Annotated in this window: 124 protein-coding genes and 1 pseudogene (1 of these 125 only partly in view); 61 read left to right on the top strand and 64 right to left on the bottom strand. The window is 66.9% G+C overall.

What is annotated here, in order from left to right; translation table 11 throughout:
• The 6 genes from SB816_RS28915 to SB816_RS28890 form a co-directional block, all read right to left on the bottom strand.
• A protein-coding gene (locus SB816_RS28915; RefSeq protein ID WP_410547914.1) for an imelysin family protein crosses the window boundary here: on the bottom strand, positions 1–883 show its 5' portion. 206 nt of this gene lie to the left of the window's left edge; 883 of the gene's 1,089 nt are visible here — the first part of the coding sequence; its start codon is at positions 881–883; the stop codon falls past the left edge of the window.
• A complete protein-coding gene (locus SB816_RS28910) occupies positions 883–2,400 on the bottom strand; it encodes a di-heme oxidoredictase family protein (protein WP_175143261.1) in 1,518 nt (505 codons plus the stop codon). The genes SB816_RS28915 and SB816_RS28910 overlap by 1 nt, the downstream gene beginning before the upstream one ends.
• Positions 2,397–3,695, bottom strand: coding sequence for an imelysin family protein (locus tag SB816_RS28905; RefSeq protein WP_054503109.1), 1,299 nt, complete (start codon positions 3,693–3,695; stop codon positions 2,397–2,399). The genes SB816_RS28910 and SB816_RS28905 overlap by 4 nt, the downstream gene beginning before the upstream one ends.
• A gap of 278 nt (positions 3,696–3,973) precedes the next feature.
• Entirely contained in the window at positions 3,974–5,293 is a 1,320-nt protein-coding gene (locus SB816_RS28900) for an MFS transporter (protein ID WP_054417760.1), read from the bottom strand.
• A gap of 44 nt (positions 5,294–5,337) precedes the next feature.
• Positions 5,338–6,006 carry a DUF4286 family protein gene (locus SB816_RS28895; protein ID WP_269873073.1) on the bottom strand — a complete coding sequence of 223 codons (669 nt, stop codon included), beginning with the start codon at positions 6,004–6,006 and terminating at the stop codon, positions 5,338–5,340.
• A 121-nt stretch (positions 6,007–6,127) separates the two neighbouring features.
• Positions 6,128–7,039 carry a LysR family transcriptional regulator gene (locus SB816_RS28890; RefSeq protein ID WP_049072905.1) on the bottom strand — a complete coding sequence of 304 codons (912 nt, stop codon included), beginning with the start codon at positions 7,037–7,039 and terminating at the stop codon, positions 6,128–6,130.
• Between the two features lie 279 nt (positions 7,040–7,318).
• Here SB816_RS28890 and SB816_RS28885 point away from each other — a divergent pair, with 279 nt between their 5' ends.
• Genes SB816_RS28885 through SB816_RS28860 form a run of 6 tightly spaced genes read left to right on the top strand, consistent with a single transcriptional unit; the run spans position 7,319 to position 12,376 of the window.
• Positions 7,319–8,326 carry an ABC transporter substrate-binding protein gene (locus SB816_RS28885; RefSeq protein WP_049072904.1) on the top strand — a complete coding sequence of 336 codons (1,008 nt, stop codon included), beginning with the start codon at positions 7,319–7,321 and terminating at the stop codon, positions 8,324–8,326.
• A 3-nt stretch (positions 8,327–8,329) separates the two neighbouring features.
• Complete coding sequence (locus SB816_RS28880; protein WP_235432759.1) at positions 8,330–9,220, top strand: ABC transporter permease; 891 nt, start codon at positions 8,330–8,332, stop codon at positions 9,218–9,220.
• A 2-nt stretch (positions 9,221–9,222) separates the two neighbouring features.
• Positions 9,223–10,044, top strand: coding sequence for an ABC transporter ATP-binding protein (locus tag SB816_RS28875; RefSeq protein WP_054503111.1), 822 nt, complete (start codon positions 9,223–9,225; stop codon positions 10,042–10,044).
• 34 nt (positions 10,045–10,078) lie between these two features.
• Positions 10,079–10,261, top strand: a complete 183-nt coding sequence (locus SB816_RS28870) for a DUF4089 domain-containing protein (RefSeq protein WP_049072902.1) — start codon at positions 10,079–10,081, stop codon at positions 10,259–10,261.
• Positions 10,258–11,646 carry an AtzE family amidohydrolase gene (locus SB816_RS28865; RefSeq protein WP_064524208.1) on the top strand — a complete coding sequence of 463 codons (1,389 nt, stop codon included), beginning with the start codon at positions 10,258–10,260 and terminating at the stop codon, positions 11,644–11,646. Before SB816_RS28870 ends, SB816_RS28865 begins: the two co-directional genes overlap by 4 nt.
• A gap of 22 nt (positions 11,647–11,668) precedes the next feature.
• Entirely contained in the window at positions 11,669–12,376 is a 708-nt protein-coding gene (locus SB816_RS28860; RefSeq protein ID WP_054503113.1) for a GntR family transcriptional regulator, read from the top strand.
• A gap of 38 nt (positions 12,377–12,414) precedes the next feature.
• Here the strand turns inward: SB816_RS28860 and SB816_RS28855 are convergent, their stop codons facing one another.
• Positions 12,415–12,960 (bottom strand): antibiotic biosynthesis monooxygenase, encoded by a 546-nt coding sequence (locus tag SB816_RS28855; RefSeq protein ID WP_054503114.1) that lies wholly within the window; start codon positions 12,958–12,960, stop codon positions 12,415–12,417.
• Positions 12,961–13,168: 208 nt separating this feature from the next.
• Between SB816_RS28855 and hpxZ the strand changes: the two genes are divergently transcribed.
• Together hpxZ and SB816_RS28845 are read left to right on the top strand one after the other, a co-directional pair.
• Entirely contained in the window at positions 13,169–13,546 is a 378-nt protein-coding gene (hpxZ, locus tag SB816_RS28850; RefSeq protein ID WP_410547924.1) for an oxalurate catabolism protein HpxZ, read from the top strand.
• Positions 13,547–13,625: 79 nt separating this feature from the next.
• The gene (locus tag SB816_RS28845; protein WP_049072898.1) at positions 13,626–14,180 is read left to right on the top strand and encodes an NADPH-dependent FMN reductase; all 555 of its coding nucleotides are present in this window, start codon (positions 13,626–13,628) and stop codon (positions 14,178–14,180) included.
• Between the two features lie 916 nt (positions 14,181–15,096).
• Here SB816_RS28845 and SB816_RS28840 read toward each other — a convergent pair.
• Positions 15,097–15,315: a dodecin gene (locus SB816_RS28840; protein WP_006386517.1), complete on the bottom strand. Its 219-nt coding sequence runs from the start codon at positions 15,313–15,315 to the stop codon at positions 15,097–15,099.
• A gap of 188 nt (positions 15,316–15,503) precedes the next feature.
• Between SB816_RS28840 and SB816_RS28835 the strand changes: the two genes are divergently transcribed.
• A complete protein-coding gene (locus tag SB816_RS28835) occupies positions 15,504–16,007 on the top strand; it encodes a DUF6496 domain-containing protein (RefSeq protein WP_410547913.1) in 504 nt (167 codons plus the stop codon).
• A 12-nt stretch (positions 16,008–16,019) separates the two neighbouring features.
• Here SB816_RS28835 and SB816_RS28830 read toward each other — a convergent pair whose 3' ends face one another.
• Positions 16,020–16,931, bottom strand: a complete 912-nt coding sequence (locus SB816_RS28830) for a LysR family transcriptional regulator (protein WP_410547912.1) — start codon at positions 16,929–16,931, stop codon at positions 16,020–16,022.
• Positions 16,932–17,040: 109 nt separating this feature from the next.
• Between SB816_RS28830 and SB816_RS28825 the strand changes: the two genes are divergently transcribed.
• From SB816_RS28825 to SB816_RS28815, 3 genes are all read left to right on the top strand, one after another.
• A complete protein-coding gene (locus tag SB816_RS28825; RefSeq protein WP_054486626.1) occupies positions 17,041–17,835 on the top strand; it encodes an SDR family NAD(P)-dependent oxidoreductase in 795 nt (264 codons plus the stop codon).
• A 27-nt stretch (positions 17,836–17,862) separates the two neighbouring features.
• The gene (locus SB816_RS28820) at positions 17,863–18,876 is read left to right on the top strand and encodes a zinc-binding alcohol dehydrogenase family protein (RefSeq protein ID WP_410547911.1); all 1,014 of its coding nucleotides are present in this window, start codon (positions 17,863–17,865) and stop codon (positions 18,874–18,876) included.
• A gap of 119 nt (positions 18,877–18,995) precedes the next feature.
• Positions 18,996–19,295, top strand: coding sequence for a hypothetical protein (locus SB816_RS28815; RefSeq protein ID WP_231132909.1), 300 nt, complete (start codon positions 18,996–18,998; stop codon positions 19,293–19,295).
• Positions 19,296–19,312: 17 nt separating this feature from the next.
• Here the strand turns inward: SB816_RS28815 and SB816_RS28810 are convergent, their stop codons facing one another.
• From SB816_RS28810 to SB816_RS28795, 4 genes are all read right to left on the bottom strand, one after another.
• On the bottom strand, positions 19,313–19,666 hold the full coding sequence (locus SB816_RS28810; protein ID WP_054503118.1) for an antibiotic biosynthesis monooxygenase: 354 nt from the start codon (positions 19,664–19,666) through the stop codon (positions 19,313–19,315).
• Positions 19,667–19,800: 134 nt separating this feature from the next.
• The gene (locus SB816_RS28805) at positions 19,801–20,157 is read right to left on the bottom strand and encodes a hypothetical protein (RefSeq protein ID WP_054503119.1); all 357 of its coding nucleotides are present in this window, start codon (positions 20,155–20,157) and stop codon (positions 19,801–19,803) included.
• A 76-nt stretch (positions 20,158–20,233) separates the two neighbouring features.
• Positions 20,234–21,139, bottom strand: a complete 906-nt coding sequence (locus SB816_RS28800; RefSeq protein WP_410547910.1) for an aldose 1-epimerase — start codon at positions 21,137–21,139, stop codon at positions 20,234–20,236.
• A 91-nt stretch (positions 21,140–21,230) separates the two neighbouring features.
• Positions 21,231–22,238: an NAD-dependent epimerase/dehydratase family protein gene (locus tag SB816_RS28795; RefSeq protein ID WP_054503304.1), complete on the bottom strand. Its 1,008-nt coding sequence runs from the start codon at positions 22,236–22,238 to the stop codon at positions 21,231–21,233.
• Positions 22,239–22,330: 92 nt separating this feature from the next.
• Between SB816_RS28795 and SB816_RS28790 the strand changes: the two genes are divergently transcribed.
• The 6 genes from SB816_RS28790 (at position 22,331) to SB816_RS28765 (ending at position 28,991) form a co-directional block, all read left to right on the top strand.
• The gene (locus SB816_RS28790; protein WP_054503120.1) at positions 22,331–23,230 is read left to right on the top strand and encodes a LysR family transcriptional regulator; all 900 of its coding nucleotides are present in this window, start codon (positions 22,331–22,333) and stop codon (positions 23,228–23,230) included.
• A 113-nt stretch (positions 23,231–23,343) separates the two neighbouring features.
• On the top strand, positions 23,344–23,607 hold the full coding sequence (locus SB816_RS28785; RefSeq protein ID WP_054503121.1) for a hypothetical protein: 264 nt from the start codon (positions 23,344–23,346) through the stop codon (positions 23,605–23,607).
• Positions 23,608–23,906: 299 nt separating this feature from the next.
• Complete coding sequence (locus tag SB816_RS28780; RefSeq protein ID WP_054503122.1) at positions 23,907–24,533, top strand: pyridoxamine 5'-phosphate oxidase family protein; 627 nt, start codon at positions 23,907–23,909, stop codon at positions 24,531–24,533.
• 168 nt (positions 24,534–24,701) lie between these two features.
• A complete protein-coding gene (mutS, locus tag SB816_RS28775; protein WP_254604003.1) occupies positions 24,702–27,356 on the top strand; it encodes a DNA mismatch repair protein MutS in 2,655 nt (884 codons plus the stop codon).
• Positions 27,353–28,546 (top strand): cupin domain-containing protein, encoded by a 1,194-nt coding sequence (locus SB816_RS28770; RefSeq protein WP_054503124.1) that lies wholly within the window; start codon positions 27,353–27,355, stop codon positions 28,544–28,546. The genes mutS and SB816_RS28770 overlap by 4 nt, the downstream gene beginning before the upstream one ends.
• A 217-nt stretch (positions 28,547–28,763) precedes the next feature.
• Positions 28,764–28,991, top strand: a complete 228-nt coding sequence (locus SB816_RS28765; RefSeq protein WP_081273424.1) for an endopeptidase — start codon at positions 28,764–28,766, stop codon at positions 28,989–28,991.
• A gap of 202 nt (positions 28,992–29,193) precedes the next feature.
• On the opposite strand, the gene bamC is transcribed toward SB816_RS28765, so the two are convergent.
• The 4 genes from bamC to SB816_RS28745 form a co-directional block, all read right to left on the bottom strand.
• The gene (gene bamC, locus SB816_RS28760) at positions 29,194–30,318 is read right to left on the bottom strand and encodes an outer membrane protein assembly factor BamC (protein WP_054503125.1); all 1,125 of its coding nucleotides are present in this window, start codon (positions 30,316–30,318) and stop codon (positions 29,194–29,196) included.
• 17 nt (positions 30,319–30,335) lie between these two features.
• Positions 30,336–31,241: a 4-hydroxy-tetrahydrodipicolinate synthase gene (gene dapA / locus SB816_RS28755; RefSeq protein ID WP_116792007.1), complete on the bottom strand. Its 906-nt coding sequence runs from the start codon at positions 31,239–31,241 to the stop codon at positions 30,336–30,338.
• Between the two features lie 87 nt (positions 31,242–31,328).
• Positions 31,329–31,976: a site-2 protease family protein gene (locus tag SB816_RS28750; RefSeq protein WP_054503127.1), complete on the bottom strand. Its 648-nt coding sequence runs from the start codon at positions 31,974–31,976 to the stop codon at positions 31,329–31,331.
• Between the two features lie 126 nt (positions 31,977–32,102).
• Complete coding sequence (locus SB816_RS28745; protein WP_054503128.1) at positions 32,103–32,729, bottom strand: L-threonylcarbamoyladenylate synthase; 627 nt, start codon at positions 32,727–32,729, stop codon at positions 32,103–32,105.
• Between the two features lie 85 nt (positions 32,730–32,814).
• Here SB816_RS28745 and SB816_RS28740 point away from each other — a divergent pair, with 85 nt between their 5' ends.
• The 3 genes from SB816_RS28740 to SB816_RS28730 all read left to right on the top strand — a co-directional run bounded on the left by SB816_RS28740 (position 32,815) and on the right by SB816_RS28730 (position 35,200).
• Entirely contained in the window at positions 32,815–33,669 is an 855-nt protein-coding gene (locus SB816_RS28740; protein ID WP_054486621.1) for a neutral zinc metallopeptidase, read from the top strand.
• Positions 33,670–33,899: 230 nt separating this feature from the next.
• Complete coding sequence (locus SB816_RS28735; protein ID WP_064524197.1) at positions 33,900–34,436, top strand: hypothetical protein; 537 nt, start codon at positions 33,900–33,902, stop codon at positions 34,434–34,436.
• Positions 34,433–35,200 (top strand): hypothetical protein, encoded by a 768-nt coding sequence (locus tag SB816_RS28730; RefSeq protein ID WP_054486619.1) that lies wholly within the window; start codon positions 34,433–34,435, stop codon positions 35,198–35,200. Before SB816_RS28735 ends, SB816_RS28730 begins: the two co-directional genes overlap by 4 nt.
• Before the next feature lie 19 nt (positions 35,201–35,219).
• Here SB816_RS28730 and SB816_RS28725 read toward each other — a convergent pair whose 3' ends face one another.
• The 3 genes from SB816_RS28725 to SB816_RS28715 form a co-directional block, all read right to left on the bottom strand.
• Complete coding sequence (locus SB816_RS28725; RefSeq protein WP_081273436.1) at positions 35,220–35,492, bottom strand: hypothetical protein; 273 nt, start codon at positions 35,490–35,492, stop codon at positions 35,220–35,222.
• Positions 35,493–35,718: 226 nt separating this feature from the next.
• Positions 35,719–36,369: an N-acetyltransferase gene (locus SB816_RS28720; protein ID WP_336235612.1), complete on the bottom strand. Its 651-nt coding sequence runs from the start codon at positions 36,367–36,369 to the stop codon at positions 35,719–35,721.
• 189 nt (positions 36,370–36,558) lie between these two features.
• Complete coding sequence (locus SB816_RS28715; RefSeq protein ID WP_410547909.1) at positions 36,559–37,302, bottom strand: ArsR/SmtB family transcription factor; 744 nt, start codon at positions 37,300–37,302, stop codon at positions 36,559–36,561.
• Positions 37,303–37,392: 90 nt separating this feature from the next.
• Here SB816_RS28715 and SB816_RS28710 point away from each other — a divergent pair, with 90 nt between their 5' ends.
• Positions 37,393–38,751 (top strand): MFS transporter, encoded by a 1,359-nt coding sequence (locus SB816_RS28710; RefSeq protein WP_410547908.1) that lies wholly within the window; start codon positions 37,393–37,395, stop codon positions 38,749–38,751.
• On the opposite strand, the gene SB816_RS28705 is transcribed toward SB816_RS28710, so the two are convergent.
• From SB816_RS28705 to SB816_RS28695, 3 genes are all read right to left on the bottom strand, one after another.
• Positions 38,639–39,271 (bottom strand): FMN-binding negative transcriptional regulator, encoded by a 633-nt coding sequence (locus SB816_RS28705; protein WP_410547923.1) that lies wholly within the window; start codon positions 39,269–39,271, stop codon positions 38,639–38,641. The two genes, SB816_RS28710 and SB816_RS28705, sit on opposite strands and share 113 nt — an antisense overlap.
• Before the next feature lie 186 nt (positions 39,272–39,457).
• Positions 39,458–39,943, bottom strand: coding sequence for a GNAT family N-acetyltransferase (locus SB816_RS28700; protein WP_116792004.1), 486 nt, complete (start codon positions 39,941–39,943; stop codon positions 39,458–39,460).
• A 29-nt stretch (positions 39,944–39,972) separates the two neighbouring features.
• Complete coding sequence (locus SB816_RS28695; protein ID WP_054503136.1) at positions 39,973–40,167, bottom strand: hypothetical protein; 195 nt, start codon at positions 40,165–40,167, stop codon at positions 39,973–39,975.
• 455 nt (positions 40,168–40,622) lie between these two features.
• Between SB816_RS28695 and SB816_RS28690 the strand changes: the two genes are divergently transcribed.
• From SB816_RS28690 to SB816_RS28665, 6 genes are all read left to right on the top strand, one after another.
• Entirely contained in the window at positions 40,623–40,868 is a 246-nt protein-coding gene (locus SB816_RS28690; RefSeq protein ID WP_139122249.1) for a hypothetical protein, read from the top strand.
• A 131-nt stretch (positions 40,869–40,999) separates the two neighbouring features.
• The gene (locus SB816_RS28685; RefSeq protein WP_410547907.1) at positions 41,000–42,613 is read left to right on the top strand and encodes a PQQ-binding-like beta-propeller repeat protein; all 1,614 of its coding nucleotides are present in this window, start codon (positions 41,000–41,002) and stop codon (positions 42,611–42,613) included.
• Positions 42,614–42,667: 54 nt separating this feature from the next.
• Positions 42,668–43,039 (top strand): tRNA-binding protein, encoded by a 372-nt coding sequence (locus tag SB816_RS28680; protein ID WP_410547906.1) that lies wholly within the window; start codon positions 42,668–42,670, stop codon positions 43,037–43,039.
• Between the two features lie 268 nt (positions 43,040–43,307).
• Positions 43,308–44,531, top strand: a complete 1,224-nt coding sequence (locus SB816_RS28675) for a phosphoadenosine phosphosulfate reductase (protein ID WP_054503138.1) — start codon at positions 43,308–43,310, stop codon at positions 44,529–44,531.
• Positions 44,528–45,076, top strand: coding sequence for an N-acetyltransferase (locus tag SB816_RS28670; RefSeq protein WP_410547905.1), 549 nt, complete (start codon positions 44,528–44,530; stop codon positions 45,074–45,076). The genes SB816_RS28675 and SB816_RS28670 overlap by 4 nt, the downstream gene beginning before the upstream one ends.
• Entirely contained in the window at positions 44,997–45,596 is a 600-nt protein-coding gene (locus SB816_RS28665; protein ID WP_231132986.1) for an IbrB-like domain-containing protein, read from the top strand. Before SB816_RS28670 ends, SB816_RS28665 begins: the two co-directional genes overlap by 80 nt.
• Here the strand turns inward: SB816_RS28665 and SB816_RS28660 are convergent.
• Together SB816_RS28660 and SB816_RS28655 are read right to left on the bottom strand one after the other, a co-directional pair.
• Positions 45,532–46,923 (bottom strand): sensor histidine kinase, encoded by a 1,392-nt coding sequence (locus SB816_RS28660; protein WP_054503140.1) that lies wholly within the window; start codon positions 46,921–46,923, stop codon positions 45,532–45,534. The genes SB816_RS28665 and SB816_RS28660 overlap by 65 nt on opposite strands.
• Positions 46,920–47,585, bottom strand: coding sequence for a response regulator (locus tag SB816_RS28655; RefSeq protein WP_054503141.1), 666 nt, complete (start codon positions 47,583–47,585; stop codon positions 46,920–46,922). The genes SB816_RS28660 and SB816_RS28655 overlap by 4 nt, the downstream gene beginning before the upstream one ends.
• A 66-nt stretch (positions 47,586–47,651) precedes the next feature.
• On the opposite strand from SB816_RS28655, the gene SB816_RS28650 reads away from it, so the two are divergent.
• The 5 genes from SB816_RS28650 (at position 47,652) to SB816_RS28630 (ending at position 53,546) form a co-directional block, all read left to right on the top strand.
• Positions 47,652–48,449 (top strand): sulfite exporter TauE/SafE family protein, encoded by a 798-nt coding sequence (locus SB816_RS28650; protein ID WP_410547904.1) that lies wholly within the window; start codon positions 47,652–47,654, stop codon positions 48,447–48,449.
• 396 nt (positions 48,450–48,845) lie between these two features.
• On the top strand, positions 48,846–49,424 hold the full coding sequence (locus SB816_RS28645) for a fimbrial protein (protein ID WP_054503143.1): 579 nt from the start codon (positions 48,846–48,848) through the stop codon (positions 49,422–49,424).
• A gap of 187 nt (positions 49,425–49,611) precedes the next feature.
• The gene (locus SB816_RS28640) at positions 49,612–52,074 is read left to right on the top strand and encodes a fimbria/pilus outer membrane usher protein (RefSeq protein WP_410547903.1); all 2,463 of its coding nucleotides are present in this window, start codon (positions 49,612–49,614) and stop codon (positions 52,072–52,074) included.
• Positions 52,075–52,120: 46 nt separating this feature from the next.
• Entirely contained in the window at positions 52,121–52,867 is a 747-nt protein-coding gene (locus tag SB816_RS28635) for a fimbria/pilus periplasmic chaperone (RefSeq protein WP_054503145.1), read from the top strand.
• A 97-nt stretch (positions 52,868–52,964) separates the two neighbouring features.
• Positions 52,965–53,546, top strand: coding sequence for a fimbrial protein (locus SB816_RS28630; protein WP_269873030.1), 582 nt, complete (start codon positions 52,965–52,967; stop codon positions 53,544–53,546).
• A 142-nt stretch (positions 53,547–53,688) separates the two neighbouring features.
• Here SB816_RS28630 and SB816_RS28625 read toward each other — a convergent pair whose 3' ends face one another.
• The 3 genes from SB816_RS28625 to SB816_RS28615 form a co-directional block, all read right to left on the bottom strand.
• A complete protein-coding gene (locus SB816_RS28625; RefSeq protein WP_175166593.1) occupies positions 53,689–55,308 on the bottom strand; it encodes a methyl-accepting chemotaxis protein in 1,620 nt (539 codons plus the stop codon).
• Between the two features lie 390 nt (positions 55,309–55,698).
• Positions 55,699–56,850 (bottom strand): MFS transporter, encoded by a 1,152-nt coding sequence (locus SB816_RS28620; RefSeq protein ID WP_410547902.1) that lies wholly within the window; start codon positions 56,848–56,850, stop codon positions 55,699–55,701.
• A gap of 141 nt (positions 56,851–56,991) precedes the next feature.
• Positions 56,992–58,038 carry a hypothetical protein gene (locus tag SB816_RS28615; protein WP_054503149.1) on the bottom strand — a complete coding sequence of 349 codons (1,047 nt, stop codon included), beginning with the start codon at positions 58,036–58,038 and terminating at the stop codon, positions 56,992–56,994.
• A gap of 487 nt (positions 58,039–58,525) precedes the next feature.
• Between SB816_RS28615 and SB816_RS28610 the strand changes: the two genes are divergently transcribed.
• The 3 genes from SB816_RS28610 (at position 58,526) to SB816_RS28600 (ending at position 62,114) form a co-directional block, all read left to right on the top strand.
• A complete protein-coding gene (locus tag SB816_RS28610; protein WP_410547901.1) occupies positions 58,526–59,233 on the top strand; it encodes a response regulator transcription factor in 708 nt (235 codons plus the stop codon).
• A 414-nt stretch (positions 59,234–59,647) separates the two neighbouring features.
• Positions 59,648–61,351 (top strand): flagellin, encoded by a 1,704-nt coding sequence (locus SB816_RS28605; RefSeq protein WP_064526115.1) that lies wholly within the window; start codon positions 59,648–59,650, stop codon positions 61,349–61,351.
• A 145-nt stretch (positions 61,352–61,496) separates the two neighbouring features.
• Entirely contained in the window at positions 61,497–62,114 is a 618-nt protein-coding gene (locus SB816_RS28600; protein ID WP_054503152.1) for a LysE family transporter, read from the top strand.
• 24 nt (positions 62,115–62,138) lie between these two features.
• Here the strand turns inward: SB816_RS28600 and SB816_RS28595 are convergent, their stop codons facing one another.
• Complete coding sequence (locus SB816_RS28595; RefSeq protein WP_144654638.1) at positions 62,139–62,591, bottom strand: Lrp/AsnC family transcriptional regulator; 453 nt, start codon at positions 62,589–62,591, stop codon at positions 62,139–62,141.
• A gap of 81 nt (positions 62,592–62,672) precedes the next feature.
• On the opposite strand from SB816_RS28595, the gene SB816_RS28590 reads away from it, so the two are divergent.
• Positions 62,673–63,290, top strand: coding sequence for a LysE family translocator (locus SB816_RS28590; RefSeq protein WP_144654637.1), 618 nt, complete (start codon positions 62,673–62,675; stop codon positions 63,288–63,290).
• Between the two features lie 81 nt (positions 63,291–63,371).
• Here the strand turns inward: SB816_RS28590 and SB816_RS28585 are convergent, their stop codons facing one another.
• Together SB816_RS28585 and SB816_RS28580 are read right to left on the bottom strand one after the other, a co-directional pair.
• Complete coding sequence (locus SB816_RS28585) at positions 63,372–63,740, bottom strand: VOC family protein (RefSeq protein ID WP_054503164.1); 369 nt, start codon at positions 63,738–63,740, stop codon at positions 63,372–63,374.
• A 134-nt stretch (positions 63,741–63,874) separates the two neighbouring features.
• Positions 63,875–64,459, bottom strand: a complete 585-nt coding sequence (locus tag SB816_RS28580; RefSeq protein WP_054503308.1) for a CGNR zinc finger domain-containing protein — start codon at positions 64,457–64,459, stop codon at positions 63,875–63,877.
• A gap of 112 nt (positions 64,460–64,571) precedes the next feature.
• Here SB816_RS28580 and SB816_RS28575 point away from each other — a divergent pair, with 112 nt between their 5' ends.
• The 4 genes from SB816_RS28575 (at position 64,572) to SB816_RS28560 (ending at position 67,736) form a co-directional block, all read left to right on the top strand.
• Positions 64,572–65,546 carry an alpha/beta fold hydrolase gene (locus SB816_RS28575; protein WP_410547922.1) on the top strand — a complete coding sequence of 325 codons (975 nt, stop codon included), beginning with the start codon at positions 64,572–64,574 and terminating at the stop codon, positions 65,544–65,546.
• On the top strand, positions 65,488–66,507 hold the full coding sequence (locus SB816_RS28570) for an acyltransferase family protein (protein ID WP_269873013.1): 1,020 nt from the start codon (positions 65,488–65,490) through the stop codon (positions 66,505–66,507). Before SB816_RS28575 ends, SB816_RS28570 begins: the two co-directional genes overlap by 59 nt.
• Before the next feature lie 190 nt (positions 66,508–66,697).
• Positions 66,698–67,063, top strand: coding sequence for a hypothetical protein (locus SB816_RS28565; RefSeq protein ID WP_144654635.1), 366 nt, complete (start codon positions 66,698–66,700; stop codon positions 67,061–67,063).
• A 373-nt stretch (positions 67,064–67,436) separates the two neighbouring features.
• The gene (locus SB816_RS28560) at positions 67,437–67,736 is read left to right on the top strand and encodes an addiction module antidote protein (protein ID WP_410547921.1); all 300 of its coding nucleotides are present in this window, start codon (positions 67,437–67,439) and stop codon (positions 67,734–67,736) included.
• A 67-nt stretch (positions 67,737–67,803) separates the two neighbouring features.
• Here the strand turns inward: SB816_RS28560 and SB816_RS28555 are convergent, their stop codons facing one another.
• From SB816_RS28555 to SB816_RS28510, 10 genes are all read right to left on the bottom strand, one after another.
• Entirely contained in the window at positions 67,804–68,142 is a 339-nt protein-coding gene (locus SB816_RS28555; RefSeq protein WP_175166585.1) for a hypothetical protein, read from the bottom strand.
• 116 nt (positions 68,143–68,258) lie between these two features.
• Entirely contained in the window at positions 68,259–68,834 is a 576-nt protein-coding gene (locus SB816_RS28550) for a hypothetical protein (protein ID WP_410547900.1), read from the bottom strand.
• Positions 68,834–69,328, bottom strand: coding sequence for a glycoside hydrolase family 108 protein (locus SB816_RS28545; RefSeq protein WP_410547899.1), 495 nt, complete (start codon positions 69,326–69,328; stop codon positions 68,834–68,836). The genes SB816_RS28550 and SB816_RS28545 overlap by 1 nt, the downstream gene beginning before the upstream one ends.
• Positions 69,325–69,576, bottom strand: coding sequence for a hypothetical protein (locus tag SB816_RS28540; RefSeq protein ID WP_144654632.1), 252 nt, complete (start codon positions 69,574–69,576; stop codon positions 69,325–69,327). The genes SB816_RS28545 and SB816_RS28540 overlap by 4 nt, the downstream gene beginning before the upstream one ends.
• 8 nt (positions 69,577–69,584) lie before the next feature.
• Positions 69,585–70,097, bottom strand: a complete 513-nt coding sequence (locus SB816_RS28535; protein WP_410547898.1) for a hypothetical protein — start codon at positions 70,095–70,097, stop codon at positions 69,585–69,587.
• Positions 70,097–72,094 carry a hypothetical protein gene (locus SB816_RS28530; RefSeq protein ID WP_410547897.1) on the bottom strand — a complete coding sequence of 666 codons (1,998 nt, stop codon included), beginning with the start codon at positions 72,092–72,094 and terminating at the stop codon, positions 70,097–70,099. The genes SB816_RS28535 and SB816_RS28530 overlap by 1 nt, the downstream gene beginning before the upstream one ends.
• 73 nt (positions 72,095–72,167) lie before the next feature.
• Positions 72,168–72,410, bottom strand: a complete 243-nt coding sequence (locus SB816_RS28525) for a hypothetical protein (RefSeq protein WP_343718597.1) — start codon at positions 72,408–72,410, stop codon at positions 72,168–72,170.
• Between the two features lie 4 nt (positions 72,411–72,414).
• Positions 72,415–72,606: a hypothetical protein gene (locus SB816_RS28520; protein ID WP_116791981.1), complete on the bottom strand. Its 192-nt coding sequence runs from the start codon at positions 72,604–72,606 to the stop codon at positions 72,415–72,417.
• Positions 72,603–73,316: a hypothetical protein gene (locus SB816_RS28515; RefSeq protein ID WP_410547896.1), complete on the bottom strand. Its 714-nt coding sequence runs from the start codon at positions 73,314–73,316 to the stop codon at positions 72,603–72,605. The genes SB816_RS28520 and SB816_RS28515 overlap by 4 nt, the downstream gene beginning before the upstream one ends.
• Positions 73,294–74,292, bottom strand: a complete 999-nt coding sequence (locus SB816_RS28510) for a DUF1376 domain-containing protein (protein WP_254607663.1) — start codon at positions 74,290–74,292, stop codon at positions 73,294–73,296. Before SB816_RS28510 ends, SB816_RS28515 begins: the two co-directional genes overlap by 23 nt.
• Positions 74,293–74,503: 211 nt before the next feature.
• Between SB816_RS28510 and SB816_RS28505 the strand changes: the two genes are divergently transcribed.
• On the top strand, positions 74,504–74,881 hold the full coding sequence (locus tag SB816_RS28505; RefSeq protein WP_175166580.1) for a helix-turn-helix transcriptional regulator: 378 nt from the start codon (positions 74,504–74,506) through the stop codon (positions 74,879–74,881).
• 28 nt (positions 74,882–74,909) lie between these two features.
• On the opposite strand, the gene SB816_RS28500 is transcribed toward SB816_RS28505, so the two are convergent.
• A complete protein-coding gene (locus tag SB816_RS28500) occupies positions 74,910–75,122 on the bottom strand; it encodes a hypothetical protein (protein WP_410547895.1) in 213 nt (70 codons plus the stop codon).
• A 138-nt stretch (positions 75,123–75,260) separates the two neighbouring features.
• Between SB816_RS28500 and SB816_RS28495 the strand changes: the two genes are divergently transcribed.
• The 4 genes from SB816_RS28495 (at position 75,261) to SB816_RS28480 (ending at position 76,802) form a co-directional block, all read left to right on the top strand.
• Positions 75,261–75,458, top strand: a complete 198-nt coding sequence (locus SB816_RS28495) for a hypothetical protein (RefSeq protein ID WP_175190255.1) — start codon at positions 75,261–75,263, stop codon at positions 75,456–75,458.
• Positions 75,458–75,973, top strand: coding sequence for a hypothetical protein (locus SB816_RS28490; protein ID WP_410547894.1), 516 nt, complete (start codon positions 75,458–75,460; stop codon positions 75,971–75,973). Before SB816_RS28495 ends, SB816_RS28490 begins: the two co-directional genes overlap by 1 nt.
• A 309-nt stretch (positions 75,974–76,282) precedes the next feature.
• A complete protein-coding gene (locus SB816_RS28485) occupies positions 76,283–76,576 on the top strand; it encodes a hypothetical protein (protein ID WP_410547893.1) in 294 nt (97 codons plus the stop codon).
• A 7-nt stretch (positions 76,577–76,583) separates the two neighbouring features.
• A complete protein-coding gene (locus tag SB816_RS28480; protein ID WP_410547892.1) occupies positions 76,584–76,802 on the top strand; it encodes a hypothetical protein in 219 nt (72 codons plus the stop codon).
• Positions 76,803–76,901: 99 nt separating this feature from the next.
• On the opposite strand, the gene SB816_RS28475 is transcribed toward SB816_RS28480, so the two are convergent.
• Both SB816_RS28475 and SB816_RS28470 read right to left on the bottom strand, forming a co-directional pair.
• Positions 76,902–77,300, bottom strand: coding sequence for a hypothetical protein (locus SB816_RS28475; RefSeq protein WP_410547891.1), 399 nt, complete (start codon positions 77,298–77,300; stop codon positions 76,902–76,904).
• Entirely contained in the window at positions 77,297–77,788 is a 492-nt protein-coding gene (locus tag SB816_RS28470) for a hypothetical protein (RefSeq protein ID WP_410547890.1), read from the bottom strand. Before SB816_RS28470 ends, SB816_RS28475 begins: the two co-directional genes overlap by 4 nt.
• A gap of 114 nt (positions 77,789–77,902) precedes the next feature.
• On the opposite strand from SB816_RS28470, the gene SB816_RS28465 reads away from it, so the two are divergent.
• On the top strand, positions 77,903–78,436 hold the full coding sequence (locus tag SB816_RS28465) for a hypothetical protein (RefSeq protein ID WP_410547889.1): 534 nt from the start codon (positions 77,903–77,905) through the stop codon (positions 78,434–78,436).
• Here SB816_RS28465 and SB816_RS28460 read toward each other — a convergent pair.
• The 20 genes from SB816_RS28460 to SB816_RS28365 all read right to left on the bottom strand — a co-directional run bounded on the left by SB816_RS28460 (position 78,430) and on the right by SB816_RS28365 (position 99,891).
• Positions 78,430–80,973 carry a glycoside hydrolase family 104 protein gene (locus SB816_RS28460; RefSeq protein WP_410547888.1) on the bottom strand — a complete coding sequence of 848 codons (2,544 nt, stop codon included), beginning with the start codon at positions 80,971–80,973 and terminating at the stop codon, positions 78,430–78,432. The genes SB816_RS28465 and SB816_RS28460 overlap by 7 nt on opposite strands.
• A 3-nt stretch (positions 80,974–80,976) precedes the next feature.
• Positions 80,977–82,227: a hypothetical protein gene (locus tag SB816_RS28455; RefSeq protein WP_410547887.1), complete on the bottom strand. Its 1,251-nt coding sequence runs from the start codon at positions 82,225–82,227 to the stop codon at positions 80,977–80,979.
• Positions 82,228–82,230: 3 nt separating this feature from the next.
• Positions 82,231–82,893: a hypothetical protein gene (locus SB816_RS28450; protein WP_410547886.1), complete on the bottom strand. Its 663-nt coding sequence runs from the start codon at positions 82,891–82,893 to the stop codon at positions 82,231–82,233.
• 9 nt (positions 82,894–82,902) lie between these two features.
• Positions 82,903–83,766: a hypothetical protein gene (locus SB816_RS28445; RefSeq protein ID WP_410547885.1), complete on the bottom strand. Its 864-nt coding sequence runs from the start codon at positions 83,764–83,766 to the stop codon at positions 82,903–82,905.
• 1 nt (position 83,767) lies between these two features.
• Complete coding sequence (locus tag SB816_RS28440) at positions 83,768–84,184, bottom strand: hypothetical protein (RefSeq protein WP_410547884.1); 417 nt, start codon at positions 84,182–84,184, stop codon at positions 83,768–83,770.
• Positions 84,181–85,584, bottom strand: coding sequence for a hypothetical protein (locus tag SB816_RS28435; RefSeq protein WP_410547883.1), 1,404 nt, complete (start codon positions 85,582–85,584; stop codon positions 84,181–84,183). The genes SB816_RS28440 and SB816_RS28435 overlap by 4 nt, the downstream gene beginning before the upstream one ends.
• Positions 85,585–86,289 carry a hypothetical protein gene (locus SB816_RS28430; protein WP_410547882.1) on the bottom strand — a complete coding sequence of 235 codons (705 nt, stop codon included), beginning with the start codon at positions 86,287–86,289 and terminating at the stop codon, positions 85,585–85,587.
• Positions 86,286–87,296 (bottom strand): hypothetical protein, encoded by a 1,011-nt coding sequence (locus SB816_RS28425; protein ID WP_410547881.1) that lies wholly within the window; start codon positions 87,294–87,296, stop codon positions 86,286–86,288. The genes SB816_RS28430 and SB816_RS28425 overlap by 4 nt, the downstream gene beginning before the upstream one ends.
• On the bottom strand, positions 87,293–87,592 hold the full coding sequence (locus SB816_RS28420; RefSeq protein WP_372415854.1) for a phage holin family protein: 300 nt from the start codon (positions 87,590–87,592) through the stop codon (positions 87,293–87,295). The genes SB816_RS28425 and SB816_RS28420 overlap by 4 nt, the downstream gene beginning before the upstream one ends.
• 1 nt (position 87,593) lies before the next feature.
• Positions 87,594–87,953, bottom strand: a complete 360-nt coding sequence (locus tag SB816_RS28415; RefSeq protein WP_372415853.1) for a putative holin — start codon at positions 87,951–87,953, stop codon at positions 87,594–87,596.
• Positions 87,953–88,492: a hypothetical protein gene (locus SB816_RS28410; RefSeq protein ID WP_372415851.1), complete on the bottom strand. Its 540-nt coding sequence runs from the start codon at positions 88,490–88,492 to the stop codon at positions 87,953–87,955. Before SB816_RS28410 ends, SB816_RS28415 begins: the two co-directional genes overlap by 1 nt.
• 2 nt (positions 88,493–88,494) lie before the next feature.
• The gene (locus SB816_RS28405) at positions 88,495–89,943 is read right to left on the bottom strand and encodes a hypothetical protein (RefSeq protein WP_410547880.1); all 1,449 of its coding nucleotides are present in this window, start codon (positions 89,941–89,943) and stop codon (positions 88,495–88,497) included.
• Between the two features lie 6 nt (positions 89,944–89,949).
• Positions 89,950–90,396, bottom strand: a complete 447-nt coding sequence (locus tag SB816_RS28400; RefSeq protein WP_410547879.1) for a hypothetical protein — start codon at positions 90,394–90,396, stop codon at positions 89,950–89,952.
• Positions 90,397–90,449: 53 nt separating this feature from the next.
• Positions 90,450–91,496, bottom strand: coding sequence for a phage major capsid protein (locus SB816_RS28395; protein ID WP_175224377.1), 1,047 nt, complete (start codon positions 91,494–91,496; stop codon positions 90,450–90,452).
• Positions 91,497–91,808: 312 nt separating this feature from the next.
• A complete protein-coding gene (locus tag SB816_RS28390) occupies positions 91,809–92,906 on the bottom strand; it encodes a hypothetical protein (protein WP_410547878.1) in 1,098 nt (365 codons plus the stop codon).
• Positions 92,907–92,915: 9 nt separating this feature from the next.
• The gene (locus SB816_RS28385; protein ID WP_410547877.1) at positions 92,916–94,982 is read right to left on the bottom strand and encodes a hypothetical protein; all 2,067 of its coding nucleotides are present in this window, start codon (positions 94,980–94,982) and stop codon (positions 92,916–92,918) included.
• Between the two features lie 2 nt (positions 94,983–94,984).
• Positions 94,985–96,409, bottom strand: coding sequence for a terminase (locus tag SB816_RS28380; RefSeq protein WP_410547876.1), 1,425 nt, complete (start codon positions 96,407–96,409; stop codon positions 94,985–94,987).
• Entirely contained in the window at positions 96,406–96,810 is a 405-nt protein-coding gene (locus tag SB816_RS28375; protein ID WP_410547875.1) for a hypothetical protein, read from the bottom strand. The genes SB816_RS28380 and SB816_RS28375 overlap by 4 nt, the downstream gene beginning before the upstream one ends.
• 550 nt (positions 96,811–97,360) lie before the next feature.
• Positions 97,361–99,655, bottom strand: a complete 2,295-nt coding sequence (locus SB816_RS28370; RefSeq protein WP_410547874.1) for a VapE domain-containing protein — start codon at positions 99,653–99,655, stop codon at positions 97,361–97,363.
• The gene (locus SB816_RS28365; RefSeq protein WP_063588243.1) at positions 99,652–99,891 is read right to left on the bottom strand and encodes a YdaS family helix-turn-helix protein; all 240 of its coding nucleotides are present in this window, start codon (positions 99,889–99,891) and stop codon (positions 99,652–99,654) included. The genes SB816_RS28370 and SB816_RS28365 overlap by 4 nt, the downstream gene beginning before the upstream one ends.
• Positions 99,892–100,039: 148 nt before the next feature.
• On the opposite strand from SB816_RS28365, the gene SB816_RS28360 reads away from it, so the two are divergent.
• From SB816_RS28360 to SB816_RS28295, 14 genes and pseudogenes are all read left to right on the top strand, one after another.
• A complete protein-coding gene (locus SB816_RS28360) occupies positions 100,040–100,477 on the top strand; it encodes a hypothetical protein (protein ID WP_410547873.1) in 438 nt (145 codons plus the stop codon).
• A gap of 214 nt (positions 100,478–100,691) precedes the next feature.
• Entirely contained in the window at positions 100,692–101,186 is a 495-nt protein-coding gene (locus SB816_RS28355; RefSeq protein WP_410547872.1) for a hypothetical protein, read from the top strand.
• Entirely contained in the window at positions 101,183–101,437 is a 255-nt protein-coding gene (locus tag SB816_RS28350) for a hypothetical protein (protein ID WP_410547871.1), read from the top strand. The genes SB816_RS28355 and SB816_RS28350 overlap by 4 nt, the downstream gene beginning before the upstream one ends.
• Positions 101,434–102,696, top strand: a complete 1,263-nt coding sequence (locus tag SB816_RS28345) for a DUF2800 domain-containing protein (protein ID WP_410547870.1) — start codon at positions 101,434–101,436, stop codon at positions 102,694–102,696. Before SB816_RS28350 ends, SB816_RS28345 begins: the two co-directional genes overlap by 4 nt.
• Positions 102,693–102,899: a hypothetical protein gene (locus SB816_RS28340; protein WP_410547869.1), complete on the top strand. Its 207-nt coding sequence runs from the start codon at positions 102,693–102,695 to the stop codon at positions 102,897–102,899. The genes SB816_RS28345 and SB816_RS28340 overlap by 4 nt, the downstream gene beginning before the upstream one ends.
• Positions 102,900–102,939: 40 nt before the next feature.
• Positions 102,940–103,539 (top strand): ssDNA-binding protein, encoded by a 600-nt coding sequence (locus SB816_RS28335; RefSeq protein ID WP_410547868.1) that lies wholly within the window; start codon positions 102,940–102,942, stop codon positions 103,537–103,539.
• A gap of 14 nt (positions 103,540–103,553) precedes the next feature.
• Positions 103,554–103,973: a Gp49 family protein gene (locus SB816_RS28330; protein WP_410547867.1), complete on the top strand. Its 420-nt coding sequence runs from the start codon at positions 103,554–103,556 to the stop codon at positions 103,971–103,973.
• A 485-nt stretch (positions 103,974–104,458) separates the two neighbouring features.
• Positions 104,459–104,827 carry an HNH endonuclease gene (locus SB816_RS28325; protein ID WP_410547866.1) on the top strand — a complete coding sequence of 123 codons (369 nt, stop codon included), beginning with the start codon at positions 104,459–104,461 and terminating at the stop codon, positions 104,825–104,827.
• Positions 104,824–105,330 (top strand): zinc-finger-containing protein, encoded by a 507-nt coding sequence (locus SB816_RS28320; RefSeq protein ID WP_410547865.1) that lies wholly within the window; start codon positions 104,824–104,826, stop codon positions 105,328–105,330. The genes SB816_RS28325 and SB816_RS28320 overlap by 4 nt, the downstream gene beginning before the upstream one ends.
• Positions 105,327–107,435, top strand: a complete 2,109-nt coding sequence (locus SB816_RS28315) for a DNA polymerase I (protein WP_410547864.1) — start codon at positions 105,327–105,329, stop codon at positions 107,433–107,435. Before SB816_RS28320 ends, SB816_RS28315 begins: the two co-directional genes overlap by 4 nt.
• 77 nt (positions 107,436–107,512) lie before the next feature.
• Entirely contained in the window at positions 107,513–107,710 is a 198-nt protein-coding gene (locus SB816_RS28310) for a hypothetical protein (RefSeq protein WP_241120493.1), read from the top strand.
• A gap of 29 nt (positions 107,711–107,739) precedes the next feature.
• Positions 107,740–107,940 (top strand): hypothetical protein, encoded by a 201-nt coding sequence (locus SB816_RS28305; RefSeq protein ID WP_410547863.1) that lies wholly within the window; start codon positions 107,740–107,742, stop codon positions 107,938–107,940.
• A gap of 38 nt (positions 107,941–107,978) precedes the next feature.
• A complete protein-coding gene (locus SB816_RS28300) occupies positions 107,979–108,566 on the top strand; it encodes an Nmad5 family putative nucleotide modification protein (protein ID WP_410547862.1) in 588 nt (195 codons plus the stop codon).
• Positions 108,567–108,623: 57 nt separating this feature from the next.
• Positions 108,624–109,122: pseudogene (locus SB816_RS28295) on the top strand (hypothetical protein); the annotation flags it as partial.

The raw sequence follows: 109,122 nt of genomic DNA, 5'->3' as shown, positions 1-109,122 counted from the left end.
CCGCCATCCAGTCCTCGCCCTTGGGCAAGGCATAGCCGCCCGCCTGATAGAACGCCGCCAGGCCCTCCAGGCCGGCGACCAGCGTGCGCGTCGACAGCCCGCTGCGCCAGAACGCGGCGCGCCGGGGCCGGGCGCCGTCGGCCGAATCGCCCAGCACCGGCAGCAGCTTCACGTCGCGCGCGAACTGCAGGCCGGTGGACAGCGCCTTCATGGCTTCGGCCGCCACTTCCTGCGGATCACGGTAGAGATCATTGCCCGCCCGCGGCTGCGCGAACTGGCGGCCGAAGTCGGCCTTGGCATCCCACGCCTGCGCCACGTCGCGCGAGATCGCGGCGACGTTGGCCGACACGGCCCGGGCGTAGCCACAAGCGTAGGCAAACGTGGGCGCGCCTTGCTGCGCCAGCAGCGCCGGCTCTCCATACAGCACGAATTCCAATGCCGGCAGCCCCTGCACCGCGACGCTGCGGCCGGCCAGCGCGCCCGGCTTGAGCAGGTCGGCATCCTGCGCGGCGATCACGGCCTGCACCTGGCGCGGCATCACGCCGCGCGTGTCGGGCCAGAACGCCAGGCGCTCGTAGCGGTTGGCCTGAACCAACGGCCCGAAGCGCAGCGGTTCGAGGCGCGCCCACGCCAGGGCCAGGTCGGCAAAAGCCGCTTCGACCCGCTTGGCGCCGGCCGCATCCGGCTTGCCGCACCACTGGCCCAGCGCGCCGTCCAGATCGGTCGCGGCGGCGACCATGCCGGCGGCGGCCGGCCGCGCATAGCCGTGCGCCAGGCGCTCGCCCAGGTCGGCGGGCAATTCGGCGCCGGCGGCCAGCGGCCAGGCCAGCGCCAGCGCGGCGACCAGGGCCGGCGCGCGCCAGCGTGCAACAAGGATAGCCATCACAGCGACTCCAGGAAACGGATCAGGTCGGCGCGTTCTTCGGGCGTCATCGCCACCACGCGGTCGCGCGCGGGCTGGCCCGCGCCGCCGTGCCACAGCACCGCCTCCAGCAGCGTGCGGGCGCGGCCGTCGTGCAGCCAGGTGGCGGAGGGATTGACGGTCCTGGTCAGGCCGATGCCCCACAGCGGCGGGGTGCGCCATTCGCGCCCGTTGGCGGAACCATCGGACACGCCGTCGGCCAGGTCATCGCCCATGTCGTGCACCAGCATGTCGGTGTACGGCCAGATCAGTTGGAAGCGATGCTCGGCCTGTTTCGCGTTGCGGCTGGTGACATACTTGGGCACGTGGCAGGCCACGCAGTTGGCCTCGTAGAACAGTTTCTTGCCGGCCAGCACGCGGGCGTCGTCGGCGTCGCGCCGCTGCGGCACCGCCAGGTTGGTCGAGTAGGTGGTGACGAAGTCCATCAGCTTGGCCGGCACTTCCTCCGGCCCGAAGCGCGGCTGCGCGCCGTGCGGCATCTTCAGGCACTGGGGCTGCGCCGGCGTACAGTCGCCGTAGTGGTTGGGGAACAGCGGCGTCGACAGCCCCATGTCGTTGGAAAACGCGGCGGCGCTCTGCTGCTCCACCGTGGGCTGGCCGGCCTTCAGGTTGAAGCGGCCCAGCGCGCGCTGGCCGGTACGCGCGTCGGTGACCCAGTTGGCCTTGCCGACGATGCCGTCGCGCTTGTCGGCGCCGATGTTGGCCAGGATGTCGGCCTCGTGGATCGATTCCAGCAGGCCCAGGCCGATCATCGGCGGCGCCAGCCGCGGCGAGATCTGCGTGTCCTTGCGCATCGGGCCGTAGCCCAGGTTGTCGATGCGGTAGGCCGGCTTCATCAGCGTGGCGGTCTCGCCGCCATTGAGCTTGACGGTGACCGGGGTGTATTCGATTTCCATGCGGCCTTCGGCCGGCAGGCCGGCCACCGCGAAGTTCTGCAACTGCACGCCATAGACGGGCTCGGGCAGCAGCGCGATCTCGCCCGGCGCCAGGCGCGGATGGCCGCGGTCCGGGCCTTCGGGCACCGCCAGGCGCAACAGCAATGCCACGGCGTCGGGACGCTCCAGCGGATCGAAGCCCGGCACCGAGCCGCGCCCGTCCTTGGTATGACAGGCCTGGCAGGACCGCGCGTTGAACAGCGGGCCGAGGCCGTCGGAGGCCTGTGTGGAGGCCGGCGCGGAGACCCAGTCCTTGCGGAACAGGCCGTTGCCGACCTGGAATTCCTGGCGCCGCTCGAAGCTCATGTTGGCCGACGGCTGCGAAAAAATGTCGGCGTTGATGAGCTTGTTGGTGGTGGTGGCGCCCGCCTGCATGGTCTCGAAGGTCTCGGCCTTGGAGAAATCGCGGGTCGGCGCGGTGATGGCGAGGACCCGCTTGAGGTCCTCGGCGCTCAGGTCGTCGCGCCCGGCGGGCGCGGTCGGAGCGGCGGCGGCGCCGGCATGGGCCGACGCCGCCAGTACGGCGGCGAATACGAGCTTCACTTGAATACGGCGTCGGGTTTGTCCAGGCTGTCGGAACCTTCGATGGCGACCTTGCCCAGGTCCAGCAGCGCGATCACGCGCTCCAGGCTGCGGGTCTGGTCGACCAGGCGGTCGATGGCGGCCTGCACCACGGCGTTGCCCTCCTTGTTGCCGTCGGCGATCATCTGGTCATAGGTCTCGACCGTCTCGGCGCGGGTCTTCATGGCCTGCATGGCGGCCACGGTGGCGTCCAGCTTGGCGCGCACTTCGGCGTCCAGCTTGGGATCGCGCGCCTTGACCAGTTCCGACAGGCTGGCGCCCGACACCTGCTTGCCATCGACGCGGGTGTACGCGCCCAGGTAGACGTTGCGGATGCCGATCTGGTTGTAGAAGTGCGAGTTGTGGGTGTTGTCCGAGAAGCAGTCATGCTCTTCCTCGGGATCGTGCAGCATCAGGCCGAGCTTCATGCGCTCGCCGGCCAGTTCGCCGTACGACAGGCTGCCCACGCCGGTCAGCATCGCCACCAGGCCGGCCTTGGGATCTTCTTCCACGGCCTTGCGCGCGGCGCCGTCCTTCTTCCAGTTGCCGACCATCTCTTCCAGATCGGTCACCAGCAGGTCGGTCACGGCCTTCAGGTAGGCGATGCGGCGTTCGCAGTTGCCGCCGGTGCACTGCTTGACGTCGTAGTCGGTGTGCGGACGGTTGCCCGCGTGGCGTTCCTGCGGCGTGCCCTTGCGGTCGGCCGGCGCCGGGCCGGTGCCGTTCAGGTCCTGGCCCCACAGCAGGAATTCGATGGCGTGGTAGCCGGTGGCCACGTTGGCCTCGTTGCCGTCGGCCTCGTGCAGCACCTCGGACAGCAGCTTGGGCGTGATCTCGCTGACATCGACGGTCTTGCCGCCCACCGAGATCTTGGAATTGGCGATGACGTTGACCGCGTAATAGGCGTTCTCGTCGTTCTCGGTGCCGTAGGAGGCGTCGACGTAGTCGATCAGGCCTTCATCCAGCGGCCAGGCGTTCACACGCCCTTCCCAGTCGTCGACGATCGGGTTGCCGAAGCGGAAGGCCTCGGTCTGCTGGTACGGCACGCGCGCGTCCAGCCAGGCCTGGCGGGCGGCCTTGAGCGTGTCCGCGCTGGGCTTGGCGACCAGCGTGTTGACGGCCTCGCGCAGCGCCTTGGCGGAAGTGAGCGCGTCTTCATAGCCGGCCAGCGCCAGGTCCGAGTAATTCGTCACCACGGCCTTGGGCTGCGTGGCGGCGTGCGCCGCCCCCCCGAATGCCGCGACGGCCAGCGCCGCCCCCAACAACAACTTGCGCATCACTTTCTCCCGTAACTCGGACCGGATTCGCCCCGCGGCGACCCGGTCCACACTTGAATTTTGTGGATGCGAGTGTAAACAATTTTCGTTTGTTATTCAGCGCAAAGTCAGATAGCTGACATTTCTCCGAACGAAAATGCATGAAAACGCGCCCCTTCCCGTCGCTTTCCGGCCTCGCGGCCGCAACGGCCATCAGGCAGCCGCGCGCGGAACGGACGCAAAAAAGCCCGGGCAAGCCCGGGCGCAGGCAGGAGAAGCCGGCCAGGCCGGCCCCGCGCTCAGCGTTGCAGCGGCGCCTTGGCGGTCTCCCTGGCGGCCAGCACCGAGATGGCGGTCACGACCAGCGCGGCGGCCACGTACAGCGACACCGCCACGGTCGAGCTCCACGACTTGAACAGGCTGGCGATGATCAGCGGCGCGAAGCCCCCGCCGACGATGCCGGCCAGCGTGTAGGCCAGCGACGACCCGGCGTAGCGCACCCGCCCCGGGAACTGCTCGGTGATGAAGGCGGCCTGCGGGCCGTACATCATCGCGTGGATCAGCAGGCCGACCACCACGGCGGCGCAGATCGCGATGGGATGCGCGGTGTCCATCAGCGTGAAGAACACGAAGGCCCAGATCATGCCCAGCACCGCGCCGGCCACGTACACCGGACGGCGCCCGATCTTGTCCGACAGATGCCCGCACAGCGGCACGGCGATGGCGTTGAGCGCCGCGCCCAGCATGGTGGCGCCCAGCGCCAGCGGCCGCGACAGGTGCAGCACGGTGGTCACGTAGGTCAGCGTGAACACCACCACCAGCGCGTACAGCACGTCCGAACCGATGCGCGAGCCGCCGGCCACCAGCAACTGGCGCCAGTGTTGCACCAGCACTTCCTTGATCGGGGTGCTGGCGGTTTCGCGCTTCTGTTCCATTTCCAGGAACACCGGCGTCTCCTCGACGCCGCGGCGCAGCCACAGGCCGAACAGCACCAGCGCCACGCTCGACATGAACGGCACGCGCCAGCCCCAGGCCTGGAATTCCTCGGGCGTGAGCCAGAGCGAGATCAGCGCGATGAAGCCGGTGCCGATCAGCGTGCCGCACGACGGCCCGACCTGCGTGAAGGACGCATTGCGGCCGCGCTGGTCGGGCTTGCCATGCTCCATCGACAGCAGCACCGCGCCGGCCCACTCGCCGCCCAGCGCCACGCCCTGGATGAAGCGCAGCGCCACCAATGCCACCGGCGCCCACACGCCCCAACTGGCATAGGTGGGCAGCATGCCCATCAGGCCCGTCGACACGCCCATGATCACCAGCGTGGCGACCAGCACGAACTTGCGCCCCAGGCGGTCGCCCAGGTGGCCAAAGACGAAGCCGCCCAGCGGCCGCGAGACGTAGCCCACGGCATAGGTCGAGAACGCCAGGATGGTGCCCGTCAGCGGGTCGAACGACGGGAAGAAGATGGCGTTGAATACCAGCGCCGCCATCAGGTTGTAGATCGTGAAGTCGTACCACTCCAGCGTGGTGCCGACCGAGCTGGCCATCGCCAGTTTCTTCATCTTGTCCGGCGCCGCGCCGCCGTGGGCAGCCGCCGGAGCGCGCAAGGTGTTTTCAGCCATTGTGTTTCCCCATGTTCGTGATGTGTGTGGACGGCGGCGCCGTGTCAGCGCAGGTCGGCGGCCGCCAGCTTCCAGCCCAGTTCGAGTTGCCAGGCATCGCTGGCGCGGATGCCGAAGGCGCCGGCGGCCTGTTCGGCCAGGGCCTGCGCGGCGCCGGCCGAGCTGGCCTCGACCACGAACAGCGGATCCAGGCGGCGGTTCTCGGTGGATTCTCGCGGCAACGGGCCGCTCAAGGCCGCATCCGGTGACAACAAATAGGACTGAACGAAACCATCGACCTGCGCCAGCGCCGCGCCCGCCTCAGCCGCCCGCGCCACCAGCGCCCCGGCATCGCCGCCGAACACCAGCGGCAGCACGGCAATGTGGCTGCCGCTGCCGAACCCGGTCACGGCCTGCACCGCGCAGACGCGTCGCATCGGGTCGCGCATGCGGTCCAGGTTGGTCACCGACCACGGCGTCTGGCGCTCGAAGGCGGCGCGGTAATCGGCGGTGGTGAACGCGCCCAGCGATGCCGTGCGGTACAGCCCCAGGTACTTGCGGCCGCCGGACCGCGAGAAATAGCGTGCGCCCGACAGGAAGCCGGGGATGCGCACGCGCTCTTCGACGTGCTCGCGGTCGTACCAGCGGTTGAAATCGGTTTCGAAGGCGGGATCGACGTCGCAGGCGACGAACAGCATGCCGTGGGGCGTGGACGGAGTGGAGGCTTGGCTCATGGAAAGATAAATCCCTTCGATAACGGAAGGGATTCATCTTCGGCCGGCGGGGCCAACTCCGACAAACGAGTAATTTTTCGCGCCGGCAACAGAATTACTGAAAGCCGACCTAGGGATAACGCTATTGCGCGGACCCGAATGTTGGCGGCGTGACCGACGCGGTGTACTGATCCGAGGCGCGGCAGGCCAGCTCGGCCACCAGCCGGATCGCATCCGAACCGGCGCCCTCCAGGTAGCTCACCACCAGCAGTTGCGGCGGCACCGGCACGTCGCAGCGGATCATCTGCACCTCGCCGCGCGCCACGTATTCGTAGATCGGCGGCAGCGGCACCAGGGCGCGGCCAAAGCCGCTGCGCACCAGCCGCGCCAGCGCCGAGATCGAGCTGACGCAATGCACCTTGCCCAAGGGCAGGCCGGCTTCGCGGAACAGCCCTTTCAGGGCCTCGTGCGGCTGCGAGCCGGGACTCATGGTCAGCACCGGCTCGCTCAGCAACTGCTGCACGGACAGCGATTCCTCGTCGCCGGCCGGCCCGACCCACCCCATCTCCATCGGCAGGCACGGCGTGCTGATGACGCCGGTATCGGTCAGCAGGTCGGTCTGGAAGGCGATGTCCAGCGTGCCTTCGCGCAGGCCGCGGTGCAGCGCGCGGGTGGTCTCCGAGGTCAACTGCACCTCGATGCCCGGATAGGTGGAGCGCAGGTTGGTCAAAAAGCCGATCAGCCAGGTGTGCACCACGGTCTCGATGGCGCCGATGCGCACCAGGCCGAACACCTCGTCGCCGGTGCGGCCCAGCGACAGGATCTGCTGACGCAACTGCATCAGCCGCTCGCCATAGTCCAGCAGGCGCGTGCCCACCGCCGTCAGCCGCAGCTCCTTGGCGTCGCGCTCGAACAGGCGCGCGCCGATGTCCTCCTCGAGCGAGGCGATGCGGTTGGCCACCGCGGCCTGCGTGATGTGCAGGCGGTCGCTGGCCGCGCGAAAACTGCCCAGCCGGGCGGACCACAGGAATGCTTCGACAAAACGGGTATTCATATCCACGCCACGGCGCGCCCGATGACGCGCCCTTCCGATAACGGCGGGGCGGCAGCCCCGGCCTGTGCACATCCTAACGCCTGGCGGCCCGGCCGCGCCACGACGCCAGGCGCGCCCCCTGTCGGTGCCATATGCACCAGCTTGGTTCACGCGAGGCGCCAGGATCGCCCCATCATGGCGAAAAACTGGGTCCGCGAAGGTTGGCACGGGTCTTGCTTGAAGGACTGGTATGCAAGCTTGTCTACAAGCGCCCATTCTTTTCCCGACCAGGAGTCCCGCATGACCGACCGCCCCGCGCCCTTCGCTTTCAACGCCACCCGCCGCCGGCTGATGCAGGGCGCCGCGCTGGGCGCCGCCGCGCTGGCCGCGCCCGCCCTGGTGCGCGCGCAATCGGGCCCGGTCATCCGCATCGGCTACTGGCCGGTCGCGGCCGGCCTGCCGTTCTATGCCGCCATCGAAAAGGGCTACTTCAAGGAAGCCGGCCTGAATGTCGAGGCGCTCAAGTTCGCCGGCGCGCAGCAGGTCATGGAAGCCATGCTCGCGGGCCGCGCCGACGGCAGCGCCAACGGCACCGGCTCGGCCAACCTGGCCATCGGCGAGATCGCCTCGCCCGGCCTGTTCAAGATTTTCGCCTCCAATCCCAGCAACGCCAAGAACGTGCTGGACGAGTTCATCGTCGCGAAAGACAGTCCCATCCAATCCATCGCAGACCTCAAGGGGAAAAAGGTCGGTTCTGGACCCGGCATCCAGAATGCCACGCTGGCCAAAGCAGTGCTGGAGCGCGCCGGCGCAACCGGGGCGACCGTGGTCGAGCTGGCGATCAGCCAGCACGTCGCCGCGGTCGCCGCCGGCCAGTTGGACGCGTGCTACACGCTAGAGCCCACCGGCACGGTCGGGCGCCTGAACGGCACCACCCGCGTGCTCGAGGCGGGCGTGATCGCCAAATACGTGCTGGGCGATCCGATGGCGCCGTGGTTCGGCGGCTCGGCCTCGTTGACCACCGCGTTCCTGAAGAAGCATCCCGAGGAAAGCAAGAAATTCATCGCCGCCTACGCCCGCGGCATCGAGCTGATCCGCACCAAGCCCGACGAGGCGCGCCCCTTCATGAAGGGCTACACCGCCATCGAAGGCCCCATGACCGAAGCCGTGCCGCTGGCCGCCTACACGCTCTACAACGAGTTCACCCCCAGCGACATCCAGTACTTCCAGAAATTCTTCGACCTGTTCGCCGACAAGGGCATCTTCGCGCAGAAGGTGGACGTAGCCTCGATGCTGTACAAGGGCTGAGCCATGGACGCGATCAACGCCAACCGCGCCAGCGCGGCCCCGGCCGGCGGCGCCAGCCACGCGGCCGTCGCGTCGGCGGCCGCCCTGCCTGCCGCTGGGTCGCCGGGCAAAACCGCCCCCGCCTCGCGCCCGCCGCGCACCTGGACCGCCGCGCGCCTGCTGCCGCTGATCGGCCCGCTGGCGCTGTACGTGGTGTGGGACCTGGTGGTGCGCCTGCAGCTGGTCAGCCCGGTGCTGCTGCCCACGCCCGGCGCCACGCTGGTGGCCCTGGCCAAGGGCATGGCCGGCGGCCCGCTGCTGGGCGACTTCCTGGCCTCGGTCAGCCGCACGCTGCAGGCCTTTGTCATCGCCGGCGTGATCGGCGTGCCGCTGGGCGTGCTGCTGGGCAGCAATGAAAAAGCCTACCGCAGCGTCGAATTCCTGGTGGACTTCTTCCGCTCGACGCCGTCGTCGGCGCTGATCCCGCTGTTCCTGATGATCTTCGGCGTGACCGACATGAACAAGATCGCCATCGCCGCCTTCGCCGCGGTGCTGGTGATCCTGTTCAACAGCGCCTACGGCGTCATCAATGCGCGCAAGCAGCGCGTGATGGCGGCGCGCGTGATGGGCGCCTCGCGCTGGCAGATCTTCAAGGACGTGCTGATCTGGGAAAGCCTGCAGCCCACCTTCGTCGGCCTGCGCAGCGGCGTGTCGATGGCGCTGGTCATCGTGATCGTGGCCGAGATGTTCATCGGCTCGGACAGCGGGCTCGGCAACCGCATCATCAACGCCCAGCAGGTGCTGAACGTGCGCGACATGTACGCCTCGATCCTGGCCGCCGGCGCGCTCGGCTACGTTCTCAACATCCTCTTCCTGGTGCTGGAAAAGCGCGTGGTCCACTGGAGCGGCCGATAATCATGTCCACCGTCATCAACCCCGTCATCGCCCCCTCCCCCACGCCCGCGCCGTTCCAGCCGGGTCCGGCCGGCACCCACATCACCATCCGCGGCCTGACCAAGTATTTCGCCGGCTGGCCGCTGTACGAGGACTTCAACCTCGACATCCCCAAGGGCAAGATCGTCTCGGTGTTCGGCCCCAACGGCTGCGGCAAATCGACCCTGATCAACATGATCGCGGGCCTGATCCCCATCGATGCCGGCGAGATCCTGTTCGACGGCAAGTCGCTGGCCCAGACCAAGATCGGCTACGTCTTCCAGAACTACCGCGAGGCCATGTTCCCGTGGCTGCGCACCATCGACAACATCGCCTACCCGCTGCGCCTCGAAGGCCGCAGCAAAGCCGAGGTGGACGCGCGCGTGGAAGAGCTGGTGGCCTCGTTCGACGTCAAGTTCGACCTCAAGCGCTATCCCTACGAGCTGTCGGGCGGCCAGCAACAGACGGCCTCCATCATGCGCGCGCTGGCCCCCGGACCGGAAGTGCTGTTCCTGGACGAGCCGTTCTCGGCGCTGGATTTCGAGATGACGCTGTTCATCCGCGAAAAGCTGCAGGAGGTCTTCATGCAGACCGGCACCACCATGCTGCTGGTGTCGCACGACCTGGAGGAAGCCGTGTACCTGGCCGACCAGGTGCTGCTGCTGACCAAGCGCCCCACCCGCGTGGCCGAGATCCTGGACTACGGCGACGCCCGGCCGCGCACGGTCGAGACGCTGTCCGAGCCCAGCTTCATCGGCATGAAGAAACTGAGCCTGGAGATTTTCCAGCGCGAAGTCCGCAAATAGTTCGTCTTTTCCTTCCGATCCACCGGAGTCCGCCATGACCCAGGAAACCATCGACCAATATGTACGCAGCGCGCTGGCGCTGGCCGGCTATGCCCTGCGCGAACCGGCCGCGACCGAGGTGGCGCGGCAGTTCACGCGCATCCACGACATCGCTTCGAGCTTCATCGACGAGGCCCTGCCGGTGGAGCTGGAATCGGCCTCGGTGTTCCGCCCGTGAACGGCGCCGTCCTCGACCTGGCGCGGCAGATCCGCAATGGCGAGCGCAGCGCAGGCGCCGTGCTGGAAGCCACGCTGGCGCGCATCCGCGCCGCCGATGCGCGCTACAACTGCTTCACCGCCATCACCGAAACCCGCGCGCGCCAGGAAGCCGCCGCCATCGACGCGCGGCGGGCTCGCGGCGAATCCCTGCCGCCGCTGGCCGGCGTGCCGTACGCGGTCAAGAACCTGTTCGACACCGCCGAAGAGGTGACGCTGGCCGGCGGCCGCGTCAACGCCGCCAATCCGCCCGCGCCGCGCGACGCCACCCTGGTGGCGCGGCTGCGCGATGCCGGCGCCGTGCTGGTGGGCGCGCTCAACATGGACGAGCACGCCTACGGCTTCACCACCGAGAATTCACACTACGGCGCCAGCCGCAACCCGCACGATCCCGCCCGCATCGCCGGCGGTTCCTCGGGCGGCAGCGCGGCGGCGGTGGCCGGCGGCCTGGTGCCGCTGACGCTGGGCTCGGACACCAACGGCTCGATCCGCGTGCCAGCCTCGCTGTGCGGCGTGTTCGGCCTGAAGCCGACCTTCGGCCGCCTGCCGCGCACCGGCTCGTTCCCGTTCGTCGGCAGCCTCGACCACCTGGGCCCGTTCGCGGCCGATACGGCCAGCCTGGCCGCGGTCTACGATGCGCTGCAAGGCGCTGACGATGAAGATGCCGCCTGCGCCCAACGGCCCGTCGAGCCCGCGCTCGCGGATCTGGGCTCGGACCGCCCATTGCGCGTGGCCGTGCTGGGCGGCTACTTCGCGCACTGGGCCGGCGCCGAGGCGCGCCAGGCCGTGCAACTGGCCGCGCGCGCGCTGGCGGCCACGGAGGTCGTCGAACTGGCCAGCGCCGAACAGGCGCGCGCCGCCGCGTTCGTCATCACCGCGGCCGAGGGCGGCGCGCTGCATCGCCGCCGCCTGGTCACGCACTATGACTACTACGAACCCCATTCGCGTGATCGCCTGGTCGCCGGCAGCCTGGTCCCCGCCGCCTGGGTGCAGCAGGCCCAGCGGGTACGCCACCGCGTCTACCGCGAAGCCATGGCGCTGTTCGCGCACTACGACGTGCTGATCGCCCCGGCCACGCCGGTGCCCGCCACCGCCATCGGCACCGAGACCCTGGCCCTGGCCGGCCAGTCACTGCCCGCCCGCGCCAGCATGGGCCTGCTGACGCAGCCGATCTCCTGCCTTGGCCTGCCGGTGTGCGCCGCGCCCACCTGGCCGGGCATCGGCGCCGACGCGCACCTGCCGTTGGGCGTCCAATTGATCGCCGCGCCGTGGCGCGAGGCCGATTGCCTGCTGGCCGCGCGGCGGCTGGAACAGGCGGGCGTTGCCGCCGTTCGTCCCCTCCCCTGACCCGCCACAACCGAGGCCGTCCATGGATTCCGCATTCGCCGTCATCGACACGCCCCGCAGCCTGGCCGATTCCGCCTACGGCACGCTAAAGCGCGACATCCTCGACTTCCGCCTGGCGCCCGGCGACCGCTTCACCGAAACCGAGATCGCCGAGCGCCTGCGCGTCAGCCGCACGCCGGTGCGCGAGGCGCTTTTCCGCCTGGAACGCGAGGGCTACCTGGAAGTGCGCCAGCGCAACGGCTGGCTGGTCAAGCCGCTGGACTTCGACACGCTCGATCATTTCTACGAGCTGCGCAGCGTGCTGGAGATCTCCGCCGTGCAGGCCCTGTGCGCGCCGGGCCAGGTGCCGGATCCGCTGCGCGCGCTGCAGCCGCTGGCGGACGTGTGGCTGGTGGACGGCGCCAACCAGTCGCACGATGGCGAGTGGCTGGCAGCGCTGGACGAGCGCTTTCACACTGACCTGGTGGCCGCCGCCGGCAACCCCGAGATCGCGCGCGTGCATCGCGCCGCCACCGAGCGCATCCGCATCGTGCGGCGGCTGGACTTCACCCAGCCCGAGCGCATTGCCCGCACCTACGCCGAACACGGCGCCATCCTGCAGGCGATCCTGCGGCGTGACGCCGAACAGGCCACCGCGCTGCTGCGCGCCCACATCGGCGACAGCCAGGCCGCCGTGCGCAAGATCACGCTGCACCGGCTGTACGCCAGCCGGCGCGCACAGGCGGCCTAGGCGGCATGGCCGGGCCACGCCACCCGCTGGCGACCGCGTCAGCGCGGCTGCAGCCAGCGGCCCAACCGCCGCGTGACGAACGGAATGCAGACGAACACCATCACCGGCGTCATGGTCACGCTGGTGATCAGCGCGCGCCAGAACACCGGCAAGGCGCTCAGGTGTTCGCTCACCAGCAGCGTGAACGCCAGCAGCACCGGGAAATACGCCAGCCAGATGCTCACGGCCTGCTTCCAGCGCGGCGGCGCGCCCGCGTTGCCCTGCGGACCGAACCAACTGTCCATGCCGCTGACGCGGCGCGCGTGGCTGGCCCGCACCAGCGCGGCGCCGCGTTCGAGCCACATGCGGCGCGGCAACGATTGCTCCCAGCGATTGAGGCTGGCCTCGTCATTGAAGCGCAGCACGATCTGATATTGGTCGCCGCCCTCGGGCGGTTGCAGCACGCCCGAACCGAGAAAACCGGGAAAGCCGGCGGCGAGGATCTCGCCCTGGCGCATCCAGGACAGGAAATCGCTGTAGCGTTCGGGCGCAATGTGCCGGGTGACCAGCATGGTGACCGGGGCGGGAACGGCGGAACTGGACATGGTGAAACTCCTGGAGCGGCGTGCAGCGTGTTATGTGGTGTAAACCCTAGCAAGCCGCGTGCCAGCCTTGCACCGCAGCATCCCCCCGCGGACAGGGCGATCCGCCTATGCCACGGCGGAATTTGCGCACCGCAACACACCCCATATTGGTGATTACCCTGAATCAAGCACCATCGTGGTGCATTCAACACGGAGCATGCCCCGCAACATGGACATCAACCTGCCCGCCGTCGTCGCCGAGGTCACCGTGGCTTTCGCGCGCTATGAAGCCGCCCTGGTCAACAACCAGGTCGACGTGCTCGACGAGCTGTTCTGGGACAGCCCTCATACGCTGCGCTATGGCGCCGGCGAGAACCTCTACGGCTACGACGCCATCCGCGCCTTCCGCGCCGGCCGTTCGCCGCAAGGCCTGGCGCGCCGCGTGCTGCGCACCGCCATCACCACCTATGGCCACGACTTCGCCACCACCAACATCGAATTCCAGCGCGACGGCAGCGACCGCATTGGTCGCCAGAGCCAGACCTGGATGCGCACGCCGCAAGGCTGGCGCGTGGTGTCGGCGCACGTCAGCCTGATGAGTCCATAACCTTATGGGCTCGCCGCCATTGAGCCGTCATGAGGACAGGTCTACACTGGGCTTTCCCCCGACCCAGGAGCCCCGCCTCATGAGCACCTACAAGATCGCCGTCTTTGTCGGCAGCCTGCGCGCCGCATCGATCAACCTGCGCCTGGCGCGCGCGCTGGAAAAACTGGTTCCCGCGGACTTCAAGTTCGACTACGTCAGCCTGGGCGACGTGCCGCTGTACAACCAGGACAACGAGAACAACCTGCCCGCGCCCGCGGCCAAGCTCAAGCAGCAGATCCTCGATGCCCAGGGCATCCTGTTCGTCTCGCCCGAGCACAACCGCTCGGTGCCCGCCGCCATCAAGAACGCCATCGACTGGGGCACCCGTCCGTGGGGCCAGAATTCGTGGGCCGGCAAGGCCGTGGGCATCCTGGGCACCTCGCCCAGCGCCGCCGGCACCGCCCTCATGCAGCAGCACCTGCGCAACATACTGGCCGCCGAAGGCGCCAACGCCCTGACCACGCCGGAAGTCTTCCTGCAGTACACCGATGGCCTGGTCGACGACCAGTACAACATCACCAACGAAGGCACGCGCAAGTTCCTGCAAGGCTGGATCGACCGCTACGTCGACTGGGTCAAGAAGTTCAACGCCTGATTGCCGCCGCTGCCGGGCCAAGGGCGCCTGCCCGCCCGGCAACCGATCGCCCGTCTACCTCCGGGCGATCACGCCCCCCGCCAAGCCGGGGGGCTTTTTTTGTGGATAAAGCGCCTCCGCTCCCAAATAATTCCCTTCCCCTCACCTCAGCAGGCGACAAGCCCCCTGCCCACCAACACCGCCCCAAAAAATAGCCGCCCGGCCGCCCGAAGGCCGGGCAGCCCCCTCGGGGGGCAGCAAGCGCACGCAGTGCGCGCCGCGTGGGGCCAACAATATCCCCGCCAACTGTGGAGAAGCTTGAGGACAGGTGTGGGGCAGGTGCGAAAAAGCCTGTCATGCCAGGCACTTGCGAGTGCCGATCAAAAAATGCGCAATCGACCGTTTGGCCGATTTCCAGGACACTTATCCACCGCCCTGCGGACGCATCCCGCGCCTGCCGCAAGCATCCGCGCCGCCATGTGCATTTGTCCCAGCATTCTGTGGACAAGCATGAGGACAGGATGAGGGCAGCTCGGCTTTTCCCTTGCACATCAAGCACCTGCAAGGGCTGGTCAAGAAAGGCCCAGGGCGGCCCGAAAAGGCTTCGGGTTGTCCCCGGGAAATGTGGATAAGGCTGAGGACAGCCTGCGGGCAGCCGCAAAAATCCCTTTACCGCCAAGGCCTTGCGCCAGGCGGGCAATAAACGCTCAGGCGCCGTGCGCCGGCCGCGCCAGCTACGTGATGCGCCGCGCCCGCGCGCCCCGTCTCGCATTTGTCCCCACCGGATGTGGACAAACCTCTGAACAGTCTCATGACAAGCCGAAAAAAATCTTATCCGACAAGCACTTGCAAGGACCGCTCAAAAAAGGAGCAGCGCCGCGGACGCGTCGCGCCCGCCGCGTCAATGCCGGGCGCTCGCCATCGCGCCTCGGCGGCGCTAGACGTCGCCATCCTCCAGCCGCATGCCGATCTTCAGGCCGACCTGCCAGTGCGCCACCTTGCCGTCCTTGATGTGGCCGCGCACCTCGGTGACCTCGAACCAATCCAGGTGGCGTAGCGTTTCGGACGCGCGTTCGATGGCCTTGCTGATCGCATCGTCGGTGGACTTGGTGGACGAGCCCACCAGTTCGATCTGCTTGTAGACATGATTCGACATGGCTTGTCTCCTTTGAGGGGGAAGCGTTGCGAATCGTCGGCCGCGCGCGGGGTTCCGGCGCTTACGACCGGCAATCCATTCGAACACACAGGATACCGCGTGGGGCATAGAGTGGTGTTACGAGTTCCGTCGGCGCGGCCTCGCCCACGTCGCGGTCTCGCTTCTGAAACGCAAGCCAGGAGGTTGTCATGCCTGAACGGAAAACGCTGCAACGCGCCGCGCGCGACAAGAAGCAAGGCAAGTCCCCATCCACCCAAGCGGGCGAATTCGTGCGCGAGGAAATCGACCACGTGCGCGAAGGCAAGCACGGCGTGCGCTCGACCAAGCAGGCCATCGCCATCGGCCTGTCGAAGGCGCGCCGCGCCGGCGTCGACCTGCCCTCGCCCAAGAAGGCCCGCGCGGCCACCCGCCGCAAGGCCAAGCAGGACAGCGAGGCGGCGCACGACGGCCATGCAAAATCCGCCACGCGCGCCCGCGCCACCACCCGCGCCCTCAAGCGTGAAAGCGCCAAGCCGGCGTCCAAGTCCGCCCTGTCGCGCCATGCGTCCAAGACGGCCAGCCGGCGCACGGCGGCGGATCGTTCGGCCGCCGCGAAAAAGGCCGCCGCCACCAAGGGCGCGGCGGGACGCTCGGCCGCCGCCAAGAAAGCCGCGCGCACCCGCGCCGCCAACCGCGCCGCCGCCCATCACTGAGCGGCGCGGCGGTCACGGCGTGGCGCCGGCCTCGAACTCGCGCAGGCGCGCCTGCAGGAATTCACGCAGGCGCTTGACCGCGGGCGACAGCAGCATGCGGTGCACGCACAGCAGGTACAGCGGCGACGGTTCGCCGATGTAGTCGGGCAAGGCCTGCACCAGCCGCCCGGCGCGCAGATCGGCCAGCACGTCGTAGCGCGACTTGTAGGCCACGCCGTGGCCGGCCAGCGCCCAGCGCCGCACCAGGTCGCCGTCGTCGCCGACGCGGTCGCCCTTGACCGCCACGGTCACGGCGTCGCCCTCGTGCTCGAAGGCCCAGCGATCATGCAGGGACTCGCCCAGCACGAAGCACAGGCAGTTGTGGCGGCGCAGGTCGGCGGGAGTGCGCGGCATGCCGTGGCGCGCGAAATAGGCCGGCGCGGCGCACACGACGCGGCGGTTGTGCTCGCCCAGCGGCAGCGCCACCAGGCCCGAATCGCCGGGCGTGCCGTAGCGCAGCGCGATATCGACCGGCTGCCGGTACAGGTCGGCCAGGCGGTCGCTGATGCGCACCTGGAAGTTCACGCGCGGATGGCGCTGCTGGAATTCGTCCAGCCAGGGCAGCAGCACATGGCGGCCCAGGTCCGACGGAATCGACAGCGACAGCGTGCCGGAGATCGCCGCCTTGTCGCGCGCCAGCGCGCTCTGGCCGGCCTGCAGGCTCGACAGCGCGGCGCGCGCGTATTCCAGGTAGCGCTCGCCGTCGCCGGTCAGCCGCAGGCTGCGCGTCGAGCGCACGAACAGGCGGGTTTCGAGCGACAGTTCGAGCCGCTTGAGCGCGGCGCTGGCGACCGCCGGCGTCAGGTCCAGCTCGCGCGCGGCAGCCGAAAAACTGCCGTGATCCGCCGCCGCCACAAAGATGCGCAGGTCTTCAAATCGAACCATGAAGGGCTCATTTTCAAAAATTCATTGAAACTGAGTCCGATGCTAGCCGGTTTTTCCGCACCCGCCACTGGGTAATGATGGCGTCACCCCCACGCTTTTGGAGTCCCCCATGAAAATCGAACTCGACGGCAAGAAGGCCCTGGTCACCGGCTCATCCGGCGGCATCGGCCTGGCCATCGCCCAGGGCCTGGCCGAGGCCGGCGCCCAGGTCGTGCTGCACGGCCGCAACGCCGACAAGCTCAAGCAGGCCGCCGATGCCGTCGCGCGCCAGCATCCGGGCGCCCAGGTCCACACCGTGCAGGCCGACCTGTCCACCGCCGACGGCGCCGCCTCGATCTGCGCCGCCCATCCCGACGTCGACATCCTGGTCAACAACGCCGGCTACTTCGCGCCCAAGTCCTTCACCGAAATCACCGACGACGACTGGCGCTACATGCTCGACACCAACGTCATGAGCGGCGTGCGCCTGTCGCGCTATTACCTGCCGCGCATGCTGGCCGCCGACTGGGGCCGCATCGTCTTCATCTCCAGCGAATCGGCGCTGCACATTCCCGCCGAGATGATCCATTACGGCGTCAGCAAGACCGCGCTGCTGGGCGTCTCGCGCGGCCTGGCGGAGCTGACCGCCGGCAGCGGCGTGACCGTCAACGCCGTGCTGCCCGGCCCGACGCGCTCCGAAGGCGTGGTCGACTTCTTCGCCGAAATGGCCAGGGAACAAGGCCTGCCGCAAGAACAGATGGAACGCGACTTCATCGCCCAGCATCGTCCCAGCTCGCTGCTGCGCCGGCTGGCGACGGTGGAGGAAGTGGCCAACATGGTCGTCTACACCTGCTCGCGCCAGTCCTCGGCCACCAACGGCGCCGCCCTGCGCGTCGATGGCGGCGTGGTCCGCACCATCGCCTGATCCCTTTTTCCCGTTACGAGATCCCCCATGAAAGCCATCGCCTACTTCCAGAACCTGCCCGCCACCGATACGCAATCGCTGCAGGAAATCACCGCGCCCGAGCCCGTGCCCGGCGACCACGACCTGCTGGTCGAAGTCAAAGCCATTTCCGTCAACCCGGTGGACGTGAAGATCCGCGCCAACCGCAAGCCGAAGGACGGCCAGCCCGAGGTCATCGGCTGGGACGCCGCCGGCATCGTGCGCGCCGTGGGCGCCAAGACCAGCCTGTTCGCGCCCGGCGACCGCGTCTGGTACGCCGGCGCCCTGACCCGCCCCGGCGCCAACAGCGAACTGCACGTGGTCGACGAGCGCATCGTCGGCCGCATGCCGCAGAGCCTGGATTTCGCCCAGGCCGCCGCGCTGCCGCTGACCACCATCACCGCCTGGGAACTGCTGTTCGACCGCCTGCGCGTGCTGGACAACGCCGCGCCCAGCCAGGGCTCCCTGTTGGTGGTCGGCGCGGCCGGCGGCGTCGGCTCGATCCTGGTGCAACTGGCGCGCCAGTTGACCGGCCTGACCATCATCGGCACCGCCTCGCGGCCCGAGACCCAGGCCTGGGTCACCGAGCTGGGCGCGCATCACGTCATCGACCACACCCGCCCGCTGGCCGAGGAGCTCAAGCGCATCGGCCATCCGCAGGTCAGCTTCATCGCCGGCCTGACCCAGACCGACCAGCATTTCCCGCAACTGGCCGAAGCCATCGCGCCGCAGGGCAGGATCGCGCTGATCGACGATCCGTCCGCCATCGACGTGCGCCTGCTCAAGGGCAAGTCGGCCTCGCTGCACTGGGAATTCATGTTCGCCCGGCCGCTGCACAACACGCCCGACCTGATCGCCCAGCACGAGCTGTTGAACCAGGCCGCGCGGCTGATCGACAACGGCACCCTGCGCACCACGCTGGGCGAGCACTACGGCCGCATCAACGCCGAAAACCTGCGCCGCGCCCACGCCTTCATCGAGAGCGGCAAGGCGCGCGGCAAGGTGGTGCTGGAAGGCTTCTGACCCGCCCCCGCCCGTTCCGACGAAAAAAACGGGACGGGCGTCTCGCATTACAGCGGAGAAAGCGGTAAAAACTCGACTGCGCGACGCGGGCTGCCAGCCCGCCGCCGCGCTTTCGGGAGTTGGCTCTGATTTCTCACCTGTTCGACCAAGCGCTGGAACCCATGCTCTGGGGCATGGTGGCGGTCGCCTTGCTGATGCTGCGGCTGGTGCCGCTGCAGGGCTGGAAGGCCGTCATCGTCGCCGGCATCACCGCCGGGCTGGTGTTCGACACCATCCAGTTCCGCGTCGGTCCGCCGCGCCTGTGGGACGCGCTGGTGCTGGGCTCGATCCTGGCCGCGCTGCTGGTGGCCGCGGTGCAGGAACTGCTGGTGCTGCTGCGGCGGCGTCTGCGCGCGGCGCGCTCGCGGGCTCGCGCCTGACGCCTGCCCCGACCGGCTCAGGCCGCGCGCAGCCCGGGCAGCACCAGGTCGTCGACCTGATAGGTGTGGAATTCGCTGGTCGATACCGCATCGAGCTTGCGGAATTTCTCCACGAACACCGGATCGGAAAAGAACTCATCGACCTTTCCCGCCCCCGAGATCGCCTCGATGTTCACCACGGTCTTGCCGTCCGTGCTCTTGGCCAGGTTGCTCCAGAGAAAGCCAGGCTTGGTGCGCGCGACGTAATGCACCACGTCCTGGATAGCGCGGAAGGCGTCCTCCTGCCGGCCTGGGTGGGCATGGATCACATTGACGATGAATACCGTGCCATCCGGCGCGGGCTTGAAGGCGGCTGAATCGGGAAAGGCCATGTCGGCTCCTGTGGTGAAAAACAGGCAACACTATGGCCCGGCCCGGTGCCGTGAAAAAGAGGCCGGCGGGCGCGAGAGTGCGGACATAGCCGTCCGCAATCGCGCCGCCTCCTTGCCCGGCCTGCCGGCCCGGATCAGGCGTTTCCGTCGCGCTTGGCGCGAGCGTGCGGGTCGCGGATTTCCTCTTCCAGTTGCGCGATCAGCCAGTCGAACCAGCCGTTCTCGGTGCGCGCGTAGACCACCGCCGCCGGAATCTTGCCTTCGCGCCAGCCCGGCTGGTGCGCGTCCATCCAGGCCGACAGGCTCTTGTGCGGCGCCAGCAGGCCCGACAGCCACGACCAGACGTAGTCGGGCACGGCGCGGCGAAAGCCCTTGGCGCTGGCATAGATGGTCGGCTCCAGCGGCAGGCTGCCCGAACGGGCCAGCCTGGCCTGCACCCGGCGCAGCGTCTCGGCCGCCGCCTGCAATTGTTCGGTGCTGAGCTTTTTCACGTAACGACTCCTGGATTGGGTTTTGCCGGATTATCGCCGGAGCGTCCGACCGTTGCCAGCGGCATGGCCGCCGGCCTCAACGCGCGCCGCGCGGCAGCCGCAGCGCCAGCAACAGCGTCGCGCTGAAGCGCTCTCCCGGCGCCAGCACCTGCAGGCCGGCGCGAGTCTCGCCCGCCGCCGCCAGGTTGAAGGCATCGGCCACGTTGGTCACCGGCTCCACGCACAGGAAATCAGCGCCCGGCGCGGTGTAGACCACCAGGTGCGCAAAGGCCGCATCGGCGTGCAACGCCAGTTCGTGCCCGTCCGGCCAGTGCAGCGTGGCGCGTCCGCCCCATTGCGACAGATAGGTATCGCAACCCTCGGCCGACTGGCCCAGCTCGCGCACATGGACCGTCTTGCTGGCGCCGGGCAGGCCGTCGGCGTCGGCCGGCCAGATGCGCCGCGCATGCAACGCCACCCGCGGCGCGGTGAAATACGGATGGATGCCGCAGCCAAACGGCATCGGCGTCTCGCCCTGGTTGATCATCAGCAGCGTCAGCGACAGCCCGCGCGAATCCAGCCGATAGCGCTGCACGCACTCATACGGCCACGGCCAGCCCAGCACGCCGGCCGGCTGTTGCAGCACCAGGTCGACCGCGTCATCGGCCAGGTGGCGCACCTGCCAGGGCTGGTACAGGCCGCCGCCATGGATCGCCTGCGGCCGACCGGGCAGCGATTCCAGCACATGCCGCGCGCCCGCGAAGGTGAACACCCCGTCGCGCACCCGGTTCGAGTAGGGCGTCAGCGGATACGACCCGGCGCGCGGCCATTGCGCCGGCGGCCAGCCGTTCTCGACCAGCGGCACGATCCAGTCATGCTCGCCCGTCGACAGGCGGGTCAGGCGCCCGCCCCCGCCCGGCGCGAACTCGGCGCGGTGGGAACCGTGGGCGATGGTCACGCGTTCGCTGGCATCCAGCGTGGCGGGAAAGGGTAAATCAGGCATCGGGCGCTCCCGCGGCGCTGCGAACGGCCGCGTGGCGCCATTGTGCATGGCGCGGTCCGGCGCCAGCAAGTCGCGCGCGCCGGAACCCGCATCAGGCGGCGGGCGTTGGCGGCGGCGTTTGCGGCAGGCATCCCAGCCCGCGCAGCGTCGCCGCCACCGCCTCGTCCAGCGGCGTATGCGGTTCGGCGCCCAGCACGCCGACCAGGCGCGTGTTGTCCATGCGCAGCGGCTGGCGCCACAGGTACCGCATCTCCATCATCTCGCGCAGCGTCTCCGAGAACGGCGCCGCCAGCCGCAGCAGCCACCATGGAAACGCGCCCACCCGCGGCTCGGCCCCGTGGCGGCGCGCCACCCGCACGATCGCCGCGGCCATCCGCGTGCCGTCCACATCCCAATGCCCAGCCATGTGGAACGCCGCGAACGGCGCCAGCGCTTCGCGCCGCGCCAGCAGCTCGACCAGCGCCCGGCCCACGTCCGGCAGGTAGTTCCATTGATGCCCCACGCCCGGCGCGCCCGGCACGCTGACCCGCGTCAACGGCCGGCCCGGTTTGACCAGCGCCTGCGAGAACCAGTTGTTGCCGGCGCCAGGCCCGAAGAAATCGCCGGCCCGCAGCACCACGGCGCGCGCGCCATGCGCGCTGGCGACCTGCAGGCGGCGTTCGAGCTCCACCCGGATCGCGCCCTTGCGCGTCAACGGATGCTGCGGCGAGGTCTCGCGCAGCAGTACAGAGGCGTCCGGTCCGTAGTTGTAGATCGTGCCCGGCAGCACGATGGTCGCGCCCTGGGCGGTCGCCACCGCGATGGTGTTGTCGATCATCGGCAGCACCAACTCGCCCCAGCGGCGGTAGCCGGGCGGATTGACCGCATGCACGATCACCTCGCATCCCAGCGCCGCCCGCGCCACGTCCTGGCGGTTCATGGCGTCGCCGCGCAGCCACGTCATGCCGTCGCGCTGCGCCGTTTCCGTCGCCAGCCCGCGCGCCAGGGCACGGATGCCCCAACCGGCGTCACGCAACTGGCGCGCCGCCTCCCCGCCCACCCCGCCGGTGGCGCCCAATACCAGCGCGGTGCCCGGCCGGCCCGATTCGATCGTCGTCATGGTCATCTCCCGTGAATCCATGGCGATCATTCTGGCGCTGGCGCTGCACAAAATAAATTGCCGAACCCAGCCTCGCAGCTATACATTTATGCATGACCAAACCGATCGGCTGGGAACTCTACCGCAGCTTTCTCGCCGTGCTCGCCGAGGGCTCGCTGTCAGGCGCCGCGCGCGCGCTCGGCATCACCCAGCCCACGGTGGGCCGCCACATCGCGACGCTCGAGCGCGCGCTCGGGCAGGTTCTGTTCACCCGCTCGCAGACCGGCCTGCTGGCCACCGACGCCGCGCAGTCGCTGCGCGGCTATGCCGAGGCCATGCACAGCCACGCCGCCGCCCTGGAACGCGCGGCCGCCGCGCAAGGCCCCGGCGTCGCCGGCACCGTGCGGGTCTCGGCCAGCGAAGTCATCGGCATCGAAGTGCTGCCCCCGGCGCTCGCGCGCCTGCGCCAGGAACACCCGCGCCTGACCGTCGAACTGGCGCCCACCAACCGCGTGCAGAACCTGCTGCTGCGCGAGGCCGACATCGCCGTGCGCATGGCCCCGCCCAGGCAGGAACAACTGATCGCGCGCCCGGTCGGCCACGTCGAGATCGGTCTGTACGCCCGCAAGGATTATCTGCGCCGCTGCGGCACGCCCACCGCGCCGGCCGACCTGACCGGCCACGCCCTGATCGGCTACGACACCGAGACGCCGTTCCTGCGCGGCGCCAGCAAGCGCTTTCCGATCCCCTGGGTCCGCGACCGCTTCGCCCTGCGCGCCGACAGCGACCTGGCGCAACTGGCGCTGATCCGGGCCGGCGCCGGCATCGGCGTGTGCCAGGTGGCGCTCGCGCGCCGCGACAAACAGTTGGTGCGCTTGCTGCCGGAGCAGGCCGCTTTCAAGCTGGAAACCTGGATCACCATGCACGAAGACCTGCGCGCCAGCCCCCGCTGCAAGGCGGTCTTCGACGCGCTGGTGGCATGTCTGCTGGCCCACACCGGCGCGGCCGGCTAGCGCCCCCCGCGCGGCATGCCGGCAGCGGTGCGACATACCCAGCGGGACTCGGTCCGACGTTCAGATATACTGTTCATCCATACAGTCATCCGACCGCAAGGGAACCCCGCCCCATGACCAGTCTGATCAACTCCCCGCCCAGCCGCAGCATCTGGCTCAGCGCCTTTCCGCGACTGTCCGGCGTCAAGAACGGCGACTACCTGCCGCTGGACCGCCTGTGCGAAGCCACCGGCCTCGAAGGCGGCCAGAAGCTGCGCGAGGTCCTGGCCGCCGCCGAACGCGACGGCCTGCTGCTGATCGACCGCGGCGCCACGCCCGCCAGCTACCGCGCCACCTACGCGCTCGAGCGCCAGGTCACGCTGTTCGCGGCCGACTAGGAGCCGTTCCATGGCAGCGCTTCGCCCCGGCGCCGCCCCCAAGCGAGTGCTAACCATCCCTTGCAATGCTGTTACATCTGGGGAAATAGAATTTTCCCCAATGCAACCTACGGAGAAAAACATGCAAGAAGACACCGCCAAGCCCGAACCCACCCGCCGCCGCTGGCCTTTCGGCTACGGCCAGGAAGGCTGAACGGCGCTTCGCCTTCCCCGGGGGACGTGTACGCGGCGCGCCGCGCGCAGGTTGTCACAGGCAGCGGGAATCGCTAGTATCCGCGCAGACCCACCGAGCCTTCGCCATGCCCCTGGACACCGCCCACCTCATCACCGACCCCGCCGCCCTGCAGGCCCTGTATGGCGAACCGGGCGAAGCCTCCCTGAAGAAGGAAGTGGACCACGTCCACCCGCACTATCGCGCCTTCATCGAGGCCGCGCCGTTCGCGGCGCTGGCCACCTCGGGCCCGGACGGTCTGGATGTGTCGCCGCGCGGCGATCCCGCCGGTTTCGTCGTGGTCGAAGATGAAAAAACCCTGCTGCTGCCGGACCGGCGCGGCAACAATCGCATCGACAGCCTGCGCAACATCCTGGCCGAGCCGCGCGTGGCGCTGCTGTTCCTGATTCCCGGCGTCAACGAAACGCTGCGCGTGAACGGCACCGCGCGCATCAGCGTCGACCCGGCGCTGCTGCAACGGTTCGAGATGGACGGCAAGCAGCCGCGCTCGGTCCTGATCGTCGACGTGCAGAAAGTGTTCTTCCAATGCTCGCGCGCCCTGCTGCGCTCGCGGCTGTGGGACCCCGCCACCCAGATCCCGCGCGCGGCGCTGCCCAGCGTCGGCCGCATGCTGTCCGACCTGACCGCTGGCACCTTCGATGGCGCGGCCTACGACCGCGACCTGCCGGCGCGCGTGGCCAGCACGTTGTACTGATACGCGCGGTTCCATGAGCCTCGTCGGCATTTTCGTGCTGGTCCACGGCATCGTCCTGCTGCCCTTCCTGGCCTGAAGGTTCCCGCGCCGGGCAACCCGGCCGGGCGACGCCGCGCCACCCTCCGCCTCCGCTCCCCCGCCCCGCCCCGGCCCGATACAATCACGGGCATGAATTCCGCAACACAGACCACCGCCGCCGAGGCCCACGCGGGCCACACCCCCATGATGCAGCAATACCTCCGCCTGAAAGCGGAGGCCGGCCCCTTGCTGCTGTTCTACCGCATGGGCGACTTCTATGAAATGTTCTATGAAGACGCGGAACGCGGCGCGCGGCTGCTCAACCTGACGTTGACCAAGCGCGGCTCGTCCAACGGCACGCCCATCCCCATGGCCGGGTTGCCGGTGCACGCGATGGAACAGTACCTGGCGCGGCTGGTGGCGATGGGCGAGTCCGTCGCCATCTGCGAACAGATCGGCGATCCCGCGGCCTCCAAGGGCCCGGTCGAGCGCCGCATCGTGCGCATCGTCACCCCCGGCACGTTGACCGACGACGCGCTGCTGCCGGCCAAGGCCGACCGCGCGCTGGCCGCGGTTTTCGTCACCGGCAACGCCCGCGCGCCGCGCGCCGGGCTGGCCTGGCTGAACCTGGCCAGCGGCGACTTCCGCGTCACCGAATGCGCGCCGGCGCAGCTCGAATCCGAACTGCACCGCATCGCGCCGGCCGAAATCGTCTGCGCCGACAGCGCCGAATTCGACTTCCCGTTCGAAGGCGCGCGTTCGCGCGTGCCCGACTGGCACTTCGAAAGCGACGGCGCCCGCGCGCACCTGCTGGCGCACTTCAAGACCGACACGCTGGCGGGCTTCGACATCGAAGACATGCCGGCCGGCATCTGCGCCGCCGGCGCGCTGCTGCGCTACGCCGCCCGCACCCAGTCGCAGGCGCTGGCGCACGTGCAGAGCCTGTCGGCCGAGCGCCCCGGCCAGTTCGTGCTGCTCGATCCGGTCACGCGCCGCAACCTCGAACTGACGCAGACGCTGTCGGGCGAGGATTCGCCCACGCTGTTCTCGCTGCTGGACGGCTGCCGCACGCCCATGGGCAGCCGCCTGCTGCGCCGCTGGCTGCACCATCCGCTGCGCGACAACGCGCCGGCCCAGGCCCGCCAGCATGCCATCTCGACGCTGCTGGCCGGCCGCATGGACGTCGAACAGACCTTCGGTTCGGCCGGCCTGCTGGAGACGCTGCGCGGCGCGCTCAACGCCTTCCCCGACATCGAACGCATCGCCGCGCGGCTGGCGCTGCGCTCGGTGCGCCCGCGCGAACTGGCCAGCCTGCGCGACGCGCTGCAAGCCCTGCCGGCGCTGCGCGACCTGGTCGCGCCGATGGCCGCCTCGCCGCGCCTGAACGACCTGGTCTCGCACCTGTCGGTGGACCCGGCGCTGGCCGCCCTGCTGATGCGCGCCATCGCCCCCGAACCGGCCGTGGCGATCCGCGACGGCGGCGTGCTGGCCACGGGCTTCGACGCCGAACTCGACGAACTGCGCGCCCTGGCCGCCGACGGCGGCGACTTCCTGGTGCAACTGGAAGCGCGCGAACGCGAGCGCACCGGCATCAGCAACCTGCGCGTCGAATTCAACCGCGTGCACGGCTTCTACATCGAGGTCACCAAGGGCCAGACCGCCAAGGTGCCCGAAGACTACCGCCGCCGCCAGACGCTCAAGAACGCCGAACGCTACATCACCCCGGAACTCAAGACCTGGGAAGACAAGGTGCTGTCGGCGCAGGACCGCTCGCTGGCGCGCGAGAAATGGCTGTTCGAGCAACTGCTGGACGTGCTGGCCGAACACGTGCGCCCGCTGTCCGATTGCGCCGGCGCGCTGGCCGAACTCGACACGCTGGCGGCATTGGCCGAGCACGCGCGGCGCCACGACTGGATCGCCCCCGAACTGTCCGAGCAGGCCGACATCGACATCGACGCCGGCCGCCATCCGGTGGTCGAGCAGGCCATCGAGCGCTTCACGCCCAACGGTTGCCGCCTCGATCCGGCGCGCCGCATGCTGCTCATCACCGGCCCCAACATGGGCGGTAAATCGACCTACATGCGACAGGTGGCGTTGATCGTGCTACTGGCGCGCATCGGCAGCTTCGTGCCGGCGGCGCGCGCCCGCGTCGGCCGCATCGACCGCATCTTCACCCGCATCGGCGCCGCCGACGATCTGGCCGGCGGACGCTCGACCTTCATGATGGAGATGACCGAAGCCGCCGCCATTCTCGCGGCCAGCACGCCCAACAGCCTGGTGCTGATGGACGAGATCGGCCGCGGCACCTCCACCTACGACGGCCTGGCGCTGGCCTGGGCCATCGCCTGCCGCCTGCTGGCGCACAACCGCGCCCTGACGCTGTTCGCCACCCACTACTTCGAACTGACGCGCCTGCCGGCCGAACAACCGGCTTCCGCCAACGTGCATCTGGCCGCGGCCGAGTCGGCCGGCGGCATCGTGTTCCTGCACGAAGTGCGCGAAGGCCCGGCCAGCCGCAGCTACGGGATCCAGGTGGCGCAGCGCGCCGGCGTGCCCGCCGCCGTGATCCGCCAGGCCACCCGCGAACTCGAACGGCTCGAGGCGCAAGGCGCGCCCACGCCGCAGCTCGGCCTGTTCTCGGCCGCGGCCGACGCCGACGCGCAGGCCTATGCCGAAGCCGATCGCGCCGACGCCATCGAGGCGCTGGACACGCTGCGCGAGGAACTCGCCGGCATCGACCCCGACAGCCTGACCCCGCGCGAAGCGCTGGACGCCCTCTACCGCCTGAAGAAGCACCTGCAATGAACCTCGACCATCCCCTGCCGCTGCTGGGCAACCAGAGCCCCAACGACTTCATGCGCCGCTACTGGCAGAAGAAGCCGCTGCTGATCCGCCAGGCCATCCCGGATTTCAAGCCGCCGGTCACCATCGCCGCGATCAAGAAGCTGGCGCGCCGCGACGACGTCGAATCGCGCCTGATCTGGCGCGAGAACGGCGAATGGCAGATGGAAAACGGCCCCTTCGCCCGCCTGCCCAAGGACAACGAAGGCGACTGGACCCTGCTGGTGCAAAGCGTCGACCTGCACAGCGACGCCGCGGCCGAGCTGATGCAGCAGTTCCGCTTCATCCCCGACGCGCGGCTCGATGACGTGATGATCAGCATCGCCAGCCACGGCGGCGGCGTCGGCCCGCACTTCGACAGCTATGACGTGTTCCTGCTGCAGGCGGCCGGCGAGCGCGAATGGCGCTACGGCCGCCAGAAGGACCTGTCGCTCGAACCCGGCCTGCCGCTCAAGATCCTCAGCCATTTCCAGCCCGAGGAACAGGCCGTGCTGGCGCCGGGCGACATGCTTTACCTGCCGCCGCAGGCCGCGCACGACGGCATCGCCGCCGGCGACGGCTGCATGACCATCTCCATCGGTTTCCGCGCCCCCACGCAGGCCACGCTGGCGCGCGGCCTGCTCGAGGCCGCCGCCGACCAGGTGATGGCGCGCGTCGGCCTGCTGGGCGGCCCCTACGGCGAGCCGGCGCTGCCCGGCCCCAAGCTGTCGGCTGTCTACCGTGATCCGGCCCAGGCCGCCGTGGCCACGCCGGCGCAGGTGCCGGATGCGCTGGTGCAGGCCACGCTCGACACCGTCAGCAAGCTGCGTTTCGACGACGCGCTGGCGTCGCGCTTCCTGGGCTGCTGGCTGACCGAGCCGAGCAACCTCAGTGTGTTCGACGGCCCCGAGGGCCTGGACGTGGATCTGGAAGAAGACTGGCCCGCCAGCGGCAGGCTGGTGCTGGATCGCCGCAGCCGCATGCTCTATCGCGGCAAGCAGCTCTTCATCAACGGCGAAACCGCCATGACGCCGGCCGCGCCCGCGCTCTGCAAGCTGGCCGACGCGCGCAGCCTGGACTGCGCCGATCCGGCCTGCGCCCGCCTGTCCGACGAAGCCCGCTCATGCCTGGCGGACTGGCTGGATTCCGGCTGGATCCATTACGTCGCCTCGTAGTATCCGGAAACCTGCGCGTATCCGTCTTGCACAGAACGCAATGAGGTCTATGCGCAGGGTCACATAAAGCAAGACATCACACCGCGCGGAAAGGTTTGTTGCCGTTGGGATGCGACCTTTTTAACTTTCACACTCGCATCGCTTACGGCTTCCTGTAGCCTGGATCCTGGTTTCCCCTGACGGGGTTTCAAGAGTCGTCATCTACAGGAGTCTAAAAATGATGAGCAAAACCTTGATTATTGCCTCGGTGCTGGCGGTCTCGCTCAGCGCGTGCAACAAGAAGGAAGATGCCCCGGCGCCCGCGAACAACCCCACGCCGGGCGCCACCGCCCCGGCGCCCTCGAGCACGCCGCCGGCCACCTCGCCGGCCCCGGCCCCGACGCCTGGCACCACGCCTGGCGGCGGTTCGAACACCCCGGGCGGCTCGACCACCCCCGCGTCCTGATCAGCGAACAACCCCCGCGCTGATCACGGCAAGCAGAAACCCCGGCCCCGCGCCGGGGTTTTTGTTTGTGCGCCGCCGGGCGCCGTTCCTGCGCGTGCCGCCGCCGCGGCATACCCCCCCCCCGCGCGCAAAGAAAAAGGCCCGCGAAGGGCCTTTTCCGGAGCCGTGCGGGCGCCGTGGCGCCCGCCGGAATACGCGGCAATTACATCTTGTCCTTCAGCACGCTCAGCAGGCGCTGGGCGGTGGCGCTGTTGTCGCGTTCGCCCTTGGCGTCCAGCACCGTGACGGTGGTCTGTTCGCCGCTGCCGACCAGGTGGATGCGGTACTGCGGCGCCTCGGCCTTCTTGTCGCCCGAGAACATGCGGCTGAAGAAGCCCGGCTGGTCGATCTTCTCGCCCGTGTCGGTGTCGACGTAGCGCACGAAGTAGTCGCCGGCCGAACGATCGCGATCGTCCACCGAGAAGCCGCCGCCGTCCAGCGCCACGCCGACACGGCGCCAGGCGCGGTCGAACGATTCGCTGACGATCAGGGCCGCGCCCTGCGCGCGGACGTCCTGCTGCACCGTCGGCTTCTGCGGCGCGGCTTCCGCCTGCTGCACCAGCTTGCGGGCGTTGTCGACGTCGGTGCCCAGGTAGACCATCATGCGCGCCAGCATGGCGGCGTTCAGGCCCGGGTCTTCCTTGCCGTTCTGCCACTGCACTTGCGAGCCGTCGCTGCCGACGCGCTTTTCCAGCATCTGGCGATGGCTGACGTAGATTTCGGTGTGGCCGTTGACGCGTTCGACGCGGGTGCGGAATTTCTCGCGCTCGCCGCTGTCCCAGGCCGATTCCAGCACCGCGCCCAGGGCCTGGCGCAGCCAGCTTTCCGGGATCTTGGCGCGGTTTTCCGCCCAATCGGTCTCGATCAGGCCGGCGGCCGGATTGTTGCTGGCGACGGTGAAGCCGTTTTCGGTCCAGAAGTCGACCAGGCGCGGGAACACGTCCTCGGGCGCGCGGTCGACCACCAGCCAGCGCAGGTCGCCGTCGCGCTCGACGCGCATGTCCTGGCGGCCGGGCAGCACGTTGCTGGCCTTGGGCGCGCTGGCCTGGGCCTGGCCCTGCTGCTGGAATTGCGAATAGGTGGTCGAGCCCGACGCCGGCGCGCGGTAGCGCGGATCGCTGGCGGCCTGGGTCAGGTCGGGCGGGATGCTCAGCGGCTCGCCACGTTGCGTGACGGCGCTTTTGTAATTGACGGATTCTTCATTGCCCAGGAATTGGTTGACCTCGCTGCAGCCGGCCAACAACACCAGAGACATCAATGCCGACAAACCGGCATGACGCTTGTTCATACGTATCCTCACGATATTTAGAGCAGGCCCGTTTCCTGGAGCGCGCGACGCACCGTTTCGTGGTGCGACGCGCCCAGTTCCACCAGCGGCAACCGGTAGCCCAGCGCGGTGCGGCCCATTTCGGCCAGCGCCCACTTGACGGGAATAGGATTGGCTTCAACGAACAAAGCCTTGTTCAGACGGGCCAGGCGCGCATTAAGTTCACGCACCTTCGGCACGTTGCCCGCCAGGGCGGCGGCACACAAGTCACGCATGAGCTTGGGCGCGACGTTGGCGGTGACGGAGATGTTGCCGCGCGCGCCCAGCAGGATCAGGGCGGCCGCGGTGGGGTCATCGCCGCTGAACACCTGGAAGCTGGCCGGCGCCTCGCGCAGCAGCAGGCCGCCGCGCCCGATGTCGCCGGTGGCGTCCTTGATGCCGATGATGCCCGGCACCTGCGCCAGGCGCAGCACCGTTTCGTTGCTCATGTCGGCCACGGTGCGGCCCGGCACGTTGTACAGGATGGTCGGCAGGTCGACGGCTTCCGCGATGGCGCGGAAGTGACGGTACAGGCCTTCCTGCGACGGCTTGTTGTAGTACGGCACCACCGACAGGCCGGCCTGCGCGCCCACCGCCTTGGCGTGGCGCGTGAGGTGGATGGCTTCGTCGGTGGAGTTGGCGCCCACGCCCGCGATGACCGGGATGCGGCCGGCGGCATGCTCGACCGCCACGCGGATCAGTTCCGCATGCTCTTCCATGGAGACCGTCGGCGACTCCCCGGTGGTGCCCACCACCACCAGCGCATCGGTTCCTTCCTGGATGTGCCAGTCGATCAACGACCGGTAGGCGGCGTAGTCTAGGCTGCCATCGGGCTGCATCGGGGTGACGAGGGCCACCATGCTGCCCTGGAAATTAACGCCTGCGGCGGTTGCAGGGGATGCCATAAATGAGGGGCTCCAGAGCCCCGTGGCGGGATGCCCCAGGGCCAGAATCAGTGAAACCGCTGAGTTTAACGGATATTGGCCAAAATCCTAGAGGAACCACTGAACGATCGTCGTTCCCAAAGCCAATACCGGACGCATCAATATCCAGAGCACATCGGTCACCAGCAGCACCACCACGATCACCAGCCCATACGGCTCGATTTTCGAGTATTGCCAGGCCAGCCGGTTGGGCAGCAGGCTGAAAAGGATGCGTCCCCCATCCAGCGGCGGAATCGGCAGCAGGTTCAGGGCCATCAGCACCAGGTTGACCTGCACGCCGGCCATCGCCATCTCGAACCAGAAGCTTTCCTGCATGCCGGTTTCGAGGAACAGGCGCAGCGAAAACACCCACAGGATCGCCATCAGCAGATTGGCGGCGGGACCGGCCAGCGCCACCCACAGCATGTCCTTTTTGGGACGGCGCAGGCGGCCGAAATCCACCGGCACCGGCTTGGCCCAGCCGAACAGCATGCCCGGGCTGCCCAGCAGCTTGGAAGTCAGCAGGATCACAGCCGGCACCAGCAGCGTGCCGATCGGGTCGATGTGGCGCGCCGGGTTCAGGCTGATGCGGCCCGCCTGGTAGGCGGTCGGATCGCCGAACATGCGCGCGACGTAGCCGTGCGCCGCCTCGTGCAGGGTGATGGCGAAGATAACCGGTATCGCGTAGACCGCGATCGTCTGGATGATGTCATTCATGGCGAAGCGGATTGTAGAGGAGCGGCGTGACGAACAGTGCGGCGACATGCACAGCGGCGCCAGCCCTGCCCCGCGCCGGCGACGACCGGCGGCGCGCGCCGCCGCGCGAACGGATGGTCAGCCGTTTCAGGCCAGGCCCAGCGTGGCCGGATCGCCGCGCCCCACCCGCACCACGACGGGGTCGTCGCCGGTCAGGTCGATCACGGTGGTCGGCGAATGCGGGCAAGCGCCCGCGTCGATGATAGCCGCCAGCTCGTGGTCGTAACGCTCGCGGATGGCCTCGGCGTCATTCAGCGCGTCGGACTCGCCCTTCGGGATCAGCGTGGTGGACAACAGCGGCGCGCCCATCTGTTCGAGCAGGCCCAGCATCACGGCATGGTCCGGCACGCGGATGCCGATGGTCTTGCGCGACGGGTGCGAGACGCGCCGCGGCACTTCCTTGGTGGCTTCCAGGATGAAGGTCCAGGGCCCCGGCGTGGCGGCCTTGAGCAGGCGGTACTGGCGGTTGTCCACGCGCGCGAAGTGGCCGATCTCGGCCAGGTCGCGGCACAGCAGCGTGAGATGATGGCGATCGTCCAGGCCGCGCAGGCGGCGCAGGCCGTCGGCGGCGTTCTTGTCGTCCAGGCGCGCGACCACCGCGTAGCTGGAATCGGTGGGCACCGCCACCAGCCCCCCGTCGTTCAGCCATTGGGCGGCCTGCTTGAGCAGGCGCGGTTGGGGATTCGCGGGGTGGATATCTAAATGAAGGGCCATGGGATTATCCTAACACTCTTGAAGGCCGCATCGCCAACCGCGGCCGACGCAACACATGGCGGCCGCGGCCGCCCGGAGACACAGTATGCGCCTGGATGATTCCCGCGAAAGCGACAACGTGGAAGACCGCCGCGCCAGCGGTCCGCGCATCGGCGGCCGAGGCACCATCGGCATCGGCACTATCGTGCTGGCCCTGGTCGCCATGTATTTCGGCGTCGATCCCAGCGTGGTGCTGCAGATGGCCGAGGGACCGGCCACGCAGCAACAGCAGGCCCCCGCCAGCCGCCCGCCCGCCAACGACCCGCAGGCACGCTTCGTGTCCAAGGTGCTGGGCGAGACCGAGGACACCTGGAGCGCCATTTTCCAGAAAGACCTGAACCGCCAGTACGTGCCGCCCAAGCTGGTGCTGTTCCGCGGCGCCACGCCCACGGCCTGTGGCACCGGCCAGGCGGCGATGGGGCCGTTCTACTGCCCCGGCGACAGCAAGGTCTACATCGACCTGGCGTTCTTCGACGAGCTGCAGAACCGCTTCAAGGCGCCCGGCGATTTCGCCCAGGCCTACGTCATCGCGCACGAGGTCGGCCATCACGTGCAGCACCTGCTGGGCATCTCCGACCAGGTCGACAACCTGCGCCGGCGCAACCCGTCGCAGGCCAACGCGCTGTCGGTGCGCATGGAACTGCAGGCCGACTGCTTCGCCGGCCTGTGGGCGCAGCGCGCCAACGCCGCCCGCAACATCCTCGAAAGCGGCGACGTCGAGGAAGCGCTGGCCGCCGCCACCGCCATCGGCGACGACCGGCTGCAGAAGCAGAGCCAGGGCTACGTGGTGCCCGACGCCTTCACCCATGGCTCGTCGGCGCAGCGCGTGCGGTGGTTCAAGCGCGGCCTGGACAGCGGCGATCTCAAGCAATGCGATACGTTCGCCGCCAGCTCGCTGTAGGGCGCTGGCCGCGATGCGGCGGACGCTGGATATCCATACAGCCAAAAGCCGACACGGTCTTCATCTTGTAAGATTACGCCCCCGCGCACTCCCGCTGCGCGGGCCAGAGCTCCCCAGCGAGGGGGCTTTTCCCGTTGGCCGGCCCGACGGGAAAAGCGTGCTCACGCCCCTCGCGCCCAGCCGCGGCGACGAGGGCGGCACGGCGCATTTCCAGTTACTAGATCCGTTCCATGGCCAACAAGTTCGAACCGTTAATCACCGTTGATGAGGTGCAAGAGATCCTTGCGGAGCCCAAGGAAACGGTCAAGCAGATCACCTGGACCCCGAAACCGGCCGCCGCCAGCATCCAATGGATGGAGTTCGCCAGCCCCTGCCGAGTCAAGGGCGAGGCGCGCGACGACGTGATCTTCCGCGCCATCTACCGCGGCGCCCGCACCGTGGTGCACGGCCAGGCCACCATCTTCCTGGCGGAGGCCTTCTGCGCCAGCCTGTTCGTCGGCCCGCACCGCGTGTTCGGCGTGGATACCGACGACTCGTTCCACACCAGCCTGGTGGGCGAAGGCCGGCCGCAGTACCGCAAGCCGCTGGCGGACCGCAGCCATGAACACATCTGGGTGGACGAAGGCGAAGGCTATGCCGAGCCCGTCGTGCCCGCCCTGCACACGATCGCCGAGCTGATGCAGTATTTCCTGCCGAGGGCCAACCTCACCCTGACCGGCGGTTTCGCGCATCCCCTCAAGGGCCGTCAAATCGAACTGATCCTATGAGCAATTTCCTGGAAGCCTCCGGCTGGACCGTCCTGCCGGCGGGCGAGCACGCCATCCGCGCCATCTCGCCGATGACGCTGGGCCTGGACGGCCAGCACGCCGCGTTCTTCATTGCATACCCGGACGACGCCACGTTCTATCTCACCGACGCCTGTGAGACGTCGATGCATGCCTCCAGCTACGGCATCGAGCTGGCGCCCAAGCGCATCGACATCCTCAACGAGACGCCTGGCGTGAGCCTGGCGCACTTCGACAAGTCGGGCGCCATCGTCGCCACGGGCCCCAACGAGCAGTTGCAGGAAGCCCTGTGGGACGCGGTCAAGCTGGCCATGGCGCTGTCGTTCCAGTGCGCCAAATGGATGCCGCGCTTCAGCCAGTTGCGTTTTCGCGCCCAGGTGGGCCGGGCGCTGGCGGCCGGCGTCGGCCCCAACCGCATGGTCAAGGGCGCGCGCGCCAAGGGCAGCAGCGGCCACACCGCCGACTTCGCCTTCGCGGTGCGCGCGGCCGGCAGCACCGCGCTGACCTATATCGAGCCGATCGCGCTCAAGGCGGGCAAGAAAATGGACTGGACCCAGGTCTACCAGACCCACGGCAAGATGTCGGACGTGAAAATGGCCGATGCGCGCAACTCGCGCATGGTGATCCTGGAAGACGGCGCATCGGCCGAGGAACTCAAGAAGGCCGTGGCCATTCTGGAACAGTCGGCCAGCGTGCTGACGCTGGCCAAGACGCGCGACTGGAAGGCCGTGTTCGCGGCCGAATGAATCCTGGCGCCGCCAGGCGTCAGGACGGCACGTGGGTCAGGCCGTCGACGATTTCGCGCCCGTGCAGGATGGCGGCATGCACCGCCTCGCGCGGGCTGTAGACGAAGCCGCCTTCGGCAAAGCGCGGCACGGGGTATTCGTCGCCGCCTTCCTGCACGGCGCCCGCCTGGACCACCATGATCGAGGCGATGAAAACGGGGCCGCTGGGCAGCGTCTGAACTTCTTCGCCCGCGCCCCGGGACACCTTGGCCGTCAGCCGGTATCCCTTGTAGATCAAGTTGTTCTGATGCACTTCGGATGCCCTCTTTCTGCGATCCAGCATACCCCGGCTGTTCATGACAGTTCGGATAAGTTTTGTAACTCCGGCATCCGATAGAAACATTGTTGCAATGCGCGAATTGCGTCCCCGTTTCCGCCGGACGCGCCACGCCGGTCGGACAATCAGGCGGTACGCGGGTGACAGCCGGATGACCCGGTCGTCGGGCCGTCACCACGCTGATCCGTCCCGGGGATTTCCCCTATGACTGTTGCGAAAGCGCACTTTCAGGCAAGTGCATGCCGGTCGCCCGCAGGTAGTCGGATCGGGTCCAGCCCCGTCCCAGCAGGAACATCCGGGTATGCAGGTCGCCCAGCACCGTGGGCGTCACCGAGGCGCCCAGGTAGGTCAGGCGCTTGCGCCGCAGGTCGACGTAGCCCAGCTCGTAGTCGCGGGCCAGCGCCAGCCACAGGCGGTGGGCGCCGGTCGACTGGCGCGCGCCGCTCATGATGCACAGGCCGGCATCCAGCCCCCAGCGATAGACCGCCGTGGCCAGCCCCATGCCCTGGTAGGGCGCGGCGTATTTCGAGTGCGGCGCGCGCACGTAGGGATCGGCGCGCCGCCCCACCTCGATCAGCCGGTTGAACACCGTGTAGCCCGCCAGCCGCCCGCGCCGCGCGTCCACCACATACACGTAATACTCGCCATCGGCTTCGCGGTAGCGAAGCACCATGCCAGGGATGTCGGTTTGAACCTCCGGCAATCCATACAAGCGGTCCGAGGGACGATTCATGCGGTCGTGGATGGCATCGAGCTCCGTCTCCACTTCATGCGGAGCATGGTTGACGTCGATGCGCAGTTCCGTCGCGATTGGCAGAATGCGGCGGAAAGCGTGCAGGGCCAGCGTAGGCAAGGCCACCTCCTGTACAGGGCAAATGCCCGATGAAAAAAGCGGTGGGTGCGCCGCCCCGGCCTGCCGGCCAAGGGGCGACGCGCGATGTCGATGGGGGTGTGCGAAAACCGCCGCGGCCTCTCGCCCGCGGCAAGGCGATGTCATGACGGGCCAGGGCCTGTCCGCGCTACAAGGCGCCTCGCACCGGCCCTAGGCCGCGGCGTGGCCGCCGGCGCGGCGCCAGTCCGCGCTATCGCCGGACGCCTCGTCGGGCATGCCGAAAAACGCGGGAAACTGGCGCGCGCCCTTGCGCGTGACCGACAGCGCGCGCGAATCCAGGTCCTTGTCGATCCAGCCGCGCGCGAGCAATGCTTCCAGCAGCGCGGCGCCGAGCGCGCCGCCCAGGTGCGAGCGGCGCTCGCTCCAGTCCAGGCAGGGACAGGCGAAGCGGCGGCGGCGCTGGCGCGCCTGCGCCGCGTCCACGCCGACCTGCGCCAGCGAGGCCTCGCCCAGCGGCGTCAGCGCGTAATCGCGGCCATCGGCCGCCAGCCACTGGCGCGCCAGCATCGCGTCATGGATGCGCACGGCCAGCGTGCCGGCCATATGGTCGTAGCAGGTGCGCGCCTCGCGCAACGCCGAGGGCGTGTTGGGCTTGAACGGCGCGCGCTCGGCGCCCGCCACCAACAGCAGCGCCTCCAGCGCGCGCGCCACTTCGGCATTGGCCAGCCGGTAATAACGATGCTTGCCCTGCGCCGCCTGCTCCACCAGCCCCTGCTCGCGCAGGCGCTGGAAATGACTGCTGGCGGTGGAGGCGCCGATCTCGGCGGCCGCCGCCAGCTCGGTGGCGGTGCGGGCCCGGCCATCGAGCAGCACGCACAGCATGCGCGCCCGCGCCGGATCGGCGATCGCGCCTGCGACGGCCGACAGGTTGATATCGGCGAACTCGGATTCCATGATTCGGTCCTGGCCAAAGTGTTGTCTACAGGGCCAAGCATACTGCGAGTCATCCCAACAAGACAGCCGGCGCCCTCGCCGCCACCCGCCATGCGCACCCCACAGCCTTTGTTTTTCGGTCGGAAAGTCCTTTATGCCACCTTCGTGCTGGCCGTCTTCGGCTGGGGCGTCGGCTTCTACGGCCCGCCGGTGTTCCTGCACGCGGTGGTACAGCGCACCGGCTGGAGCGTGGCGCTGGTGTCGGCCGCCGTCACGCTGCACTTCCTGTGCGGCACGCTGGTCGTGGCCAACCTGCCGCGCCTGTACCGGCGCTGGGGCGTGCCCGCCGTGACCCTGGCGGGGGCCATCGCGCTGGCGCTGGGCGTGTCGGGCTGGGCCCGCGCGACCGCGCCGTGGCAGTTGTACGCGGCCGCGCTGTTCTCCGGCATGGGCTGGGTCACGCTCGGCGCGGCGGCGGTCAACGCGCTGATCTCGCCATGGTTCGTCAAGCGCCGGCCGGCCGCGCTGGGCATGGCCTACAACGGCGCCAGCGTCGGCGGCGTGGTGTTCTCGCCGCTGTGGGTGTTCCTGATCGCGGGCCATGGCTTCGCGCAGGCGGCCTGGTGGGTCGGCCTGGCGATGGTGCTGGTGATCGCGGTGCTGGCGCGCAAGGTGTTCGCCGTCACGCCGCAACAACTCGGCCAGCATCCCGACGGCGTGCCGCCGGACGCGCCGGCGCAGGCTGCCGCCGCCGCGCTGGCGCGCGTGCCGCGGCTATGGCGCGACCGCGCCTTCCTGTCGCTGGGCGCGGGCATGGCGCTGGGCCTGTTCGCGCAGATCGGCCTGATCGCGCACCTGCTGTCGTTGCTGGCGCCGCTGCTGGGTGCGCAGACCGCCGGCATCGCGATGGGACTGGCCACCGCCAGCGCCATCGCCGGCCGCAGCCTGGTGGGCTGGCTGATGCCAGACTCGGCCGACCGCCGCCTGGTCGCCTGCCTGTCCTATGGCGCGCAGATCGCCGGCTCGCTGGTGCTGATGCTGGCGATGGAGCATACCTGGGCGGTGTGGGCGGGCGTGCTGCTGTTCGGGGCCGGCATCGGCAATGCCACCTCGCTGCCGCCGCTGATCGCGCAGACCGAATTCGCGCGCGAGGACGCTGCGCGCGTGGTGCCGCTGATCGTGGCCATGTCGCAGGGCGCCTATGCCTTCGCGCCCGCCGTGTTCGGCCTGCTGCGCACGCTGGCCGGCCAGGGGCCGCACCCGCTGTTCTGGTTCCTGGCGGCGGCGGCGGCGCTGCAGGCCGCGGCCATCGCCTGCCTGGTATGGGGCCGCGGCGCCGCGATTCAACGCCCGCCGGTCACGCCAGCCCGCCGCGGCGGGCCACCAGACCCGCCATCACCGCATCGCCCTGCTCATTGGCCAGGCCCGCCGCCACGCCCTGGCGATCGGCCACGGTGCGGTTCTGGCTGACTTTCCATTTGCCTTCGATGCGCGTGATCGCGATTTCGACGCCGACGATGGCGCGCATCTGCGCCGCGATGAAATCCTCTGGCGCGTCCTCGACGCGCCACGGCTGCGCCCGCGCCTTTTCCTGCGCATCGGTCAGGGCGCCGATCTGCGCGCGCACCCAGGCCGGATCGTCATGGATGCGCGCCTGGCCCCAAACATGCACGGCGACGAAGTTCCAGGTCGGCACGACTTTGTGCGTCTCCGCCTTGGTGGCGTACCAGGACGGCGTGATGTAGGCCTGCGCGCCATGGAACACCACCAGGCATTCGCCGCCGGCGGCCAGTTCCTGCCATTGCGGATTGGCGCGCGCCATGTGCAGCCGCAGCACCCCTTGCGGCCCTTCCGGATAGAGCAGACAGGGAATGTGATTGGCCATCAGCCCGCCCTCCCCGCTGGTCATCAGCACCCCCAGGGGGTGCGCGCGGATGAAATCGTGCTGGACCTCGATGGAATCTTCACGGAAGGCGGACGGCAGGTACATGGCGGAAGGGGCAGCGGAAAGGAAAAACACACCATAGCGCCGCGCTGGCTCCATTGCGAGAGCCATATAACCCTTAATTCATGGAGCCACAATGCGCGTGGCCCCCCGGCAACAGCGCCGCTGGCAGCGGATCACATCAACGGATCACATCAACAGCTTCCCGCGCCGCCGCGCCCACCCACGGGATCACGCCAGCGCTTTGACCAGCAGCACCGTGGTGAAGCCGCTGTCCCACTCCTCGTCGGGATAAGTGTCGACCTCGGCATAGCCATGCTTGGCGTAGAACGCGCGGCTCTGCATATTGAAAGTGTCGGTCTCCAGCCGCGCGTCGCCGAAGCCGGCGGCGCGCATGCCGTCCTCGGCCAGCGCCAGCAGCGCCGCGCCGACCCCGCGCCGCTGCAGCGCCGGATGCACGTGCAGGGCCCAGATGAAGTTCTTTTCCCAATCCACCATGCCCGCCACGCGGCCGTCGGCCTCGCAAACGTGGAACCGCGCGCCGCGCTCGGCGACGTATCGCGGGATCTTGCCGCTGTCCAGGAAGTACTGGTACTTCTGCGGCGTCATCTGCGGCCGCCAGGTGCCCGCGTAGGTTTGCGTCAATATGTCCTCGAGCGCCGCCACATCGTCGGGGCGCGCTTGCCGGATTGTCAGGAGAGTCTGGGATTGCGTCATGCGCGGCAGTGTAGCAACCCGCGCGCACGCTATCGTCGGACGCGTTCGTAGGCCTGGTTCATGCGCTCGCGCGCGGCGGTTTCATGGGCGTAGGCGCGGTCGTAGGTGGCCAGGCAGGCCGGCGTCGGATCGGGCCATTTGATCGCGGCGACGGCCGCGGTCAATTCGTCGCGCGCGCGCTGCCATTCCTTGACGGCGGCGTACCATTCCTTGGTCGTGTCCATAGTTCCCTCCCTATGTGCACGGCCCCATCGTAGTCCCGCCCGGGGCGGCGGCGACTACTGCTTTCAGCGACGCAAATGGATGAGTCCGAGCCGGCGCCGGATGGCGACTTCCCGCCGCGTGCGGCGCGCTCCCGGCCCGCCGCGCCAGCGCGCCGCGCCGCGCAGCGCGGCCAAGGTAAAATGTTCGGATGCAATCGGGACAGGCCTCGCGGCAGGCGCCGCGGCGGTCCCTTGCAAGGATGCCGCCGACGCGGCCTCCCGCCAGCGCCGCCATGACGCCGCGGCCCGCACGGGCCATTCACGCAATGCGCTCATGCGGTGAAATCCAGACACCAAGCCTCCAGAAATGAACGCTGCGACGCCGCGGCGGTCGTACGGTAGCCGGCCCGCCGCGCCACCGCCCGCCGCACCGCGCCCGCGTCGCCGCCCCAACCGCTTCCTCATATCACGATGTGATGAATATTGACGTCAACCCTCACTTACTCACGGCCACGGCAAATGCTACTGTTCCGCCTGTGCAAGGAGTACAAGCAATGGATCAGAAAACGAAACCCTGGGCCTTTCCCAAACCCCATCCGGAAAACACCCCGCGGGGCGAACGAAACAAACAGGAGTTCGACACGCCGCCGGTGAGCGAAACGCCCGCGGCCAAGCCGCGCGGCAAGAAAAGCGCCACCACGGCCGCCGCCGCCAAATCATGACGCGTCATTGACGGCCGTCCGCCCATGCGCCCGCCCGCCGCCGCGCCGCGCCCCGCCGCCTTCACGCGCCCGATCCGTGGCCCGCGAAGCCTGAAGCCGCCTCGCGCGCAAGCGCGGCGGCTGCGAGAATCGTGAACGCATTCATGAATCCGGCGCTGCAAGGCGCCGGCCGGATCACCGGCGTGTTCTTCCACCCGGCCGGCGACATCGTCGCCGTGGCCTCGGCCTTTCCCCTGCTGATCAACCCGCCCGCGCGCGCCGCCTATGGCGGCGCCACGCTGCGCTATCGCGTCGGCCTCTATCGCCGCGGCGACCCCGCGCCGTTCGCGGCCTGCGACGCGTCGCGCCTGCCCGTCAACGACATCGCCTTCCATCCGGACCAACCCGTCATCGCCATCGGTGCGGGCAGCTACGACGGCGGCTATATGTTCGAAGGCGATCTGATCGCCTGGAACTGGGACAGCGGCGCCTGCCATCGCCCCTTCCTCAACGTGCCGGAAGTGGTGCGGTGCCGCTACCTGGAGGACGGCCGCATCCAGGCCTGGGTCCGCCCCTGGGACGAATCGTGGGACGAACAGGACGACGATGCGCCCGCGGCGTTCGAAACGCTGCTGTGCGTCGAGACCGCCGCCGGCGTGGCCACGCCTGAACTCGACCCCGCCACCGCCACCCTCGACCGCGCCACGCCGCCTGATGCCGACGACGCCGCCCGGCGCCTGGCCGACTGGCTGGGCCTGCCCGACCTGGGCCTGCGCGGCGCCATCTGGGATCTCGCCTGGCTCGACGCCGACACGCTCGCCGCGGTCCACGACAACTGCCTGCTCGACCGCTACCGCGTGGACGGCGCGCTGCTCGCGCGCCACGACGGCGGCGGCCGCGGCGCCGAGATCCTGCCCACCACGCCGCTCGTCGTGCACGCGATCGCCCCGCCCGATCCCGCCGCCCGCTTCCGCCGCGACTCGCGGTTGTACGCGCTGCGCGATGGCGAGCTGACGACGGTGCGCGACGAAGATGGCCAGTACACTTTCTGCGCCAGCGCCGACGGCCGCCTGCTGGGCCGCCGCGACCGCGTCGACGCGCGCCGCCGCGCCGCGGGCGACGTCCTGCTCGATGCCACCCTGGCCGAAGCACGGCGCCTCGATCTCGGCCACTACGACTGCTTCAACCACTACATCGGCATCAACGGCGCACCCGATCTGTTCGCGCTGCAGGGCACGCCGCCCAATTCGCACGAAGGCAAGCACCTGTGCCGGGTCCACGCCGATGGCCGCATCGAGCGCCTCTGGCCATTGCTCAAGCCGGATGGCACGCCCGCCAGCCACGCCATGGAATGCCGCGGCGCCTACATCGACGACGCGCTCGGCGCGGGCGTGGTGATCGCCGGCAAACACTACTCGCCCACGGTCGGCAACAAATATCGCGGCTTCATCTACCGCAAATCGCTGGCGCGCGGCCAGGAACGCTGGCGCCATGCCACCCCGGCCTCGGCCAGCGCCATCGTGGTGGCCGACGGCCTGGTGCTGGCGGCCTTCCTCGACGGCACCCTGATGCTGATCGACGCCGCAAGCGGCGACCTGCTGCTGGCCTCCCGGGTCCGCATCGGCGGCATCGCCACCGTGCTCTATGCGCTTGCCGCGCACGGCGGCAGGCTGGCCGTCGGCACCCTCGACGGCCGCATTGCGCTGGTCGACCTGGCCACCCTGCGCACCCTGCGCGCGACCCGCGGGGGCATCGATCTGGCATGATGGGGCCATCGCTGGCGCCGCCGCCCGCTTCCCCTGAACCGATCATCCACGCCCATGCACTACACCCAGGACCCCGCCACCCCGCCCGCCCCCACCGTCAGCTTCGACGACTTCATGAAGGTCGACATCCGCGTCGGCACCATCATCGCCGCCGATCCCTTCCCCGAGGCGCGCAAGCCGGCGTACAAGCTGACCATCGATTTCGGCGCCGGCGTCGGCGTCAAGAAAAGCTCGGCGCAGATCACCGGCCGCTACACGCTGGAGCAACTGCCGGGCAAGCGCGTGCTCGGCATCGTCAATTTTCCGCCGCGCCAGGTTGGCCCGGTGCGCTCCGAGGTGCTGGTGCTGGGCCTGGCCGATGCCGCCGACCGGACCGTACTGGTGACGCCCGAGCTGGACGTGCCCAACGGCGCCCGGCTGACCTGAACCTGGAAATTCCGTTCGCAAGCGCCTGCGTCGACACGCTGGGCGCTTCGGGCCACGGGTAAGACGAATGCCCGCCACGCACAGGGCGGGCGCGCCGATCTCCAGAAAATAGCGGACGGAATGACCCCGTTCACGCCTTGGGATCGGGCTATCCTCACACGCTTGTTGCGACGCATACGCATGACCCGCCCCTGTCCGGCCGGTTCCGCGCGCCGCGACGCCCGCCCGCGCGACGGGCCGGGCACGACGCGAACAGGATGCACGACCCATGGCCTTGAAACACTACCGCGACCTCGACGTCCACGAAGCCGCGAAGGCCCGCATCCGGCTGGTGTTCCAGCACTTCGAGCAGGTCTGCGTCGCCTTCTCCGGCGGCAAGGACAGCTCCGTCACCCTGCACCTGGCGCTCGAGGTCGCGCGCGAAATGGGCCGCGGCCCGGTGCACGCGGTCTTCATCGACCTCGAAGGGCAATACCAGGCCACCATCGCCCACGTCGCGCACATGTTCGACCGCGCCGACGTCCGCCCCTGGTGGATCTGCTTGCCCATCAACCTGCGCAACGCGTCGAGCCTGCGCGAACCCTACTGGTGCACCTGGGAGCCCGGCCGCGAGGCCGACTGGATCCGGCCGCTGCCGCGGCATCCGTCCGTCATCAGCGATCCCGGCTATTTTCCGTTCTACCGCCACCGCATGGAATTCGAGGAATTCGTGCCCGAATTCAACCAATGGCTGGCGCGCGACAAGACCACCGCGTTCCTGGTCGGCATCCGCTCCGACGAGTCGCTCAACCGCTATCTCGCCATCAAGCGTCGCACCAAGAAATGCGCCTGGACGCCGCCCGGCGCGCACAAGCCGCTGCCCTGGAGCACGCGCGACAAGCAGCGCGACAACGCCGTCACCTTCTTCCCGATCTACGACTGGAAGTTCGAAGACCTGTGGCGCTACACCGGCGAAAACGGCCACGCCTACAACCGCCTCTATGACCAGATGCTGCGCGCCGGCGTGCCGTATTCGCAGATGCGCATCTGCCAACCTTACGGCGACGACCAGCGCAAGGGGCTGGACCTGTTCCACAAGCTCGAGCCCGAGACCTGGTTTCGCGCCGTCAAGCGCGTGCAGGGCGCCAACTACGCGGCGCGCTATTGCCGCCAACGCTTCCTCGGCTATCGCGGCGGGCTGGGCCTGCCGCCCACTTTCGATACCTGGCGCCAGTACAGCCAGTTCCTGCTCGACAGCATGCCGGTCGCGCTGCGCCAGGTGTACGCCCGGCGCATCGACGTCTTCATCGCCTGGTGGGAACAACGCGGCCATCCGCTGGCGATGTGGCCCGACGCCGGCATCCCCGACCTCGAAAATCGCAAGGCGCAGCCCTCCTGGCGCCGCATCGGTCTGTCGCTGCTCAAGCAGGACATGGCGCGATCGCTGTCGTTCGGCCCGGCGCGCTGCGACATCGACAGCCTGCTTCCCGTGCCTGCGCGCGCCGCACCATGACGCATCCCCTGAAACACTACGATTTCCTGCTGCTGCGCTCGTACGACGACGAACGCGCCTTCTTCGCGCAGATGGGCCGCTTCTTCGCCAGCGCCACCGTGCGCCGCGACTGCGGCGGTTATCCCTTGAACGACAGTCCGCGGCACCGCTGGTTCATCGTCAGGCGGAAAAGCCATGCCCGCGTGCTCGGCTTCGTCAGCATCGAACTGCTGAGCGACACGGTGCGCATCCGCGACGGCTACATCCGCCCCGAAGCGCGCCAGTTGGGCCTGTTCCGGGCGCTGCGCCAGCGCGTGCTCGACTACATCGACGGTCTGGACCAGCCCTGCACCCTGCGCGTGCCATGGCTCAGCGCCGAGCTGCTGCAACCCTACGGCTTCCAGCCCCACACCAGCCGGGGCAACTGGATCACCTTGAAAAGGAATGCCCATGCCACTTCTCGACAGCCTGGAGAGCCGGGCCAGGATGCTGTTCAACGAACTGGACAGCCTGCCGATCCGCCAACGGATCGAAGCCATCAACCGGATCCGCCTGTGCCTGCATGAGCACAGTCCCTTCGCCGCCGAGCCGGTCGATTGCGTGCAATGGGTCCCCGGCGAGCGGATCGAGGCCAACGACTACAACCCCAACAGCGTCGCGCCGCCCGAAATGCGGTTGCTGGAGCTGTCGATCGCCGCCGACGGCTACACCCAGCCCATCGTCGCGCACCAGGCGGGCCCCGCCCGCTACGTCGTGGTGGACGGCTTTCACCGCCAGCGCGTGGGCAAGAAGAAGGGTCCCATCCGCCAGCGCCTGCAGGGCTACCTGCCTATCGTGGTCATCCGCCACGGCCGCGCCGGCGCCGCCGACCGCATCGCCGCCACCATCCGCCACAACCGCGCGCGCGGCGTGCACGGCGTGATGCCCATGACCGATATCGTCGTGCGCCTGCTCAAGGCCGGCTGGAGCGACGCCGACATTGCCCGTCAGCTCGGCATGGACGAAGATGAGGTCCTGCGCTTCAAGCAGGTGTCGGGCCTGCCGGAACTGTTTCTCGATCACCGCTATTCGCGCTCCTGGGACTGAGCCCAGCCGCGAGGGCCAGCGGCACGCTCAGGCGGCAGCGCAGGCCCGCGCCCGGCGTCGACTCCAACGCCAGCGCGCCGCCGTGGCGCCGCGCGATGGCGGCCACGATCGACAGTCCCAGGCCCGCGCCCTCGCCCTGGCGCCCGCCGCGCCAGAACGGCTCGACCGCCCGCGCGCATTGCGCCGGGGTGAGCCCCGGCCCGCGGTCGCGCACCGTCACCACCAGATCGGACGCCGCGATCGAGACGTGGACCTGGACATCGGCGTGCGCCGGTGAGTACTTGAGCGCGTTGTCCACCAGGTTGCGCACCGCGCAATCGAGCAGCGCATCCGGCAACGCCGCCCAGGGCCGGCTGGCGGGCAGATGCCAGCGCACCCGCGCCGGCTTGCGGCTGGCCACCCGCGCCAGCACCGCCAGCGCATCGCAGGCCGCGTCGGCATCATCGCCGTCGGCGCGCGCCAGCATCAGCAATTGCTCGATCAGGCGTTCGAGGCGCGCGGTGCCCTGCAGCGCATGCGCGACCGCCTGGCGGCTGGCCGCATCGCCAGCCATCGCCGGCAGGCGTTCCAGCACCTGCAGGTGCGCCTTGATGGCCGTGACCGGCGAGCGCATCTCGTGCGCCGCGTGGTCCGAGAAATGCCGTTCGCGCAGCAGCATGTCCTCCATGCGCTGCGACAGGTGTGTCAGCGTCTGCGTGAAAGGCATGAGTTCGCGCGGCACCTTGTCGCCGGGCAGGTCGTGCGCCGGCCACGGCGCTTCGCACGCCAGCCGGCGGCGCAGCCCTTCGACCAGCGCCAGGCCGCGGCCGACGCCGAACCACAGCAGCGCAAAACCCACCAGCAGGCCGGCCACGCCGGGCAGCAGCGCGGTCCAGGCCATCTCTCGGCGCAGCTCGGCCCGGATGTCCGTGCGGCAGGCCGTGGCGACGCGCATGCCCTCGGCCTCGACGGCATAGGTGCGCCAGGTGGCGCCCGCCCGGCTGAACGAGCCGAACCCCAGCGGCGCCGCCTGCAGCGCCAGCGAGGCGCGCGCCCGCGCCACCGTGAACGCCGGGGTCGCGCCAGCGCCGAAGGCGCCGACCTCGCACGCGATGCCGCCGCGCGCCGGCGCGCCGCTGGCGGCGGCCATGTCCGGCAGGCCGACCGCCGCGTCGCGCGGCCATTGCGTCACCAGCCGCGTCACCATCGCCGCCGACGCCGCCAGCCGGGAGTCCAGCGCCGCGTCCAGTTGGGCGCTGGCGTGCTCGAACATCCACAGCGTGACGGCGCCGCCGACCACCAGCCAGACGACGCCGAGCAACATCGACAGGCGCGTGCGCAGACTCACGGCGCCGGCATCCCCAGCCGGTAGCCCCAGCCGCGCACGGTCTCGATCAGATCGGCGCCGAGCTTGCGGCGCAGCTTGTGGATGTGGACGTTGACGGCATTGCTCTCGACCCGGTCATCGAAGCCGTACAGGCTGTCGCGCAACTGATCCATGGTGAGGATCTGCCCGGGATGCTGCAACAGCGTACTGAGCAGCGTCAGCTCGCGCCGCTGCAACGCGATGCGCTTGCCGTCCAGCAGCACTTCGCCGCGCGACACGAACAGCGTCAGGCGGCCGTGCTCGATGCGATCGGTGGTGTGCCCGGCGGTCCGCCGCATCAGCGCCTGCAGGCGCGCGCCCAGTTCGTCCAGGTCGAACGGCTTGAGGACGTAGTCGTCGGCGCCGGCGCGCAGCGCGTCGACCCGCTGCGGCACCGCCGAGCGGGCCGTCAGCACCAGCACCGGCAGGTTCAGGCGGCGCGCGCGCCATCGCGCCAGCAGCCCCATGCCGTCGCCATCGGGCAGCCCGAGATCCAGCACGCAGGCGCCGAAATGCGACGTCTGCACCGCCAGGTCGGCCTGCCGCAGGTTGCCGACCACATCCACCACGAACCCTTGCAACCCCAGGCCCGCCTGGATGGCCAGCGCGATGGAGGCGTCATCCTCGACCAACAAAATCCGCATGGCAGAAACCTCGTCCCGGCACGTTATACTTATTTGAAGTAATAAGTTAATTTCTAAAAGTAATTAATGATGGTGACCGCGACCCTGCTCGGGCTGTGCATCGGCGTCTCCCTCGGCCTGACCGGCGCCGGCGGCGGCATTCTGGCCGTGCCCGCACTGATGTTCGGCCTGGGCCTGACGCTGACGCAGGCGGCGCCGGTGGCGCTGATTGCAGTGGGCATCGCGTCGGCGGTCGGCGCCCTGCAGGGCCTGATGCGCGGGCTGGTGCGCTACAAGGCCGCCATGTTGATGGCCGCGGTGGGCGCACTGACCGCACCGCTGGGATTGTCGCTGGCGCGGCGCTTGCCGGCGCATTGGCTTAGTCTGACTTTTGCAGCGGTGATGCTGCTGGTGGCCGCCCGCATGGTGCAGCAATCGCGCCGCCGCGCGCCGGCCCCGGGCGCGGCCGACGCCCCGCGCAAGGCCTGCCGGCTCTCGCCCGAAACCGGCCGCTTCGTCTGGAACCGCCTGACCGCCGCCACGCTGGGCGGCATCGGCGCCGTATCCGGCCTGTGCACCGGCATGCTCGGGGTCGGCGGCGGCTTCATCATCGTTCCGGCGCTGACACACTTCAGCGACGCGCGCATGATCAGCATCGTCTCGACCTCGCTGATGGTGATCGCGCTGGTATCGGCCGCCACGGTCAGTTCCGCCCTGCTGCACGGACTGACGCTGTCGACCGCGCAATGGACCTTCGTGGCCGCGGCCATCGCCGGCATGACGGCCGGCCGCGCGCTGGCGCCGCGCGTGCCGCAAGCGGTGCTGCAACGGGTATTCGCGGCGGTCTGCGTGGCGGTCGCCGCCGTGCTCGCCTGGCGCGCCTGAGCCGCTCCTCCTTCCCGCCTTTCCTTCCCGCCGATCCTGCCGGACGCCCCTCATGGGCGTCCTCCGACGGCGTCCTGACGGACGCCCATCGGGGCGCTCCGACGCCCCCTCTCGATATCTGACGCGAGTTAATGCTCAGATAATCCGCGCTATGCAAGATTCCGTCCATGACGGGAACATCACATATTCCTCCGCACGCCTGGCGCCTCAGCGCGGCCAGGCCTCTTGAACCAACGCCTCGACATCTCATGCGAACGCAATAGCTTCTCATTCGGGCTGATGAAAAAACGGCGCCAAGCCGACCCATCATTTTCCGAGCCCGGCCTATCCGTTTTTTCAACCTCTGCGCGGCCAACCGCGCAGGCTAGCTCCCTCGGATATCAATAAGGACTATCCATGCTTAAGAAGACGCTCCTCGCCACTGCAACCACCGCCGCCCTGCTGGGTCCGGTCGCGGCATTCGCCGCCGGTGAATTCGGTCAAGGCACCATCACTTTCACCGGCTCGATCATCGAAGCGCCGTGCAGCATCTCGGCCGCCGACTCCGCCCTGAACATCGACCTGGGCCAGATCTCCCGCAAGGACCTGGTCGGAGCCGGCAAGTTCTCCGCTTCGGTGCCGATCACCATCCACCTGACGGGTTGCTCGTTCGAAACGGATACCGGCGCAGGCGCCAACGCGAACGGCAAGCTTTCCAAGGTCGGCGTGTCTTTCGCCGGCACCGCGTCCGACGCGACCAAGGGCATGCTCACGAACACGGGCAACGCCGCCAACGTCGCGGTCCAGATCCTGGGCAAGGACAACGCCACCGCGGTCAACTTCAACACCGCCCCTACGTCGGCCACGGCCCAACAACTCACGGCGGGCAACACCAACGTGCTGAACTTCTTCGCCCGGCTGGCATCGACCGCCGCCACCGGCGTCACGGCCGGTACGGTGAGCAGCTCGGTCACCTACACGCTGACGTATTTCTAAGCGGCCAAACGCCGCCATTCCGTGCGTACGGAACCCCGCCGCCATGGCGGCGGGGGATTTCCGACGCGCGCTTTCCGTACCGAGGTGGCCGCGATGCGGCGCCACATCGACGCCGAGGTTTTCCGGCAGTCTCTCACGCCGGAATATGGCAAAAAACATCATGACCCTGGCCCGCTTGGCATCCATCATGGCAATCAGTACCTATGTGCTGTCGGCGCACGCCACGGAGTTCAGCAGTGGCTTTCTGAACACCAAGGACAAGCGCAACGTCGACCTGTCCACTTTCAGCCGCGACGGCTACGTGGCGCCAGGCACCTACCTGGTCGACTTCTACCTGAACCAGCGCCTGCTCCAGGCCCAGTACCAGGTCAAGGCGGTGCCGGTGATAGACGACGGCACGGTGTTCTGTGTCACTCCGGCAATGCTCGAGATGCTGGCCCTCAAGGACGACGCCGCGGCGCGGCTCGCCAATGTCAACAGCGACGCCGGCCCCTGCGTCGACCTCGACACCCCTGACAGCAAGGTCGCCTACAGCCCGGACAGCCAGTCGCTGACCGTGACGGTGCCGCAGGCCTGGTTGCGCTACCAGGACCCGGACTGGGTGCCGCCGGCGCGCTGGAGCACGGGCGTGAACGGCGTGATCCTCGACTACAACCTGCTGGCCAACCGCTATATGGCGCAGCAGGGCAGCAACTCGTCCAGCTACACCCTGTACGGCACCGCCGGCCTGAACCTGGGCGCTTGGCGCCTGCGCAGCGACTACCAGTACAGCCACCACGACAGCCACGGCAAGTCGCAAACCAACGCCATCCTGCCGCAGACCTACCTGTTCCGGCCGCTGCCGCAATGGGAATCGAAGCTGACGCTAGGCCAGACGTACCTGTCGTCCTCCCTGTTCGATCCGATCCGCTTCGCCGGCGTCACCCTGGCCAGCGACGAGCGCATGCTGCCGCCATCGCTGCAGGGCTATGCGCCGCAGGTGACCGGCATTGCCAACAGCAACGCGCAAGTGACCGTCAGCCAGAGCGGCCGCCTGCTCTACCAGACCCGAGTGTCGCCCGGCCCCTTCGTCCTGCCGGCGCTGAACCAGAACATCAGCGGCAATCTGGACGTCACCTTGACGGAGAGCGACGGCAGCGCCCGTACGTGGCAGATCACGACGGCGAGCGTGCCGTTCATGACGCGCAAGGGCAACCTGCGCTACCAGGTTTCGGCCGGACGGCCGCTGTTCGGCGGCCGCGCCAACAACCACGTGGTCAGGCCCGGCTTCATGACGGCCGAAGCCACCTGGGGCGCGTTCAACGATACCTCGCTGTATGGCGGCTTCGTTGCCACCCAGGACGGATACCGGGCGCTGGCGCTGGGCGCCGGCCAGAACTTGGGCCGGCTGGGCGCCCTGTCGGCGGACGTGACGCGCTCGGACGCCCGGCTGCCGTTCGCCCATGCCCCGCGCCGCACCGGCTACAGCTACCGGGTCAACTACGCCAAGACCTTCGATGGCCTGGGCAGCACCATCGCCTTCATGGGCTACCGATTCTCCGGCCGGCACTTCCTGTCGCTGCCCGAATACGTCATGCGCTCGGTGCTGCGCGACGAATTCTTCCGCGACGAGAAGCAGAGCTACACGGTGGCATACAGCCAGCACATCCAGCCGCTGGACATGAGCGTGTCGCTGTCGCTGAGCCGGCTGAACTACTGGAACGACTCGGCGACCAACAACCACTACATGATCACGCTCAGCAAGAACGCCAACATCGGGCCGCTGCGCAACATCAACATGTCACTGTCGCTGGCCCGTACCCAGAGCTTCTATGGCCAGGCCGAGAACCAGATCTACGCCACGATCAGCATCCCGATAGGCGACAACCGCCAGTTCAGCTATGGCTACCAGCGCAGCGGCGACAGCCTGATGCAGCACACGGTCGGCTACACCGACTTCAGCCATCCGAACACCACCTGGAACCTGAACGCGAGCGACGAACGCTACTACGACTCGCGGCGCCAGAGCATGAGCGGCAGCATCCAGAGCCGCACGCCCTATGGCCGAGCCAGCGCCGACTTCACCGTGCAGCCCGGCCAATACCGCAACGTCGGCCTGAGCTGGTATGGCTCGATGACGGCCACGGCCGCGGGCGCGGCATTCGGCCAGCCGGCCGCCGGCAACGAACCGCGCCTGGTGGTCGACACCGACGGGATCACTGGCGTGCCGGTGGACTACGGCAACGGCGTTACCAATCGCTTTGGCATCGCCGTGGTCAACAACGTGTCGAGCTACCGCGAAAGCAACGTCGCGGTGGACGTGAACGCCCTGCCCGACGACGTCGACGTGGCCGACTCGATCATCAGCCAGGTGTTGACCGAGGGCGCCATCGGCTACTCCCGCATCCGCGCCAGCCAGGGCGAGCAGGTGCTGGGCCATGTCCGGTTGAGCGACGGCAACGCCCCGCCGCTGGGCGCCCTGGTGCTGTCCTCCCGTTCCGGCATGACGGCCGGCATGGTGGGCGACGAGGGGCTGGTCTATCTGAGCGGCGTGACCGCGGAAGACCGCGACGCGCTCACCGTGACCTGGGCTGGCGAAAAGGAATGCCACCTGACCCTGCCCGCGCCCGCGGCGCTGGCCCAGGGCCCGCAGCCGCTGCCCTGCCAATGAGGCCTGATATCCCGCATCCCATGACGTTCATTTTGAAAGCGAAAACATGAAACTCAGACATATCACCGGACCGCTGCTCTGCGCCTGGCTCGCCTTGCCCGCCCTCTGCCAGGGCGCGGTCAATGTGGATCGCACCCGCATCATCCTGGGCACCGAACAGAAGTCGGTCTCGGTGGTGCTGACCAACGAAAGCACCGATACCCCCTACCTGGCGCAGGCCTGGGTCGAGGACCAGGACGGCAAGATGACCAACGACCTGCTGGCGCTGCCCCCGCTGCAACGCATTGACGCGGGCAAGAAGGCGCAGGTGCGGATCATGCAGATGAGCGCCGCGGCCAAGGCCCGCCTGCCGCAGGACCGCGAGACCCTGTTCTATTTCAACGTGCGCGAAATCCCGCCGGCGCCGAAGGACAAGGACGCAAGCCTCCTGCAACTGACCACGCAGAGCCAGCTCAAGCTGTTCATACGGCCGCCCAAGCTGGGCGAGCGCGGCGAGGCGGCGCCGGAACAGGCCCTGCAGGCGCGCACCGATGGCCGCACCCTGACGCTCAAGAACACGTCGCCCTATTACCTCACGGTGATGTGGCTGGGCACGGACAGCAAGCAACTGCTGCCCGGCTTCGACACGCCGATCATGCTCGCGCCGCTGTCCGAGCAAGCGGTCAAGGCCCAGTTACCCGCGGACGCCAAGCAGTTGATGATGGGCAATGTCGACGACTACGGCGGCATGCGCGTCAGCCGCTACCACTGTGCGGCGGGGGTTTGCGTATTCAAGGAACGGGTCAAGGAATAGGGACGCGACCCGCGCACGCTTTTTCACGGTTGCGGACCGCCAGATACGGTCCGCGACCATTCATGCACTTTCCACAGAGGAAACACAGGAGTCACCCATGATCAAGAAATCCACTCTCGCCCTCGCCGCCGCGGTCGCGTTCCATTCAGCGCCAGGATTTGCGGCGGGCACCAGCGGCTCCGGCACCATCACCTTTTCGGCGACGGTCATCGAAGGGCCTTGCTCCATCTCCGCCGCCGACAGCAACATGACGATCGACCTGGGGCAGGTCTCCCAGCGCATGCTGAATGGCCCCGGGAAATTCTCCGACTCGGTGCCCGTCGTCATCCACCTGACGGGCTGCTCGTTCGACGAGGATACGGGGACCACCCCCAACCCGAACGGCAAGTTGTCCAAGGTGGCGGTCCAGTTCCTCGGCACCTTCACGAACGCCTCGCTGGGCAAGATCTCCAATACCGGAACCGCCACCGCCGTCGCCGTGCAGTTGCTCGAGAGCGATGGCACCACGCCCGTCAATCTTGCCGCCACCCCCAGCGCCGCGAACGCGAAGCAACTGATCAACGGCAGCAACGAGCTGCGCTACTGGGCCCGCATGTCCGTTGTGGGCGGACCCGGAGCGGTCACGTCGGGCACCGGCTCGGTCCAGGCGAACGCCACCTACGCGTTGGCCTACTTCTAAGCGACGCACTCGCGAGGGCCGGCGGCCGCCGCGCGCCAGCCCTCGCCGCGATCGGCGAAACGTTTTACCCGAATCCATTCTGCCAAATATCCGCGACCGAAACGGCATATTCCGTTGTTCGCAATAACGAGACGATCCTCTCTCATTCGGACGCGGACAGCGCGGGCAGGGGTCGCGCCGCCAGCACGCGTGCGCCGGTGACCGCATCGACCTGAAAGCGCCGGACCAGTTGCGTCAGCCGTCCGGCCTGCTCGCGCATGCTGGCGGCCGCGGCGGCGGCCTCTTCCACCAGCGCGGCGTTCTGCTGGGTGACGCCATCCATCTGCGCCACGGCCTGGTTGACCTGGCCGATGCCGGTAGACTGTTCGGCCGAGGCGCCAGCGATTTCGCGCACCAGCGTCACGGCCTGCCCCACGCTGGCCACCACTTCACGCATGGTGCGGCCGGCGGCGCCGGCCTGCCGCGCGCCGTCTTCGACGCGGCTGACGGACTCGTTGATGAGGGCGTTGATCTCCTTGGCGGCCACGGCCGAGCGCTGCGCCAGGGTGCGAACCTCGCCCGCCACCACGGCAAAGCCCCGGCCCTGCTCGCCGGCCCGCGCGGCCTCAACCGCGGCATTCAGGGCCAGGATGTTGGTCTGGAAGGCGATGCTGTCGATCACGTTCGTGATATCGGCGATGCGCCGCGAGCTGTCGGAGATGGCGTCCATGGTGCGCACCACGCCATCGACTTCATTGCCGCCGCGCACGGCCACGGCCGAGGCCTGGGTGACGAGTTGCTCGGCCTGGCCGGCGTGGCTGGCGTTCAACTGCACGGTGCTGGTCAGTTGCTCCATCGAAGCGGCGGTTTGCTCCAAAGAGGCGGCCTGTTCCTCGGTGCGTTGCGACAGGTCTGCGTTGCCCTGGGCGATCTCGGAGGCCGCCGAGGCGATGCCTTCGCAGCCATCGCGCACATCGCGCACGATAGCGGCCAGGCCGTGGTTCATGGCTTGCAGGGCGATCATCAGGTCGCCCGTCTCGTCGCGCGTGACGACGCGGATGTCGCCGGTCAGATCCCCGGCGGCCACGCGGCGCGCGGCCTGCACCGCCTGTCCAAGCGGCTGCACGATGCCGCGCGTCATGAACCCGCCCAGCAGCATGCCGAGCGCCACGCCGGCGATCGACAGCGCGATCATGATGAGGCGCGTGCGTTCGTAGAGGTCGGAGCCCGCCTGCACCGACCGCGCGGTGCTGGCTTCCTTGGACTCGGCCAGCCGGTCCATGACGCCGTCCAGTTGCTCCGAGGACGCAATCACGTGCTTTTCGATCTCGACGGCGCGCGAATCCTTCGCCCGCAGCGGCAGCTCGCGGGCGGCGGTGAAGAAAGCCTCGGCGTCGCGCTTCCAGGCGTCTTGCGCCTGCCTGAAGCGCGCCAGCAACTGGCGGTCCTCGGGCGCCAGGTAGTAGCTGGCGGCGCGATCGCGCAGCGCGTCCAGCCGCCGCACGGCGCTGTCGAACTGTTTACGGCTGGCCTCGCGTTCGGCCTCGGTGGAGGCCGCCAGATAGCTGTTGCGGGCGCGGCCGGCATACACCAACTGCAGGTTGGCGTTTTTCATGTCGGACAGGCCGCGCAATTCGACCTCGTAGAGCTGGCTGTTCATGTCGTTGATACGGGCCAGCCCCCACACGCCGAAGGCGCCGACCGCGCCGCCCAGCAGCGCCACCATCAAGAACGCGCCGGACAGGCGGGCGCGGATACGCAGACCAGAAAATAGGCCAAACATGCTTGCTTCCTATGTCGCCCCGGCCGGGTGGCGCGATGATCGCCTGTTGTTGTTCCGGGGCCTTGTTGAACCGGACCGGCATGGTAGGGCGAGGAAGAGATTAGGGATAACCCTAGGAATGACGACTTTGCTCGGCTGTTCACCGCGCTGGTTCAAGCAACGGCTTAAGCCCCTTATAAATCCCAGTGATACGTAGCGCTGCATAGCCTTCCCTGGACGCCAGCAACCTGTGCGACAAGGTCCAAGCGATCCGCGAGCCCCCGATGCGAACGTCAGCGATACCTTCATGCGCGCGGCGGCGAAGCTGCTGGCCGTCGACCAACGCCTGGGCGGCGTCGGCATCGTCGGCGTCGCCTTCAACTGGTCCGAGGCCTGGGCGGACTTCGACCGCTACGGCGGTCGCAAGCGGCTCAGCGCCAGCAGCGCCGCCAGCGCCAGCACGCTCAGCCCGCCCAGCAGCGCGAACGTGACCGGCGCGCCGGCCTGCTCCATCGACACCGCCAGCGCCGGCGGCGCCAGGGCGTTGATCAGATTCATCGGCAAGGCGATGGCGGCCATCGCCGCCGCATAGCCGGCCTTGTCGAAGAACACCAACGGCATGGTGGCCCGCGCCACCGCGAAGGCGCCGCTGCCGACCCCGAACAGCAGCAGGTAGCCGACGACCGGCAGCAGGCCCGCGCCGCCGATCCAGATGGCGGCCAGCCCCAGCGGAATCATGGCGCCCGCGGCAATGCCGGTGGACAGCCCGTCCCAGCGCCCGCCGCCCAGCAGGTCAAGCAAGCGCCCGCCGACCTTGAAAACGCCCAGCAGCGACGCAACCGCGACGGCGCGCGCCAGATCCATGCCCATGGCCTGCAGCAGCGGCACGCCCACGGCCTGGATGCCGAAGGTGACGAAACTGTTCAAGGCTATCGCGGTCACCAGCAGCACGAAGATCCTGCCATGGGAGCCGGCGCCGCGCCGCGCGGCCACTGCCGCCGTCGCTTCGGTCGCGGGCAGGCCGAACCAGAGCAGCGGGCCCACGGCCAGCGCCATGACGGCGGCGTACACGAGCAGCGCATCGCGCCAGCCGATCAGGTGATCGAGAAACGCCGTGACCGGCAGGAACACGCTGCCCGCCAGGCCCGTCACCAGCATCAGCGTGCCGATGAGGCCGCGCGCCTGTTCCCGCGCATATTCCACGACGTAGGCATAGGCGGCGGTCGTCAGGAAGGCGGCGCCCGCCACGCCGATCAGCGCCCAGGCGGCCCAGAAGGCCATTAGGCCCGGAGACAGCGCCAACAGGGCCAGGCCCAGTCCGATCAGCGCGGCGCCCGCCGCCATCGCCTGGCGCGTGCCGAACCGGCGGAACACGCGGGCGGTCAGCGGCGCGGCCAGCCCCATCGCGACATACATGACCGACGTGCCCAGGAATATCGACGGCAAGGTGGCGCCCAGGTCGGACGCGACCGGCGCGGCGATGACCGGCAGCACGCCGACCACGCCCCAACCGACGATCTGGGTCAGCGACAGCAACAACAGGACAAGGAAATGGCGTTGCATCGTCCACTCCTCGATCCGGGTGGGACAGTTGCATGGCGACGGTCAGGCGCTCCGATGCGACGGGGCGGTGGGGGAGTTTACCCCCGCCAAACGCAACGCCGCGTTGCGCGCTCTTCTCTTTTTTTCCCGCCGCGCGCCGGCCTAGCGCCCCTTGTCCATCGACAGCGGCACGCCCCAGATCGGGTCTTCCATGCCCTGCTTGCCCAGCGGCGTGATCTGCATGGGCTGCAGCTTGGCCAGCAGCGCCTGGTGCTCGGCGCTCAGGGTCCGCTGCGCCAGGTACTTCTGCGCGAACTCCATCGGCGCCGGACGGGTGTAGACAGTCAGGTCCTCCAGCGGGCACTCGATCATCTTGGGGTCGACCGCGCGGCAGGCCGACTGGCGGAACTTGTAGCTGGGCGTCTTCAGGTGCATGCGCTGGCTCAGCACCAGTTGACCGCCCTGCAGCGTGAAGCTGGCCAGCGCCTGCTTGGGCGGGATGCGCGCCTGCACCTTGATGGCGGGAATGTCGCGCGAATCGGTTTCCTCGTAGTAGCCCGCCGGCATCCCCGCCGAGGTCTCGGTGTATTGCTGCTCGCCCCAGCTCACGCAGGCGCCCGAAGCCACGTGCACGGCCGTGCAGACCTGGCGCGTCTTGGTCTCGCTGTGGGTGGTGGCGTCGCGCCACGCCTGCTGCCTGTAGAACTCGCGATAGAGTTCCGGCGAAAGATAGGCGGTGCCGTTGGCGCCGCGGCCCGATCCCTCCGGCCCGCGCTTGGCCCCGACCTGATCGAGCAGCGCATTCAGCTTGTAGTCGTCGCCGCCGGTCAGCAGGTATTTGCCGGGCGGCAGGATATGCACCTCGAACGCCTGGAACAGATAGGTTTCCTTCGGGTCGCGCTTGAGCGTATTGGTCTGGAACTTGCGGCTGAAGGTCACCTGCGGCGCCTTCTCGTGCATCCAGATCACGGTCGGAGTCCACTGCGTCATGGTCAAGGCGTCTTTCAGCGTCGCGTGCGGCATCAGGTCGGCCACCAGCACCACGGCCATGTCCGATTTGAGCGCCTCGTTGATCAGGTCCAGCAGTTGCCCGTAGCGCGGATCGTCGCGGGTGCCGTATCCGTTCGAGGACGGCATGTTCACGCACCCCGACAGCGCCAGCGTAAGCGTCAGGAGGGACAAGGCAAGGCGCGGGCGCGGCAAGGTCATGGATCGGTCCTTAAATGAGGCTGAATCGGTCTGAGCGCGCATGCTACTGCCTCTGGGCCGGAGCGCAAGCGCGGCGAGGCACGCTGAAACATCGGGCCACGCGGGCAACACGGTGGGATTTCGCGCGGCCGGCGCGATGGGGCGGACGCCACGCCCGCATTCGCACGGGCCGCGGCGCGATGACGCGCGGCGATACGGTGCCGGGAGGCTCGCGCAGGGCGCGCTCGCCAGAAAACTATTGTTGCGATTGTTTCTGAAGACGAGGGCCTTTGCACCGAGGCCGCGCACCCGCCGCCCGAGTCTCCGCCCGCAATCTTGCCGCGACGCCGACCTTGATATCAGACCGCATTAAGACGCCAAACCGCGTTTTCCCGCAAGGACAAATCTAGAATCGGATGGGCGTCGCTTCCGCGATGCCGCGCTGGCGGAAGAAGGCCCGCCGTCCAGTCGTCGACGCAGTCCGTGGCCCGGGAAACCAATCGCAGGTATGCGCGTTCTTGTCGTTGAAGATCCGCCGGAATGGGCCGAAACCGTGTCCAACCATATCGCCGGCCTCGGCCGCGGCGTGCACGTCTGCGGCACCGTGCAGGACGCGCTGGCGCACATCCGGCAGTCCCCGCCCGGCATCCTGGTGACCGCCGCGTCGCTGCCCGACGGCGACATGCTCGGCCACATCGCGCCGCTGCGCCGCACGTTTCCCGCCATGGGCATCATCGTGCTGACCGACAACGTGCGCATGCCCGCTCAATTGCAGAGCCTGAGCGACGGCGCCGACCATTACCTGATCAAGCCGATCCAGCTTGCGCTGCTGGCGGTCACCGTTAGCGCGCTCGAACGCCGGCTCGTGACCGCGACGCCGGGCCCGATCTCGCACTGCAACTGGACCCTGGACGTGCAATCGCGCCAACTGCGATCGTCGGACGGCCAACAGCTAAGCCTGACGGCCAAGGAATCCATCGTCATGGCGACGCTGATCCAGAGTCCGAAGTACCCCGTCAGCCACAAGCGGATGTCGCAGAATCTCGGCTATCCGGCAGTCATCTACGATCAGCACCGCATCGACGCGCTGCTCTATCGGGTCCGCAAGAAACTCTCGACCCTGCGCGATGCCCCCTTGCAGATCCGCAACATCTATTCCGAAGGGTCCTTGCTGGTGCTGCGCGAGGGCAGGATCGGCATCGCGACGCACGACTGATTTGCGCGCGGCGGCGCCGCCGGCGCCCGACGATACCCGCCGCGGCGCCCACCCGTTCGCGCTCCACTGCGCCGTTGAGTATTCATGAGTTTTCGGCGGCGCCCAAACGCCTACACTACACATGTCTTGCAACTTTCCCCAAGAGAGACAAGGCCGAAGGCCCCACCCGCTTACCCGCGAGTGGGGCCTTCTTTTTCGTGCGAGTAAAAGCTCGTGTTTCAGAAAATTTCCAGCAAAACTCATCAAAAATCATAAGACAGCCGTTTGCGCCGCGATCGTCTAAAGATCAATTTGGCAGGGTCGTAGTTTTGGCAACGGACGAACCCGAACGCTGATTCTCGGTTCATCACGTTGGCAATCGGGCAGCGCCGCTGCCCGCCTCGATCAAGCCTCACTCTGCCAAGGAGCTAACACATGGCTGCAGTCATCAACACCAACTATCTGTCGTTGGTCGCCCAGAACAATCTCAACAAATCCCAGTCCGCGCTGGGCACCGCCATCGAGCGCCTGTCCTCGGGCGTGCGCATCAATAGCGCCAAGGACGACGCCGCCGGCATGGCCATCGCCAACCGCTTCACCGCCAACGTCCGGGGCCTGACCCAGGCCTCGCGCAATGCCAACGACGGTATCTCGCTGGCGCAGACCACCGAAGGCGCGTCCGCCGAGATCACCACTCACCTGCAGCGCGTGCGCGAACTGTCGGTGCAAGCCGCCAATGGCAGCTATTCGCAGGAACAGCTCGACTCCATCCAGGACGAAATCAACCAACGCCTGTCGGACATCGACCGCATCTCGCAACAGACCGATTTCAACGGCGTCAAGGTTCTGTCGGACAAGGCCAAGCCCCTGACGCTGCAGGTAGGGGCCAATGATGGCGAAACCATTACGCTGAACCTGTCGGAAATCAGCGCCAAGACGCTGGGGCTGGACGGCTTCAACGTCAACGGCTCGGGAGTGACGCAGAACCATGAGGCCAATGTCTCTGACCTGCAGGCCGCCGGCGCGCCCGCCCCCGCAGCAGCCACGCCCAACGACTGGACGGTCACCACGACTCACGCCGCCGTGAAAGCGGACCAGGTATTCGCCCGCCTCGAAAACGGCAATACCGTCAAGGATGGCGGCACCGCCACCGGCGCCGGCACCACCTATACGTACGACGCCGACAACAAGAACTTCACGTTCAAAAACGTGTCGGCCAGCAACGCCGGCGCCATCACCACCCTGGCCAACCGCCTGCGCCCGGCCACGGGAACCAGCACGGGCGTATATGTACACAACAACGGCGCCGCGTCGACAACCTTCGAAGTCGACGCCACGGGCGCCATCACGATTGGTGGAGCCACGGCCTTCCTGGATGCAGCCGGCAACCTCTCCACCAACAACGCCAGCGGCACCGCCGCCACGCTGGCAAGCGTCATGACCGCCGCCGCGCAAAACACGACTGCTGCCAACTCATCAGTCACGATTAGCGGCAAGACCTATTCCTCCGTGGGTACCGCCAACCAGCTTTCGTTCACCGACACCATTACGTCCGACGCGCTGCTGGCGAAGGTCAACGCGAATGCAACGGCCAATGACATCGTCATGAAGATCGGCTCCGGCATAACCACCGCCACGCTCACCTTCACTGATGGGGAGTCGACCAACACGTTCATCGACGACAAGGGCCGGCTCACGACCGTCGCGAACTACACCACGACCTACACGGTCGATCCCAACAACGGCCTGGTTCACGTGAAGAGCGGCACAGGCGCCGGCGACTATGCCGCCAAGGTCGGCGAATTGGTCAGGATCACCAGCGGCGGCAAGCTCACCACCGACGAAACCAGCCAGGGTACGCTGACCGCGGATCCGCTCAAGACCCTGGACGCCGCCTTCAGCGTCCTCAACAAGCTGACCGGCGAAATGGGCGCCGTGCAGAACCGCCTGGAATCGACTATCAACAACCTGAACAACGTGGTCAACAACCTGTCCAACGCGCGCTCGCGCATCCAGGACGCCGACTACGCCACGGAAGTGTCGAACATGTCGCGCGCCCAGATCCTGCAACAGGCCGGCACGTCGGTCCTGGCCCAGGCCAACCAGGTGCCGCAGACGGTGCTGTCGCTGCTGCGTTGATCGCGTAGTCAGCCAGCCCATCGGGCCGGCCCCCTCCGTCGCGCGTTGCGACGGGCGGGGGCCGGCCTTTTCGTTGCCGGCGAGATCGGCCGCGCGTCACGCCGGGCGGATCTACAATGCCCGTTCTCTTTTCGGGAGTCTTTCCATGCTCGGTGTCACCGACTATGGCGCATTCGTGCTCGCCTTCATCATGCTGCTGATCATCCCCGGCCCGGGCAATTTCGCCCTGCTGACCGCCACCGGCAAGGGCGGCATCAAGGCGGGCCTGGCGGCGACCTGCGGCGTGATCCTGGGAGACCAGGTGCTGATGTGGCTGGCGGTGGCCGGCGTCTCGGCGCTGCTGGCGGCCTATCCCACGGCGTTCCATATCGTGCAGTGGGCCGGCGCCGCGTATCTCGCCTGGCTGGGCCTGCAGATGATGCGCAGCAAGCCCGGCGCCGCGCCGCGTCCGAGCCGCATGGACAACGGCCGCTACCTGCGCCAGACCGCGATGATCACCTTGCTGAACCCCAAGGCGATCATGTTCTACATGGCGTTCTTCCCGCTGTTCATCGACCCGGTCCGGCATCAGGGCCTGGTGACGTTCGCCTTCATGGCGGTCACGGTGGCGGCGCTGACGTTTCTCTACGGCCTGGCGGCGGTGCTGCTGACGCACCACCTGGCCGAGCGCATGCGCGCCAACCCGCGCGTGGCGAATCTGCTGGAGCGGCTGGCGGGCGTGTTCCTGCTGGGGTTCGCGGTGAAGCTGGCGGCGATCCGGTAGAAATGGCGCGCCGGGCCAACGGGATCAAAGGGGCAGCGGCCGGTTCTGCACGACGTTCTTCATGACCAGGGTGGACGACAACCGCTGCACGCTCGGCAATGTCGAAAGGCTGTAGTCGTACAGCTTTTGATACGCCGCGAGGTCGGTGGTGATGACGTGCAGCATGAAGTCCGGATCGCCGAACAGGCGCTGCGCCTGGATGATCTCGGGCACCTGTGGCACGGCGTCCTCGAAGGCCTTCACGGCGGCGCGGTCGGTGCTGCGCAGCGTGACGAACACGATCGCGGAAAAGCTCAGCCCCACTGCCACGGGGTCGATGTTGGCACGGTAGTCGGCGATGACCCCGGCCTCTTCCAGCGCACGGACGCGCCGGTGGCACGGCGACAGGCTCAGACCGATGCGCTCGCCCAGATCGGTGAGCGAAAGTCGGCCGTTGGCTTGCAGTTCCGCAAGAATCTTTCTGTCAATATCGTCCATGCACGATAGTTTGCCTTGGATCGAGAATTCCTTGCAAGATTTTGGAAGCACCTTCCGGGTGCTCACCGATAAGCTTTCGCTATGAATTTCTCGACACTTTTTCTGTTTTCGGCAACGGTCATCCCGCTAGTCTGCACGCCTGGTCCGGATATCCTTTTCATCGCTTCGCAAGCTGTTTCCGGCGGCACCGCGGCGGGGTTTCGCGCCACGGCCGGCGTGGTGCTGGGCTATTGCGTTCACTCGCTGCTGGTCGCGTTGGGGCTGGCCGCGGTCGTGGCCGCGTCACCGACGCTATTCGAAGCGATCCGCTGGATCGGCATCACCTACCTGGTGTACCTGGCCTGCAGGCTTGTCCGGGCGGCATTGCGGCCCGGCGGCATCGAGGTGCCCGGCGGGCGAGTCAAGGACCAACTGCGCAAAGGCTTTCTGACGTCGTTGCTCAACCCGAAAGGGATGATGGTGTACCTGGCCATCCTGCCGCAGTTCATGGACCCCGGACTGGGCGACACCACGCTGCAGGCCGTGATGCTGTCGGCGGCCTTCATGTTCTGGTGCGGGGTGGTCTATTCAGGCATCTGCGTCGCGCTGGGCCGCTTCGGCGGCGCGGGCCTGAGCGATGCGCGGCGGCGCCTCGTCGACAGCGCCGCCGGCGGGATGATCCTCATGGCGGCGGGCTTCATGGCCTTGTTTCATCGGTAGGGCACAACTATCGAGGTGCACGCTCAAGCAATTCGGCTGAGACCTGCATCACGACGCCGAATCGCCGCCCCAACGGCGGATTCAATCCACGGGCCGATGGCAGACGGCTTCGACGTTGTGCCCATCCGGCCCGATCACGAAAGCCGCATAGTAATTGGAATGATAGTGAGGACGCAGGCCCGGCGGACCGTTGTCTTTTCCGCCGGCCGCCAGCGCCGCGGCGTAGAACAAGTCCACCTGTTCCCGGGAATCGGCGGCAATGGCGATATGCAAGGGCGCGCTGACGCGGGATTGCGCATACAACCACAGCGATGGCTTGCCCTGCCTGCCCAGGCCGATGCTTGCCGGCCCCTCCATGGCCAGCCCTACGCCGAGCGGCGCAAACGCCTTGAGAAAAAACTCGCGGCTCCGATCCATGTCGCTGACACCAAAACCGATATGATCAAACATGTTTTTCTCCGTTGTCGTCGCCATCGGCGCATACCGTCACAGGCGTTCGGACCGACCGATTTTCGGGCCCACGCGCGAGGCGGCAGCGCTCGTCCGGCGAAGCGCCCGCGCCCGGCGCGAGATCTCCGCGGGGATCATTCCCCTTTCCTGCGCGAGCGGAACGCCGCCACTTTCATGCGGTTGCCGCACAGGGCCATGCTGCACCAGCGGCGCCGGTGCGACTTGGTCTTGTCGTGGAACATCAGCGTGCAGTCGTGCGCCTCGCATTGCCGCACCAGTTCGAGCTGCGTGTCGGTCAGCAGCCTGACGACGGCCTGCGCGACGGGTTCGAGAAAGCTGGCAGCATCGTCGCGACGGCGCTGACGCACCACCTTGAACGACGCGCTGGCGTCATCCCACCGCAGTTCCTTGGACGCGCGCCCCGCCTGGAGCACCTGGTTGACGACGCTGGCATCCGAGGCCCCTTCCTGCTTGGCGGCATGCACCAGCGACCTGGCGTTGTCGCGCAGCCGCAGGGCCAGCGTCTTCAACCCCTTGGGCGCGGCGCCGACGTCCTCGGGCAGCACCCCGGCGAGCTTCAGCCAGGCCAGCACGGCCTCGTCGTCGACGAAGCAATCGTGATGCGCCGCCCCCACCCCGAATTCACTATTGATGAAATCGAGCGCGAGGTCGTCTCCGACGAACAGCGGGGCCTTCGGGTTTTTGGCGGTTTCCAGCATGCGTCCAATGTAACCCATAAAAAATAAATTGACCAGTTACCAAAATCATGAGTAACCTTTTAAATCCAATTTATCGGTTACAAGGAGATTAGTCATGACCACGAAGACATCGATGGGCGCGGCCGGACTGGCGGCGCTGGCGCAGGCTGGCGACACGCAGGCAGCCCGCCTCCAGGTCCGCCACCGCTTCGAGCAGGTGGGCGACGTGAAGGTGTTCTACCGCGAGGCGGGCGCGCCCGACGCGCCGACGGTGCTGCTGCTGCACGGCTATGCCGCGTCCTCGTTCATGTACCGCAATCTGATTCCGATGCTGGCGGACAAGTACCACGTCATCGCGCCGGACCTGCCGGGTTTCGGCTTCACCGAAGCGCCCGCCCGCGGCGAGTACGCCTACACGTTCGACCAACTGGCCCGGACCATCGACCAGTTCACCCAGCAGCTCGGGCTGGACCGCTACGCCATCCAGGTGTTCGACTACGGCGCGCCGGTGGGCTGGCGCCTCGCGGCGGCGCATCCCGACCGCATCACCGCCATCATTTCGCAGAACGGCAACGCCTACGAGGAAGGATTGGGCCAGGGCTGGGCGCCGATCCAGCGGTACTGGAAGGAGCCGTCGCAGGCCAATCGCGAGGCGCTGCGCGACTTCCCGACGCCGGCTTCCATCGAATGGCAGTATCTCGAAGGCGTGCCCGACAAGACCCTGGTCGCGCCCGATGCGATCGCGCTGGAAAGCTATCTGGTGTCCCGCCCGGGCAACGCCGAGGTGCAGTTGGACCTGCTGCTGGACTACGCGTCGAACGTGGCAAAGTACCCGGCGTTCCAGGCGTATTTTCGCGAGCACCAACCACCGCTGCTGGCCGTCTGGGGCAGGAACGATCCGTTCTTCCTGCCCGCCGGCGCCGAGGCGTGGAAGCGGGACATCCCGGGCGCGGACGTGCGGTTCTACGACACGGGGCACCTGGCGCTGGAGACGCATGGGGCGGAGATTGGCGGGGTGATCCGGGAGTTCCTGGATCGGAATTTAGCCTATGATCTGCGGCTGGCAAAAAAAACGATCAAATATGGCGGACATCAGAACGAGAATTGAGTATTTGGACTGGCTCCGGGCCCTGGCCGTCGCAATGGTGGTTTTGGGACATTCTGCCAATGCGGTGGCGCCAGGCGGACGAATCGGCGTCAGCATTTTCTTCGTGCTGAGCGGCTTCCTCATCGCAGACATTCTGTTGCGCGATGGCATCATGACGCCTGGCAACGTCGCGAAGTTCATCGTGCGCAGAGTCGGACGCATCTACCCCATGTATGCGTTCCAACTGTGCGCGATCCTCGTTTACTACTGGATCTTCAATCCAGAGCACCTCGGTACCATATCCGCCGCGTTACGGCCGATGGTCATATTTCGGCCAGGTCCCGACCACTGGTTCGGGTACGGCATTGGCGTGCTCTGGACGCTGCGCATCGAATTCTGGTTTTATGTGACGTTCCCGCTGGTTTTGTGGCTGGCCTTTCTCTTGCGCCGGCCGTTAGCCGTACTGACCGTTTTCGCGCTTGGCAGTGTGCTCTACAAACTGGCCGGCGGTACTAACGACATTCTTCAATACTATGACCAGTTCCTTTTGGGATCGATCACGGCATACTTGGTGCGAAATGGGCTGACGCCGGCTGCCCTCGGGAGCAGATCCGTGCGGTTAGCCATGAGCGCCCTCCTCCTGGTAATGATCTCGATACTTACCGAGAGGGGCCCAGCCTGGCAGGCGCAAAGCCTGGCGACGGCCATCGCCACCGCCGTTCTGATCCTCAGCCTTCATGCCAGGCCGCCCACGATGCATATCCCGGCGCTTTCATTCATCGGAGCGATCTCGTATTCGATGTATCTGGTGCACGCCATCGTTCTGGACTGCTGGATCAAGCTGTTCGGCATGAGCACGATGAACGTGCCGCTGTTCCTGGCCATCACGATCGTCGTTTCGTGGCTGACCTATAGGCTGATCGAACAACCTTGCCAGAACCTGATTCACCGATACGTCCGGTTTTCCGCCAAGCCGGCATGACGCATCGCCCCGGCGCGGACGAAGATCCACGGCACGTCCCTTTAGCCTGCTGACCGCCAGGGCCAAGTCTCCGGAGCGGGGGGACCGCCGCCCAGCGGGCATACAGACGCGCCCGGGAATAGATTGGCCGCCGCCTTCGGGGGGCTGTTATCTGTGAGAGATTGGCTTTGTTCATCGACAGGAGGTCTTAGTGAAATTTTTAGTCATCGCCACCGTACTTTCCCTCGCGACCGCCAACACCTGGGCCCAGGGGAAAGTTACTCGTCTGAAGTGTCCAATCTTCAAGGGCTCGCCATCGTGGGAGATTGTGCTGGACGAAGCGAACGGGACAGTGTCCGAGATCCGCGGCGGCGGCAACTCCGATACCTATAAAGCAGCGTTCGGCTCGGATGCGGTTATGTGGACCGGCCGGACCAAAGGGTATACATTCAAAAACAACATCAGCAGGATCGACCTTAAGTTCATTCGCCATACGTACAGTGAGGCCAGCCGCAGCACATACACTGACGAAGCCGTCTGCGAGATCCAAAAGCCTCCTACGACCACCAAGTTCTGAACCAAAGCCGTCCATCCAAAACAGCGGCCCGCTTGGCGGTTTTTTCTTCCGGCGCGGACTCGAACCCACGACAACCGGAATCACAATCCGGCGTAATTTCTAGGTTTTATGCGGGTCTCCGCTGGAAACTGGTGGCATGGCGTACGGAAACGGCCACGGTTTCATGCGGTTCTCCGGGGCGTCTCCGGCCTGACCCAGGCAGTGGGTGTACGAGTGACCGATTGCATGGCAAACGGCACAAGTAGCTTGAACATTCTGTAGCCGGTAGGCGTTGCCTATGAATTAGCGGATCAACTGTAAGCATGCGCCGCTTGACGGCAAGACGACATCGAGCCATTAAGCGAGGCCGCTCCAACAACGACCGGAGCAATTCATAATCAAACTGAAGACACGCGAATACGACATTGCGGAGCGTTTGCGGACGCCGGAAGAAATGGCGCTCTACCTGGACGCCTGCATCGAAGAAAGTGACGGTGATGCAGCATTCATTGCAAAGGCGCTTGGCGATATTGCTCGGGCTAAAGGCATGACCCAGGTAGCGAAAGACGCCGGTCTGTCGCGCGAGAGCCTATACAAGGCATTATCTGGTGAACGTGCCCCGGACTTTTCCACCATCCTGAAGGTGGCGCGCGCGCTCGGATTACGCCTGCATGCGTCTGCGGCCTGGATCTAAACAGGCACATTTTCCAAGCGCATCCGTCGGAGAGTTGATACTCTCGCGCCGGCCTCCGATGCCCCCCCTACCCCGCTCGCCGCGGAGCCTTCTCGTATTCCGCGATCACGGCCATCGCGAAATTCAGCGATGCCTGCATCGACGCCAACATCTGCCGTACGGCTTCAATAGGATCAGTCATTGATTGCGCAACCCGCTCCGCTGGTGCAGCAGCAGCAGCAGCAGCAGCAGCAGCAGCAGCAGCAGCAGCAGCAGCAGCAGCAGGTTTACGGATCGAAGCTACCCCGCGGGGCAGCCGTCCTCGCCGCGCGGCATTCTTCACCGGCTGCAGGTCGGCGGTAGGCAGATAGGCAACCTCCGGCGCCTGGGACGCTTGAGTGAATTTTGAGTCGGTGCTACCTTCCATTCGTGATTCTTCCTTCCTACAGGGCTTGTCACAGATCTAAGAATGCCATTACCCGTCGACTCGGGTATCGCAACGAGGCGCCTCGTATAAATGCGGCTATGCTCGTCAAATGCCGCTCAGCGGCCCCCTGCGTCATCCGGGAACGTCACACTGCCCGGCGACACGGCGAACTGGCGCACTTCGGCGTTGGCGCGTTGCGTCTCCCCGGTCGTCCCGAACCAGAACGCCAGCACCTGCTTAAGTTCGTTGAACCAATACCCGATCACGGTCCCAACGGTCAGGCTGGCGGTGGCATCGCGCAGCAGCCCTTCGGCCATGCCGGAGAACACGAAGAAGACGATGCCCGCCGCGCCCAACAGCAACAGGACAGTGACGGCCGGGCGCACCCAATCCCTGGGTTGCCGCGCGGCCAAGCGACGGGCGCTGTCGCGGTCGGCCGCCTGGAGCCGGTTCTGTTCGGCCGTCACTGCCAACTGCTGAAGCTGCACCCGGGAATTAGTTTCCAGCTCCTTGAGTTTTATGGCGGCCTGCGGGTCTCGCAGGATGGCCGCCGACACGGAATCCGGCGACGCATCGGTGCCCAGCGCCGTAGCCACCAGACCGCCCACGGCAACGCCGGCCGGCCCGCCCAGGATGCCGCCGAGCACGGGCGCGGCCTTGCTGACGACACCCGCCAAATCCTTCCAGTCCATCACGCATCCTCCGCCGCATACTTCAGGTTGCCCGCCACACGCCGCGCCCAGCCCTTGCCGAAGGCCGGCCAGGTCGAGAGCTTCGTGCAGAAATCCAGACGCTCCGCATTGAAGCGCGCCAGCACATTCGCGACGGGCACAGCGCGCACCGCCGCCAGTGTCGCCGGGCCGACGACCCCATCGTCAGCCACGCCCACCGCCCGCTGCAAAAAGCGGATGGCCAGGCCGATTCCGTGATTGACGGCAGCGTCGAACACCTGGAACGCGATCGCGCCGTCGTATTGCTCGGCCTTAGCGCGGCGCCAATAGGCAGCCCGGTAGATTTCCCTGGCCTGCTCGCGCGCCAGGGTACGCATGGAGCCGGTGTAGCCAGCCTCACGCGCGGTGCGCAGCGTGATGCCCCAATTGGTTTCGCCGCCCGGATCGTCGGGGTGGTTCACGTAGCCCCCTTCATGGCCGATCAGGCGATCGAATGCAGTATCAAAATTCATCATTTGCCGCCTGTGATGTTGGACACGATGCCGGCCCACAATGCAGCGGCCAGCGCGGCCGCGGCCACACCGATAAATGCAACGGTTCCCTGATCGGCGACCTTGCGCAGTTTTCTGCCAAAGCGCAGATCAGCGCGAAATTCTTCAACCTGTTCCGGCACGTCCACATCCACGCCCAGAATGGCGAAGAACTTCTTCACGGCAAGGTCGGCCGCTTGCTGGCAGACCTGCGTTTCACGTTGTTCGTTCATAGTTGCTTTTATGCTTTCAGCGTGGCCGCGAAGCGGAACAAGTCGTCCCGCTTGCCCTGATCAATTCCCAGTACGTCCGCCGCCGCGTTGAACATGGCGCTGCCATGCTCGACGGTTTGCAGCTCGTCCCAAGCGCGGCGGTAATACGCTGGCGTGGCCGGATCATTCATCATCGCCTCGAAAGCATCGAACAGCGTCCAATCCGCCTGGTCGTCCCGCGGCCACGGCGTCAGCCGCATCGCTTCGCGCAATTGGTAGCGGGAGACAGCCTGCGGTGGATCTGCGGCAGGATCGGGCGCGGGCATGTCTTCGATATTGGCCGGTTCGAGCGTTGGCGGCACGCTCAACTGCGTGCCGCGCGCCGGGGCGGACGGGTTGTCGGCGTCGCTGTCGGCGCCGTCTTCGGGCATCTGCGGTGCGACCGCTTGATAAAACAGGTACGCGCCGGACGAATTGTCGGCAATCACGTCGTCCTCGAATTGCCAGAATTGACCGGTTGCGGAGTCTTGGAAGGTCTGCATTATCGGTACTCCTTCCACATATCGAGGGTCACGAGGGGTCCGGAGGGGACGGCCATATATTGCTCACCCGGCGGGACGAGTGTCGAGACTGTTATATATTCGCCAGTTGTCGTGGACGGTGTGGTGCGGCAGACAGCAACCGTATCCATTGGGGTGCCCATTTGCAGCGCCAGAGATGCCTGGGCTCCGCCCCCTCTAACCAGGCCCCGCACGTAGACCATAATGGGCCGCCCTGTACTGTTAACGTAACCAACGCCGAGGGCCCGGGAACCTGTCACATCGGTCAGCACTTGCCCCGGCCCCAAGGCGTCAGCGGTCACAGCGACCATATACCTCGTCCCATTCCAGCGGTGCCAGCCAATACCGTCCACGTATATGTCGCCCGCGTCCCAATTGGGCATGGAATTGGGGCTACTGAAGGCACCCGTCACCCGCCAGGGTTGCCAGATATTGGTCTGAGGATTGCCGAACCGGTGGAAACAATACGGCTTACGGCCCGTGCTGAGGACCGTCAGTTCCTGGGCGAAAAGGTCGCCTGCCATGTGATAGGACAGCAGATAGCCCGCGCCCCTGATGTTAGGGAAATTGACGCCCATGACGACTGAGTTGGACCAGGCGTAATTCACGTTGTCTTCGATCAGTGTATTGGCGTCGGTTGCGGTGGTCAGGCGCACACGGCGCATCGCTTCGCCCTCGGCCACCACCTTGCGCCAAGGCCCCCACGTTCCGTCATGGCTGATCCGCATCCGCCACCACCGGTGGGTGGTATTGCTCCACCGCACCAGTTCCTGCAACGTCAGTTCGCCGTACGTGCGAACTCGCAGCAGGCCAAACCCGGGGAAGCCGTCCGGGGCGTTCGGGCCTGCGGTCCTGATGTAATAGTCGTCACTGGTCAGGCAGGTGTCGAAGTCAGTCCCGTTCAGCAGCGTCTGCACGCCGGGATATCGGCTGTTCAGTTCGGGGACTCGCCGGCTGTCGTCCAGGCCTGCCACGCCATTGGCGGCCCCCTTTTGACTGAGTGGGATGCAGTCATCCGCCAGGGCTGCGCTCGCCTTGGCTTGGTTCGCCCATCCTTGCGCGGCTGTCTCGCTTTTCACAGCCGCCGCAGCGGACGTTTGCGCGGCATCGCGGGCGCTGGCCGCCATCACCTGGCTGTCCAGGGATCCTTGGGCGTGATTCTTGGCCGCTGTCGAGAAGGCCCCGGCCGCTGTCTCGCTTTCTTTGGCGGCGGCCGCGCTGACACGGGCTTCGTTGGCGTAGCCGAGCGCGTTGGCGGCGTCTTCGCTGACTTTGATTTCGTGGTTGCTGGCCGCCAGTTCATGTAGTTCGGCAGCGCTCTCGCTCGCAGCAGCTCTGTCCGCCGATCCTTGCGCAGCGGCTGCCGATGCCGTCGCTTGCTCCTGGCTTTTCCAGGCCCGGGCGGAGTGCCAGGCCGCGCTGCTCCAGCTCGCCTCGGCCGCTTGCTGGCTGGAGGCGGCTGACCGGGCGTGCCCAAGGGCGCTATCGGCCCACCCCTGCGCCTCTTCACGCGCCAGCTTTGCCTCACGCGTGTCGTTCTTCAGTTCCTGCCAGAGATCATCGGGCTTGGTGTTGCTGAAAATCGGTACGCGCACCGAGCGCTGCGCGATCGAATCGACCTGCTGAACCTGCGCCTCCAACCGGTCAAGCGCGCGTTCGATCACCTTCGGATCGAACCCGCCCAGGTTGATCAACGTGTCGGGCTGGGTATTGGGAACGTCGCTGATGATCGCGACCCGGTATTCCTGAGCGTAGGCGGTGTGCAGCGTCACCGTTCCGCCGGGATGGGCGTCCTGGTCATCGTTGAGTGCGACGCTATAGTCCGCGCCGAAGGTCAGCGACCTGGCCCTGTCGAGCGCGTCGCCCACCTGAACCGCGACTTGCTCGCCCTCGAACACTTTGAAGTCGAATGGAAACTGCGTGATCTGGCCATCGCAGGCATATGGCCCGCAGACCCTGCGGGTATTTTGGATAGGCATGGTACGAACCTCTGAGAAACCATCGCAAGACTAGCCCCCAGGCGGTCCGGTATAGGACCCCCTGGCATGGGCGCTACCCGCCTTGCTTGCTGGCGATGACCTTGACGCGCACGGCGGTCTGGCAGCGCTGCGTCCCGCGGCAGATGTTGCGCACCGTGGACCGGGGCATCTCCAGCTTCTTGGCGATGGCCCGATAGCCCCACCCCGCATCCCGCAAGGCATGCACCATGGCGATCTCGCCGTCGGTGTACTTGGCGCGCGGGTGGTCTTCGCCAACGCGCAACCCCGCCTCATTGACCGCCACGGTCTTGCGCACGGGTTCACCGGAAAAAATCGGGGTTGCCCAGCCTGACCCGCTCGCAGGCCTTCTCGATGGCCTTGACCCGCGCCAGCGGATCGGCCCGCGTGATGGGCGTCCGTGCCGCTTGCTGCAACACGCGCACTGCTTCCGGCGGCAACAGCGTGGAGAGAGGCAACGCCGGGGATTGGGTGAGGGTTTGTGGTGTCTTCATTCGCTGCTCGCGCCAATGGGTGCGGCGATAGCCCGCTGGGCCATGTACAGCACGGTGAGGGAAACGGAATCGTCCTTCCGGGCCCGGGCAACGATGCGACGGGCCCAGGAGCGGTGATCCGCGACGGCCGGCGGCAAACCGCCGCCGGTGCGCTCCTTGATCTCGCGCAGGAATGCCAGGGATTCCTCGCGGGTGGAAACAGTGCCGCCAGGCGCGGCCAGGCGCTGGCGCGGGTGGGGAACAGGTTCCCACTTGCCCTGGGCCATCACGTCGCGCAGGGCATACTCCCAGCGGCCGCGAATGGCCTGCCAGCCCATGTTGAGCAGGTCGTACGCGCCAACGCGCCGGGCAGCCCAGAACACGCCAGGGTGCGACCATTGCCCGATGACGCCGCGCGAGCGGGCGGACATGCCTGCCACGGCTTCGTGGTAGGCCGTCTCGGGGTTCAAGGTCGGACGGCACAGACCCAGGAACTCGGGCAGCGTGGGCGGGAAGGTTCGCCCTCGGCAGGACGCCAGGCCGCGCTGGATTTCCTCGGCGGTGTAGTCGGCGATTTCCTGCGCCCAGGCCTCGGCAAGGCGGGCAGGCTCGATACCCTCCCACTGCTGGGCGAACTTCGCGCCGTACAAGGCCTGCATGCGTTCGATCACGCGAGCGGCCCAGGCCACGGGAACCGGAGGCGGCGCTTCAGTCGCGTGTACCAGTTGCATCGATAACTCCCATGTCGATCTCGTGCCGCGGCTGTGCGCCAGCGTTGGCAATGACGTTTTGCAATTTGGCGTTCCAGGCGGCGCGCCGTTCGTTGGCGCTGGGAGGGCGTTGCGGAGGGGCGCCCTTCTCCGGGATTTGCTGCGCGGCTTGGCGCTGAGCCGTCAGCACCTTGGCAAGGTAGGCCCAGGGGATGGCTTCTGGCGGGGGCTTGGACTGGCGCGCCACGGCGAGGCCCGCCAGGGCTTCGTCGGCCGTCAGGCCCTTGTCCACCCAGGCGCGGAAGTCGAGCTGGCTGGGGAAAACCTGAACGCCGGCAGCGCGCAGCGCCTTGGCGACGGTCCCGTGGGGGGTTGGGTTGGGCAGGTAGTCGTCTCCGCTCGCGCGCGCGCTCCCCACACTTTCATTTATATATTCCTCTCCCTGTCCCTTGGATGCTGTTTCCCGAGGGACGCCACCATCTTGTCCCTGGGGACACTCGTTTTTTGTCCCTCGGGACAATTGCTTCATGTCCTTGGGGACTGGATCGGCATATTCGGGGGACAAGAACTCTTGCAGCGCCGGAAATTGAATGCCTGTCCCGTGCCGCTGGTTGTGCTTCTTGATGCGCGCGCACTCCGTCTTGTAGCGCTGCGCATTCTTCGCGGCCCACGCGTCGCGCGCCTTTTCAGCAACCACGGGGTGGTACAGACGGCCGTCGTCGCATTTGATCCAGCCGTACAACGCACCCTGTCGGTACTTTTTCCATTCCTTCACGACGAAACCAAAGCCGGCCAGTTTCGCCAACTCCGTGTCATCGTCAGGCAATGACGCGGCAGGCACCTGGTGCCATGACGCGCACCAGAGGATCACGGCGAAAAACGCGCGGTCGGGCTTCACCGCAGTAGTGAGCTTGCTGTCACGCAGTTGCTGGACGTACAGCGGCATGAACGGGAAGTCCCGCAGATCGCAATCGGGTGGTGTCAGGGGTGCCGTCATGCCACCCTCCCATACGCGAAGGGCTTGCGCACCTGCGCTTCCAGTTTTGGGATCTTCCGCAACCACTGAAGCAAAGGCTCCACAGGCACTCTTGTTCGGGATAGGGGCTGTTGACTCACCCCAGAACATTACCCGAGGGTAATTATTTTTGCAAGAAAAATTACCCGCAGGTTGTTTACCTGCGGGTAGCTCTCAGGCAACACTTCACACCATGAAAATTGACGATATCCACGCAGTCCGCCTGCAGCGCTTTCGGACCCTGATGGAAGACCGGTTCGGCGGCAAACAAGCCGCGATCGCTACTGCGGTAGGCAAGCCAGCCAACTATGTCTCCCGCATCATCAGCGGGAATAAAAAGCTGGGCGAAGAAATCGTCCGAGAATTCGAGACATCCCTGGACCTTCCCGCGTATTGGTTTGACGGGCTCGCCGATACTACCGCGTGGCCCTTCCCTAGCGTCAGCCGAGCGGCGTATGAGTCGCTTACTCCCGAACAACGCCGTGGCATCGAACAATGGGTTGCCAGGCAAGTGGAAGCATTCGGCGACACGCACGCACCTGGCGTGGAAAACACCAAGAAGAGCGCCTAGGCGTCGCCCCCCGACAGCATCAACGACTTCAGTCTGCGTAGATCGGTTCCCCTGCAAGGGTAGGCTCGCGCTGCTGCGCAGCCGCGTCCTGAATTGCGTACCGCAATTGAACGATCTCTCTGCGCGTCAAAAAATCCGGCATCCCAATCGTAGCCAACAGCGCCAACGGGCCGAGCACCACTCCCCATAAGAACCAGCATGCTCCGCACGCCCCTTTGGCATTGGCGATGTGATGCGCCATGAATTAATCGTAATAGATTGATTCTTAAATCTGGTCCTATCGCCTAGCGCGGGGAAGAGGCCTACTTTCGCCGCCCACCAAGGTGACCTACAGGTATTTCTATAAAATCTACCTAAAGGTAATTTTTAGCAGGCCACCATGGTGGTTACCCAATCCGTCAGCGCAGGGCTGACGCCCAACAGCCTGATCTCGCCCGACGAGATCACTGAAGACGGCGAACTGCTGCCCATCATGGATCTGGCGGACGGCAAATTCAGCGAATTGATCAATGCCGTCACCGCTTACGCCAAGGCCGGCAAGGCGGCGGGCCACCTCGCCCATCCGACCGCCGGCTGATGGCCAAGTTCGTCGCGCTGACCGGCCGGCGCCGCGCAGAGTTCCTGAATCTGCGCAGGACTGACCTCGGCCAGGACGGTATTGTGGTGGGGTTCGCCAAGGCCAAGGCGGGCGACGCCCTCCGCCGCGGGCTGATCGAATGGACGCCGGCGCTGCGCCACCTGTTCGCCGAGCTTGCGAACCTGGACCGGAAAGCGCGGGACGGCAAGTCGGCCATCCCGGAATCGATGTTCGTGTTCACCAACCGGGAGGGGCAGCCGTACACCGAGCAGGGCTTTAAGGCGCTCTGGTCGAAGATCATGGCCGACAGGATCAAGGCGCCGGGGCGCGAGCGGTTCGCCTTTCACGACCTGCGCGCCTACTCTGCGCGCCTACTCTGCGCGCCTGCTCTGCGCGCCTACTATGTGACCGTCCTGGTGGGCCGGGATGAGAACCCGGAAACCCACGCCAACCCCGCCACCACCAGGCGGGTGTGCGACCGCTGGTGCGTCGTCAAGATCAAGGGCAGCGCCTGACGCATGCCACCATGGTCGGATCTTGCCACCATCGGAAAATGAAAAAAGGCACTCCGCTTTTCGCGCAAGTGCCTGATTTCATTTGAATTCTTTGGGGTGGCTGATGGGACTCGAACCCACGACAACCGGAATCACAATCCCCAAACCCGTCAATAGCTGAATAGAGAAAGCGCAGTCATATCAACGACTTGCAGCGATAGCCGCTCTTTCAACGGCTGCGCTTTCCCATCTTTTTTGACCTTTTTTTGCCTATTTGGGTCAAAGTTTGGTCAAGGCGATATACTGGATAAACGTACAGTAAATTCCGCCATGCCTTTCCGCACTCCCCTCACCACCGAGCAGCTGCGCGCCATGCGCGAGCGCCAGCCCAACAACCCCGATGTGATCGCCCTGCTCTGGGAGGTCAAGCGCCTGCGCTCGGTGCTGCTGCGCCTGCACCAAGTGTCCGGCGACCTGAAGCGGCCACCGAGCCTGATGGGCGAGATCTACGACGACCTGATGGCCGGCCTGGCCGACGAGCCCTGTGTGATCGAGCGCGACCAGGACGTGGCCGCGCTGCTGGGAGATCCCCGCAAGCTGCGCAAGGGCATGGGGCCGCGGTAGGTCGACCATGGACGACAACGGAATTCTGGAACAGGTGCCAGGCTCTTACGTGGCCCGGGCCGCCCTCACCCTGCCGCCAGCGGCCGCCGCCGAGGACCGCGACTACCCGGTCGAGATCGACGCCGGCCACGCCGGACTGGTGCGCATCACATTCCGGCGTCAGAAGGCCCGGCGCGCCAAGCATATGCATTGGTTCTGGCTGGCCCAGCGGGCGGACGCGGTCTAGGGCTTAGGCCAGGCCTCGACCACCGCCCGATGCCGCGCCGCACACTGGCCATACTGCACCGCCAGCGCCATGTAGCTGCGCGCGAAGTCATCCCAGCTATCACTGGTCACCTCGGGCACCGGCGGGCACGGCTGGGCCAGGTTGGCCGGCAGAATTGGCCAGGCGGCCGGCTTCGTTGATGTGCTGCAGCCGGCCAGCGTCAATACGACAGCCAGCAGGCAAAGGGCTTTGGACTTCGACACGGGTGTACCTCTCGATGACCTTGGGCTCGGCGGCGCGCAGCTCGGCCACGCTCGCCTCGAAGGTGGTGGCTATGCCGGCCAGACGGCCGGTCTGGGTCTTGAACTCGTTCAGCTCGGCCAGGGCGTGGTCAGCGTTGGCCTTCGCGATGCCGTCGTGGTAGCGGCTGGCCCCGTACAGCACCACGCCGGCGCCCAGCACCATCACCACCGCCGCGCCGCCGATCCAGGGCAGCGCCATGCGCAGGAAGGGGTTCATGGCCGCACCTGCGCGACGGCCTGGCGGTAGAGATCCGGCCAGGTCTGCGGGTGCGGCTTGCCCGGCCGCCACGTGCGCAGATACAGCGCCCAGCCGGCATCCGCATCGCCGACGGCCGGCAGCGCCTTGGGATCGGTCCACAGCAGCAGCCGCGCCACGCCGGCGGCCAGCACGTCGTCGTACTCCAGCGCCGCGTAGATCGCGTCCGGGTCGCAGTACACGCTGCGGGCCTTGCACAGTGCCGCCAGGCGGTCCTTGCTGGCCAGGTGCAGGTACACGCCCCAAACGCCGCCGCGGCTGGCGCGCGTTCCCTTCTCGAATTGCCAGAATCCGCGGGCGGGTCCGCCGATCTGGCGTCGGTGCACGAACCGGCTTTCCTGCAGGCCGATCGCCAGCAGCATGACGCGCGCGGCCGGCGTGTCCATGCCGGCCGGCAGCAGCGCCAGCGCCGGAGTGATAGCGGTATCGTTGATCGTCTTGAGGTCCATGAATGGCTCCAATGGAGATGAGCCATTCTGTGGCGCACGGGCTGCGCTGATGGATTTTCGTCAAGCCAGCAAACTGGCGGTAGAATCTGCGCAAAGAATGATCAAGGAACCGGTATGTTCAAGACGATAGTAATGGCCACCGCCCTGGTGCTGGGTGCGGCGGGATGCGCACAGACCCAACCCACGTCTGCCACCCCGTTAGCTACTCTGCCTGACAACCGCGAGGCGCGATTTAACCAAATTCGTGATGAACTGAAGGCCGATCGTGATGCCGGAAAAATTTCGGATGTGCAGTATTCCGAACGGCTGGTAGCGCTTTCCGAGTCTATCTACCCCGACGATTTGCGCTTCCAAAGCTTCCTGAAATACAGGCTATTCCTAGCGCATGAAGTCGCTGCGGGGCGTATGACGCAGCCCGAATTTGATTATCGCCTTGCCGAAAAGGCCGCCGAGCACGAAAACGCACTCAAAGCAGAGCGAGCGCAGGCCTCCCAACCTTCGTCGGTGCAAACGGCCGCGCCTGACATGAGTCCGTACCTCTTGCTCCAGGGCGTCGGGAACGCTTTCAACCGAGCGTACAGCCCCGCCGGCCAACGTCAGTGCTCAACCACCTCGGTCGGCGGGGTGTACACGACCAGCTGCTATTGACCGGAATCCCCTTTCGGGAATAGCGCCTGCAACCCGCCTGCAATTGCTTGCGGATTGGCCGTAGTCGAGCGCGAAAGAAACTCCGGCAACGCCCGGCTGACCAGCGGCCGGGCAACCAGGTTGGCTGCAACCGGGGCGCCCAGAATCGCCGCCAGCACGTCATACCTACCCGTGCCCAACGCAGTGAGTCCAGAGCCCAGTAGCCCGAATCGAGCCATCGCCGGCGCCGTGCCGCTGGGGTTCGCCAGGTAGCGAGACCCGTCGCGAATGTTCGACGACACCTTGGCCAAGTTCATCAATTCGTCCGTCAGCCCGGCTTCACCCAGGCGTCCGAACAGCGTGCTGCGCGCCTGGGGCGAAAGCTTGTTCCAGTTCGTCAGGAAGGTGTTGGTGCTGAAAGCGTCGCCCGCGTCGTTCTGATTCCCAGCCGTGGCGCGGCCCATGCGCTTCACCACCGCGGCGGCCAGATCACGACGGTTTGTCTTCGGCAACGCACTCACCACCCGCTGCAGGATCGTGTCACCGTCGACGGTGCCCATCATCGCCGCATTGAAGATTTTCTCAGGCGTGTCCTTGCCAGCGACAGCGGCCAGGTCGTCCAACCTGCCCAACTGGTCTCGGCTGAACTTGTTGGCCCACTTCCAAGCGCCGTAGGCGTCCGGGCCGGCCTTCTGCGCAGCGTCGCCCAAGTCGTCCGTCAGCGCAGAGTACAACGCTTTCCACTTGTCGCGCGGAACGTCGCTCACGAACGTAGCGTTGTCGATCTCGTTGCCGACCAGCGTGCGCAACTTCTTGATCGACTCGTACGGCAGCGTCGCCGTCTTGCGCGCCGCCTGCGCGCCATATGCCGTGGTGTTGGTGTTCAGGTCGGATGCCAGTGCGCGCTCCACGCCCTGGATCTTGCCATTCTTGAACATCGCGCTCAGGGCAGGCGCGCCGTCAATGTCGGCGTTCAGCGCCGCCAACGCGTCCTTTGTACGCGACACGGCGATAGGGGTCGACGGTGGTAGATAGTCGTCCAGCCGGTTGTACAGCTGCCCTTGCAGGTTCTTCACCCCAGCCTTGAAGCCTTCCAATCCGCTGCTGATCGATTCACCGGCTTCCACGGCCCCCGCCCGCGGGGCCAGGCGCCCAACGATCTTGTCCACTGTTCCGGCGAGCTCGTCTGCTTGAGACGTCGCCTTTTTTGCGAGAACGCCCGCCGCACCCGGTGTTTGCGACAGTCCGGTTTCGAGGCCCTGCCACACCCTGCGCTGGGTCGCCTGCCCCACAGTGGGCGTGGTGCCGGCAGCCTTGAATGCCTCCAGATTATTCGCGACGGTCTGCCGGCCCGCCTCGCCGCCGCGCATCGCGCCGCGTACCAGGCCGGCGCCACCCGCGGCCGCCAGCGCCGGCCCCATACCTCCCGCCAGGCCGGCGACCAGTTGACCGATCGGGCCCGCGCCGCCCTCGCGCGCCAAGCCCGCCGAACCGCCGCCGGTGGCGCCGCTCGCCACCTGGACGCCGGGCGAGCTCGCCAGCACTCCGGCGATGCGCTGGCCCAGGCTGTTCACCATCGGGTTGACCAGCGTCTGTGCGGCCTTCGCCACGCCGCCGGCGCCGGCCATGGCGCCTGCGGCATCTTGCGCCACGCGTTCGGTGGCGTTTTCCGGCTCGGGCAGGCCGATGGCGGACAGAGTGGCGTTCACGTCCGCCAGAGGGATCTCGGTGCCGAAAAGCGCGTTGATGCCCTTTATGGCCGAATTCGTGCCCAGCGTAGACAGCCCGGTCAGGCCGGTCACGCCAGCGCGCGCGGTCAGGCCCACCTGGCGGCCCAGCCGCGAGAGCATGCCGCGCTCTTCCGGGGGAGGCGGCGCAGCCTGTGCAGTCGGGTCCTCTTGAGCCATGCCCACGGTCATGACGCCGTCCGGCGCGATCTCCGTGCTGGTCTTTGGAGTTTGCGCTGGCGGGGCCACCGCCGGCGCATCATCCCAGACCACTTTGGCCGGATCGATGTCATCGTCCCACTTCACCTTAGCGGGGTCGATCTTGACCGGCGCCTGCGCGGCCTGGGCCGACGGGAAGATGGCGGCAGCGGCCTTGTCCAGCGCGTTGGCCATGAAGCCAGCCGACCGCTTGGGCTGCGCATAGGGACTGGACGGCAGGCTGGCCCACGTGGCGCCGGATTTCTTGATGGCCGTGTCGTAATCGCCAGCCAGCACCGCCGGCAGCGCGCCATTCCGGCGCAGCAGTTCGACGGCGCCGATATCCTGGCTCTCCGGGCCGAAGTCCGGAAGGTTCAGTGATTTGGCCAGATCGTCCCAGGTGCTCTGCAGGAACTGGTAGCGACCCGCCGCGCTTGTCTTGTTCGGCGCGCCATCCGTCTGCGTGAAGTCGTGCAACTGTCGTGGGTGATCGGCAAGCGATTCCAGCTTGCCTCCGCCGAATGCGGTGTTGTAGCCGTGCGTGTCGGTGCCCTCGGCGCTGCCGATGGCGTCGAGAAAGCGCCGCACGCGCTGGTCTTTCGTGTAGGCGGTCAGTTCGTCAATCGTCGCCATGCCCTACTCCACGTATTCGATGCTGCCATCGCTGTACTGAACAACGGGCCGGCCGTCGATCTTGCCGCGCCGCGCCACCGTGCGTTGCCTCGGCGCGGCGCCGCCAGCGGCCGGCGTCCCGCCTTGCCCCACTGCGGCCGGCAGCTTCAGGTACTGGCTGTAATCCATCGGCTCGTGACCGAAGTTCGCACGCATGCTGTCGTTGGCCAGGCCGCGCAACTCGGCGGCGCGCTGGTTGATGGCGAGGATTTCGCCGAGGCGCTGCTCGACCAGCTTGGGGTCGTTGACGTTTGCCAGAAGTTCGTTCCACGCGCGCTGTGCATCGCCTTCGGTCTGCACGCCCTTGTTGAGGCGCAGCGAATCGTTGCGCAACTTCTCCAGCGTGGACATGAAGCTGGCATAGGCGCGACTGTTTTCGCTGCTGATGCCGGCCCAGTTCCTGCCCTCGCTGATCTTGTTGGCCATCGGCCCAAGATCGAGCTTGCCTTCGCGGACTTGCTGCTGGATGGCCCCCAGGTCGGCGTTGATACTTCCCACCAACCCCATGGCCTCGAGCGCTTCCTGCTGCATTTTCAGCGCGGCGGACGGCAGCGGTTTGCGCGACGGGTCGTTCGCCGGCGGCAGGGGGCCACCACCAGGGACTTGCGCGGGCTGGAAGGTGCCAGACCCCGCATCAGCGAACCCACCGCGCGCACTGTCCCATTTCCGGCCGGCGTCGCGCGCCTGCGCAGCTTTCAGCGCCGCGTCGGCCGCGGCCTTCTGACCGTAGATAGCGGCGATACCGGGGCTCGCCATGATGCCCTCACCAGTCGCCTTGTTCAGCGCGTAGCCCGTGTCGCCCATGGCGGCGAAGGGTTCGTCCGCCTTGCCGAAAAGCACTGCGGTTCCCTGGTTGATTTTTTCCCGGTCGGTGCCGGGGTTGCCGATGTTCTGCAACACCTGCTGCTGCCAGCCGAGCTTTTGCAGGTCCAGCGCTCCGCTGGGGGCCTTGTTGACGTCATAGTCGGCCTTGAAAAACGTGCCCAGCCCTTTCTGGATCGCGTCCAGTTCGGCCAGGTAGGTCGGATCCTGACGCAGCTTGGCCAGGCGAGCGCCCTCCATCGCGTCCTGCCCCGCTTTCGCTGCCTGGGCGGACATGAGACCGGATTGCAGTTGTGCCTGTTCGCGCACGTTGCCGCCCAGAGCCAAAGCCTTGATGGCGCTGCTCAGGCCGGGCAATGCCGTCTGGGCGAAATTTCCGTCGATTTGTGCCATCGCTTACCTCACCGGCAACCAGTTACCCGACATACCATTCGTGTTGCCGGTCCATGCGCTACCGCCCGCCGCGCCGCCACCAGCGCCAGCCGCCGCTGCAGCCGTCCCGCCCGCCTGCAGTAGCCCCCCGGCGAGCATCATGCCGCCGTTGGGGTTGCCTGCGCGCGTGATGCCCACCTGCGCAGCGTTGCCGCTGCCTTGCGAAAAGCTCTTCAACCGATCGATAAGCTGTCCGGTCTCGGCCATACCCAACGCCTCGTTCTGACGCAGGCGGCCGGCGCCGGTGATCTTTCCCATGATGCTGGCCAGCGCGTTGGCGCTGCGCAGCTGTTCGGCCTGCGACTTGGCGCGGCCAGCCGTGTAATCGGCGGACACGTTGCCCTGCACCGCCGACTGGTCTTGCATGGCTGGCGCGGCCTGTTCCACCGGCTGGATCATCTGCTGGGTCGCTTCCTGCTCCAGCTGCTTCTGCTTGTCCTCGCGTACTTCCGGGGCGAACTCCTTGGCGCGATCCAGGGCGGCCTGCTCAGCTTCACGTTGGAAGCCTTGCTGGCGCATCAGATTCTCCTGGATCAGACGCTGCTGGCTGCGTCGGGCATCTGACGCCGCCTGCTGTTGCAGGGCCGCGCCGGCGATCGCCGCGATCAGGGCTGCAATTCCGAACATGGCTGCTCCTTACGTGCCCTGATAGCTGTTGCGGGGGTTGCCGTTCGTACCGGGCTGCCACTGCTGGTATGGCGCGGCGCCGGCCCGCGCGCCCTGCTGCTGCTGGCCGTACAAGTAGGCCTGCGCCAGATCGCCGAACAGGTTGCCGACCGTGGCGCCGCTGCGCGCGGAAGCGGCGTTCGCCGAGTTCGCATCGAGCTGCGACAGGGCCATCTGGGCGGCCTGGCCGGTGTCGATACCCGACTGCGCCATCGAAATCAGGTTCTGCCGGCTGCGCTCGTCGGCCGTCTGCAAGTCTGCCGCCGCTTGGTCGCCGATGCCCGCGGCCTTGATCAGGCCTTCGTTCGTGCGGCGCGTCAGCTCAGCGTTGCTGTCGATGTCGGCCGAGCCGCCCGACAGGCCAGCGCGGGCCAGGCCGAAGCGGTTTTGCCGCTCGGCGTCCAGGAACTGGCGGTCGACGTCGCGGCGGTTCAGGTCAGTGACGGCTGCCCGTTGCTGGTCGTAGAGTGCAGACCGACCGGCGCCCGGGACGTCCCGCGTGCCTGTGAAAAGCTGTCCACCACTCAGCATCCGGTCGACTGCATCCTGGTCGACGACCTGGCGTTTCTGCCATTGCCAGTCCGGCGACGCACTGTCGGACGTGGCCAAGCCGGTGGAAACGGCCTCCCGGACGGTCTTGGTCGGCGCCTTGTAGACCGACCCGTCCGCCAGGTAGTAGGTCCTGGACGGGTCGAAACCGGACGCTACGCCCGTGCCCTGCGTCTGCCCACCGTTGAAAATGCGGTTGATCGCCTCGACCGCCGACTGCACGCGCGCCTGGCGCTGGTCTTCCATTTTTTGGGCGCCACCGTCGCCACCGCCGCCACCTGACATGTCAATCTCCTAAATTCGCGCGCACGACGTTGTACGCCTTGCCAAACCCGTAACGCTGCAACATCCGGCTCATCCCCTCACCACACCGCGCCTCGACGATGTCGGCACCAGCGAGCCGGCAAAATTCCTTGAACTTGCCGAACAGATCGGCCGCAATCTCGTCGAGCCGTTCGCCAGCCAGCGCGATGATGTTGACGGCGAGGGCGCCCGGGTAGTTGATGAATTCGAAGGCCATCGCCCCAACCAGCGCCCCACCGTCGTCCTCGATGCGGCCGATATGCGCGGCACCGCGGCGCGCCAAGTCCAGCAGCTGAGCGGGACGGTAGTCCGGCACTTCCGGCAGCCGTTCGAAGATCGGCAGCAACTGGGGAAATTCTGCCTCCAGCGCCGCATCGCCTTGGATAAACGTCAACTTCATACGGCCCCCAGCGATTCGAAATAGAGGGTCACCGCGTCCAGTCGGAACGGCTTGCTGGACAGGTTGCGGAAGATCAGAGAAAACTCGGTGCCGCTGCACTCGACCGGGATGACGCCGTCGGGTCGCGTGTTGCCGCGCACGCGCACCGGCGGGGTATAGGCGTCAGGGTTGCGCACGTCGAACGCCACCGAGAAGGTGCATTCCCCCTCCATCACGATGTCCGCACCCAGGATGCGCTTCATCTGACCCGGCGCCTTGAGGTCCATATACGGCAGCTGCAGCAGCACCTCGAACGGCGTGCCCGCGTCGTCGTGAGCATCCGCAGTGAATCGATAGATGTCATCGCCGTTGCGGAAATACAACTCGCCATTGAGTTCGGCGAACGCGTCGACGCGGAAAGGGATGTAGTAGCGCGACCAGGCCGCGATCTTGGCTGTGCGCGACACCGAGTAGACATACAGAATGCTGCCGATCACGCAGATGTACTGGCCGGTGCCGTAGTGAAAAAAGGCCTTGGGCACGGCATTCGACTGGCGGATGTCGGGCACAACCAGGGAATCGATGGGGCTGCCGACGTCGACGTCGGCCAAGTTGTTGGTGTACTGCAACGTCGTGATCGACCGGAAGCCGAAGTCGGCCAGGAAATACAGGTCGCCGGAGACGTTGCGCACGGTCCGCGCGTAGCTGGTGCCGACGTTCTCCACGCGGTCCACCAGCTTCATCGTCGCCGGATCGACGTTCTGCACCTCCCAGATCTGCGCGCCGTCGCGCGCGAACACGGCCAGGTTCGCCTGGTACAGGCCCAGCGCATTGGCGTTTCGGTCGCCGCTAAATTGCAGGCCGGTGGGCAGAAAGCCGGCATCATTGGAGGCCGTCCAGTCCCGGGGCTTGTTCGCCGCGCAGTATCGAACCGTGGAGCCGTCGGCGCCGGCGGCGAAGATCCGCGATGCCGTCTTGATCACCGGTTTGCTGTGCGGGCAGTTCGCATCGGTAACTGCGGTGGTCGCCGTGCCGTCCAGGTAGTGGTGCTTGACCGAGCCGTCCTGATACTCCACCGAGGCGTAGATGAACGCGTTGAACACGTCAGCGAACCAGACATCCTTCAGCGGCCGCTCACCGCCGGGGTGTGCGACCTTGTTGGCCTTGAAGCGAGTGTCCGCATGCGTCACCGTGCCCTGGCCGTAGAAGGTGTTGAGCTTGCCGAGCGCCGCGAACAGCCCGACCGTTCCGGGCTCCAGTGTCGTGACCCTGACCAGGCCGGGCCGCTTCTGGGTGGCAAGACCCGTGGTCACATAGGCGTTCTTCATCTCCAGCAGGCGGTTAGCGTCCGAGACGCTGGCGCCCTTGCGCCGGTCGATGCCGAGGTCGAACTTGTCGAAGGTAATCGAGCGCGCGGCCATCTATCGCCCCAGGATGAAGCCGCCGTCGGCCGTGCGCACGACCTGCGGCGCGCACTCCTCCGGCGTGCCAGCGACATAGCGCCGGTTCTCATGCTGGTCCGACTTGAACTTCGCCAGCATCTGGTTGAAGGTCTGCCCGGCCACCTGCGCGTCGGGGTGCCGGTAGTGCGCCTTGGCGTTCGACAGCGCATACAGGAATACCAGGCGTCCCGGCACACTCGGGCGGTCCGCGTCCTGCTCGAACCGGCCCATGGACTGCGTGTATTCGACGATGACGTCGTACTGCCCGCCGGGGATGGGCCACAATTCCATCTGTCCGTTCAGGGTGTCATATCGCTCCGGCACATCCCGCATGTCCGTGAGCTCGCGCTGACGTTCAGTGATGCCCTGGATAAGCTGCTCGCGCCAAGAATCCCCCCGCACCACCCAGACCGACAACACGCGCGACGGGTCGATGTCTTCGTCTTCGTCGTCGTTGTGCCAGTCGTAGCGCCACGACCCGGCCGAGGTCTTGATCACGCACTTCTTGCGCATGACCGATACATCGACCTGGGACAGGATGAATTCGTGCGCCTCCAGTAGGAAATCGTTCAGGACATCCCGGTTGTTGTCTGCGGCCGGCCCCTGTACGGCAAAGCCCAGACGGGCGCGCAGGCGGCGGCGGAGTTCGCCCAGCGTGCGGTAGCGGTCGGAGATCGTGGTCATGACGTGCTCAAGGTGAGGACGACCTGGCTGCCAACCTGCGACAGCGTGGCCGTGAGAGTTGTCTTGCCGGTCAGCGTGACGGTCTTGGCGGTCGTGTCTACGGACGCCAGCTTGCCGGCGGCGGAGCCAGCCGGGTCGAACAGGGTGCCGATGTCGGCGCCGCTGGCCAGCTTGACGCCTGTGTTGGTCGCGCCCGTGCCATTGGTGACCACGGTGGCCAGCTGCAGCGACTGCAAGGTCGGTGTGTTCTGCCCATCGTCAAGACGCAGACGGGAGTTGTCCGGGATCAGACGAAACTGGTAGCCGGTGAAAACCACCTGCGGCGCGGCAATGCTCAGCGCGCCGGAAAACGACTGCGCCGACAGCGCGCCCTGCAGCGACTGGTCGGTCGTGACGTCGTTGCGGATGACCTTGGAGTAGTCGACCACTCCGGCATTGCCCTGAATCCCTTGAAGGCCTTGGATGCCCTGAATCCCCTGGATGCCACGCAGGCCTTGCAGCCCCCGGATGCCCTGTACACCCTGGATACCCTGGATGCCCTGCTCGCCCTTGCCGAACACGAAGCCGGCGGACCAGTCGCCAGGCGTCGCCGAGAGCTTGAACGACAACAGCCCGGTGTCTATGGCCAGGAACGAGAAGCCCTTGCCCTGCGCGTCGTAGAGCCCGCGGTTGGCAGCGATGTCCCGCGCGTCAGCGTTGAACGAGGCGCCGACCGGGCCTTGCGTGCCCTGCACGCCTTGCACCCCTTGGATACCCTGGACGCCTTGATCCCCCTGGGGCCCAGGCCGCGACAGGTTCGCCTGCGCATCGGGCGTCAGCTGCTCGACGCCCACCGTTGCGGCCTTCAGCGTGCCGTCATCGGCCTGCAATAGCGCCTGGTTGGCGCGCAACGCGTTGACGCTGACGGAAACGTCGTCGAATTCCCGGTTGAGCGCCCCGTGGTCCGTGCGGTCAGGGTTGTTGTCCAGGAAATTTTTGTGCCGGGTGTATTCCGGAGCTTGGCTCATGATTGCAGCCTCACGATGCGGGCAACGTTGCCGCGCGCGCGGTACACCAGAACCGCCAGCACGACGGCTACGCCGGCCTGCCAAAGAGTCACGGGCACCTGGTTAAACAGCACATCCAGGGCCTGGCCGCCAGTGCACATGATGAGCAGGTAGGCCAACACTGCCGCCCAGATGCGATACCGCGCGCCGTGGCGCTGGTAACCGAACAGACGAGCGGCGGTGGCCAGGTTAGCGAGGACCACGATGGCTGCGACGATCTGATCAGTCACGGTCATGGAATGGAAGACGATGAGCATGTCAGCCCCCTCCCCGGTTCCGGTTGAAAAATGCGTTGACATCGAAGGACCGGATCTTCTCTATGCCGATCTGCACCAACGCGACGATGGACGCAGATGCCAAAAAGGCCGCCGCACCGGTTTGCTGGATGGGGGTCAGGTTCACCACGTCCGGGGCCGCGAGGTATCCAGCGACGAACGAAACCAGGGCGTAGCAGAACTTCGCGGTGATCTTGGTTTCCTTGCTGCTCAGCGTCATGACGACCGCGCCCGCGAACGCGCCAATCAGCGCGTTGCCGTCCACCCCCGGTAGCGCGGTTGCCAGTCCGGTCGTAAGAAAGACGGTCGACACCGCCGCTGTCGTGCTTGTTGGTTCACCCATCATTCGTTCCAGTTGATTTCGGCAAGCCGCTGAGCGGCGTCGGGGCCATCAAGCACCGCAGATATCTCATCGCGCAGACGTTGTCGTGTGCCGACGAGTTGCTTGCTTAGTGCTGTGAACTGTTGAACCTGCTGATACGTCCTCTCCCTCATGTCAGCAGGCTCGATGCCCCGAACCTGCGCTAAACCATCAAGATAAGGGGTCGGAGTGCTGCTGTCCGCTGCCCACGCCACAGCCTCTTGGTGCTGGATCATCCAGGTAAGCCGCTCACCCTCGGGGTAATCAGCCATCAGCGCGCTTGCGCGTGCCGCGAAGACTGAATCCACTTCAGCGATCTTGGCGGCTACCAACTGGAGGAACGTCGGAGCGGGCCCGTCAGGGGGAACGAGTCGGCCGTCGACGAAAAGCCAGCCGATCTCACCTTCATCCGACACCAACAACTGGCGGCCGGGGCCAACCGGGAAGTCCGGCGAGGACACAACGATCGTGTTCTCAACGACAGGCGGATTTCGGCCCGTGTCCAAAATGTGCGCGCGCATAATTACCACTCCACGATGACAATTCCGGCCGCCCCGGCGCCACCTGCACGGCCGTTCCCTCCAGCCGAGCTGCCGCCGGAACCCCCGCCGCCCGCTCCGTAAGACGTGGCTGGCGCTGCACCGCCGCCCGCGTCTGCATCACCTCCAATTCCCCCGGGACCAAAAATCGAAGAAGCACCAGCGCCGCCGATTCCGGGCCTGAACGTCGAAGACGCACCCCCGTGTTGTCCGGAACCGGCACCGGAGCCAATGGCAGCGGCGCCGACTTGGGATACGGCGTCCCCTCCGCGAAGCCCGCCCGTTGATGTGAGGCCCGCGAACGAACTATTGCCGCCACCGCTAGATGAGCCCCCTCCCGCCCCTACAACCACGCTCATGGCCACGCCCGGCGTCGCCGTCACTACTCGATCAATCAAGGGCGTGGAGCATGCACCGCCTGCGCCCGATCCGCCGGAGACGCCCGCGGCTACGGCCGAACTGGTTCCACCACCGCCACCGCCGCCCAAGATCGTTACCCGCAGCGTCTTGGTATACGCGTCGGGTGTAAAGGTCCCGGACGCGGTGATGGTCTGGCGGTTGTTGAACAGCGGGATCCTGTAGTACTTGTTGTCCACGGCGTCCCACCGGCAGGGACCGATCGTATTGATCCAGATGTCCCCCGAGTTCGTCGTCGGCTGGTTGCCCGGGTTGTAACGAGGAAGGCCCGCGCCCGCCATTGCCTGTGCGGCATAGTATTTGGCTGAAAAATCGCTGCCAGACACTGGCGAGCCCATCTTCGAAGCCCAATCCTGCGCCAATGAAGCGCTGGACGCTGCCGCAGTCGAACTGGTGCCAGCCGCGGATGCGGCAGCTTGTGCGTCGTCCCTGGCAGTCACCGCTGTAGACGCGGCCGCCGTCGCCGTGGCGGCACTGCCGGACGCTGCCGACGCAGATGACGCTGCGCCGGCCGCAGCCGTGGTAGCGGTCGCAGCCGATCCTGAGGCGCTGCTCGCGCTCGCACTGGCGGCGGTAGCAGCACTCTGCGCGGAAGTTGCGGAGCTAGCCGCAGCAGTCTGGCTTGCGGACGCCGCAGCCGAGCTTGCCTGGGCGCCGGTAGCCGCAACCTGAGCCGAATCACGTGCTGCCGCAGCCGTGGCCGCGTCCGTGTTTGCGGCCGCCGCAGCATTAGTTGCTTCTACCGCGGCCTGCTGGGCCTCCAGCACGCTGTCGTTGATGTTTCCTGAGAACTCGGCATACAGCTCGTCCTTGAGGGACTGAGCCAGCGAATCCTTCGTCACGATGCCGTCGCGCAGCCCACCGTCGTCCCGCTGGATCTTCGCCAGATTGGCACGAATTCCGTTGACCGACGACGAAACCGCGTCCAGCTCCGTGTTGATGGCCTGGTTGTCGGTCTGGTCCGGGTAGTCCGCGCCGAAGTCCTTGACACGGTTGTAGGCGGGGGGCTGCGCCATGGCTGCTTACTCCTGCGGCTCGCCGGTCCCGGCCGCGTCGGCAGCCTTCTTGGCATCGCCCGCCGTCGAAGTACGACCGCGTCCACGGCCACGCCCGCGGGGCTCGCCGGTCCCGGCCGCGTCGGCGACCTTGGCGACGGCTTCGTCGAGGCGACCGGCGGCGGCGTCGAGGTTGCCCGCGGCGCGCTTGCCGTAGACCTGCTCGACGAGCAGACCTTCTTCGTTACCGCCGTACTTGGACGCCAGGCGGTTGAACTCGTCTTCCGACGCCGGCACCTCGCCGGCGACGTCGATGGGTTCCAGCGCTTTCAGGTCCAGGACTTGGCCGTCCACGGACTGCACGTTTTCCTCGCCGTGGATGGTCTGCAGGATGGCCACTTCGTGCGGGCGCACGGTGACCGGGGTGATGGTGTTCGCGTCGCGGCGGATCCGCGCATGGATGACATAAGGCATGGTTTCCTCTCTGGAAAGAGCCGCCCGGCAGCCGAAGCCGCCGGGCCGCCCGATTAGGCGATGGCCAGGACCGAATGCGCGTTCGAGCGCTTCAGGACCAGCGCCAGGCGCAGGTTGATCATCTGGAACAGCGACAGCACGTTGTGCGGCCGCACCGGGGTGACGATGTCCATGTCGTCGTCGCGCAGGTCGATGAACTTCGTGTTCAGGAAGTAGCAGCGCTTTTCCCACGGGATCGTGGGCGAATCGAGCGCATCCAGCGTTTCGAAGTTCGGGTCCCAGACGATCGGCACGCCTTTGAAGAACAGGCCGGTTTCGGTGCCGGTGCCGGTGGCGGCATCGATGCGCTTGGCCGTGCCGGATTCGGCGTTCTGGGTGATGGTGATCGTCTTGCGGTAGGCGTCAATGAACGCGGACCCGGCCAGGATGAAGTCGGGCGAGCCACCGTTTCGGATGCACTTGCGCCATTGCAGTTCCATGGCGTCGGTCAGGGCGCCCGCGGTGCCCGTCGCGATTGCCGTGGAGGCGTTGTTGCGCCAGTACGTGGCCGTGGCGCGGTCCAGACCGCCAACCACGCCGGTCGCCGGCGCCGTGGTGATCAGGCCGTCCAGGCCGGTGACGGCGTCGGTGGACGACGTGCCATCGCGGTGCAGTTCCAGGTCCAGTTTCTCGAAGAAGCCCAGGCGGAACGATTCCATCTGCTCGTCGAGCAGGTTGACCAGCTGCACCTTCTCGCTCTGCTCGAGCTTGTAGGCGCCGCGCTCACCCTCGCGCACCTTGATGCCGTTGCCGAAGAGCGTGTCGTAGGAGATGCGGAAGGCATCCACGGCACGGCGCCACGGGAAGGCGGCCTGGTCGGTCGTCTGGCGGGTGTTGAAGTTGACGGGGGTTTCACCGTAGGCCCACGCGAAGTTGCTGTCGTAGGACTTGCGGACGTTGACCACCACGTTCTGCTTGGCGCCCAGGAACAGCTTGCGCTTGCTCATGAGCTTTTTCAGCAGGGGATGCTCCACGCCGATCTGATCGACCGGGGTGTTGCGCATGTAGTCGTCCAGGGAAACCTTCCCCAGATAGGCGAGATCACCAGGAGAAATGGGCATTTGTCGCTCCAAGAATGAAAGTTGCAAAAAGCCAACTTCCACACCGGCCCAGAACGCCAAACTGGATGTGCTTGCCCCTTCTGCCGTGCGCGACTCCGGCTTTCTCCGTCTTCAGGAGGGACATGCGGCGCTACCGGACGCGACCCCGGCGATACAGCGACAAATTCGGTATGAGGGTGTTCGGAAAAGACGGGCCCGACTGGGCTGGCCGCGCTCTCAGCTATCGCGATTTCCAGCCGGGCCGTCTACCCCGTGCCACCCATGGCAATGCCAGTATGAGGGCGCGGGGCAAACGTCAAGCATTTTTGTCGATCACAGCCCCAGCTCGTCGATGCGCGACATGATGCGCTGGTCGGACGGCTGGTCCGCGCTTGGCGCCGGCCGGCCGAGTGCGCCGGTTCGGCCGCTGATAGGCGCTGGGGTCGGCCGGCGCGCCGCGGGTGCGACTTGGACGTTGTCGTAGAGCATACGGATTGCATTCGGCCACTGGCGCGGCTGATAGGTGCTCGCGAATTCCATCAGCTTGCGCGGATCTGCGAAGTACGTCTCCAAGGCCTTCATGCGCGCCGGGTGGTCGATCTCGTGGGCTCGGGTTTGGACATAGCTTTCCAGCGACTGTTGTGCCCGGGCCACATCCTGCTTGAATTGCGCCGTCTCCATCTCCACCTGCTGGACCTGCTGATGCCGCGCCTGCGCCGCCTGCTGGTCGCGGCGCATCTTCGCCACTTCCAGCGCGGTCTCGCGCGGCATCTGCATGTCCTGCACCATCTGGGCCAAGTCGGGAAAGTCCGACAGCGCGTCAACGCCCGGCGCGTCCTGGCCCAGCCGCCGATACAGCTCGGCCCGCGTCTGCTCCAGCATCTGGGCGGCCTGCTGCAGGTCGCGCGGATCGTTGGAGTTGGTCAGGCGCGAGAATTCGATGTGCTGGCTGAACGTCTCGGCCGTCATGCCGGCGGCCTGGACCAGCTCGCGCACCGCTGCGACCTCGCCCTGCGCGGTCTTGCGCTCTTCGATGATCTGGGCGACACGAGCGCGGCCGCGTTCGGACTTGATGCCCGCCAGCAGTTCGCTGTCTTCCTGTTCGGGCGATTTCGGCGCCGCCGGCGCGGCGGCGGGGTTGGCGCCCTGGGCCGGCGGTTGCCCGTGCTGCGGCGCGGCCGAGGTGTCCTGAGCAGGGTCGGCGGCCTTGAATCGTCCCTGGTCGTCGCGGGCGCGGCCAGCGGGCTCGCCGCTGGCATCTTCCTTGGCACCGCCTTCAGTGATCGAATCCAGGAACGCCGCGGCCTGCGAGCCGGCCGACGCCGGCGGCGCATCGCCAGCCGCATCGGGTTCATTCAGCACAGGCGCGCCGCCGTCCTGGCCTTGGCCAGCGCCGTCATCCAGCGGCAGATTGTCGAGATCGTCTTCCATGTGAAGCTCCTATTGGGTGAGTGCGGGGAGTGCGGGCGCCTGGGCGGGCGCCCCGGGGACTTGGCCGCCCTGCTGGACGGCCGCCATGGGATCTTGGGTGGGGGTGGGCTGCCCCATAGCCCCTTGTGGGGCTTGAGCGGCCGGCACTGCCCTGGGCGCGGCAGGAGCGGCCACTGGCGCCGGCGTCGGCAGGAACTGGTCGACGTCGATACGATCGTCGAAACGGTGCAGCGTTTCGCGCAGCAGCGCCTTCAGCGGCGAGTAGTCGCCGCCCTGGGCCGAGATCTGCATGATCTGGACCAGCAGTTGCTGCACCATGGGAAATATCTTCGCCCACGTTTCCTGCGCTTGCGTCTTGTCCGGCGCGCCGGTGGTACCGGCCACGATGTTGATCTCGACCATGTCGAAGATCTGGTCGCGTGAAAGCTGCGGCCAATCGTATGCGGGTTCCTCGATGACCTGAATCATGGCGCTGGGGTTCATCGGGTCCGGCGCGACGCCCATCTTGTGCTGGCCGGTGTAGCGCTCGACCTGCGCCGGAGACAGCTCCTGCAGCAGGATCTGCGCGGCGCACTCGTCCATTTCCTGCAGCAGATCCTCCAGCTTGTCGCGGAATTCAGCCGTGCGGCCGGACAGCGACTGCTGCATGATGCTGGCCTCAGTGGCCGTCTTGGGCTGCACTACGGTCGAGCGCGCGGCGTCTTGCAAGCCGGTGACCTGTTCCCAGTCCACGCGGATCGGGCCGGTGTCATAGTCGGCGGGGTTCACCGGGATCGATTGCTTAGGCCGGATGACCTGATCCAGCGGCTTGCCGTTGGCGTCCACCAGCGTGACCTCGCCGAGCACGCTATCCGTGAATCGCTGCACATTCTTCGAATCGACAGCCTCACGGTCACCGATCCAGCCCGGCTTGTTCAGATCCCGATGGTTGGCGAACTTGTCGCGCGTGTCGTTGTATTCGTTCTGCAGCTTCTCGGTCAGGTCGACCAGGCACGGGGCCACAAACTGACCCGGCAGCACCGCGTAAGGTAGGATGAAATAGGGATACCAGCGCTGGCCGGCCTTGTCCACCGGGTAGGGCTCACGGCAGAAGAAGTTGCAACCGTCGGCCATGGTGTAGACCAACTGGCTCGTGCGATCCCAGATTTCCAGAATGCAGATGATCTCTTCGTCGCCACCCGCCTGCTGCGTTTCACCCGACATGAGGCGATTGCCGCCGTCCATTCCCTGGCTGTCCTTGCCATTGCCCATCTGGAAGGCGGTCGCCTTATAGGCCTTGGCCTTGGACAGGTCCACCTTGTACAGGCCCTGCGCCCGACCGCGCGCCATTGGCACCTCCTGGATCATCCAGTCCGCGCTGGCGTAGTCGTCGAACTCCACGACAGCGTCGTCGATGATCAGGTGTTCCGGCAGTATCCGGTCCAGGACAAGCCCTTCGGACCGAACAACCTCGGTTTGAGCTTCCAGGCCGCGCAGTTGCTCTTCCAGTTCGCGCTTCTTCAGCTCGGCATCGCCGCGGCTTTCCGGATCCTCCGACTGCTGTATCAGGTTTTCCAACTGCACCAGGTTGTCCTGGGCGTCGCTGATCCGCTGCATGATAAGCGGATCCTGCTCGATGTCGCGCTGGTAGGTCATCTTCACGATGCCGAAATACTCGGTCATCGCCGCCAGCACCGACATTTTCATCCGGCTTTTGAGCTTGGCCATCCGCATTTGCTTGGACAGCACCGTCTCCAGCGTCTCGCAGAACAGCCTGACGTCCTTGTTGCGCCAGGTGCCCGTTACCGAAACATCCGGGTTTCGGGCGTAGATGTTCGGCAGCGTGGCCTGGGCGGTGGCGAAAATCAGGTTGGCGCGCGGGTCGACGAACTCCTGAGTGTCGGGGTCCTTGTCCCAGCAGAACCCCGCCACCTTCTTGCGGTTGTGGGCGATGCGCTTGCGCAGCTTCGCCCAGTGCTTTCGGCCGCGCGAAACCCGGCCGGCCCACTTCTTGGCCAGCGGATCGTCCGGCGGCGTGGGTAGCTCATTTTTCGGCGCCTCGTCGGCGGTCGGGGTCAACAGGTCGTCAGTCGCCATGGTCAAACCCGCATGCTGTAGTTTCCATGGGCGTCATGTTCACCGTCCGCGGCGTCGTCGTCGGATTTTTGTTGATTCTGGGTATCCGGCGCGCGGCGGATCGGGCCTGTCGCATACATGGTCTCGTCCCAGGCGTGATCTTCCATCGATGTGTCCACGTCCTCGAGCAGGCTCTGGTCGGGCATCAGAAGCGGCACGGTGCGGATCCAGTGCTTGCACGACTCGAACACCTTGAGCCGGTCGGCCATGAGCAGGTCGACGATGCGCTGGGCGCCGTTGATCCGCGAGCCGCGCCCCTTGGCCGACTCACGCCAGATCACCCCGCCCTGCTTGAATGCGCGGGCGATGCTCTCGGTGCCCTGCTCGCTGAAGATGGCCGAGTCGGCGATGTTCTGCCGATATTCGTAACCCATGCGCGCATCGTGCTTCTCGATTTCCTTGATGCGCCTGGCCACGGCGGCCGCTTCCTCGCGGCTGCCCACGTTGGCCTTGCCGCCGTAGCCGTACAGCTCGCGCCAGCGGTAGTAGACGCCGTCGTTGGACAGCGCCCACCAGCCCACGCTGTAGGGCTTGGCGAAGCCCCAGTCCATGGCCTTCCACACCTTCCAGGTGTGCGGGATGACGAAAGGCTTGATGACGTGGCGCTCGGGGTCGAAAACACCCTCCAGGAAGGACCCGGCCACCGCATCCCAGTCCCCTTTTTCGAACGCCCGCACCACGGCCGCCGAGCCCAGGCCGCGCAGGCGCGCGCGGTAGGTCGGATCGTCCTGAGCCATGGTCGGGTTGTCCTCCAGCAGCGCCGGCACATACTGCCGCAGCATCCCGCCCTCTTCATCCGGGGTGCGCCAGATCTCCATAGGCTCGTGGGCGCCGTCCTTGCCCAGGCCCCAGGCGGCTTTCACCCAGCCGTGTCCGACGTTGCCGGGGTTGGAGCCAGCCAGTATGCGGGGGAAGCAACCGCGGTGCTCCGCCGGCAGCTCAATGGACGTCATCCGCACACGCGAGCGCAGAAAGCGGTAGATCACATCCGTGAAGGTCGTGAGCTCGTCGATCAGGAGCACATGAATTTCCGCGCCCTGGTACTTGAATCGATCCTTCTCGTGCTGGCAGTGGCACAAGTAGATTTTCGAGCCGTTCCAGAAGCGAATCTCCGTTTCCAAGATCTGTACCAGGCCGCGCACAGCCCACGGCGCCAGCATGGCACGAAACCCGCGGCTCCCTTCCATGTGGTTTTTGATCAGGTCGTCCAGCACGCGACGGAAAAGGTAGACCTGCAGGCCGGGGATTGCCGCGCACCAGATGATCGCCAGCGCCCGCATCAGAAAAGACTTGCCACCGCCCGCCGCGCCACCGAACAGGATCTCGGTGGCGATGCTCGATAGGATTTCACCCTGGCGCGGGTGCAGGTTGATGTCCAGCGCGGTCATTTCTTGCCGATGGTCACGTTGATCGTCGCGGGGACCGTCAACGGCTTTCCGTCCTTGCCTGTGTGCTCGACGGCGGCCAGGCGCGGATGGATGTACGGCGCCGCGTCTTTCGCGACATCTGCGGCGGCCACCAGCAGGCCAATCCGGCTCACGGCCTTACCGTTCAGTTCGGCGGTCTGCTCCTTGTCCTTGGCGCCGCTCCCGGCGGCCAGCGCATCGGCCTGGTCGACGAGCGCGGTCATAGCGCGCAACATGACCTCCAGCGGCGTGATGCCTTCGGCGGCGGCCTTGTCGGCGATCTCGCGCGTCTTCTTGGTGGCGGCGCCCGGCTTGCGGCCTGCGCCTTTCCTGGCGCCACCGCGCTTCGAGCCGTTTGATTTAGTTTGATTGTTTTCCATCATTTCAAACCGCGATGCAGTGATGGCTCATTCTGTCGGCGCCGGCGACGGCCCCGGGCATTTGGTCAACAGGTGTGGCATCAGAACGACGGTTGAACGGTCGCGGCCTCCACCGTCGACGTAGCGCACGACACAGCGCTCGTGCGCATCGCGGCGGGACTCGGAACCCTTATGCGCTACCACAGTGCCCCTACGCCCGGTCGGCGTCTGCACCTCGGTTCCGATCGGGAACGAATCGACATCCAGGAGACGCATCATCGGTGCCCTCCGCAAGGCCGCTCCGCCTGCCCGAATCTCTCGGCCGCGGGCACCTGCATAAACTCGCAAAAATCTACGTATTCAGCATGGGACGGATGGGACGGATGGGACACCTCGTTGCTATCTTTACCTTTTTTCCCCCTATTCTTTCGCGCGATTAAGGTAAGAGATTTATATGTCCCATACGTCCCAACACCCCGCAAACCCTTGTGTTTATTGGCTTTTCCATGGGACGGATACTGGTCATTCCCATCCGTCCCGATACGTCCCATCCGTCCCAAGTGCGGCGCGCTCATCACACTAAATCCGCAAAATCTTGCGTACTCGCTGAATCTTGCGAATTCGCAATTTCGTACACCCAGGCGCGGCACCGTTTCCCGTTCACATATGGACGGCCAAGCGCATAGTTTTGCGACTTCAAAATCGCCGCAACGCGCCTCTCTTCTCCTTTCTTGATGTTTTTTGCGTCAAAGCCCAAGGCCCCTATCAGCACCTCGTGGGTCTGGACCACCGTGCGGCGGCCCGCCTCCGGGCCCGGCTCGCCACCCACGACATCGAAATCGCCAGCGGTGAGCCATTTTTCAACCACGGGCGCCCACGAATCGCTGATCTTGTGATCGCCATGCACGTCGCGCGCAAGCGTTTCAGCCTCGTACCAATCCACGCCGGCTGCCTGGAACATGGCGCAGCCTTCGGCCCAAAGCTGCAGCCGGTCCCGCTCGATCGCCTCCACATCCACCAAACCGTCGACCACCACCGGCAACCAGCGTCGCTCGCCCGTATCGTCGGACAGGAACTCACCCACGTTGGCCGTACCGATGAAGAGATTGCGCCGCGGGAAAATGGTGTTGAACTCCTTGTAGAGGGGCCGCCACTCTTCGTGGCGCCGCGTGATGAAGGCCTTGATGGCCTCGGCCTCGCGCGAGTACAGGCCCTTGAGCTCGGCCAGCTCGATCACCAGGCGCCCGCGCATGCGCCGGCTGGCCTCGGCGTCGCGGTCGGCCAGATCCATCTCGGCGAACAGCTCCGGCCAGGGCACCATGGCGGCCACGCCGGACGACTTGCGTGCGCCCTGCGGGCCGATCAGCACCGGCACCATGTCCGCCTTCGCGCCCGGCTCCATGGCCCGCGCGGCAAGCGCCGACCACGTGTAGCGCGACACGGCGCGCGCGTATGGCGTGGCTTTCACGCCACAGTAGCGTTCCAGGAACGTCTCGGCGCGCGGCACACCGTCCCATTTCAGACTGCGGGCCCACTCGATCGCCGAGTCGAAGCGGTTCTCGATCGCCACCAACCACACCGCGTCGCGCAATGCCTCCTTGGTGATCTTCTTGAACCCGCCGCGCTCCATGAATATCTGCATGCGGGTGTAGTCGGCGTCCTCGAACTGGCGCCAGGCGCCGGGCGCATCAGCGGGCGCGGCCATGATCTCGGCCCGGAAGTCGTCGTAGCGCAACACCACGTTGCAGCAGCGCGGATCGCGCGCGGCCATGGTGAGGTTGTCGATGGTGGCCAGGATGTTGCCGTGATCGTCCCGCTTGAAGGGCGGCAGCGGCGCGGCCGGCTGGCCGTCCGGCGCGCGCGGCGCCTGCACCACATCGAAGTCGCGCGCCACCAGCTCGGCCGGCTCCTGCCAACCGGCCTGCCGGGCCATGTGTAGCACCGTGCGCACGGTCACCGCGTCGGGCCTCGCGCTATCGATGTAGGGCCAGACGCGGTTGTCCAGAAAGTCGGGGTCGTATTTGCTGCTGCGCGCGCTGAACTGGTGGGCGAGCTCGAGACCGTAGTCGGCGCCGGCGGTCGCGTGGTGGATGGCGAAAATGACGTCGCGCCACTGGTCATAGTCAAGCGCCGCGCCATCCTCGTTCGCGATGGCCCCCAGGGCGCTTTGCAGCACCGCGGCGTCCGCGTCGCCGGCCGGCACCAGCACAGCGCCGCGTTCGGGCTTCTCCAGCACCGGCACGGGGTCCGACATCGGCCAGTTCATGCCGACCAGATAATCGCGCGGCAGGTCGTCCAGGTCGAACGGGTCCAGCGGCACGCTGGCGCCGGCCAGCGGAAGGATGAACATGTTGCCGAAGCGCTTTTTTTCCGTGCCCACGGCGTCCTGCTTGGGGAACACCTCGACTTGGCCGTCGGCGACACCCTTTGTGCCCGGCGCAAGGCCCGCGGCGGCCAGCGCCGCGCGCAACCACACACGCACGCTGTACGCGTCCTGGGGCGCGGCCCACAGGCAATAAAGATGGATGCCGTGACCACCAGAGGACCGGAACGCCACCGGCCGGCCGCCCTGCCGCCCAAGCGCCACCATGACACGCAGGGCCGTGGCCTGCATCTCCGGCCACGCCGTGTCGCCCTTGTGGCTGTCGAAGTCCAGGACGCCAAGCATCGTGGCGGACTCGCCCGGCCGGATGGGCGCCGCGCCATAAGCCGGGCCGCCGTTGACGTGCTGCGCCAGGCGCGCGTCGGTCAAGGCCTCGTCGACGCGGCGCGGCCCGTCGTCGGTTTTCTTCCAGCACACATCGCGGCGCACGCGATCGACAATAGGCCCGAGCGCTGTCACCAGTGCCTGTTTCTCGGCGTCGGTCATACGCCCGCCGGTGCGAGATCAAGCATTCCCACCGGCAGCTGCAGCTGGCGCTCGATGCGCCGCGCGGTGCGCTCGCTGATGTTGCGCTCGGGGTTCTTGCCGATGAGCTGGGATACGTAAGACTGGCCGACCCCCAGGCGCCGCGCCAGCGCATCCTGGCCGCCCTCTTTCTCGGCGATCTTGCGCAGGTGGGACAACCGCGCCGCGTACACCGCGGCCAACGGATCTTCTTTCATAGGTCGCTCCAATGGTCAGTTTGCTAACGTAGTTTAGCAATCAGCCATATTCGCGGGCAAGGCAACATTACGTATTGCTTATCTTTCGCACGGATGTTACTGTCCCGGCCTAGCGTTAACCCCACCCAACCGGCCCGAGGAACTTCCCATGAATCAAGAGTCCGCGCTCACGAAACAACGCCGCCAGAACCTGCGCACTGTCCTGGAAGAGCAAGGGGGCCCGGCGAGCTTTGCTAAAAAGCTGGGACAGTCGGGCCCGTCGTTCCTGTCGCAAATGGCCAACGGCCACCGAGCGATCACCGAGAAAACCAGCCGCCGCATTGAGCAGGCCGCCGGTAAACCCGAATACTGGATGGACCAGCCGCACTCGTCTGTAGGCGGCATCGCGCCCCAGGCGACCGTGCACACGGACCCGAGCTTCGTCGGCGGCGCTGTCAAAGCGGTTGCGGAGATACAACAGAGCCTGGGTGTGTCGCTTTCGCCCGACAAGTTCGGCGAGGTCGTGAACCTGGTCTACGAGCACGCCCAGCGCGTCGGCACCATCGACCGTGAGTTCGCCGCTCGGTTGCTCAAGCTCACTATGTGAGTGCGACACGCCCACCTGCGCACCACTGCGCGTAGTGCAAAACTAGATCGGGGGATGCGCGCGCCAGCGTAGCGTGTACGTCCCCAAAAGAACCCGCCTCGGCGGGTTTTTTTATTTCCGCGCAGATTAGCAACTGCGAAATTGTGGTTGCCCGAAAGTGTACTGTTTGCTAATCTGCAATCGCAGTCACCGATTTCTATCAGGAGCACACAACATGAATTTTGGAATCACCGTCGAACGCGAGATTTCTCACGCCAAGGTCATCTTCACCGCCATGCTGGGCACGGCGGCCGAAGCCCTCGAGACCGCCACGCAGTTGGCCACCGGCACTGCGCCGGCGCCCGCCAAGGCCCAAGCGGAAAAAAAGCCCGAGACGGCGGCCACCACCGCCAAGCCTTCCACGGAAGCGCAGACCCCGGCTGCGTCGAACAGCTCGGGCAGTTCCTCGACCGCATCCGAGAGCGCCAGCACGCAAGGCGCGAAGGGTGACACGCCCGCCGAGCTGAACTACGACACCGACGTCAAGCCCTTGGTGCTGGCCATTGCCAAGGACAGCCGCGAGAAGGCCGAGGCGCTGCTGCAGCGCTTCGGCGTGCAGTCGGCCAAGGCGCTCAAGCCTGACCAGTTCGCCGATTTCAAGGCCAAGGCCGAGCAGGTGATCGCGGGCACCTACGACCCGATCGCGTCCGACGAAAAGGCGCTCGCATGAACGGCCGCAAAGCTCGTGCCCTGCGCCGGGCCGCGCGCCGCATGACGGCCGGCCTGCCCTCGCACAAGCTGGTCAGCGAGGGTGGGCGTCAAGTGGTCGTGCCCACCGGCGAGCTGGATGCCATGGGCCGACCGTTGACGGCCTTCGCCGAGGTGGTCGGCACGGCCCGCCACGCAGCGACCTGCACCCGTGCCGTGTACCAGAAGCTCAAGCGCGTGTACGGCCACGCCAACCTGGGGACCTTGAAATGACTGAACCCGCACACGCCACCCTATCGCCCTCCGGCGCCGAACGGTGGTCTACGTGCCCGGCAAGCGTCCAGCTGGAGGCCGGCTACCCGGACTCCAGCAGCGACTACGCCGACGAGGGCACGGCCGCCCACGCTGTCGCCGAAATGGCGCTGCGCGAAGGCCAGGAAGCCATGGCCTACAAGGGCCAACGCATTCCGATGCGCGGCGGCATCGCCGTCGAAGTCACGGCGGACATGGCGACCGAAGTCCAGAAGTATGTGGACTACGTGCGCGACGTCAGCGCCGGGCACGAGCTCATGCTCGAGCAGCGGCTGAATATCAGCGGCTGGGTGCCCGAGGCTTTCGGAACGTCCGACGCGGTCATCCTGCGCGAGGACGGAGAGCTGCACATCTGCGACCTGAAGTTCGGCCGCGGCGTGAAGGTCGACGCCGAGGAAAACAAGCAGATGATCTTGTACGCCCTGGGCGCGCTGGATCAGTTCGCCGTGCTGATGGACTTCGAACGCGTGCGCATGACCATCCATCAGCCGCGCCTGAACCACCTCAGCGAGTGGGCCATCACCGTCGACGAGCTGCGCGAGCGCGGCGCGCGTCTGAAGGAAGCCGCCGAGCGGGCGTACCTGTACGTCGACAGCGAAACGCCGCCCGCGCCGTCCGACTTCGGCCCGTCCGAGAAGGCGTGCCGCTTCTGCAAGGCGAAAGCGACCTGCCCCGCGCTGGCCCAACGCGTCCAGGAAGAGATCGGCGCCGATTTCGACAACCTGACCGCATGGGCGGTATCAGACGAGCAGAAAGCCATGACCCTGAAAGCGCTATCCCCCAGCACCCCCGAGGCCCTGGGTAAGGCGATGCAGGCGATCGACCTGATCGAAATCTGGTGCAAGGGTGTTCGTGGCGAGGTCGAGCGCCGCCTGCTGCTGGGCGAGCCGATCGAAGGCTGGAAGCTGGTCAAGGGCCGCGCCGGCCCGCGCAAGTGGACCAGCGAACAGGAGGCCGAGGACCTGTTCAAGTCGATGCGCCTGAAGGCGGACGAGATGTACGACAAGACGGTGATCAGCCCGACCACGGCCGAGAAGCTGCTGAAGGACACGCCGCGCCGTTGGGCCAAGGCCCAGGCGCTGATCACCAAGTCCGAGGGCTCACCGAGCGTCGCGCCGGAATCTGACAAGCGCCCCGCGCTGGTCATCAAGCCTGCGGCGGACGACTTCGACGACGTCACGGCCGGCGCTGGCGCGGCAGAAGGGGCAGATCTCGTATGAACACGACGCGCCAACCGCAGGCCAGCAGCGGATCGCCAACGGCAGCGTCCTGCGCCACCAGCGCCGCGGCCGCCGTCCTGCCGCTCGAATCTCGCCAGGCGCTGCAGGCGGCCGCCCGCGTCAAGAACCCTTTGCAGCGCGCCAAGGCGATCGCCAGTGCCGTGGATCGCGCCAAGCGCGCACACCCCGAGCTTTTTCGTTGAACCCCAGCAGCAAATAGACAGACCCATAAGGAACTGAACCATGAAAGTGAAATTGAATGTCGTCCGCGTCGCCTTCGCCCAGGCGCTGACCGAAGCCAAAGCCTTCGAACCTGGCCAGGAAGAGCGCTACGGCTGCACCTTCCTGATCCCCGAACAGGGCCACCCCGCCCGCAAGGCCGTCGAGGACAGCATGTACGCCGTCGCGGCGGAAAAGTGGGGCGCCAAGGGCAAGGCCATCGTCGACAACCTGCTGGAGACGGGCAACCCGAAGGAGGTCTGCTACTACCCCGGCAAGCGCAAGGCCTACGACGGCTTCGAGGGCAACATGGCGCTGGGCGCGGTGCGCCAAAAGAAGGACGGCATGCCCTTGCTGCTGGACGCCGACAAGTCGCCCATCATCGACGCGGCCAAGGGCACCGCCTACCCTGGCAAGGAAGGCCGCATTTACTCGGGCTGCTACGTGAATGCCACGGTCGACCTGTGGGCCCAGGACAACAAATACGGCAAGACCATCCGCTGCACGGTCAACGCTGTGCAGTTCGCCAAGGGCGGTGATTCGTTCGGCGGCACCAGCAAGGGCGACGCCAGCGACTTCGACGACTTGGGCGACGGCTCGACCGCCGGCGACGATCTGGCCTAACAAGGGGTATCACCATGCACAACATCGCTTCGCCACGCACCGACGACGTCAGCTTCGAGCAACAGATCCAGTCCAAGGGCAAGACCGCGCCGCGTGTCACGCCGGCGGACATCGAGGCCAACATCGCCGCGGAACTGTGCTTCACCGTGGGCAACGCCGCCGATGCCTTGGGTGTGCCCACCAGCGACAGCACGCGGTTGCTGACCATCTGCGTGTTGACGTTGCGCAACGGCTTCACCGTGTCCGGTGAAAGCGCGTGCGCCAGCCCGGAGAACTTCGACACTGAAATCGGCCGCAACATCGCCCGCCAGAACGCCGTGCAGAAGATCTGGCCGCTGATGGGCTACGCGTTGCGCACCGAGCTGTCTCGCCCCGTGCTGACCGAGGCAGACGCCGCGGCCGACCTGGCTGGGACCTCGCGGCCGCCGCGCTGAGTTCAAAACCGCGCAGCGCCGCCCCAAAACGGCGCTGCGCGATAGCGGGGGCTTCCCATCCTCCCCAGCCGTGCCCAGGACCACACGGCGCCCACGCTCCGGATCGCTACCCAGCTTCGCCCGCACTGCTGTTCACGGGGCTGGAGAGTCTGCGCAATCCGTTGGAAGCCGGCAATAGAAATGGCGGCAATCCGGGGCATGGTCCGTCCCAACAATTCGAGGTGAACCGTGGGTGAATACGCGGACGATTCCATAGACCGACTGTTGAGCGACCCGGGCACATATTGGGGTCTACCCCGCCGCTGGTCTCCGCGCCCTGGTTGGCACGAACGTCCAGTCGAATGCAACCGCTGCAGGGTTGACGGCCTTATCTGGACTGAAACACCCGGTGGCTGGCGCTTGTACGCCGGCGGTGTACTGCACCAATGCAGAGCCGCCGACCTGTTGGCTGACGCCGCCGACGATTTCGACGTGGTGGGGTAGCCGTGGCATCGCCGTACGCAAGCCTGGCCGAGCGCATCCTGGCCAACACCATGATCTCTGACGAGCTGTTCCACAACGGCACGCCCTGCTGGCTCTGGACCGGTGCGCGCAACGCGTCAGGCTACGGAAAGATGAGCATGCGGTTCAAGAAGGGCCCGCGCAAGGGCAAGGTGAAATCCGCGCTCGCGCACCGCGTCGCCCTGGTCGAGATGGGCGGCCGGCGCCTGAACAGCAAAAGCGTGGCGATGCACTTGTGCAACAACAAGCTGTGCTGCAACCCCGCTCACCTGCAGGGCGGCACGCAGCGCAAGAACATCCGGCAGTGCGTGGCCGAGGGCCGGCACTTTACCCCATTCAGGAAAGCAGCATGAACAAGATCAAAGTCCTGGGCGTGGATCCGCGCAGCCAAAGCAAGACCTCGCTCAAGCCGCCGGCGCCGCTACCCCATGTCTCGCGCCGCGCCCTGGCGCGAGTACGCGACCGCATCGAGCAGCCCACGTCGTGCCATTGCTGCGGCGGCCCGGTGAAGCTGACCAACAACCGTGACATCTACGGCGGCCAGTCCTTTGGCGCGTGGCCTTACGTCTACCGGTGCGCACAGTGCCAGGCCTACGTCGGCCTGCACCCGGACACCGATCTGCCGCTGGGCATCATGGCCGACCGCCACACGATCCAGGCACGCAAGGAAGCCAAGACTGTGTTTCAGCGCCTGGTGCTGGTGAAGCACAACCGGGATCGCAATGCCGGCTATGCGTGGCTGGCGGGCGAGCTGGATATCCCGGCATCCATCTGTCACTTCGGTATGTTCGATCGCTCCCTGGCCCTGGCCGCGCGCGACGCCTGCTGGTGCGCCCTGGAGGCACGCGAACAATGACCCCCACCGCCACCGCCTTCCACGACCTGGAAACGTTCAGCGAGCGCGACCTCAAGACCTACGGCACGCACGCTTACGCCGAAAAGGCCGAGATCCTGCTGTGGGCCTACGCCCTGGGCGACGATCCGGTGCGGGTCTGGGATGCCACGGCCGACCCCCGCCCGCCGGCCGCGCTGGTCGAGATCCTGCGGCGCCCCGACACGCGCCACGTCTGGCACAACGGGGGCATGTTCGACCGCACGATCATGAAGCACGCGCAGCCCGAGCTGCACGCCCTGATCCCCGAGGCGGCCTGGTGGGACACGATGGTGCAGGCCTACACCCACGCCCTGCCCGGTGCGCTGGACATCCTGTGCGACGTGATGAACGTGCCGCTGGACCAGCGCAAACTGAAGACCGGCAAGGCCTTCATTCAGCTTTTCTGTAAGCCCCGTCCCAAGAACCAGGCGCTGCGCCGCGCCACCCGCCACACGCACCCGGCCGAGTGGGCGCAGTTTGTCGAGTACGCCGGCCAGGACATCGAGGCCATGCGGGTCATCTACCGCAAGATGCCCACCTGGAACTACAGCGGCGAAGAGTTCGACCTGTGGCTGCTGGATCAGCGCATCAACCAGCGGGGCGTTCTGGTGGACAGGGAACTGGCCCAGACCGCCGTCACCGCAGTGGAGCGCGCCAAGAAATCCCTCGCCGCCCGGACGGTGGAACTCACCGACGGCGCGGTCGAGTCGGCCACCAAGCGCGACAAGCTGCTGGCGCACCTGCTGGCCGAGTATGGCGTCGAGCTGCCCGACCTGCAGGCGAGCACCCTGGAACGCCGCATCGAAGACCAGGCGCTGCCCTGGGCGCTGCGCGAGCTGCTGGCAATCCGCCTGCAGGCCAGCACGTCCAGCACCAGCAAGTACAAGCGGCTCATCAACGGCGCCAGCGCCGACGGCCGCCTGCGCGGGCTGCTGCAGTTCGCCGGCGCCGGCCGCACGCGGCGCTGGGCCGGCCGGCTCTGGCAGCCGCAAAACCTGCCGCGCCCCAAGATTGGTACGCTGCGCGATGAAGCCCTGCAGGACGAAATAGACTTCGGAATCGACGCCATCAAGGCGGGCGCGGCGGACCTGATCTACGAGAACGTGATGGAAGTGGCCAGCGCCGCGATCCGCGGCTGCATCGTGGCGCCGCGCGGCAAAAAGCTGGTGGTGGCCGACCTGGCCAACATCGAAGGGCGCGACGCGGCATGGCTGGCCGGCGAGTCCTGGAAGCTGCAGGCGTTTCGCGACTTCGACGCCGGCATCGGCGCCGACCTGTACAAGGTGGCATACGCGAAGGCGTTCGGCGTGCGGCCCGAGGACGTCGACAAGACCATGCGCCAGATCGGCAAGGTGATGGAGCTGATGCTGGCATATCAGGGCGGCGTGGGCGCATTCCTGACCGGGGCCCTGACCTACGGTTTCGACATCGAGCAGATGGCCGAGGACGCCTACCCAGGCCTGCCCGACGACATCCGCGACGAGGCCAAGGGCATGTACGACTGGACCGTCCGCAAGCGCCGCAGCACGTTCGGCCTATCCGAGCGCGCCTTCGTTGTGTGCGACAGCTTCAAGCGGGCGTGGCGCCGCGGCCACACTGCGATCGAGGCACTGTGGGGCGCGCTGGAGGAATCCGCGATCCGCGCGACACGCAACCCGGGCACGACCGTAGACTGCGGCCGGTTCCGGCTGCGCCGCGACGGCGCCTGGTTGCGCATCCGCATGCCGTCCGGCCGGTTCCTGTGCTACCCGTCCCCCCAGGTCGATGACAACGGCAAGTTCTCGTACATGGGCGTGAACCAGTACAGCCGCAAGTGGACGCGGCTGCACAGCTACGGCGGCAAGCTCTTCGAGAACGCCTGCCAGTCGTTCGCGCGCGACATTCTGGCCCACAACATGCCGGCGGTCGAGGCGGCGGGCTACCAGATCGTGCTCACTGTCCACGACGAAATCATCACCGAGGCGCCCGACAGCCCCGAGTTCAACGCCGCGCACCTGGCCAGCATCATGGCCACGCCGCCGGCCTGGGCGCCGGACATCCCTCTGGCGGCGGCCGGGTTCGAAGCGTTGCGATATCGCAAAGAATAAATTGTTGACTATTCGATTTAGCGTTTGCTAATATTTGCTCAACACCTCCCCACCCCGGGGAGAACGGGAGAAACAGCATGGCAACCACCCTCAAGCTCTGCCGCCGCATCTACCGCCTTGCCGAATCGCGCGGCCACGCCTTCAGCGCAAACGTCTACCTGTCGTTGCGGGCTGATGGTTGGAATGCCGAGGGCGCGCTGATGTACGCCCGCCGCGCTTACTGCGGCCAGGCCAAGGCCTACCGTCCTCGCCACCTGCGCCCGGACTGGGCCTGACCTTCCCCACCCGGGGCAAGGAGACAACCATGTCATGCCCGCGCTGCGGTAGCCCCAGGCTCTGGGACGACAACTTCTGGTGGGGCTGCGAGGACTGCGGCTTCGCCACCAACGGCACTGGCTCCGCCAGCGGCACCATGATTTTCGCGCAGGACAAGCCGGGCCTCCCGCGTAGCCTCGAAGAGGTGCGCAAGCTCGAAGAATGGCAGCGTAACAAACCAATCTTTTGACAACGGCCCAGTAGCTGGGCGACACGGAGGAAATGACGATGCGACTCACCAAAGAATTCCGCGAAGAACTTATCGGGCGCGCACTGCAGCATGCGTTCAAAGCGCGCGAGAAGGCGCACGAAGCCGCCACCACCGCGCTGGCGGACGCGCTGTACGACCACACGCATGGCGCCGCAGAGAAGATTGCCAAGAAACTGCCCCAGGGCTGGGTTTCCCATGATCGCGAAATCCACATCGATGCCGCCGGTTTTAGCTGGAACCCCAACCGTAGCGGCCTAAAGCACTACAGCCTGAAAATGTCGAAGGCGCGCCCCTTCCCCCGGCATGCCAACCAGGAAATAAAGGTGGGCGGCGCGCACCCGCTGAACGACCAGGCCCAGACCGTGGCCGCAGAATATGCCGCCATACGCGACGACAAGGAAGCCCTGCGCGTGAAGCTGCAAGCCCTGGTGTATTCCGTGACGACGCTGCCGCGCCTGCGCGAAGCCTGGCCCGAGTGCGAACAGTTCCTGCCCTCCACTGCGCCCAAGACCGTAAGCACCGCCGTTGTTCCCGTCGAGCTGGTCCCGCAAGTAAACGCCGCGCTGGGCATCAAGGCAAAGTCCCGGCGGTCTTCGCACGCCTAAATGTTTAGCAATCAGGCAATTTTCCAGTAGCAAACACCCTTATCCAAGGATCGCACCATGAGCAACGACACCCGCATCACCGCGTTCAAGGGCTTCGACAGCAAGCTAGTTTGCCGCGGCTACCAGTACGAGCTGGGCAAGACCTACACCCACGAAGGTAAGGTCGTGCGCTGCGCCGACGGCGGCTTCCATAGCTGCGAGTACCCGCTGGACGTTTTCAATTACTACGAGCCCGCCACCAGCCGGTATGCCGTGGTCGTAGCGCACGGCGCGATCGACAAGAAGGAAGACGGCGACACGAAGCTGGCTAGCGGCAAGATCACCATCGAGGCAGAACTCAACATCCCGCAGCTCATCACGCGGGCCGTCGACTGGATCATGGCGCGCGTGGATAAGGCGAACGGCGCCACGGCGAGCGAGGATCGTTCCCACGCCAGCAACACGGGCTACGGCTCGGCCGCCAGCAACACGGGCGACTACTCGGCCGCCAGCAACACGGGCAACCGCTCGGCCGCCAGCAACACGGGCGACTACTCGGCCGCCAGCAACACGGGCT

This window comes from Achromobacter sp. SIMBA_011 (assembly GCF_046535435.1).
Lineage (GTDB): Bacteria > Pseudomonadota > Gammaproteobacteria > Burkholderiales > Burkholderiaceae_B > Achromobacter > Achromobacter dolens.
Note: the sequence above shows the minus strand (reverse complement) of the source record. Positions and strands in the feature narration are given on the sequence as shown.

Coding starts and splice junctions, on each gene's coding strand:
- SB816_RS28485 (WP_410547893.1), top strand. CDS start 76,283: ATGCCTTTCCGCACTCCCCTCACCACCGAGCAGCTGCGCGCCATGCGC.
- SB816_RS28330 (WP_410547867.1), top strand. CDS start 103,554: ATGCACAACATCGCTTCGCCACGCACCGACGACGTCAGCTTCGAGCAA.
- SB816_RS28880 (WP_235432759.1), top strand. CDS start 8,330: ATGGACGCGATCAACGCCAACCGCGCCAGCGCGGCCCCGGCCGGCGGC.
- SB816_RS28390 (WP_410547878.1), bottom strand. CDS start 92,906: ATGGAAGACGATCTCGACAATCTGCCGCTGGATGACGGCGCTGGCCAA.
- SB816_RS28735 (WP_064524197.1), top strand. CDS start 33,900: ATGGCCAACAAGTTCGAACCGTTAATCACCGTTGATGAGGTGCAAGAG.
- SB816_RS28480 (WP_410547892.1), top strand. CDS start 76,584: ATGGACGACAACGGAATTCTGGAACAGGTGCCAGGCTCTTACGTGGCC.
- SB816_RS28335 (WP_410547868.1), top strand. CDS start 102,940: ATGAAAGTGAAATTGAATGTCGTCCGCGTCGCCTTCGCCCAGGCGCTG.
- SB816_RS28315 (WP_410547864.1), top strand. CDS start 105,327: ATGACCCCCACCGCCACCGCCTTCCACGACCTGGAAACGTTCAGCGAG.
- SB816_RS28600 (WP_054503152.1), top strand. CDS start 61,497: ATGCTCGGTGTCACCGACTATGGCGCATTCGTGCTCGCCTTCATCATG.
- SB816_RS28635 (WP_054503145.1), top strand. CDS start 52,121: ATGAAACTCAGACATATCACCGGACCGCTGCTCTGCGCCTGGCTCGCC.
- SB816_RS28885 (WP_049072904.1), top strand. CDS start 7,319: ATGACCGACCGCCCCGCGCCCTTCGCTTTCAACGCCACCCGCCGCCGG.
- SB816_RS28450 (WP_410547886.1), bottom strand. CDS start 82,893: ATGTTCGGAATTGCAGCCCTGATCGCGGCGATCGCCGGCGCGGCCCTG.
- SB816_RS28665 (WP_231132986.1), top strand. CDS start 44,997: ATGCTGTTCAACGAACTGGACAGCCTGCCGATCCGCCAACGGATCGAA.
- SB816_RS28845 (WP_049072898.1), top strand. CDS start 13,626: ATGAGCACCTACAAGATCGCCGTCTTTGTCGGCAGCCTGCGCGCCGCA.
- SB816_RS28515 (WP_410547896.1), bottom strand. CDS start 73,316: ATGCAACTGGTACACGCGACTGAAGCGCCGCCTCCGGTTCCCGTGGCC.
- SB816_RS28365 (WP_063588243.1), bottom strand. CDS start 99,891: ATGAAAGAAGATCCGTTGGCCGCGGTGTACGCGGCGCGGTTGTCCCAC.
- SB816_RS28300 (WP_410547862.1), top strand. CDS start 107,979: ATGCGACTCACCAAAGAATTCCGCGAAGAACTTATCGGGCGCGCACTG.
- SB816_RS28820 (WP_410547911.1), top strand. CDS start 17,863: ATGAAAGCCATCGCCTACTTCCAGAACCTGCCCGCCACCGATACGCAA.
- SB816_RS28620 (WP_410547902.1), bottom strand. CDS start 56,850: ATGCAACGCCATTTCCTTGTCCTGTTGTTGCTGTCGCTGACCCAGATC.
- SB816_RS28625 (WP_175166593.1), bottom strand. CDS start 55,308: ATGTTTGGCCTATTTTCTGGTCTGCGTATCCGCGCCCGCCTGTCCGGC.
- SB816_RS28580 (WP_054503308.1), bottom strand. CDS start 64,459: ATGCTGGAAACCGCCAAAAACCCGAAGGCCCCGCTGTTCGTCGGAGAC.
- SB816_RS28490 (WP_410547894.1), top strand. CDS start 75,458: ATGGCCAAGTTCGTCGCGCTGACCGGCCGGCGCCGCGCAGAGTTCCTG.
- SB816_RS28825 (WP_054486626.1), top strand. CDS start 17,041: ATGAAAATCGAACTCGACGGCAAGAAGGCCCTGGTCACCGGCTCATCC.
- SB816_RS28455 (WP_410547887.1), bottom strand. CDS start 82,227: ATGGCACAAATCGACGGAAATTTCGCCCAGACGGCATTGCCCGGCCTG.
- SB816_RS28460 (WP_410547888.1), bottom strand. CDS start 80,973: ATGGCGACGATTGACGAACTGACCGCCTACACGAAAGACCAGCGCGTG.
- SB816_RS28545 (WP_410547899.1), bottom strand. CDS start 69,328: ATGATGAATTTTGATACTGCATTCGATCGCCTGATCGGCCATGAAGGG.
- SB816_RS28680 (WP_410547906.1), top strand. CDS start 42,668: ATGCACTACACCCAGGACCCCGCCACCCCGCCCGCCCCCACCGTCAGC.
- SB816_RS28770 (WP_054503124.1), top strand. CDS start 27,353: ATGAACCTCGACCATCCCCTGCCGCTGCTGGGCAACCAGAGCCCCAAC.
- SB816_RS28855 (WP_054503114.1), bottom strand. CDS start 12,960: ATGTCCAGTTCCGCCGTTCCCGCCCCGGTCACCATGCTGGTCACCCGG.
- SB816_RS28410 (WP_372415851.1), bottom strand. CDS start 88,492: ATGCGCGCGCACATTTTGGACACGGGCCGAAATCCGCCTGTCGTTGAG.
- SB816_RS28350 (WP_410547871.1), top strand. CDS start 101,183: ATGAACGGCCGCAAAGCTCGTGCCCTGCGCCGGGCCGCGCGCCGCATG.
- SB816_RS28650 (WP_410547904.1), top strand. CDS start 47,652: ATGATGGTGACCGCGACCCTGCTCGGGCTGTGCATCGGCGTCTCCCTC.
- SB816_RS28340 (WP_410547869.1), top strand. CDS start 102,693: ATGAACACGACGCGCCAACCGCAGGCCAGCAGCGGATCGCCAACGGCA.
- SB816_RS28415 (WP_372415853.1), bottom strand. CDS start 87,953: ATGGGTGAACCAACAAGCACGACAGCGGCGGTGTCGACCGTCTTTCTT.
- SB816_RS28585 (WP_054503164.1), bottom strand. CDS start 63,740: ATGTTTGATCATATCGGTTTTGGTGTCAGCGACATGGATCGGAGCCGC.
- SB816_RS28890 (WP_049072905.1), bottom strand. CDS start 7,039: ATGAATACCCGTTTTGTCGAAGCATTCCTGTGGTCCGCCCGGCTGGGC.
- SB816_RS28355 (WP_410547872.1), top strand. CDS start 100,692: ATGAATTTTGGAATCACCGTCGAACGCGAGATTTCTCACGCCAAGGTC.
- SB816_RS28360 (WP_410547873.1), top strand. CDS start 100,040: ATGAATCAAGAGTCCGCGCTCACGAAACAACGCCGCCAGAACCTGCGC.
- SB816_RS28425 (WP_410547881.1), bottom strand. CDS start 87,296: ATGAGCCAAGCTCCGGAATACACCCGGCACAAAAATTTCCTGGACAAC.
- SB816_RS28400 (WP_410547879.1), bottom strand. CDS start 90,396: ATGCCTTATGTCATCCATGCGCGGATCCGCCGCGACGCGAACACCATC.
- SB816_RS28875 (WP_054503111.1), top strand. CDS start 9,223: ATGTCCACCGTCATCAACCCCGTCATCGCCCCCTCCCCCACGCCCGCG.
- SB816_RS28435 (WP_410547883.1), bottom strand. CDS start 85,584: ATGGCCGCGCGCTCGATTACCTTCGACAAGTTCGACCTCGGCATCGAC.
- SB816_RS28320 (WP_410547865.1), top strand. CDS start 104,824: ATGAACAAGATCAAAGTCCTGGGCGTGGATCCGCGCAGCCAAAGCAAG.
- SB816_RS28830 (WP_410547912.1), bottom strand. CDS start 16,931: ATGGTTCGATTTGAAGACCTGCGCATCTTTGTGGCGGCGGCGGATCAC.
- SB816_RS28605 (WP_064526115.1), top strand. CDS start 59,648: ATGGCTGCAGTCATCAACACCAACTATCTGTCGTTGGTCGCCCAGAAC.
- SB816_RS28715 (WP_410547909.1), bottom strand. CDS start 37,302: ATGGAATCCGAGTTCGCCGATATCAACCTGTCGGCCGTCGCAGGCGCG.
- SB816_RS28405 (WP_410547880.1), bottom strand. CDS start 89,943: ATGGCGCAGCCCCCCGCCTACAACCGTGTCAAGGACTTCGGCGCGGAC.
- SB816_RS28690 (WP_139122249.1), top strand. CDS start 40,623: ATGAATATTGACGTCAACCCTCACTTACTCACGGCCACGGCAAATGCT.
- SB816_RS28310 (WP_241120493.1), top strand. CDS start 107,513: ATGGCAACCACCCTCAAGCTCTGCCGCCGCATCTACCGCCTTGCCGAA.
- SB816_RS28695 (WP_054503136.1), bottom strand. CDS start 40,167: ATGGACACGACCAAGGAATGGTACGCCGCCGTCAAGGAATGGCAGCGC.
- SB816_RS28540 (WP_144654632.1), bottom strand. CDS start 69,576: ATGAACGAACAACGTGAAACGCAGGTCTGCCAGCAAGCGGCCGACCTT.
- SB816_RS28750 (WP_054503127.1), bottom strand. CDS start 31,976: ATGAATGACATCATCCAGACGATCGCGGTCTACGCGATACCGGTTATC.
- SB816_RS28375 (WP_410547875.1), bottom strand. CDS start 96,810: ATGATGGAAAACAATCAAACTAAATCAAACGGCTCGAAGCGCGGTGGC.
- SB816_RS28730 (WP_054486619.1), top strand. CDS start 34,433: ATGAGCAATTTCCTGGAAGCCTCCGGCTGGACCGTCCTGCCGGCGGGC.
- SB816_RS28385 (WP_410547877.1), bottom strand. CDS start 94,982: ATGGCGACTGACGACCTGTTGACCCCGACCGCCGACGAGGCGCCGAAA.
- SB816_RS28700 (WP_116792004.1), bottom strand. CDS start 39,943: ATGACGCAATCCCAGACTCTCCTGACAATCCGGCAAGCGCGCCCCGAC.
- SB816_RS28440 (WP_410547884.1), bottom strand. CDS start 84,184: ATGAAGTTGACGTTTATCCAAGGCGATGCGGCGCTGGAGGCAGAATTT.
- SB816_RS28870 (WP_049072902.1), top strand. CDS start 10,079: ATGACCCAGGAAACCATCGACCAATATGTACGCAGCGCGCTGGCGCTG.
- SB816_RS28550 (WP_410547900.1), bottom strand. CDS start 68,834: ATGGACTGGAAGGATTTGGCGGGTGTCGTCAGCAAGGCCGCGCCCGTG.
- SB816_RS28630 (WP_269873030.1), top strand. CDS start 52,965: ATGATCAAGAAATCCACTCTCGCCCTCGCCGCCGCGGTCGCGTTCCAT.
- SB816_RS28675 (WP_054503138.1), top strand. CDS start 43,308: ATGGCCTTGAAACACTACCGCGACCTCGACGTCCACGAAGCCGCGAAG.
- SB816_RS28470 (WP_410547890.1), bottom strand. CDS start 77,788: ATGGACCTCAAGACGATCAACGATACCGCTATCACTCCGGCGCTGGCG.
- SB816_RS28780 (WP_054503122.1), top strand. CDS start 23,907: ATGCCCCTGGACACCGCCCACCTCATCACCGACCCCGCCGCCCTGCAG.
- SB816_RS28520 (WP_116791981.1), bottom strand. CDS start 72,606: ATGAAGACACCACAAACCCTCACCCAATCCCCGGCGTTGCCTCTCTCC.
- SB816_RS28835 (WP_410547913.1), top strand. CDS start 15,504: ATGCCTGAACGGAAAACGCTGCAACGCGCCGCGCGCGACAAGAAGCAA.
- SB816_RS28895 (WP_269873073.1), bottom strand. CDS start 6,006: ATGAGCCAAGCCTCCACTCCGTCCACGCCCCACGGCATGCTGTTCGTC.
- SB816_RS28555 (WP_175166585.1), bottom strand. CDS start 68,142: ATGGAAGGTAGCACCGACTCAAAATTCACTCAAGCGTCCCAGGCGCCG.
- SB816_RS28570 (WP_269873013.1), top strand. CDS start 65,488: ATGATCTGCGGCTGGCAAAAAAAACGATCAAATATGGCGGACATCAGA.
- SB816_RS28530 (WP_410547897.1), bottom strand. CDS start 72,094: ATGCCTATCCAAAATACCCGCAGGGTCTGCGGGCCATATGCCTGCGAT.
- SB816_RS28370 (WP_410547874.1), bottom strand. CDS start 99,655: ATGACCGACGCCGAGAAACAGGCACTGGTGACAGCGCTCGGGCCTATT.
- SB816_RS28800 (WP_410547910.1), bottom strand. CDS start 21,139: ATGCCTGATTTACCCTTTCCCGCCACGCTGGATGCCAGCGAACGCGTG.
- SB816_RS28610 (WP_410547901.1), top strand. CDS start 58,526: ATGCGCGTTCTTGTCGTTGAAGATCCGCCGGAATGGGCCGAAACCGTG.
- SB816_RS28710 (WP_410547908.1), top strand. CDS start 37,393: ATGCGCACCCCACAGCCTTTGTTTTTCGGTCGGAAAGTCCTTTATGCC.
- SB816_RS28505 (WP_175166580.1), top strand. CDS start 74,504: ATGAAAATTGACGATATCCACGCAGTCCGCCTGCAGCGCTTTCGGACC.
- SB816_RS28900 (WP_054417760.1), bottom strand. CDS start 5,293: ATGGCTGAAAACACCTTGCGCGCTCCGGCGGCTGCCCACGGCGGCGCG.
- SB816_RS28785 (WP_054503121.1), top strand. CDS start 23,344: ATGACCAGTCTGATCAACTCCCCGCCCAGCCGCAGCATCTGGCTCAGC.
- SB816_RS28395 (WP_175224377.1), bottom strand. CDS start 91,496: ATGCCCATTTCTCCTGGTGATCTCGCCTATCTGGGGAAGGTTTCCCTG.
- SB816_RS28305 (WP_410547863.1), top strand. CDS start 107,740: ATGTCATGCCCGCGCTGCGGTAGCCCCAGGCTCTGGGACGACAACTTC.
- SB816_RS28380 (WP_410547876.1), bottom strand. CDS start 96,409: ATGACCGCGCTGGACATCAACCTGCACCCGCGCCAGGGTGAAATCCTA.
- SB816_RS28345 (WP_410547870.1), top strand. CDS start 101,434: ATGACTGAACCCGCACACGCCACCCTATCGCCCTCCGGCGCCGAACGG.
- SB816_RS28655 (WP_054503141.1), bottom strand. CDS start 47,585: ATGCGGATTTTGTTGGTCGAGGATGACGCCTCCATCGCGCTGGCCATC.
- dapA (WP_116792007.1), bottom strand. CDS start 31,241: ATGGCATCCCCTGCAACCGCCGCAGGCGTTAATTTCCAGGGCAGCATG.
- SB816_RS28745 (WP_054503128.1), bottom strand. CDS start 32,729: ATGGCCCTTCATTTAGATATCCACCCCGCGAATCCCCAACCGCGCCTG.
- SB816_RS28905 (WP_054503109.1), bottom strand. CDS start 3,695: ATGCGCAAGTTGTTGTTGGGGGCGGCGCTGGCCGTCGCGGCATTCGGG.
- SB816_RS28575 (WP_410547922.1), top strand. CDS start 64,572: ATGGGCGCGGCCGGACTGGCGGCGCTGGCGCAGGCTGGCGACACGCAG.
- SB816_RS28670 (WP_410547905.1), top strand. CDS start 44,528: ATGACGCATCCCCTGAAACACTACGATTTCCTGCTGCTGCGCTCGTAC.
- SB816_RS28645 (WP_054503143.1), top strand. CDS start 48,846: ATGCTTAAGAAGACGCTCCTCGCCACTGCAACCACCGCCGCCCTGCTG.
- SB816_RS28500 (WP_410547895.1), bottom strand. CDS start 75,122: ATGGCGCATCACATCGCCAATGCCAAAGGGGCGTGCGGAGCATGCTGG.
- SB816_RS28430 (WP_410547882.1), bottom strand. CDS start 86,289: ATGACCACGATCTCCGACCGCTACCGCACGCTGGGCGAACTCCGCCGC.
- hpxZ (WP_410547924.1), top strand. CDS start 13,169: ATGGACATCAACCTGCCCGCCGTCGTCGCCGAGGTCACCGTGGCTTTC.
- SB816_RS28590 (WP_144654637.1), top strand. CDS start 62,673: ATGAATTTCTCGACACTTTTTCTGTTTTCGGCAACGGTCATCCCGCTA.
- SB816_RS28535 (WP_410547898.1), bottom strand. CDS start 70,097: ATGCAGACCTTCCAAGACTCCGCAACCGGTCAATTCTGGCAATTCGAG.
- SB816_RS28705 (WP_410547923.1), bottom strand. CDS start 39,271: ATGTACCTGCCGTCCGCCTTCCGTGAAGATTCCATCGAGGTCCAGCAC.
- SB816_RS28445 (WP_410547885.1), bottom strand. CDS start 83,766: ATGTCAGGTGGCGGCGGTGGCGACGGTGGCGCCCAAAAAATGGAAGAC.
- SB816_RS28840 (WP_006386517.1), bottom strand. CDS start 15,315: ATGTCGAATCATGTCTACAAGCAGATCGAACTGGTGGGCTCGTCCACC.
- SB816_RS28510 (WP_254607663.1), bottom strand. CDS start 74,292: ATGACGGCACCCCTGACACCACCCGATTGCGATCTGCGGGACTTCCCG.
- SB816_RS28475 (WP_410547891.1), bottom strand. CDS start 77,300: ATGAACCCCTTCCTGCGCATGGCGCTGCCCTGGATCGGCGGCGCGGCG.
- SB816_RS28640 (WP_410547903.1), top strand. CDS start 49,612: ATGGCAATCAGTACCTATGTGCTGTCGGCGCACGCCACGGAGTTCAGC.
- SB816_RS28420 (WP_372415854.1), bottom strand. CDS start 87,592: ATGCTCATCGTCTTCCATTCCATGACCGTGACTGATCAGATCGTCGCA.
- SB816_RS28790 (WP_054503120.1), top strand. CDS start 22,331: ATGACCAAACCGATCGGCTGGGAACTCTACCGCAGCTTTCTCGCCGTG.
- SB816_RS28615 (WP_054503149.1), bottom strand. CDS start 58,038: ATGACCTTGCCGCGCCCGCGCCTTGCCTTGTCCCTCCTGACGCTTACG.
- SB816_RS28810 (WP_054503118.1), bottom strand. CDS start 19,666: ATGGCCTTTCCCGATTCAGCCGCCTTCAAGCCCGCGCCGGATGGCACG.
- SB816_RS28495 (WP_175190255.1), top strand. CDS start 75,261: ATGGTGGTTACCCAATCCGTCAGCGCAGGGCTGACGCCCAACAGCCTG.
- SB816_RS28765 (WP_081273424.1), top strand. CDS start 28,764: ATGATGAGCAAAACCTTGATTATTGCCTCGGTGCTGGCGGTCTCGCTC.
- mutS (WP_254604003.1), top strand. CDS start 24,702: ATGAATTCCGCAACACAGACCACCGCCGCCGAGGCCCACGCGGGCCAC.
- SB816_RS28465 (WP_410547889.1), top strand. CDS start 77,903: ATGTTCAAGACGATAGTAATGGCCACCGCCCTGGTGCTGGGTGCGGCG.
- bamC (WP_054503125.1), bottom strand. CDS start 30,318: ATGAACAAGCGTCATGCCGGTTTGTCGGCATTGATGTCTCTGGTGTTG.
- SB816_RS28740 (WP_054486621.1), top strand. CDS start 32,815: ATGCGCCTGGATGATTCCCGCGAAAGCGACAACGTGGAAGACCGCCGC.
- SB816_RS28595 (WP_144654638.1), bottom strand. CDS start 62,591: ATGGACGATATTGACAGAAAGATTCTTGCGGAACTGCAAGCCAACGGC.
- SB816_RS28795 (WP_054503304.1), bottom strand. CDS start 22,238: ATGACGACGATCGAATCGGGCCGGCCGGGCACCGCGCTGGTATTGGGC.
- SB816_RS28860 (WP_054503113.1), top strand. CDS start 11,669: ATGGATTCCGCATTCGCCGTCATCGACACGCCCCGCAGCCTGGCCGAT.